General features: G+C 52.0%; 96 protein-coding genes, 2 tRNA genes and 1 other annotated feature (2 of these 99 cut by a window edge). Of the genes, 24 read left to right on the top strand and 74 right to left on the bottom strand.

Annotated features, from left to right (window positions below; genetic code table 11):
• Nucleotides 1–193 carry the 5' end (the start) of a ubiquinone anaerobic biosynthesis accessory factor UbiT gene (gene ubiT, locus ACYP03_RS08930; protein ID WP_459779273.1) on the bottom strand. The gene continues 254 nt to the left of window position 1, outside the view, so only the first 193 of its 447 coding nucleotides appear in the window; it begins with the start codon at nucleotides 191–193; the stop codon falls past the left edge of the window.
• A gap of 247 nt (nucleotides 194–440) precedes the next feature.
• Here ubiT and ubiU point away from each other — a divergent pair, with 247 nt between their 5' ends.
• Both ubiU and ACYP03_RS08920 read left to right on the top strand, forming a co-directional pair.
• On the top strand, nucleotides 441–1,448 hold the full coding sequence (gene ubiU, locus ACYP03_RS08925; RefSeq protein WP_459779272.1) for a ubiquinone anaerobic biosynthesis protein UbiU: 1,008 nt from the start codon (nucleotides 441–443) through the stop codon (nucleotides 1,446–1,448).
• A gap of 13 nt (nucleotides 1,449–1,461) precedes the next feature.
• Nucleotides 1,462–2,343 (top strand): U32 family peptidase, encoded by an 882-nt coding sequence (locus tag ACYP03_RS08920; protein ID WP_459779271.1) that lies wholly within the window; start codon nucleotides 1,462–1,464, stop codon nucleotides 2,341–2,343.
• Between the two features lie 146 nt (nucleotides 2,344–2,489).
• Here the strand turns inward: ACYP03_RS08920 and metE are convergent, their stop codons facing one another.
• Nucleotides 2,490–4,766: a 5-methyltetrahydropteroyltriglutamate--homocysteine S-methyltransferase gene (gene metE / locus ACYP03_RS08915; RefSeq protein WP_330960543.1), complete on the bottom strand. Its 2,277-nt coding sequence runs from the start codon at nucleotides 4,764–4,766 to the stop codon at nucleotides 2,490–2,492.
• 109 nt (nucleotides 4,767–4,875) lie between these two features.
• Here metE and ACYP03_RS08910 point away from each other — a divergent pair, with 109 nt between their 5' ends.
• Nucleotides 4,876–5,784 (top strand): LysR substrate-binding domain-containing protein, encoded by a 909-nt coding sequence (locus tag ACYP03_RS08910; RefSeq protein WP_459779270.1) that lies wholly within the window; start codon nucleotides 4,876–4,878, stop codon nucleotides 5,782–5,784.
• Here ACYP03_RS08910 and rimI read toward each other — a convergent pair whose 3' ends face one another.
• The 3 genes from rimI to ACYP03_RS08895 are packed head-to-tail and all read right to left on the bottom strand — an operon-like array spanning nucleotide 5,785 to nucleotide 7,151.
• A complete protein-coding gene (gene rimI / locus ACYP03_RS08905; RefSeq protein WP_248141309.1) occupies nucleotides 5,785–6,222 on the bottom strand; it encodes a ribosomal protein S18-alanine N-acetyltransferase in 438 nt (145 codons plus the stop codon).
• A 10-nt stretch (nucleotides 6,223–6,232) separates the two neighbouring features.
• A complete protein-coding gene (locus ACYP03_RS08900) occupies nucleotides 6,233–6,634 on the bottom strand; it encodes a DNA polymerase III subunit psi (RefSeq protein ID WP_248141310.1) in 402 nt (133 codons plus the stop codon).
• 10 nt (nucleotides 6,635–6,644) lie between these two features.
• Complete coding sequence (locus ACYP03_RS08895) at nucleotides 6,645–7,151, bottom strand: GNAT family N-acetyltransferase (RefSeq protein ID WP_248141311.1); 507 nt, start codon at nucleotides 7,149–7,151, stop codon at nucleotides 6,645–6,647.
• A gap of 522 nt (nucleotides 7,152–7,673) precedes the next feature.
• Here ACYP03_RS08895 and ACYP03_RS08890 point away from each other — a divergent pair.
• Nucleotides 7,674–9,713, top strand: a complete 2,040-nt coding sequence (locus ACYP03_RS08890; RefSeq protein ID WP_248141715.1) for a putative bifunctional diguanylate cyclase/phosphodiesterase — start codon at nucleotides 7,674–7,676, stop codon at nucleotides 9,711–9,713.
• A 16-nt stretch (nucleotides 9,714–9,729) separates the two neighbouring features.
• Here ACYP03_RS08890 and ACYP03_RS08885 read toward each other — a convergent pair whose 3' ends face one another.
• Together ACYP03_RS08885 and ACYP03_RS08880 are read right to left on the bottom strand one after the other, a co-directional pair.
• Nucleotides 9,730–10,692, bottom strand: coding sequence for a LysR family transcriptional regulator (locus ACYP03_RS08885; RefSeq protein WP_248141312.1), 963 nt, complete (start codon nucleotides 10,690–10,692; stop codon nucleotides 9,730–9,732).
• Nucleotides 10,693–10,816: 124 nt separating this feature from the next.
• The gene (locus ACYP03_RS08880) at nucleotides 10,817–12,424 is read right to left on the bottom strand and encodes an acyl CoA:acetate/3-ketoacid CoA transferase (RefSeq protein ID WP_459779269.1); all 1,608 of its coding nucleotides are present in this window, start codon (nucleotides 12,422–12,424) and stop codon (nucleotides 10,817–10,819) included.
• A 314-nt stretch (nucleotides 12,425–12,738) separates the two neighbouring features.
• Between ACYP03_RS08880 and ACYP03_RS08875 the strand changes: the two genes are divergently transcribed.
• Nucleotides 12,739–14,094, top strand: coding sequence for a GntP family permease (locus tag ACYP03_RS08875; RefSeq protein WP_459779268.1), 1,356 nt, complete (start codon nucleotides 12,739–12,741; stop codon nucleotides 14,092–14,094).
• 77 nt (nucleotides 14,095–14,171) lie between these two features.
• On the opposite strand, the gene ACYP03_RS08870 is transcribed toward ACYP03_RS08875, so the two are convergent.
• From ACYP03_RS08870 to rlmE, 16 genes are all read right to left on the bottom strand, one after another.
• Nucleotides 14,172–14,534, bottom strand: a complete 363-nt coding sequence (locus ACYP03_RS08870) for a hypothetical protein (RefSeq protein WP_459779267.1) — start codon at nucleotides 14,532–14,534, stop codon at nucleotides 14,172–14,174.
• Between the two features lie 74 nt (nucleotides 14,535–14,608).
• Entirely contained in the window at nucleotides 14,609–15,523 is a 915-nt protein-coding gene (nlpI, locus tag ACYP03_RS08865) for a lipoprotein NlpI (protein WP_371929346.1), read from the bottom strand.
• Nucleotides 15,524–15,689: 166 nt separating this feature from the next.
• Nucleotides 15,690–17,801, bottom strand: a complete 2,112-nt coding sequence (pnp, locus tag ACYP03_RS08860; protein ID WP_248141316.1) for a polyribonucleotide nucleotidyltransferase — start codon at nucleotides 17,799–17,801, stop codon at nucleotides 15,690–15,692.
• Between the two features lie 333 nt (nucleotides 17,802–18,134).
• Nucleotides 18,135–18,404 (bottom strand): 30S ribosomal protein S15, encoded by a 270-nt coding sequence (gene rpsO / locus ACYP03_RS08855; protein ID WP_036751368.1) that lies wholly within the window; start codon nucleotides 18,402–18,404, stop codon nucleotides 18,135–18,137.
• Nucleotides 18,405–18,548: 144 nt separating this feature from the next.
• Nucleotides 18,549–19,496 (bottom strand): tRNA pseudouridine(55) synthase TruB, encoded by a 948-nt coding sequence (truB, locus tag ACYP03_RS08850; protein WP_459779266.1) that lies wholly within the window; start codon nucleotides 19,494–19,496, stop codon nucleotides 18,549–18,551.
• A complete protein-coding gene (rbfA, locus tag ACYP03_RS08845; protein WP_036751364.1) occupies nucleotides 19,496–19,897 on the bottom strand; it encodes a 30S ribosome-binding factor RbfA in 402 nt (133 codons plus the stop codon). Before rbfA ends, truB begins: the two co-directional genes overlap by 1 nt.
• A 90-nt stretch (nucleotides 19,898–19,987) precedes the next feature.
• The gene (infB, locus tag ACYP03_RS08840; RefSeq protein WP_248141318.1) at nucleotides 19,988–22,744 is read right to left on the bottom strand and encodes a translation initiation factor IF-2; all 2,757 of its coding nucleotides are present in this window, start codon (nucleotides 22,742–22,744) and stop codon (nucleotides 19,988–19,990) included.
• A gap of 24 nt (nucleotides 22,745–22,768) precedes the next feature.
• Entirely contained in the window at nucleotides 22,769–24,256 is a 1,488-nt protein-coding gene (nusA, locus tag ACYP03_RS08835; RefSeq protein ID WP_248141319.1) for a transcription termination factor NusA, read from the bottom strand.
• Nucleotides 24,257–24,278: 22 nt separating this feature from the next.
• On the bottom strand, nucleotides 24,279–24,734 hold the full coding sequence (gene rimP, locus ACYP03_RS08830; RefSeq protein ID WP_248141320.1) for a ribosome maturation factor RimP: 456 nt from the start codon (nucleotides 24,732–24,734) through the stop codon (nucleotides 24,279–24,281).
• Between the two features lie 263 nt (nucleotides 24,735–24,997).
• Nucleotides 24,998–25,074: transfer RNA gene (locus ACYP03_RS08825), tRNA-Met, on the bottom strand.
• A gap of 60 nt (nucleotides 25,075–25,134) precedes the next feature.
• Nucleotides 25,135–25,219: transfer RNA gene (locus ACYP03_RS08820), tRNA-Leu, on the bottom strand.
• Nucleotides 25,220–25,230: 11 nt separating this feature from the next.
• Nucleotides 25,231–25,566 carry a preprotein translocase subunit SecG gene (secG, locus tag ACYP03_RS08815; protein WP_248141321.1) on the bottom strand — a complete coding sequence of 112 codons (336 nt, stop codon included), beginning with the start codon at nucleotides 25,564–25,566 and terminating at the stop codon, nucleotides 25,231–25,233.
• A gap of 224 nt (nucleotides 25,567–25,790) precedes the next feature.
• Nucleotides 25,791–27,128: a phosphoglucosamine mutase gene (gene glmM, locus ACYP03_RS08810; protein ID WP_330960536.1), complete on the bottom strand. Its 1,338-nt coding sequence runs from the start codon at nucleotides 27,126–27,128 to the stop codon at nucleotides 25,791–25,793.
• A gap of 20 nt (nucleotides 27,129–27,148) precedes the next feature.
• Nucleotides 27,149–27,982: a dihydropteroate synthase gene (gene folP, locus ACYP03_RS08805; protein ID WP_459779265.1), complete on the bottom strand. Its 834-nt coding sequence runs from the start codon at nucleotides 27,980–27,982 to the stop codon at nucleotides 27,149–27,151.
• Between the two features lie 125 nt (nucleotides 27,983–28,107).
• A complete protein-coding gene (gene ftsH / locus ACYP03_RS08800) occupies nucleotides 28,108–30,072 on the bottom strand; it encodes an ATP-dependent zinc metalloprotease FtsH (protein ID WP_459779264.1) in 1,965 nt (654 codons plus the stop codon).
• A gap of 50 nt (nucleotides 30,073–30,122) precedes the next feature.
• Complete coding sequence (gene rlmE / locus ACYP03_RS08795; protein WP_248141325.1) at nucleotides 30,123–30,752, bottom strand: 23S rRNA (uridine(2552)-2'-O)-methyltransferase RlmE; 630 nt, start codon at nucleotides 30,750–30,752, stop codon at nucleotides 30,123–30,125.
• 179 nt (nucleotides 30,753–30,931) lie between these two features.
• Between rlmE and yhbY the strand changes: the two genes are divergently transcribed.
• Nucleotides 30,932–31,228: a ribosome assembly RNA-binding protein YhbY gene (yhbY, locus tag ACYP03_RS08790; protein WP_248141326.1), complete on the top strand. Its 297-nt coding sequence runs from the start codon at nucleotides 30,932–30,934 to the stop codon at nucleotides 31,226–31,228.
• An 85-nt stretch (nucleotides 31,229–31,313) separates the two neighbouring features.
• Here the strand turns inward: yhbY and greA are convergent, their stop codons facing one another.
• Entirely contained in the window at nucleotides 31,314–31,787 is a 474-nt protein-coding gene (gene greA / locus ACYP03_RS08785) for a transcription elongation factor GreA (RefSeq protein ID WP_248141327.1), read from the bottom strand.
• Between the two features lie 353 nt (nucleotides 31,788–32,140).
• On the opposite strand from greA, the gene dacB reads away from it, so the two are divergent.
• Nucleotides 32,141–33,553: a serine-type D-Ala-D-Ala carboxypeptidase gene (dacB, locus tag ACYP03_RS08780; protein ID WP_459779263.1), complete on the top strand. Its 1,413-nt coding sequence runs from the start codon at nucleotides 32,141–32,143 to the stop codon at nucleotides 33,551–33,553.
• A gap of 106 nt (nucleotides 33,554–33,659) precedes the next feature.
• On the opposite strand, the gene ACYP03_RS08775 is transcribed toward dacB, so the two are convergent.
• The 14 genes from ACYP03_RS08775 to murJ all read right to left on the bottom strand — a co-directional run bounded on the left by ACYP03_RS08775 (nucleotide 33,660) and on the right by murJ (nucleotide 54,011).
• Nucleotides 33,660–34,205, bottom strand: a complete 546-nt coding sequence (locus ACYP03_RS08775) for a carboxymuconolactone decarboxylase family protein (protein WP_459779262.1) — start codon at nucleotides 34,203–34,205, stop codon at nucleotides 33,660–33,662.
• A 41-nt stretch (nucleotides 34,206–34,246) separates the two neighbouring features.
• The gene (locus tag ACYP03_RS08770) at nucleotides 34,247–36,037 is read right to left on the bottom strand and encodes a thiamine pyrophosphate-binding protein (protein WP_459779261.1); all 1,791 of its coding nucleotides are present in this window, start codon (nucleotides 36,035–36,037) and stop codon (nucleotides 34,247–34,249) included.
• Between the two features lie 10 nt (nucleotides 36,038–36,047).
• Entirely contained in the window at nucleotides 36,048–37,499 is a 1,452-nt protein-coding gene (locus tag ACYP03_RS08765; protein WP_459779260.1) for a Dyp-type peroxidase, read from the bottom strand.
• Between the two features lie 100 nt (nucleotides 37,500–37,599).
• On the bottom strand, nucleotides 37,600–38,184 hold the full coding sequence (locus ACYP03_RS08760) for a carboxymuconolactone decarboxylase family protein (protein ID WP_459779259.1): 585 nt from the start codon (nucleotides 38,182–38,184) through the stop codon (nucleotides 37,600–37,602).
• Nucleotides 38,185–38,193: 9 nt separating this feature from the next.
• Nucleotides 38,194–40,008, bottom strand: coding sequence for a flavin monoamine oxidase family protein (locus ACYP03_RS08755; protein WP_459779258.1), 1,815 nt, complete (start codon nucleotides 40,006–40,008; stop codon nucleotides 38,194–38,196).
• A gap of 363 nt (nucleotides 40,009–40,371) precedes the next feature.
• Nucleotides 40,372–43,602 carry a carbamoyl-phosphate synthase large subunit gene (gene carB, locus ACYP03_RS08750; protein ID WP_248141334.1) on the bottom strand — a complete coding sequence of 1,077 codons (3,231 nt, stop codon included), beginning with the start codon at nucleotides 43,600–43,602 and terminating at the stop codon, nucleotides 40,372–40,374.
• 17 nt (nucleotides 43,603–43,619) lie between these two features.
• Nucleotides 43,620–44,759: a glutamine-hydrolyzing carbamoyl-phosphate synthase small subunit gene (gene carA / locus ACYP03_RS08745; RefSeq protein ID WP_248141335.1), complete on the bottom strand. Its 1,140-nt coding sequence runs from the start codon at nucleotides 44,757–44,759 to the stop codon at nucleotides 43,620–43,622.
• Nucleotides 44,760–45,291: 532 nt separating this feature from the next.
• Nucleotides 45,292–46,101 (bottom strand): 4-hydroxy-tetrahydrodipicolinate reductase, encoded by an 810-nt coding sequence (gene dapB / locus ACYP03_RS08740; protein ID WP_459779257.1) that lies wholly within the window; start codon nucleotides 46,099–46,101, stop codon nucleotides 45,292–45,294.
• Between the two features lie 323 nt (nucleotides 46,102–46,424).
• Nucleotides 46,425–47,375 carry a 4-hydroxy-3-methylbut-2-enyl diphosphate reductase gene (gene ispH, locus ACYP03_RS08735; RefSeq protein ID WP_248141337.1) on the bottom strand — a complete coding sequence of 317 codons (951 nt, stop codon included), beginning with the start codon at nucleotides 47,373–47,375 and terminating at the stop codon, nucleotides 46,425–46,427.
• A gap of 59 nt (nucleotides 47,376–47,434) precedes the next feature.
• Nucleotides 47,435–47,869: an FKBP-type peptidyl-prolyl cis-trans isomerase gene (gene fkpB, locus ACYP03_RS08730; protein ID WP_330960526.1), complete on the bottom strand. Its 435-nt coding sequence runs from the start codon at nucleotides 47,867–47,869 to the stop codon at nucleotides 47,435–47,437.
• Nucleotides 47,870–48,002: 133 nt separating this feature from the next.
• The gene (lspA, locus tag ACYP03_RS08725; protein WP_371929347.1) at nucleotides 48,003–48,521 is read right to left on the bottom strand and encodes a signal peptidase II; all 519 of its coding nucleotides are present in this window, start codon (nucleotides 48,519–48,521) and stop codon (nucleotides 48,003–48,005) included.
• Nucleotides 48,521–51,352, bottom strand: a complete 2,832-nt coding sequence (gene ileS / locus ACYP03_RS08720) for an isoleucine--tRNA ligase (protein ID WP_330960525.1) — start codon at nucleotides 51,350–51,352, stop codon at nucleotides 48,521–48,523. The genes lspA and ileS overlap by 1 nt, the downstream gene beginning before the upstream one ends.
• A complete protein-coding gene (gene ribF / locus ACYP03_RS08715; RefSeq protein WP_248141340.1) occupies nucleotides 51,349–52,323 on the bottom strand; it encodes a bifunctional riboflavin kinase/FAD synthetase in 975 nt (324 codons plus the stop codon). The genes ileS and ribF overlap by 4 nt, the downstream gene beginning before the upstream one ends.
• Nucleotides 52,324–52,451: 128 nt before the next feature.
• A complete protein-coding gene (gene murJ, locus ACYP03_RS08710; RefSeq protein WP_459779256.1) occupies nucleotides 52,452–54,011 on the bottom strand; it encodes a murein biosynthesis integral membrane protein MurJ in 1,560 nt (519 codons plus the stop codon).
• Nucleotides 54,012–54,220: 209 nt separating this feature from the next.
• Between murJ and rpsT the strand changes: the two genes are divergently transcribed.
• Nucleotides 54,221–54,481, top strand: coding sequence for a 30S ribosomal protein S20 (rpsT, locus tag ACYP03_RS08705; protein ID WP_248141342.1), 261 nt, complete (start codon nucleotides 54,221–54,223; stop codon nucleotides 54,479–54,481).
• Nucleotides 54,482–54,588: 107 nt separating this feature from the next.
• On the opposite strand, the gene ACYP03_RS08700 is transcribed toward rpsT, so the two are convergent.
• The 4 genes from ACYP03_RS08700 to nhaA form a co-directional block, all read right to left on the bottom strand.
• Entirely contained in the window at nucleotides 54,589–54,882 is a 294-nt protein-coding gene (locus ACYP03_RS08700; RefSeq protein ID WP_036755263.1) for an ArsR/SmtB family transcription factor, read from the bottom strand.
• 53 nt (nucleotides 54,883–54,935) lie between these two features.
• A complete protein-coding gene (nhaR, locus tag ACYP03_RS08695) occupies nucleotides 54,936–55,823 on the bottom strand; it encodes a transcriptional activator NhaR (RefSeq protein ID WP_248141343.1) in 888 nt (295 codons plus the stop codon).
• A 113-nt stretch (nucleotides 55,824–55,936) separates the two neighbouring features.
• The gene (locus ACYP03_RS08690) at nucleotides 55,937–56,197 is read right to left on the bottom strand and encodes a hypothetical protein (protein WP_330960523.1); all 261 of its coding nucleotides are present in this window, start codon (nucleotides 56,195–56,197) and stop codon (nucleotides 55,937–55,939) included.
• 19 nt (nucleotides 56,198–56,216) lie between these two features.
• Nucleotides 56,217–57,398, bottom strand: coding sequence for a Na+/H+ antiporter NhaA (gene nhaA / locus ACYP03_RS08685; protein ID WP_248141345.1), 1,182 nt, complete (start codon nucleotides 57,396–57,398; stop codon nucleotides 56,217–56,219).
• 497 nt (nucleotides 57,399–57,895) lie between these two features.
• Between nhaA and ACYP03_RS08680 the strand changes: the two genes are divergently transcribed.
• Entirely contained in the window at nucleotides 57,896–59,038 is a 1,143-nt protein-coding gene (locus tag ACYP03_RS08680; RefSeq protein ID WP_248141346.1) for a Na/Pi symporter, read from the top strand.
• Nucleotides 59,039–59,117: 79 nt separating this feature from the next.
• Here ACYP03_RS08680 and ACYP03_RS08675 read toward each other — a convergent pair whose 3' ends face one another.
• The 5 genes from ACYP03_RS08675 to rppH form a co-directional block, all read right to left on the bottom strand.
• Nucleotides 59,118–59,969 (bottom strand): thymidylate synthase, encoded by an 852-nt coding sequence (locus ACYP03_RS08675; protein ID WP_459779255.1) that lies wholly within the window; start codon nucleotides 59,967–59,969, stop codon nucleotides 59,118–59,120.
• A 96-nt stretch (nucleotides 59,970–60,065) separates the two neighbouring features.
• Nucleotides 60,066–60,872, bottom strand: a complete 807-nt coding sequence (gene lgt / locus ACYP03_RS08670; RefSeq protein WP_248141348.1) for a prolipoprotein diacylglyceryl transferase — start codon at nucleotides 60,870–60,872, stop codon at nucleotides 60,066–60,068.
• A 92-nt stretch (nucleotides 60,873–60,964) separates the two neighbouring features.
• Nucleotides 60,965–61,762 carry a sulfite exporter TauE/SafE family protein gene (locus tag ACYP03_RS08665; RefSeq protein ID WP_459779254.1) on the bottom strand — a complete coding sequence of 266 codons (798 nt, stop codon included), beginning with the start codon at nucleotides 61,760–61,762 and terminating at the stop codon, nucleotides 60,965–60,967.
• A 3-nt stretch (nucleotides 61,763–61,765) separates the two neighbouring features.
• Nucleotides 61,766–64,021 carry a phosphoenolpyruvate--protein phosphotransferase gene (gene ptsP / locus ACYP03_RS08660; protein WP_459779432.1) on the bottom strand — a complete coding sequence of 752 codons (2,256 nt, stop codon included), beginning with the start codon at nucleotides 64,019–64,021 and terminating at the stop codon, nucleotides 61,766–61,768.
• A 20-nt stretch (nucleotides 64,022–64,041) separates the two neighbouring features.
• The gene (gene rppH, locus ACYP03_RS08655; RefSeq protein ID WP_036755242.1) at nucleotides 64,042–64,563 is read right to left on the bottom strand and encodes an RNA pyrophosphohydrolase; all 522 of its coding nucleotides are present in this window, start codon (nucleotides 64,561–64,563) and stop codon (nucleotides 64,042–64,044) included.
• A 637-nt stretch (nucleotides 64,564–65,200) separates the two neighbouring features.
• On the opposite strand from rppH, the gene mutH reads away from it, so the two are divergent.
• Nucleotides 65,201–65,875 (top strand): DNA mismatch repair endonuclease MutH, encoded by a 675-nt coding sequence (gene mutH, locus ACYP03_RS08650; RefSeq protein ID WP_459779253.1) that lies wholly within the window; start codon nucleotides 65,201–65,203, stop codon nucleotides 65,873–65,875.
• A 10-nt stretch (nucleotides 65,876–65,885) separates the two neighbouring features.
• Here mutH and ACYP03_RS08645 read toward each other — a convergent pair whose 3' ends face one another.
• Nucleotides 65,886–66,188: a DUF6482 family protein gene (locus ACYP03_RS08645; RefSeq protein WP_459779252.1), complete on the bottom strand. Its 303-nt coding sequence runs from the start codon at nucleotides 66,186–66,188 to the stop codon at nucleotides 65,886–65,888.
• Nucleotides 66,189–66,404: 216 nt separating this feature from the next.
• On the opposite strand from ACYP03_RS08645, the gene ACYP03_RS08640 reads away from it, so the two are divergent.
• Nucleotides 66,405–67,439 (top strand): NADP(H)-dependent aldo-keto reductase, encoded by a 1,035-nt coding sequence (locus ACYP03_RS08640; protein ID WP_459779251.1) that lies wholly within the window; start codon nucleotides 66,405–66,407, stop codon nucleotides 67,437–67,439.
• Between the two features lie 87 nt (nucleotides 67,440–67,526).
• Here ACYP03_RS08640 and ACYP03_RS08635 read toward each other — a convergent pair whose 3' ends face one another.
• Together ACYP03_RS08635 and ACYP03_RS08630 are read right to left on the bottom strand one after the other, a co-directional pair.
• Complete coding sequence (locus ACYP03_RS08635) at nucleotides 67,527–67,772, bottom strand: hypothetical protein (protein WP_248141353.1); 246 nt, start codon at nucleotides 67,770–67,772, stop codon at nucleotides 67,527–67,529.
• A gap of 449 nt (nucleotides 67,773–68,221) precedes the next feature.
• Nucleotides 68,222–69,103: a LysR family transcriptional regulator gene (locus ACYP03_RS08630; RefSeq protein WP_459779250.1), complete on the bottom strand. Its 882-nt coding sequence runs from the start codon at nucleotides 69,101–69,103 to the stop codon at nucleotides 68,222–68,224.
• A gap of 104 nt (nucleotides 69,104–69,207) precedes the next feature.
• On the opposite strand from ACYP03_RS08630, the gene ACYP03_RS08625 reads away from it, so the two are divergent.
• Nucleotides 69,208–69,639, top strand: coding sequence for a PACE efflux transporter (locus ACYP03_RS08625; RefSeq protein WP_459779249.1), 432 nt, complete (start codon nucleotides 69,208–69,210; stop codon nucleotides 69,637–69,639).
• On the opposite strand, the gene ACYP03_RS08620 is transcribed toward ACYP03_RS08625, so the two are convergent.
• The 7 genes from ACYP03_RS08620 to xerD form a co-directional block, all read right to left on the bottom strand.
• Complete coding sequence (locus tag ACYP03_RS08620) at nucleotides 69,640–70,968, bottom strand: sigma-54-dependent transcriptional regulator (RefSeq protein ID WP_459779248.1); 1,329 nt, start codon at nucleotides 70,966–70,968, stop codon at nucleotides 69,640–69,642.
• Between the two features lie 183 nt (nucleotides 70,969–71,151).
• A complete protein-coding gene (locus ACYP03_RS08615; RefSeq protein ID WP_248141357.1) occupies nucleotides 71,152–71,559 on the bottom strand; it encodes a hypothetical protein in 408 nt (135 codons plus the stop codon).
• A 192-nt stretch (nucleotides 71,560–71,751) separates the two neighbouring features.
• Nucleotides 71,752–73,260, bottom strand: coding sequence for a lysine--tRNA ligase (lysS, locus tag ACYP03_RS08610; RefSeq protein ID WP_248141358.1), 1,509 nt, complete (start codon nucleotides 73,258–73,260; stop codon nucleotides 71,752–71,754).
• A 31-nt stretch (nucleotides 73,261–73,291) separates the two neighbouring features.
• A protein-coding gene (gene prfB / locus ACYP03_RS08605) for a peptide chain release factor 2 (RefSeq protein WP_459779247.1) occupies nucleotides 73,292–74,390 on the bottom strand; the annotation gives its coding sequence in 2 pieces (ribosomal slippage) (nucleotides 73,292–74,314 and nucleotides 74,316–74,390; 1,098 coding nt in all).
• 176 nt (nucleotides 74,391–74,566) lie between these two features.
• Nucleotides 74,567–76,294: a single-stranded-DNA-specific exonuclease RecJ gene (recJ, locus tag ACYP03_RS08600; RefSeq protein WP_459779246.1), complete on the bottom strand. Its 1,728-nt coding sequence runs from the start codon at nucleotides 76,292–76,294 to the stop codon at nucleotides 74,567–74,569.
• A gap of 182 nt (nucleotides 76,295–76,476) precedes the next feature.
• Nucleotides 76,477–77,199 carry a bifunctional protein-disulfide isomerase/oxidoreductase DsbC gene (gene dsbC, locus ACYP03_RS08595; protein WP_459779245.1) on the bottom strand — a complete coding sequence of 241 codons (723 nt, stop codon included), beginning with the start codon at nucleotides 77,197–77,199 and terminating at the stop codon, nucleotides 76,477–76,479.
• 222 nt (nucleotides 77,200–77,421) lie between these two features.
• Nucleotides 77,422–78,276 (bottom strand): site-specific tyrosine recombinase XerD, encoded by an 855-nt coding sequence (gene xerD, locus ACYP03_RS08590; protein WP_459779430.1) that lies wholly within the window; start codon nucleotides 78,274–78,276, stop codon nucleotides 77,422–77,424.
• A 210-nt stretch (nucleotides 78,277–78,486) separates the two neighbouring features.
• Here xerD and fldB point away from each other — a divergent pair, with 210 nt between their 5' ends.
• Entirely contained in the window at nucleotides 78,487–79,005 is a 519-nt protein-coding gene (fldB, locus tag ACYP03_RS08585; RefSeq protein ID WP_248141363.1) for a flavodoxin FldB, read from the top strand.
• A 70-nt stretch (nucleotides 79,006–79,075) separates the two neighbouring features.
• Here fldB and brnQ read toward each other — a convergent pair whose 3' ends face one another.
• Nucleotides 79,076–80,386: a branched-chain amino acid transport system II carrier protein gene (gene brnQ, locus ACYP03_RS08580; protein WP_459779244.1), complete on the bottom strand. Its 1,311-nt coding sequence runs from the start codon at nucleotides 80,384–80,386 to the stop codon at nucleotides 79,076–79,078.
• Between the two features lie 355 nt (nucleotides 80,387–80,741).
• Here brnQ and ACYP03_RS08575 point away from each other — a divergent pair, with 355 nt between their 5' ends.
• Together ACYP03_RS08575 and srmB are read left to right on the top strand one after the other, a co-directional pair.
• Nucleotides 80,742–81,476 (top strand): tRNA1(Val) (adenine(37)-N6)-methyltransferase, encoded by a 735-nt coding sequence (locus ACYP03_RS08575; protein WP_459779243.1) that lies wholly within the window; start codon nucleotides 80,742–80,744, stop codon nucleotides 81,474–81,476.
• A gap of 161 nt (nucleotides 81,477–81,637) precedes the next feature.
• Nucleotides 81,638–82,873 (top strand): ATP-dependent RNA helicase SrmB, encoded by a 1,236-nt coding sequence (srmB, locus tag ACYP03_RS08570; RefSeq protein ID WP_330960515.1) that lies wholly within the window; start codon nucleotides 81,638–81,640, stop codon nucleotides 82,871–82,873.
• A 94-nt stretch (nucleotides 82,874–82,967) separates the two neighbouring features.
• On the opposite strand, the gene yaaA is transcribed toward srmB, so the two are convergent.
• Both yaaA and ACYP03_RS08560 read right to left on the bottom strand, forming a co-directional pair.
• Complete coding sequence (gene yaaA, locus ACYP03_RS08565) at nucleotides 82,968–83,741, bottom strand: peroxide stress protein YaaA (RefSeq protein ID WP_248141368.1); 774 nt, start codon at nucleotides 83,739–83,741, stop codon at nucleotides 82,968–82,970.
• A gap of 104 nt (nucleotides 83,742–83,845) precedes the next feature.
• Entirely contained in the window at nucleotides 83,846–85,276 is a 1,431-nt protein-coding gene (locus tag ACYP03_RS08560) for an alanine/glycine:cation symporter family protein (RefSeq protein WP_248141369.1), read from the bottom strand.
• 424 nt (nucleotides 85,277–85,700) lie between these two features.
• On the opposite strand from ACYP03_RS08560, the gene ACYP03_RS08555 reads away from it, so the two are divergent.
• Nucleotides 85,701–85,880, top strand: a complete 180-nt coding sequence (locus tag ACYP03_RS08555) for a DUF3545 family protein (protein ID WP_248141370.1) — start codon at nucleotides 85,701–85,703, stop codon at nucleotides 85,878–85,880.
• Nucleotides 85,881–85,953: 73 nt separating this feature from the next.
• On the opposite strand, the gene ACYP03_RS08550 is transcribed toward ACYP03_RS08555, so the two are convergent.
• The 3 genes from ACYP03_RS08550 to ACYP03_RS08540 all read right to left on the bottom strand — a co-directional run bounded on the left by ACYP03_RS08550 (nucleotide 85,954) and on the right by ACYP03_RS08540 (nucleotide 87,482).
• Nucleotides 85,954–86,493: a hemerythrin domain-containing protein gene (locus tag ACYP03_RS08550; RefSeq protein ID WP_248141375.1), complete on the bottom strand. Its 540-nt coding sequence runs from the start codon at nucleotides 86,491–86,493 to the stop codon at nucleotides 85,954–85,956.
• Nucleotides 86,494–86,573: 80 nt separating this feature from the next.
• A complete protein-coding gene (gene ung / locus ACYP03_RS08545; protein WP_459779242.1) occupies nucleotides 86,574–87,275 on the bottom strand; it encodes a uracil-DNA glycosylase in 702 nt (233 codons plus the stop codon).
• A gap of 63 nt (nucleotides 87,276–87,338) precedes the next feature.
• Nucleotides 87,339–87,482 carry a hypothetical protein gene (locus tag ACYP03_RS08540; RefSeq protein WP_248141378.1) on the bottom strand — a complete coding sequence of 48 codons (144 nt, stop codon included), beginning with the start codon at nucleotides 87,480–87,482 and terminating at the stop codon, nucleotides 87,339–87,341.
• Nucleotides 87,483–87,809: 327 nt separating this feature from the next.
• Between ACYP03_RS08540 and grcA the strand changes: the two genes are divergently transcribed.
• Nucleotides 87,810–88,187, top strand: coding sequence for an autonomous glycyl radical cofactor GrcA (gene grcA / locus ACYP03_RS08535; RefSeq protein WP_330960512.1), 378 nt, complete (start codon nucleotides 87,810–87,812; stop codon nucleotides 88,185–88,187).
• 86 nt (nucleotides 88,188–88,273) lie between these two features.
• On the opposite strand, the gene ACYP03_RS08530 is transcribed toward grcA, so the two are convergent.
• Nucleotides 88,274–88,615 (bottom strand): zinc ribbon domain-containing protein YjdM, encoded by a 342-nt coding sequence (locus ACYP03_RS08530; protein ID WP_248141382.1) that lies wholly within the window; start codon nucleotides 88,613–88,615, stop codon nucleotides 88,274–88,276.
• 140 nt (nucleotides 88,616–88,755) lie between these two features.
• Here ACYP03_RS08530 and ACYP03_RS08525 point away from each other — a divergent pair, with 140 nt between their 5' ends.
• Nucleotides 88,756–90,474, top strand: a complete 1,719-nt coding sequence (locus ACYP03_RS08525) for a SulP family inorganic anion transporter (RefSeq protein ID WP_459779241.1) — start codon at nucleotides 88,756–88,758, stop codon at nucleotides 90,472–90,474.
• A gap of 24 nt (nucleotides 90,475–90,498) precedes the next feature.
• Here the strand turns inward: ACYP03_RS08525 and ACYP03_RS08520 are convergent, their stop codons facing one another.
• The 6 genes from ACYP03_RS08520 to ACYP03_RS08495 all read right to left on the bottom strand — a co-directional run bounded on the left by ACYP03_RS08520 (nucleotide 90,499) and on the right by ACYP03_RS08495 (nucleotide 96,858).
• Nucleotides 90,499–90,687 (bottom strand): ribbon-helix-helix domain-containing protein, encoded by a 189-nt coding sequence (locus ACYP03_RS08520; RefSeq protein ID WP_248141384.1) that lies wholly within the window; start codon nucleotides 90,685–90,687, stop codon nucleotides 90,499–90,501.
• Nucleotides 90,688–90,886: 199 nt separating this feature from the next.
• Nucleotides 90,887–91,381 (bottom strand): helix-turn-helix domain-containing protein, encoded by a 495-nt coding sequence (locus ACYP03_RS08515; protein ID WP_248141386.1) that lies wholly within the window; start codon nucleotides 91,379–91,381, stop codon nucleotides 90,887–90,889.
• A gap of 241 nt (nucleotides 91,382–91,622) precedes the next feature.
• Nucleotides 91,623–92,912 (bottom strand): threonine synthase, encoded by a 1,290-nt coding sequence (thrC, locus tag ACYP03_RS08510; protein ID WP_459779240.1) that lies wholly within the window; start codon nucleotides 92,910–92,912, stop codon nucleotides 91,623–91,625.
• A gap of 2 nt (nucleotides 92,913–92,914) precedes the next feature.
• The gene (gene thrB / locus ACYP03_RS08505) at nucleotides 92,915–93,871 is read right to left on the bottom strand and encodes a homoserine kinase (RefSeq protein ID WP_459779239.1); all 957 of its coding nucleotides are present in this window, start codon (nucleotides 93,869–93,871) and stop codon (nucleotides 92,915–92,917) included.
• 2 nt (nucleotides 93,872–93,873) lie between these two features.
• On the bottom strand, nucleotides 93,874–96,333 hold the full coding sequence (thrA, locus tag ACYP03_RS08500) for a bifunctional aspartate kinase/homoserine dehydrogenase I (RefSeq protein ID WP_459779238.1): 2,460 nt from the start codon (nucleotides 96,331–96,333) through the stop codon (nucleotides 93,874–93,876).
• A gap of 91 nt (nucleotides 96,334–96,424) precedes the next feature.
• Nucleotides 96,425–96,540: a sequence feature (Thr leader region), on the bottom strand.
• 99 nt (nucleotides 96,541–96,639) lie between these two features.
• Nucleotides 96,640–96,858: a hypothetical protein gene (locus ACYP03_RS08495; RefSeq protein WP_459779237.1), complete on the bottom strand. Its 219-nt coding sequence runs from the start codon at nucleotides 96,856–96,858 to the stop codon at nucleotides 96,640–96,642.
• Between the two features lie 195 nt (nucleotides 96,859–97,053).
• On the opposite strand from ACYP03_RS08495, the gene aceK reads away from it, so the two are divergent.
• Both aceK and ACYP03_RS08485 read left to right on the top strand, forming a co-directional pair.
• A complete protein-coding gene (gene aceK / locus ACYP03_RS08490) occupies nucleotides 97,054–98,772 on the top strand; it encodes a bifunctional isocitrate dehydrogenase kinase/phosphatase (protein ID WP_459779236.1) in 1,719 nt (572 codons plus the stop codon).
• A gap of 140 nt (nucleotides 98,773–98,912) precedes the next feature.
• Nucleotides 98,913–99,365: a hypothetical protein gene (locus ACYP03_RS08485; protein ID WP_248141397.1), complete on the top strand. Its 453-nt coding sequence runs from the start codon at nucleotides 98,913–98,915 to the stop codon at nucleotides 99,363–99,365.
• 8 nt (nucleotides 99,366–99,373) lie between these two features.
• Here the strand turns inward: ACYP03_RS08485 and ACYP03_RS08480 are convergent, their stop codons facing one another.
• Entirely contained in the window at nucleotides 99,374–99,865 is a 492-nt protein-coding gene (locus tag ACYP03_RS08480; RefSeq protein ID WP_330960506.1) for a putative 4-hydroxy-4-methyl-2-oxoglutarate aldolase, read from the bottom strand.
• Nucleotides 99,866–99,877: 12 nt separating this feature from the next.
• On the bottom strand, nucleotides 99,878–100,354 hold the full coding sequence (locus tag ACYP03_RS08475) for a DUF3293 domain-containing protein (protein WP_459779235.1): 477 nt from the start codon (nucleotides 100,352–100,354) through the stop codon (nucleotides 99,878–99,880).
• A 410-nt stretch (nucleotides 100,355–100,764) separates the two neighbouring features.
• Here ACYP03_RS08475 and arcA point away from each other — a divergent pair, with 410 nt between their 5' ends.
• On the top strand, nucleotides 100,765–101,484 hold the full coding sequence (gene arcA, locus ACYP03_RS08470) for a two-component system response regulator ArcA (protein WP_036755170.1): 720 nt from the start codon (nucleotides 100,765–100,767) through the stop codon (nucleotides 101,482–101,484).
• Nucleotides 101,485–101,569: 85 nt separating this feature from the next.
• Here arcA and arcB read toward each other — a convergent pair whose 3' ends face one another.
• Together arcB and ACYP03_RS08460 are read right to left on the bottom strand one after the other, a co-directional pair.
• Nucleotides 101,570–103,927: an aerobic respiration two-component sensor histidine kinase ArcB gene (arcB, locus tag ACYP03_RS08465; RefSeq protein WP_459779234.1), complete on the bottom strand. Its 2,358-nt coding sequence runs from the start codon at nucleotides 103,925–103,927 to the stop codon at nucleotides 101,570–101,572.
• Nucleotides 103,928–103,967: 40 nt separating this feature from the next.
• Complete coding sequence (locus ACYP03_RS08460; protein ID WP_330960503.1) at nucleotides 103,968–105,779, bottom strand: diguanylate cyclase domain-containing protein; 1,812 nt, start codon at nucleotides 105,777–105,779, stop codon at nucleotides 103,968–103,970.
• Nucleotides 105,780–106,456: 677 nt separating this feature from the next.
• On the opposite strand from ACYP03_RS08460, the gene gltB (ACYP03_RS08455) reads away from it, so the two are divergent.
• The 3 genes from gltB (ACYP03_RS08455) to gltB (ACYP03_RS08445) all read left to right on the top strand — a co-directional run.
• Nucleotides 106,457–111,010, top strand: a complete 4,554-nt coding sequence (gene gltB, locus ACYP03_RS08455; RefSeq protein WP_459779233.1) for a glutamate synthase large subunit — start codon at nucleotides 106,457–106,459, stop codon at nucleotides 111,008–111,010.
• Nucleotides 111,003–112,475 carry a glutamate synthase subunit beta gene (locus ACYP03_RS08450; protein WP_459779232.1) on the top strand — a complete coding sequence of 491 codons (1,473 nt, stop codon included), beginning with the start codon at nucleotides 111,003–111,005 and terminating at the stop codon, nucleotides 112,473–112,475. Before gltB (ACYP03_RS08455) ends, ACYP03_RS08450 begins: the two co-directional genes overlap by 8 nt.
• A gap of 383 nt (nucleotides 112,476–112,858) precedes the next feature.
• Nucleotides 112,859–115,343 carry the 5' portion of a glutamate synthase large subunit gene (gene gltB, locus ACYP03_RS08445; RefSeq protein WP_248141411.1) on the top strand. Its footprint extends 1,979 nt past the window's final position, so only the first 2,485 of its 4,464 coding nucleotides appear in the window; its start codon is at nucleotides 112,859–112,861; its stop codon lies off the right edge, out of view.

Raw genomic sequence — 115,343 nt, 5'->3', positions numbered from 1 at the left:
GATTGACCAGAGACACAGTAAATTGCCAGTCGATATCGGCCACAACGATAGTCACCGTTCGTCCGACCAGAAAGTCCAGCTCGCCTTCTTCAATTGCCTCGTGGAACACTTTGGCGAGCCCCAGCTCAATCACCGTCTGATGCACAAAAAAAGGTATTAGCCGGCAATGCAGACCAAGCAGCCTCGGGGCCATCTCTTGAAGCCGTGAAAATTTTGGGGAATACACCGTGCTGTCCTCTTCTTTTGGTTGTATTGCCGTCATCCTAGGCCAACAGCAGTCACCGCTTCCTGCGATAAATCAATATTTTCACCCGCCCCGCCCGTCCTCGATCAAAAGCCAGTTCTGAAAAACACCACAAAACCTGAGTCATATCAACACGGCCGTCCGTCAGCTCAATAAGATGTCGGACAGCATTTTATGAACCATCAGGAGCATTCACATGGAGCTGCTCTGCCCGGCAGGAAATCTGCCCGCACTCAAAACCGCCATCGACAATGGTGCCGATGCGGTCTACATCGGTTTTAAAGACGACACCAATGCCCGGCATTTTGCCGGTCTGAACTTTGAGGGTAAGCGTCTGGAACAAGCGGCAGACTACGTCCGCAAACACGGGCGAAAGCTGCACATTGCCCTCAACACCTTCGCTCACCCTGACGGTTTTGGCCGCTGGCAGCAGGCGGTCGACAAAGCCGCCGCCCTGGGCGTTGATGCTCTGATCGTCGCCGACATTGCCGTGCTCGATTACGCGGCTCGTCGCTACCCGGATCTCGAACTGCACTTATCGGTTCAGGCATCGGCCACCAACACGGAAGCCATTCGCTTTTACCGCGATAATTTCAACGTGAAACGGGTCGTCCTGCCCCGGGTCCTGTCGATTCATCAGGTCAGGCAACTGGCGCGCAATACCGATGCCGAACTGGAAGTCTTCGCTTTCGGCAGTCTCTGCATCATGGCGGAGGGGCGCTGCTATCTGTCGTCCTATCTTACGGGCGAATCGCCCAATACCGTCGGTGCCTGCTCGCCAGCCAAGTTTGTCCGCTGGCAGGAAACGCCGCAGGGGCTGGAGTCACGGCTCAACGGCATATTGATCGACCGCTATCAGGACCACGAAAAAGCCGGTTATCCCACCTTGTGTAAGGGACGATTTGAAACCTGCGTCGATGGGCAGTCTCAGCGTTCCCATGTGTTGGAGTCCCCCACCAGCCTCAATACTCTGAGCCTGTTGCCGGAGCTGTTTGCCGCCGGGATTGCTTCGGTCAAAATTGAAGGCCGTCAGCGCAGTCAGGCCTATGTCGCTGAAGTCACCCGCACCTGGCGTCAGGCCATCGACAGTTACCGGGCCAGCCCGGAAGCCTATCAGGTCCGGCCTGCATGGGAAAAGGCCCTGAGCGACCTGTCCGAAGGGTCACAAACCACACTGGGCGCGTATCAGCGACAGTGGCAATAACAGGAGAACTGCAATGAAATATTCACTGGGGCCACTGTTATATTTCTGGCCGAAAATTGATGTTGCACAATTCTATGAAGCCGCCTGTACCAGCGCGGCTGACATTGTCTATCTGGGCGAAACCGTCTGTGCCAAACGGCGGGAAATGAAAGTCCGGGACTGGCTGGAACTGGCCAGAATGCTGGCGGCTGCGGGCAAGGAAGTCGTCCTGTCCACCCAGGCACTGCTTGAAGCGCCAAGTGAAGTCAGTGTGCTGAAAAAATACATCGATAATGGTGAATTCAGCATTGAAGCCAACGATGTCTCGGCCATTCATCTTGCCCGGCAACACAAAGTGCCTTTTGTCGTCGGACCGGCGGTCAATTGCTATAACGCCCAGACGATTGCGCTGTTTCTGAAGCAGGGCATGTTCCGATGGTGTATGCCAGTGGAATTGTCACGGGAATGGCTGACCCATGTGCAGCAAGACTGCGACGCACAAGGCATCCGGGGACAGTTTGAGACCGAAGTCTTCAGCTATGGCTACCTGCCGCTCGCCTACTCTGCCCGTTGCTTTACGGCCCGGGCCGAAGGCCGGGGTAAAGATGAATGCGAAACCTGCTGTATTCATTATCCGGAGGGACTGGCCGCGAACAGTCAGGAAGGACAGCGTCTGTTTACCCTCAACGGCATTCAGACCCAGTCCGGTTACTGCTACAACCTGATCAATGATTTGCCCGGGATGCAGGGCCTGGTTGATGTGGTCCGGATCAGTCCGCTCGCCACCGGCACCCTGGATACACTGGCTGAATTCAAAGCGTCTGAGCTGACCTCAGGGCGACACCCGATGGCCGACCGGATTCAGTGTAACGGTTACTGGCACCGGCTGTCGGGGCTGGATACCCGGACGGTCTGAAACCGGATTACTCAGCCCTGCTTCGCACAATCCCCTATGTTGGCAGCAGGGGATTGTGCAGCAGAAGCATCCGGAATCGCCCATAAAAAAAGCTGCCCCGGTTCAGGGGCAGCTTCAATCAGGATGGAATCGATCTTTGGCAGAACTTACGCGTTCGCACGCAGGGTTTTCGCCGCGGCAACCATGTTCTTCAGGGCCGGCAGAACTTCAGCCCACTGGCGGGTTTTCAGACCACAGTCCGGGTTCACCCACAAACGCTCGGCCGGAATACGCTCTGCAGCCAGCTGCATCAGTTTCACCATCTGCGCTTCCGTCGGAATGTTCGGCGAGTGAATATCATACACACCCGGACCGATTTCGTTCGGATACTTGAAGTTATCGAACGCATCCAGCAGTTCCATATCAGAACGCGAAGTCTCAATGGTGATCACATCTGCATCCATATCTGCAATGGAGGCAATGATGTCATTGAACTCGGAGTAACACATATGGGTATGGATCTGAGTTTCATCCGCCACACCGTTGGCCGTGATCCGGAAGGACTCAACCGCCCAGTTCAGGTATTCCTGCCACTCGGACTGACGCAGCGGCAGACCTTCACGCAGTGCTGCTTCATCGATCTGAATGACTTTCACGCCCGCTTTTTCCAGATCCAAGACTTCCTCGCGGATCGCCAGTGCCAGCTGGTAACAGGATACAGCGCGAGGCTGATCGTCGCGGACAAACGACCAGTTCAGAATCGTCACAGGGCCGGTCAGCATGCCTTTCATTGGTTTGTCGGTCAGTGACTGCGCATATTGGGTCCAGGCCACAGTCATTGCGTTCGGACGGCTGATGTCACCGAACAGGATTGGCGGCTTGACGCAACGGGAACCGTAAGACTGCACCCAGCCGAACTGGCTGAAGGCATAACCGTCCAGTTGTTCACCGAAGTATTCCACCATGTCGTTACGCTCGGCCTCACCGTGCACCAGGACATCAAGTTCCAGCGCTTCCTGCTCACGCACCGCGTGGGCAATTTCTGCCTGCATCTGGCTGATGTAAGTCTCCTGATCCAGCTCGCCCTTCTTGAACTTCAGACGCGCCTGGCGAATTTCCGCAGTTTGCGGGAATGAACCAATGGTCGTGGTCGGGAACGCAGGCAGATTCAGGTGTGCGGTCTGCTTGGCAATCCGTTCCGCATACGGATGCTGACGCTCACCCAGCGCCGGAGTAATGGCGGCCACAGCTGCCTGAACGTCCGGGTTGTTGACACGTGTTGACTGACGACGGCTGTCGATCGCCGCCTGATTGTCTGCCAGAGCCTGCGCCACTGAATCACGGCCTTCATTCAGTGCACGGGACAGCACAGAAAGCTCGTCCAGTTTCTGCAGGGCAAACGCCAGCCAGGATTTGATTTCCGCATCCAGCTTCTGCTCGCTGTTCAGATCCACCGGCACGTGCAGCAGTGAACACGAAGGGGCTACCCACAGGCGCTCACCCAGATCACGGGCAATCGGCTCCAGCCAGTTCAGCACGGTATTCAGGTCCGTTTTCCAGATATTCCGGCCGTTGATCACCCCAAGCGACAAGGCTTTGTCCGCAGGCAGCGCCGCAATCACCGCATCGACTTCATTGCGGCCACGCACGGCATCTACATGAAGACCCTGGACCTGCAGATTCACTGCCAGCGACAGGTTTTCTTTCAGTTCGCCGAAGTAAGTTGCCAGCAGCAGCTTCACCTGGCCCTGATTCAGGGTCTGATAAGCTTTATTCAGCGCCTGTTGCCATTCAGCAGACAGTTCGGTGACCAGAATCGGCTCATCGATTTGTACCCACTCGACACCTTTCTCAGCCAGCAGCGTCAGCAGTTGCGCATAAACCGGCAGCAGTTGATCCAACAGATCCAGCTTATTCGAGGCGTCTTTTTCCTTGCCCAGCCACAGGTAGGTCACCGGACCAACCAGGACAGGTTTGACTGCAACGCCCTGCGCTTGTGCTTCTTCCAGTTGTGCCAGCAGACGCTGAGGGTTGAGTTCAAAACGGGTGTCTGCGGTAAATTCAGGCACAATGTAGTGATAGTTGGTATCGAACCACTTGGTCATCTCACCGGCATGCACACAGCTGCAGCCACTGTCATTCGCGGAACGCCCACGGGCAACCCGGAAGTAATTGTCCAGCTCATCGCCCGCCAGACCTTCAACACGGGCCGGAATGTTCCCCAGTGTGAAGCTGGTATCCAGCACCTGATCATAAAAAGAGAAATCGCCAACCGGTGTCAGGTCCAGTGCCGACTGGTGCTGCCAGTGCTTCTGACGCAGTCCCGCCGCCAGTTCTGTCAGCTCACCTTGTGTGCTTTCGCCTTTCCAGTACTTTTCCAGTGCAAATTTCAGTTCACGGTTTGCGCCGATACGTGGGAAACCCAGGTTATGAATTTTAGCCATCTATACGTCCTCCAAAGTTGTTGAAGACATCTTATGGCTATCTAATGATGAATTAAAATGGCATTATTTCATCAACCTATGAAAGTTACTCATGAGTTAAGGACAAATCATGATTGAACGCAGCCATCTGGCAATTCTGCGGGAAGTCCGCCGACTGGGCTCACTGACCGCTGCCGCTGATGCCCTCTATCTCAGCCAGTCGGCGCTCAGCCACAGTATGAAGAAACTGGAGCAGCAGCTCGGGACTCCGGTCTGGACCAAATCGGGCCGCAACCTGCACTTTACTCAGGCCGGAAACTACCTCTTGCGGCTGGCCGAAAGAGTCTTACCGCAATTTGAACATGCCGAAGAACAGATGCAGCAGTTTTCCAGTGGCCAGCGGGGCACACTGCGGATCGGAATGGAGTGCCACCCCTGTTATCAGTGGCTGCTGAAAGTCGTCAACCCATACCTCAAAGCCTGGCCGGATGTCGATGTGGACGTGAAGCAAAAATTTCAGTTTGGCGGGCTGGGTGCTCTGTTCGGCTATGAGATTGATGTGCTGGTCACCCCGGACCCGCTGCTGCGTCCGGGCATCCGGTATATCCCGGTCTTTGATTATGAGCAGGTACTGGTCGTGAATGAGCTGAGTCCGCTGGCATCAGCTGAATACATCACACCGGAGATGTTACTGGATAAAACCCTGATCACTTATCCCGTCGAGCAAAGTCGACTGGATATCTACACCAGTTTTCTCACACCAACCAAGTGCAGTCCGAGAAAACACAAACTGATTGAAACCACAGATATTATGTTACAGATGGTGGCTGCGGACCGGGGAGTGGCTGCACTCCCGAAATGGCTGGCCAAGGAATATGCAGAAAAATTGCCCATCGTTGCTGTTCGACTGGGAGAAACCGGCATTCACAAAAATATTCATCTCGGTGTCAGAGAAACCGATCTGAATGTCGATTATCTCAACGCCTTTATTACGCTGGCAGACTCGTTGTCCGAACATCGTGAATCCGGCGCACAATAATCAGAGTTCAGCCTTCATGATCAGCGCATCTTCACGACCGCTGTCACTGATAGTGCTGTCAGCCCGGTAGTAATTCTCCCGTCGGCTGATCAGTTTAAAACCGCTGGCCAGGTATAACTGGCTGGCGCGGACATTGCCGGCACGAACTTCCAGCCAGATCTCTTCGGCACAATCTGCCCGTGCAGCAGTCACAAACGCCGCCAGTAACTGGCGGCCCAGCCCCTGCCCCTGCATCCGGGGATCAACCGCAATATTGAGCAGACTCGCCTCACCGGCCACCGACTGGCCGAAACAATAACCAGCCACCTGACCGTCGCTCAGCATGGTCAGATTCAGGGCCAGCCGTCCCGGCGTTTCCCGGATTTGACTCTCCGTCCAGGGGAAGCGATGCGCACGCTGCTCAATGGCCCACACATCGTCCAGATGAGCTGCAGACATAGGAACGAATTCAATCATTGAATGCACAAATCTGTTGCCACAGGGCTTTTTTGTCCGCCGGGTGATCATGCATCTGGCTCAAAGCTGCCGAATGCAGGATATGGCAGTCACTCGGCGCGACGCTCTCACATCCTGCAAACCAGCACCAGGTCAGGTGATGCTCACCTAAGTCCGGAAGCGCATGCGGAGGCAAGGCCAGTGCTTGATCCGGGGTCAGTTTCATACTGCGAAGAATATTACCGAACAGCCAGGCATCATGTTCATCCAGAGCCTCTGAAGTCACAAACAGCAACTGACAGCTTTCCGGTAAATCAATCACAGGCTGAGACAAATCAGGAAAACAGTCCGGTTTCCGGATCTGCCAGCTGGTCAGTCCCATTTCCTGCAGAATCTGAATATCTCTTTGCTGCATGGTACTTTTCTTATGAAAACGCTGAAAAAGGTTCGCTGTAAGCCACCAGTCCCTGATGCCCGCTCAGCGAATCGGACAACAGTTCACGGACCATGAAAGACTCTTCCGGCACCGGCCAGCTGCAATGCAGCCCGTGTGTTGCCGCAGTCACGAAGCCAGCCTTGCGGTAATACTGACTGTCTCCCAGCACAACCACCACCGGATAGCCCAGCTCAGCCAGGATCTCTGTTGCTTCCTGCATCAGGGTCTGACCAATCCCCTGACCACGATACTCTTTCCTGACACACAAGGGTGCCAGTCCCTGCCAGCCATTATCCAGGCCATCGACAGTCACCGGACTGAAGAATATATGCCCGATCACTTCACCTTCGTCCGAGCTGGCCACCAGCGACAATGTTCTTTGTCCCTGTTCGCGCAACGCCATCACCAGGTCTGCTTCAGCCGGTGTTTCAAATACCTCTTTCAGTAAGGCATCAATGGTCAGAATGTCCGATGGCACTTCAGTTCGTATCAGCATAATCATCCTCAGAAAAACAGTCACCAGACTGTTTGCAGTCCATATTGTGCGGGCTGGTCTGAACGATAACAACCCCTTTCTTTACTGCGGCCATGAATCCCTCCGCGGTTCATCACTGGCATGAATGACTTTCGGCCCGGCCCCGGAATCAGCAGGACTGATCGCTCAATATTTGAACAAGCAAAATTTTGTTTTCCCTTTCACGGTCCCCAAAATCAGGAGAATTCATATGAAAATGACAAGAAAAGTTGACTTGATATATTTCAGGCCTGAAAGGTACAGCCAGAACAGTTCAACATATTTCTTATTCAAAACACAGTGTTAGCGATGAACACCGAAAAGGGCTTTGTCATAATTTTGTAACCAATGTCAATAAATCCATATTTTTTGTCCCATAACTCAAAGTTTTCTCACGAATGCATGAAATTTTGACAATTCGCTATTTTCTGACGTTATATTACGGGTACGACTTAGCCAGATAAGGGCATCCAGGGGATGTCAGCCGAAACAGATCATATCGCCATGCCGACTGAATTCATCAACAATTGGTTTTTTCAACTGACAGGCAATAGCCCGTTCCTGTTCGCCATTCTGGATAAGCAACACTGCTACACCGCCGTGAACCATCATTACAGCCAGTTAAGTGGCCTCAACCATGAAGAACTGGTGGGCTGCACCGACGCTGACATTCTGGGTCATGCTTTTTATGAAACGCTGAAACCCTATTATGAACGTGCTTTCAAAGGTGAGAGTGTCGAGGGTGATGTGATTTTGGATGAGCACCGCCACCACACCAGCCTGCACTTCAGCCTGTCGCCGCTGAGAACTGACACCGCAGAGATCACCCATGTCGTCTTACATGCCATAGACACCTCTGAACGTCTCCAGTTAGCCAATGCCGTCGCTGAACGGGAAGAGCAGTTCAACCAACTGTGCCGGCTCATGGCCGACGGCTGCCTGCTCATTGAAAAAAATCAGATCCTGTCTGCCAATGCTATTGCGGCACAATTACTGGGTTTTTCGTCCGCAGAAGCCATGATTGGCGAAGATCTCGGACAATTGCTGATCGACAGCCGTAACAACCGTCCTTTTGGCGAACAGCTGGCTGAATTAAGTAATGGCAAAACGTACCACTGTCTGACCAGCCCGCAATGCCAGACAGAAAATGCACTGACCCTCACACTGGGTGATGTTCAGCTGGTGGGCTCCCCTGCCAGCCTGGTCGTTCTGAAGCAACCGCATAAACAGCAGGTCCATCCGGATCAGGTCGAACAACTGATTCATACCGATCCGCTGACCGGACTCTACAACCGGCATGGATTCAGCCGGCGTCTGGAGCAGATGATCAACCGCCAGATCCCTCTGGTGATGCTGTATCTGGATATTGATAACTTTAAGAACATCAACGATTCCCTGGGCCACCATATCGGCGACCGCGTGCTTCAGGAAATCTCTCACCGCCTGCGCCAGCTGTTGCCAGAGAACGCCGTCATCGGCCACCTGGGAGGCGATGAATTCGGCATTCTGCTTCCGGAGCCGGTTCAGGCAGATATGGGCGAACAAGTTTCGAAGAAAATTATTGCGCTGGTCAATCAGCCCTTTGACCTGATGCACTTCAGCAAACATCTGGCCTGCTCCATCGGTATGGTGAATTATCCGGGGAATGGCAGCGATGCCCGTTTGCTGCTTCAGCATGCCGATACGGCCATGTATGAAGCCAAAAACCGCGGGCGGAATCGTCTGGTCACCTTTGATGAAACCATGAACAAAGAAGCCAGAATGCGCTTATGGCTGGAAATCGAGCTCCAGAAAGCCCTGCAGAACAAAGGGCTGGAAGTCTGGTATCAGCCGAAGGTCAGTGCTCGGGATTTCTCCATTCATGGCGCAGAAGCACTGGTCCGCTGGAAACATCCGATCGAAGGCTATATCAGCCCGGCCCAGTTTATTCCGGTTGCTGAACGCTCGGGGCTGATCGAGCAACTGGGCAAAGTGGTCATGCGCGAAGTCTTCACTACGGTTAAGCGATGGAAGAAACAAGGCCTGTTGCCTGGCCGGGTGGCCATCAACCTTTCACCGCAGCAGTTCGGGAATCCGAACCTGATCCAGTATGTTTCCGATTTGCAGCGCGCCACTGAAGTGAATCCGGACGATATCACCTTTGAACTGACTGAAAGTGCCATGATGGGTGAAAATGAGCACACCATCCAGATGCTGAACGCAATCAAAAAACTTGGGTTTGCATTATCAATTGATGATTTCGGTACGGGCTATTCCTCGCTGTCTTATCTGGCCCGCTTTCCGCTGGACGAGCTGAAAATCGACCGTGCTTTTATCAAAGATCTGGAAACCGTCCCGAAACAGCTGACCCTGATCGAAAACATCATCAACCTGGGTAAGTCTCTCAACATGTGTGTCGTGGCAGAAGGCGTTGAAACACGTCAGCAGGCCGCACTGCTGTCTAACCTGAACTGCGATTACATTCAGGGCTTCCATTTTTTCCGCCCGCTGCCAAAAAATGATTTAGAAACCATTCTGGTTAAAAATTTTCGCAGCCGGTACTGACAAAGCCCCGGCTCCCTTAACGTCCGTGATGGATTTCCTGTTGTGAGAGGATCTCCTCAGTCCGACGCAGCATGTATTCTTTGAATGCCTGACACCGGGCAGGCATCGGATGCCGGGGCCGAAAATACAGATTGATATCAAACTGGCTGGCGACAAAATCGGTCAGCAGCACCTGCAGTTCACCCGCATCCAGCCCCGCTTTGATCACTGAATGGGGCAGATAGGCAATTCCGGCACCGCGAATGGCCATATCACGCAATATTTCACTGTTATCGCATTCCAGCGCATCACTGATTGTCACCGCCCGGTTGATCCCATTCAGACGGAAATACCACCGGTTTCCGCCCACCAGCGAACTGGCATACAGGCACCGGTGCTCCCGCAACGCCTCGGGCTCCTCCGGCACTCCGCAGCGAGCCAGATACTGAGGGGATGCACAGGCATACAATGGCTCACTCAGCAACAACCGGCGAATGAGCAGGGAGTCTTTCTCTTCGGTTTCCCGGTTCGTTGCCTTGGCCCGGATAATAAAATCAACGTGAAGCGGATCAGTCTCACCGGCTTCAATGAATAACCGGAAATTCACCTGCGGATGCATTTCCATATATTCGGCTATGATTTCACGCAGATAGTAAGCCGCATACAGCGGCGTTGATGAAATCGTGATCACCCCACGCTGCTCGTCCGCCATACTGCCCACTTCAGAGCAAATGGTATCGATTTCAGGCAAGAGCGAAGAAAAGCGCCGGTACAGCATTTCCCCGGCATCCGTGGGAACCAGTTGCCGTGTGCTCCGTTTGATCAGTTCCACAGCCATCAGGCCTTCCAGTTCTTTGATCCACCGGCTGGCAGCGGCCGCCGATATTCCCCAGGCTTCAGCAGCCTCCCGAAACGAGCCATGCTGAATCACAGAACAGAAAAACACGATCTTATCTAACTGTTGCTGGCGAGGATTGATCCCGACCAGTTGCTGAGTCATAGCACATTCCTTATGGGTTGATAGATTTGTCTGGATATCCAGCTCAGACATTTAGCTATACCTAATGAAGGCTATCAATAATGCCTTTTGTCTTCTATATGCATCAACCCGATTATTACAACTTTCAGCTCGCTTCACAGTCTTGATTCACGGGACCACGATTCTGCCCCCCTGGCAGCCTGAATGTCGGTGAAAAAATATCCGCTGGCATCAGACACAAATCTGGGTCAATGATTGGCATAAACGACATCTTCGACAGAATATCCCTTTCCAAATCCATCCCGGGAGCAATTTCTTCCAGTACCAGCCCCTGAGGTTCCAGCCGGAATACAGCACGCTCCGTAATATACCGGACCGGTTGCTGTGTCTGCACTGCCCTGCGTGCCGAGAAAGTGATCTGTTCAACTTGCTCGACAAATTTGATCTGGCTGCCTTCGCGGCAGATATGCAGCTGACCGTCACGGACTTCAACCTCCAGCCCGCCCGCCGTAAAAGTTCCGCAGAAATACACAGACTTCGCATGCTGGCTGATATTAATAAATCCGCCGCAACCCGGCAGCCGGTCACCGAAACGGGACACATTAATGTCGCCCATCGCTGAACATTGTGCCAATCCCAGAAACGCCTGATCGATACCGCCGCCATCATAAAAATCAAACATCTGGTCCTGAGTGATGATCGCCTGAGGATGAAGGCTGGCCCCGAAATCCAGACCACTGGCCGGCAGCCCCCCAATCGCGCCCGGTTCTACCGTCAGCGTCAGACGGTCCAGCAATCCCTGCTCCCCGGCGACCACCGCTATATACTCCGGCACGCCAATCCCGAGATTCAGCACAGAGTCCGGTGCCAGTAACATCGCCGCCCGACGGGCAATCAATGTTTTGGCATCCGGATCAGACGCTACAGCCATCGGTGCTGTCTCATGTTGTTCCCGAACCGTTGCCCGCCCCACGAATGCCGGGTTAAATTGGGTGGCAAATGTCTGCATATGCTCTGACTCTTCATTGCAAAGCACCACCGCATCAACAAAGATGCCCGGAATTTTGATGGCGTGCGGATCCAGAGTCCCGGCCGGCACAATGCGTTTAACCTGAACAATCACCTGTCCACCCTGATTTCTGGCCGCCTGAGCGGTCGCCAGGTTCTCCGCAATCAGACACTCGTCTTCCATGGTGATATTGCCGTCGGTATCTGCTGTCGTCCCGCGCAAAATAGCAACATCAACCGTTAAACGCTGATAGAACAGATATTCTTCCCCGCCCAGTTCTACCAGCGACACCAGATCTTCCCGGGTAATCGCATTGATTTTTCCGCCTTCCAGACGCGGATCGATGTAGGTCCCCAGACCGGTTGTGGTCAGCGTGCCGGGTTTACCCGCAGCTGTATCCCGCAGCAAATGAGAAATAACACCCTGAGGCAAATTGTAAGCTTCAATTTCATTTTGCAGGGCCAGTCTTTGCAACCCGGGCACTAATCCCCAGTGTCCTCCGATAACCCGTTTCACCAGTCCGGGAATCGCCAGGTGATCTGCGGCCCGGCCTGCACCATCTCCCTGCCCCGCAGCAAAGAGCAGCGTCAGGTCGCTGGGTGACTGTTCGCGTTCAAAGCGCCGTCCTAATGCTTTGATAATAGATTCCGGCACCACAGAGCCGATGAACCCTCCCAGCATCACTGACTGCCCGTCCTTGATCCAGGCTGCTGCCTGTTCCGCCGTTAGTTGGGTGACTGCCATCTGCAACTTCCTTTCTACATGCAAGTATTAAAAAGTGTATGAATCCCGCCTCAAAGCTTGAATAGCCAGAGATGAAATTGTGTTTTTCAAAAGTGCTCCGCACATGCAATAATAGCATGCTAACATATTGATATTATTAAAAATTAGTTTTATCAGTTAACGCTATGGGCGCTATTGTCACCCCCAATAGCATGATAGCGCTCTCACTTTCATTGAAGTCAGGCTGTCCGTCCAGAAACCCGGTATTTCTTTTCATGACCGGGCCATCTAGGATGTTAACGGTCTGTTACATATCAACAATACGGAGAGAAAATATGGATGTTGCCGTGATATTACTCACCCTGGTCGGGCTGATGTATTTTGCCTATCGAGGTGTCTCTGTCCTGGTGCTCGCCCCCGTCCTGGCGATGGCAGCCGCGCTGCTGACCAGTGACTTCCCTTTTTTGTATGCCCTGTCGAATGTGTTCATGCCGGCTGCGGCAAACTACATCAAGCTCTACTTCCCGATCTTCATTGCCGGTGCCATCTTCGGTAAGCTGATGGGCGCATCGGGCGCCGCACGCACGCTGTCCCGCTCCATCATTCAGTATCTGGGCACCAGACATGCGATCCTGTCCGTTGTCCTTGCGACCGCACTGCTGACCTACGGCGGCGTGTCACTCTTTGTCGTGGTGTTTGCCATGTATCCGATTGGTGCCGCCACCTTCCGGGCAGCCGGGATCCCCAAACGTCTTCTGCCTGCCGCCATTACCTTAGGTGCCTTCACTTTTACCATGACGGCCTTACCGGGTTCGCCCCAGTACCTCAACACCATGCCGACAATTCCTTTCGGCACGACAATTTATGCGGCACCGTTACTGGGATTACTGGCCGGTACCATGATGCTGGTTCTGGGTGTGCTCTGGATTAAATACCGGGCACAAAAAGCAATTCTTGCAGGGGAAGGTTATGGTGAACATGAAGACAACGGAAAAGATGCCGAAGACAATACCCCCACTCCCAGTTTTCTGATGGCACTGATCCCGATTTTGCTGGTGTTTGCGATCAACTTCGTGCTCACAAACATTTACTTCAAATCTCCGACGATCATTGCTGAGTATGAAGCACTGGATACCCGTGTGAACGGTACCTGGTCGGTCATTCTGGCGCTGGTGATTGCCATCGTTTTCATGCTGGTTGCTTACCGTCGCTATCTGTTCGAAGCCAATAAACATATCTTTGATGGTTCAGTCGGCTCACTGCTTCCTATCTTCAATACAGCATCCGAAGTTGGTTATGGTGCCGTGATCACCGCCCTGACGGCCTTCGTCGCCATTAAAGCGGGAATTGCCGCAATTGATATTCCGGATCTGTTCAAGGTCGCGATTACCTCTACCAGTCTGGCCGGAATCATCGGCTCATCATCTGGCGGAACCGGTATGGTTCTGGCAATGCTGGGGAACGATTTCCTGAATACCGGCATTAACCCTGAAGTGCTGCATCGGGTGGTTCTGTTAGCAGCAGGCGGTCTGGACACGCTGCCACACTGTGGCGCTGTCATCACGCTGCTGGCAGTATGCCGCCTGACACACAGACAAAGTTACGGTGATATTGCTGTGGTCACCATGGCGATTCCGCTCATGGCTGCATTCACTGTCATTGTTGTACATCTCAGCACCGGTCTGGTCTGATTCCGTCGCAGCAACGGACTGAAATCAACCCGACGAAAAAAAACGCCCCGGGAAATCCCGGGACGTTTTTTCATTTGTTATTCGCTGGTACAGGGTTGGATGTAGATAGCATCCGACGGAAACCTGCCATCCTGACTGGGATGTTGCCGGTGCAGGCGGCATAAGTCCTGATAAATACTGATGGCCGTCACCGTAAATTGTTCCGACTGCCAGGTATCACCTTCTTCTTTGATTTGTATTTCCAGTTTCTGTCCCTGAGCCACATGCTCGGGCAAACGGATATCATACGTATGACTGAATGCCAGTAACCAGTAATCATCTATGGTGACCAGCCGCCCTTCACCCGGTGTCGTGACAGCACGAACATAATCCAGTTGCTGCCCGGCTGCCGTTGGCCAGGCACATAGACTGGCCAAAACTAAAACGGTCATTCTCTTCACGACAGCCCCCGTATTGCACCCTGATCTTACTATAGCGGCTGCAAAGGGGATGCCATTCTTAACTCAGCGACAGATCAGAGTTCTTCTTCCTCTGAAGAAACACGCTCCGTCTGTCCCTGCAACGCTGCCAGCAAGCGGTTTAATTCCAGAGAAGAAAAACGGTGCTCAACAAACTCGTAGACATTTCCCGACAGAGCCAGTTTGTACAACTGAACGGCTTCCGCATATTGTTTATTGTGCTGATATCGCTTCGCCATATAAAAATAGCTTTCAGTTAAACGCTCAGCCATTTGCTCATTGGTTTCACTGTTTTTCACAATGTCGTCGAGTAGTTGCTGCTCTGTCTCGCCATCCATCAGTACACTGGCAATGTTCCAGCCCCAGTCTTCACGCTCTGCGCGATCAAACCGGCTCTTCAGGTTCTGTTTCGCTTTCTCGGGCTCAGTTTCCAGCTCAACCATATAAAGCCAGATAGAACGATAGGGATCGTTGGGATCCTGTTGGTAGTGTGCAATCAGATCCTGCCTTGCTAACTGAAACCGGCCACCATAATACAGTGCGATACCACGGTTTCGCTGCGCGAACGGATGACTGACGTCCAGCTCCAGCGCTGAATCAAAGGCTTCATAAGCCGCGTCAAAATGTGCACTCTGGGTAAAATACACACCGAGGATATTAAAAATATCTGGCTGTGCGGGATACAACGACAGAGACTGGTTGAAGTCGAGTCTGGCCAGATCGCGTAAGCCGATGCCGTCATGCAACAGGCCGCGCTCATAAAAAATCTGTGAACGGGTCTCGTCATCCAGATCACTGCGTCCCAACAGTTGATCGATTCGAGCCAGCTGAATCTGTTGCTGTATGGTTGGCTGCAGCGGTACCGCAATCAACGGCTGCTCCCAGCTGGAGTAAGTATTCGTGGAACACCCGCCCAGCATGATAGCCATCGCGATGGCTGCGTACTTAAACCTCTTTGCAAACAATGCCATTCTCCCTAACCTACCCGTGTAAACCTTGTGTCCTCTCATCGCAATCTGATGAGGCAAAGCTAACCGTTCAGGTAACTGTTCAGTGTCTGTACATTCATTGGTATAAAAAAGGGGCTGTCACAGCCCCTTTTTACTTCTCGGTCAAGATACGTGAAAACCTGAGGGTTTACGCGTCTTCACCCGCGGCTGGAGCCTGCTCGGCCTGAGCTTCTTTCATGCTCAGACGGATACGGCCCTGGCGATCGATTTCCAGTACTTTCACCTGGACTTCCTGACCCATTTGCAGATAGTCAGAAACCTTCTCAACACGCTCCTGAGCGATTTGAGAAATGTGAACCAGGCCTTCTTTGCTGCCGATGACAGAAACAAATGCACCAAAATCAACGATTCGCACTACTTTACCAGTATAGATGCGACCAACTTCAACGTCAGCGGTGATTTCTTCAATGCGGCGGATTGCTTCTTTCGCAGCAGTCCCCTCAGTTGCAGCAATCTTCACTGTACCGTCATCTTCGATCTCAATGGTTGTACCAGTTTCTTCAGTCAGCTGACGGATCACCGCACCACCTTTACCGATAACATCTTTGATCTTCTCTGGGTTGATCTTCATCGTATGAATACGCGGTGCAAACTGAGAAATATCATCACGTGCAGTGCTGATCGCCTGATCCATCACGCCCAGGATGTGCATACGCGCACCTTTGGCCTGATTCAGAGCAATCTGCATGATCTCTTTGGTGATACCTTCGATTTTGATATCCATCTGCAGTGCAGTAATACCGTCGTTAGTACCCGCAACTTTGAAGTCCATGTCACCCAGGTGGTCTTCATCACCCAGAATGTCAGACAGAACCACGAAGTCTTCGCCTTCTTTCACCAGACCCATTGCGATACCTGCAACAGACGCCTTGATTGGTACACCGGCATCCATCAGTGCCAGAGACGTACCACAGACAGAAGCCATGGAAGAAGAACCGTTCGATTCCGTGATTTCAGAAACCACACGAACCGTGTACGGGAACTCATCAACGGTTGGCATAACTGCCTGAATACCGCGCTTCGCCAGACGGCCGTGGCCGATTTCACGACGCTTCGGTGAACCGACAAAGCCAGTTTCACCCACACAGTATGGAGGGAAGTTGTAGTGCAGCAGGAAGTGCTCTTTACGCTCACCGGTCAGCTCATCCAGGATCTGCGCATCACGCTGAGTACCCAGCGTTGCTGTAACCAGCGCCTGAGTTTCACCACGGGTAAACAGAGATGAACCGTGAGTACGTGGCAGCACGCCAGTACGTACGTCCAGTGCACGAACCATGTCTTTCTCACGACCGTCGATACGTGGGTTACCCGCAATGATACGGCCACGAACCACGTTCTTCTCCAGAGAGCCCAGCATGTCGCGGATTTCACGCTCTTCCAGCGTTTCATCTTCAGCCAGCAGAGCCGCAACAACGTCAGACTTGATTGCACCGACTTTCTCGTAACGCGCCATCTTTTCAGTGATCTGGTACGCTTCTGTCAGCAGTGCTTCAGCTTTTTCTGCAACACGTGCTTTCAGTGCTGTATTTTCTTCAGGAGCAACCCAATTCCATGCTGGCGTTGCAACTTCAGCGGCAAATTCGTTGATCGCATTGATCACCGTTTGTTGCTGGTCATGACCGAAGACAACAGCTTGCAGCATCTGCTCTTCAGTCAGACGGTCAGCTTCAGATTCAACCATCAGAACTGCGCTTTCAGTACCGGCAACAACCAGATCCAGACGGCTTTCAGCCAGTTCTTTATTGCTTGGGTTCAGAACCAGCTGGTCATTGATGTAACCCACACGGGCTGCACCAATCGGGCCATTGAACGGAATACCAGAAATCGCCAGAGCAGCAGAAGTACCGATCATGGTCACGATGTCAGGGTTCACATCCGGGTTCACAGAAACCACAGTCGCAATCACCTGAACTTCATTTTTGAATGCATCAGGGAACAGCGGGCGAATTGGACGGTCAACCAGACGGGCAGTCAGCGTTTCATTTTCAGAAGGACGGCCTTCACGCTTGAAGAAACCACCCGGAATTTTACCGGCAGCGTAGGTACGCTCCTGATAGTTTACAGTCAGAGGGAAAAAGTCCTGACCTTCGACAGCTTCTTTCTTACCAACAACTGAAACGAAGACAGAAGTATCATCCATGCTGGCCATCACAGCAGCAGTCGCCTGACGCGCCATGACTCCGGTTTCCAGTGTGACGGTGTGGTTACCGTACTGGAAGGTTTTTACGATAGGATTCACGTGAATTTCCTTAAAATATTGATCTGCTTTTTCTATTTGCGCCAGTAAGTATATCTGACACAGCAAAAAGCGTCATGTGAAGAGGGGTACTTTCAGGCCAGAATATCTTCCGGTTCTCAGAAAGATAAACTTCCTGTGCTGACCATTCACGCATCGCGACTAATGACAAAAGCCGGCATCGCCAGCTTCTCTCAATAGCCGCGACCTCAAGGTCGACGAAAACGACTCGTGAATTACAAAAAGCACCATCAGTTTACAAAGAACACCCCGGCCAATCTGACCAGAGCATACTAAAAAGAAAGGAGCCAGTTGGCTCCTTTCTCTCAAGCAATCTTAGCGACGCAGACCCAGACGCTCGATCAGGGTGTGGTAACGACCCAGATCTTTGCCTTTCAGGTAGTCCAGCAGCTTACGACGGCGAGAAACCATACGCAGCAGACCACGACGGCTGTGGTGGTCACCTTTGTGCTCACTGAAGTGGCCTTGCAGGTGGTTGATTTGTGCAGTCAGCAGTGCAACCTGAACTTCAGGAGAACCAGTGTCGTTTGCGCCTTGCGCGTATTCAGCAACGATAGCTGCTTTAGTTTCTGCATTCAGAGACATAACTCATTCCTAATACAAAAAGGTTAAATTTGCGCCAGCCAATCTCTGATTCAGCCGACGCCCGAGCCGCGAATTATACGCACCCGCCAGACAGGCCGCAAGCGGAATCTTCCCGCGGGTCTGCCTGACCGTGCTGAACGCGTATTAGTCTTTCGGTTTGTTCGCCAGAACCCGCTTCGGTGCAACCATATTATCTGCATCGATTTCACCGATACCGATAAAATCACGTTGCTCACCTGCTGTCAGCCGAACCAGCGTACCGGTTTCCGGTACACGCCCCGCCTGCACCGGCTGACCATTCAGCACATAACTGGCGACGCCCGGCAGCAAGTTTACTTCAGGCAAATCCTGAACCGCACTATCCGTCGGCAGCAACAGTGGATCCAGCAACTCTTTCGGCTGAATCTCCTGCGACTGGGCTTCTTCAAGCAGCGCTTCAAGCTGCTCAAGTGTTACCATTTTCTCCAGCGGATATTTAGACACCCCGATACGACGCAGGTAAGTGACATGCGCGCCACAGCCAAGCATTTCACCCAGATCATCAACAATCGTCCGGATGTAAGTCCCTTTGGAGCAATGCACTTCCATCTCAACTTCGTTGTCACTGAAGCGCAGCAGGCTGATTTCATACACGGTAATGTCACGGGCTTCACGCGGTACTTCTTTCCCTTCACGGGCATATTCGTACAGCGGGCGTCCCTGATATTTCAGGGCTGAAAACATGGACGGGATCTGCTTGGTCGTGCCACGAAACTTCGCAATGCAACGCTCAAGCTGGCCGCGGTCCACTTTCACCTCACGGGTTTCGACAACCTCACCATCCGAATCGGAGGTGTTGGTCCGCTCACCGAGTTTGGCAATCACACGGTAACGCTTGTCAGAATCCAGCAGGAACTGGGAAAACTTGGTCGCTTCCCCCAGACAAATCGGCAACATGCCCGTCGCCAGTGGATCCAGCGCACCGGTATGGCCTGCTTTTTCCGCAAAGAAAATGCGTTTTACTTTTTGCAGCGCGTCATTGGAAGTAATACCGCCGGGTTTATCCAGCAGCAGTACCCCATCAACCGGACGCCCTTTACGACGACGAGCCATCAGTTGCCCTCACCTTCATCCTCAGGTTCATCACCACGGCGTGCTTCATCATCTCGTACAACCTGGCTGACCAGGTTAGAAATGCGCATGCCTTCCGTCAGAGACTGATCGAAAATAAAGTTCAGCTCTGGCGTAACACGCAAACGGATTTGCTTGCCCAGTAACGAACGGATGTAAGGTGCCATTTCGCGCAAGGCTTCCAGGCTACCTTCCGGAGTCTGCTCACCCACGGTCAGGAAAGTGACATAGACTTTGGCGTAACCCATATCCCGGGAAACTTCCACGCTGGAAATGGTCGCCATGCCCAGACGCGGGTCTTTAATTTCGCGTTGCAGAATCACAGCCAGCTCTTTTTGCAGCTGCTGAGCAACACGTTGTGTACGGCTGAATTCTTTCGCCATTTGATTCTCTCTCTAAACGTCGGCTGCTATCTCGACACAAAGGGGAGCCGAAGCTCCCCTGTATTCGTGTCAGGTTCACGAGCAACCTGATTAATCCAGTGTACGCTGGATTTCGATGATTTCGTAAACTTCGATCTGGTCACCAACGCGAACATCATTATAGTTCTTCACGCCGATACCACATTCGTAGCCATTCTTCACTTCTTGTACGTCATCTTTAAAGCGACGCAGCGATTCCAGTTCACCTTCGTAGATAACCACGTTGTCACGCAGGACGCGGATTGGGTTGCTACGCTTGATCACACCTTCTGTGACCATACAGCCGGCAATCGCACCCAGCTTCGGTGACTTGAACACGTCACGTACTTCAGCCAGACCAATGATTTCCTGCTTGAACTCAGGAGACAGCATACCGCCCATTGCGGCTTTCACTTCATCAATCAGCTGATAGATGATGGAGTAGTAACGCAGATCCAGGTTCTCGTTTTCAATCGTCTTACGTGCAGATGCATCCGCACGGACGTTGAAGCCCAGAATGATTGCGTTCGATGCTGCAGCCAGTACTGCATCTGTCTCGGTGATACCACCAACACCGGAACCTACGATGTTCACTTTCACTTCGTCAGTTGACAGCTTACGCAGAGAGTCGGCAATCGCTTCCACAGAACCCTGTACGTCTGCTTTCAGAACGACGTTCAGTTCAGCCACTTCACCGGCAGTCATGTTCGAGAACATGTTTTCCAGTTTCGCTTTCTGCTGGCGGGCCAGTTTCACTTCACGGAATTTACCCTGACGGTACAGTGCAACTTCACGGGCTTTACGCTCGTCACGAACGACAGTCGCTTCGTCACCAGAAGAAGGCACACCAGACAGACCCAGGATTTCTACCGGGATAGACGGGCCAGCTTCTTCGATTTCACGACCCAGTTCGTCACGCATTGCACGAACACGACCGTATTCCAGACCACACAGAACGATGTCGCCCTTACGCAGCGTACCTTCCTGAACCAGAACCGTTGCAACCGGGCCACGGCCTTTATCCAGACGTGATTCAACAACCACACCTTTCGCCATACCTTCAGAAACAGCTTCCAGTTCCAGAACTTCAGCTTGCAGCAGAATGGCTTCCAGCAGACCGTCGATGTTGGTTCCCTGCTTCGCAGAAATATGAACGAACATGTTCTCGCCACCCCATTCTTCAGGGATAACGTCATACTGAGCCAGCTCGTTCTTCACGTTGTCTGGGTTCGCGTCTTCTTTATCGATCTTGTTCACAGCAACGATCAGCGGTACACCTGCAGCTTTCGCGTGCTGGATCGCTTCGATCGTCTGTGGCATCACGCCATCATCCGCTGCAACAACCAGAATCACGATATCCGTTGCCTGAGCACCACGTGCACGCATCGCAGTAAACGCGGCGTGTCCCGGAGTATCCAGGAAGGTGATCATACCGTTGTCTGTTTCAACGTGGTAAGCACCAATGTGCTGGGTAATACCACCAGCTTCGCCCGCTGCAACGTGTGCTTTACGGATGTAGTCCAGCGTCGAGGTTTTACCGTGGTCAACGTGGCCCATGATGGTTACAACCGGCGCACGTGGTACGGCAGTCAGGTTTTCATCACGATCAGACAGTACCGCTTCTTCCAGCTCGTTTTCTTTGCGCAGAATAACTTTGTGGCCCATCTCTTCCGCAACCAGCTGAGCAGTTTCCTGATCAATCACCTGGTTAATGGTTGCCATTGCACCCAGTTTCATCATCACTTTGATGACTTCAGCGGCCTTCACTGACATTTTGTTTGCCAGTTCAGAAACGATGATGGTCTCGCCAATCACAACATCTTGCTTCGCTACAGTTGCGGTTTTATCGAAACCATGACGCATGGATGTTGGCTTGCTCAGCTGCTGCTTGCCGCGGCCACGCTGATTACGGCCGCCACGTGCCGCCATTGGACGTTCGCGCGTCTCGCGCTCTTCGCTCTTAGGACCAGCAGCCTTTTTCTTCTTGTTACGGCGGCGAGTTGCTTCCTCGCGACGGTCTTGTTCATCTTCCGCCGCACGGGCATAGGTGGAAGTGGTCGTGTGGTAGTCTTCTCGTTCCATATCACCTGCATCCTGGCCTTTTTCAGACCAGTTTTTCTCATTCATTTCTGCCATTTTGCGTGCCTCTTCTAGCTGACGCTCACTTGCTTCTTCGGCTTTACGCTTGGCTTCCTCTTCCCGGCGACGTTGCAGTGCCTCAGCTTCTTTCTTAGCTTCCAGCTCAGCGGCGGCGCGTTTTGCTTTGTCTTCAGCTTGACGCTTTTCATCAGCTTCGCGTTGGCTTGCATCCACTGCTGCACCCTGCTCAGACTGTTCTTCCAACTGCTTTGCTTTCTCTTCCGCTAAGCGCTTCTCTTCTGCCAAGCGCTTCTCTTCAGCTTCACGCTTGGCTTCAGCCTCGCGCTTCACCTGCTCTTCTGCATCACGTTTCGCTGCTTCTTCCGCAGCACGTTTTGCAGCCTCTTCAGCCTGACGTGCTTCTTCCGCACGTTGCTCTTCTTCAAGGGCAGAGCGTTTTACATAGGTGCGCTTTTTGCGCACCTCAACTTGGATGTTTTTACTCTTGCCGCCAGAACCCGACACACTCAGGGTGCTGCGGGTCTTACGTTGCAGAGTCAGGCGGGTCGGCGCCTCGTCAGTGTTACCACCGTGCTCTTTCTTCAGGTGGGTCAACAGAGACTCTTTTTCCTGTTGGTTGACACTGTCTTCAGCTTTCTTGCTGATACCAGCATCGGCAAACTGTTGAAGCAACCGATCAATCGGGGTACCGATTTCTTCGGCAAGTGCCTTAACTGTAACCTCTGACATGCTGCTCCTCCCTTGCTAATTGAATTATGCTTCGTCGCTGAACCAGCAGATATTACGGGCAGCCATGATCAGTTCACCCGCTCTGGTCTCGTCCAGGCCTTCGATATCCAGTAGATCATCCGTCCCCTGGTCGGCCAGATCTTCCAGCGTACTAATACCCTTCGCAGCCAGTTTGAACGCCAGCTCGCGCTCCATACCGTCCAGGTTCAGCAGATCTTCAGCAGGCTCAACACCGTCAAAAGACTCTTCCTGCGCAAGGGCAATCGTGGTCAGGGCTTCTTTGGCACGATTACGCAGCTCATTCACTGTGTCTTCATCCAGATCTTCGATAGACATCAGTTCCTGAACCGGCACATAGGCCACTTCTTCAAGGCTGGTAAAGCCTTCTTCTACCAGAACAACAGCGAAATCTTCATCGATGTCCAGGTATTTCACAAACAATTCGATAGATGCCTGCGCTTCAGCCTGATGCTTGTTCTGCAGGTCTTCAACCGTCATCACGTTCAGTTCCCAGCCAGTCAGTACAGACGCCAGACGCACGTTCTGACCGCTGCGGCCAATTGCCTGAGCCAGGTTGTCTTTCTCAACCGCGATGTCCATGGTGTGGTTGTCTTCATCCACAATGATGGAGCTGACTTCAGCAGGGGCCATCGCATTGATGACGTACTGTGCAGGGTTTTCGTCCCACAGCACGATATCGATACGCTCGCCGCCCAGTTCACCGGAAACCGCCTGAACACGTGCACCACGCATCCCAACACAAGCACCGACAGGGTCAATACGCTTGTCGTTCGTCTTCACGGCAATCTTGGCACGAGAACCCGGATCGCGGGCAGCACCCATCAGTTCGATCATCTCTTCACCGATTTCCGGTACTTCGATGCGGAACAGTTCTGACAGCATTTCAGGCTTAGAACGGGTCATGAACAGCTGGAAGCCACGCGCTTCAGGGCGCACAGCATACAACAGACCACGGACGCGGTCACCTGGACGGAAGTTTTCACGCGGCAGCTGGTCTTCACGCAGGATGACTGCTTCAGCATTGTTACCCAGATCAACGATCACGGCATCACGGTTCACTTTCTTCACGACACCCGTGATCAGCTCGCCTTCATTGTCGATAAACTGTTCAACAATTTGCGCACGCTCAGCTTCACGAACTTTCTGGACGATGACCTGCTTCGCCGTTTGAGTCGTGATACGGTCGAATGTCACAGACTCGATCTGCTCTTCAACAAAGTCACCCAGCTCGATGCTCTCGTCATCATACTGAGCAGCTTCCAGAGTGATTTCCAGCGTCGGTGCAGTCACTTCTTCAACGGCTTTCCAGCGACGGAAAGTTTCGAAGTCGCCCGTTTTGCGATCGATTGCAACGCGTACGTCAATTTCCGCTTCGTATTTTTTCTTTGTCGCTGTTGCCAGTGCGATCTCCAGTGCTTCGAAGATACGCTCGCGCGGAACAGCTTTCTCGTTGGATACCGCTTCAACGACAGCCAAGATTTCTTTGTTCATTTCTAATGCCCCAATTTAGCGGTCAGAATTTTGGAACCAGGTTGGCTTTCGCAATATTGCTCAGCGCAAAGGTTTCTTCATCGCCATTCACGTTCAACGTGACCAGCTCACCGTCAACGGCAACAATGTCACCTTTCCACTTACGGCGATTATTCATCGCCATTTTCAGGACCAGGCTGACCTCGTGGCCAATAAACTGTTGATAATGTTCCGCTTTAAACAGCGGACGCTCCAAACCAGGGGACGAAACCTCTAGGTTATAGGCAACAGTGATCGGATCTTCAACGTCCATCACTGCACTGATCTGACGGCTCACATCGGCACAATCATCGACTGTGATGCCGTTTTCGTGGTCAATGAACACACGTAGTGTCGAATGTTCACCCGCACGGATAAACTCCAGACCCACCAATTCATAGCCCAAAGCTGTCACTGGCGACTCAAGCAGTTCGGTTAATTGCATTTCTAAAGCGGTCAAGACAACCCCCTGGAAACAAAAAAAGGGCATTGAAGCCCAGTAGATACCTGAATGGTCATGTTTCAGATAATAAAAAACCCCGAATTACGGGGTTTATTATCTCTGGACCCTGATAGCTTAAACCTCTGAAGATTCAAGCAGAAAAACGAAAGCGATTCAGTTCCAGGAATCGTCGCTTTTCAAAACTCGGAGGCGGAACCGAGTTCAATCAACCCGGTAAATCCACTGATAACTAAGAGTATACACTCAATTATCGTCCAAGTTGGTTGCGGGGGCCGGATTTGAACCGACGACCTTCGGGTTATGAGCCCGACGAGCTACCAAGCTGCTCCACCCCGCGTCCGTAATTCTGAGGGCGATTATATCCCTCACTTGTTACTCTTTCAAGTAACTGAATCAATGGTGCCGAGAAGGGGACTTGAACCCCTACACCTTGCGGCACTAGCACCTCATGCTAGCGTGTCTACCAATTTCACCATCTCGGCAAATCTGTCTATTACTGAGGAATATCGCTGTTTACAGGCGCTTTCTCAGTTTTTTCAACAGGTTGTTCTTGCTGTGCTGGGGCACTTAAGTTTTCCCAGCCACTTGTTGTATCCGCTTTTTTCGAGCTCATGTTGCCCAGAATCAAGCTGATAACAAAAAATACGGTTGCAAAAATTGCAGTCATTCGGGTCAGAAAGTTTCCAGAGCCGCTGGCACCAAACAGTGTTCCTGATGCACCAGCCCCAAATGAGGCTCCCATATCTGCGCCTTTACCTTGTTGAACCAGAACCAGGCCAATTACACCAAGCGCAGCCAACAGATAAATCACAAGTAGAATTTCGTACATGGGTTCCACCTATGTTCCATATTGTTGTGCCGGCTATGCGATAGCAGTGCCAGCGCACCCCTTCGTCAGGAGCGAGGGAATACTAGCGAATGCCGACATGTGTGACAAGTGATTTTTCCAAGAATGTAGCAATTGATGAATTGCTTGGGCAAGAAATAATCAGTTTTACAGTCCAGGACTCCGGCTCAGCCTCTGCAGGCCGGAATCCCTTTCAGAGCAGCATCTTAGCAGTTGTCTTTCACTGCCTGTGCAATCGCCAGTGCAGATTCGCGCACCAGCGCATCGTCTTCACCTTCAACCATCACTCGGATCAACGGCTCAGTACCTGATTTACGCAGCAGAACCCGGCCACGTTCACCCAGCTTGGCTTCAGCAGCTTTTTGAGCGGCAAGTACCACATCAGATTCCAGCGGGTTGGTCTCTCCTGAGAACCGGACATTCTCCAGTACCTGCGGGAACATTGTCAGACCTTCACACAGTTGTTTCAGCGACTGCTGGCTGCTGACCATCGCTTCCATGACCTGCAATCCGGCCACAATACCATCACCCGTCGTTACCTTATCCAGTACAATGACATGGCCAGAGTTCTCTGCACCGATATTCCAGTTGTTCTTGATCAGCTCTTCCATCACATAACGGTCGCCGACTTTCGCACGAACAAACGGAATTTCCAGCGATTTTAACGCCAGCTCCATGCCCAGGTTGGTCATCAGGGTACCAACCACGCCGCCTTTCAATTCACCACGACGCTGCGCGTGACGGGCAATAATGTAGGCAATCTGATCACCGTCAACTTTGTTGCCTTCACCATCGACCATGATGACACGGTCACCGTCGCCATCCAGCGCAATCCCGAAATGAGCTTTTTCCTCAACCACTTTCGCCTGCAACGCACGGACATCCGTCGCACCAACTTCAGCGTTAATGTTGATCCCGTCAGGTGCACAACCAATCGTTACAACTTCTGCGCCCAGTTCACGGAAGACATTCGGGGCAATGTGATACGTTGCTCCATGCGCACAGTCCACAATAATTTTGTAGCCCGCAAGGCTCAGGTGTGAAGGGAACGTTCCTTTACAGAACTCGATGTAACGACCGGCAGCGTCGTTGATTCGCGTTGCTTTCCCCAAATTGGCTGATTCAACGCACACCAGTTCTTTATCCAGTTCCGCTTCAATTGCAGCTTCAACTTCATCTGGCAGTTTCGTGCCTTCAGAAGAGAAAAACTTAATCCCATTATCATAATAAGGGTTGTGTGATGCAGAAATGACAATACCGGCTTCTGCACGAAAAGTGCGCGTCAGATAAGCTACCGCCGGGGTTGGCATCGGACCGGTAAATGCAGCCTGTAATCCGGCAGCCGCCAAACCCGCTTCCAACGCTGATTCCAGCATATAACCTGAAATCCGGGTGTCTTTACCAATAATCACTTTTTTTGTGCCTTGCTGAGACAGCACCCGTCCGGCAGCCCAGCCCAGTTTCAGTACAAACTCAGGGGTGATCGGTGACTGGCCAACACGGCCACGGACACCGTCGGTGCCGAAATATTTACGTTCAGCCATGAAAAATAGCTCCTAGCTCTTTATTTTGCCTGTTCCAGCGTCATGCGACAGATCGCCAGTACATCCTGCGTTTCACGCGTATCATGAACCCGAATAATCTGAGCTCCCTTCATTGCGGCAATGGATGCACAAGCCAAGCTCCCGGACAACGCTTCTGCAGGCGATTTATTTAATTGTTTACAGATCATGGACTTTCTGGACATCCCAACCAGCAGTGGTAATCCAAACCGGTGAAATTTTTCCAAATGTGCCAGTAACTGATAGTTATGTTCCAGGCTTTTACCAAAGCCAAATCCCGGATCCAAGATCAGCTGTTCGCGATGGATACCAGCCGCTTCGCAGGCCTGAATTCGCTCTGCAAGAAAATCTTCCACATCTGCGAACAGATCATCATAGTGTGGTTGCTGCTGCATTGTACGCGGTTGCCCCTGCATATGCATTAAGCAAATTGGTACCCCTGCTTTCGCTGCAGCTGCCATGGCACCAGGCTCACGCAGTGCACGGATATCATTGAGCAGATCAGCGCCCGCTTTTACCGACTCCGTCATCACTTCAGCTTTACTGGTATCGACTGAGATCCAGCAATCAAAACGCTGACGGATGGCTTCTACTACAGGCACCACACGTTCGAGCTCTTCCTGCACAGAAACTTCAGCAGCTCCCGGACGCGTCGATTCACCCCCAATATCAATAAAACTGGTTCCGACTGCCAGCATCTCTTCCACATGACGCAGTGCACTGTCTAATTGATTAAACTGGCCACCATCAGAAAAAGAATCCGGCGTGAAGTTCAGTATACCCATGGTATGCGGGTAAGAAAGATCCAGTATTTTCTCTTTGCTTTTCAGTAACAAGGTTCATCACTCCTGATAGAATAAGCCCGGCGGCAACAGCACGGGCTCACAGATTTCCATAGACATTGTGGCGCAGAAACAAAAAACCCCGAGTTACCCCGGGGTTTTGGACTCACCGTCAGACATTATGCCTGCGGTTTATCATTTTCTTCACTGTGATGCGGCTGTACCTGCTCAGGTTTCTCAGCTGGTTTGTCAGCATCTTTAGAGTCAACACTTGCTGGTTTCTCGCTTTCCAGCGTATCAGCTTTCAGTGTGTCGTCTTTATCACCCCAGCCTTTTGGCGCACGAATCTCAGACTTACGTCCCATCAGATCATCCAGCTGGCCTGCATCAATGGTTTCATATTTCATCAATGCATCTTTCATTGAATGAAGAATATCCATGTTGCCGACCAGAATCTCTCTGGCACGCTCATAGTTGCGATCGATAATGGCACGCACTTCTTCATCAATGGCACGTGCCGTATCATCAGACATGTGCTTGGTCTTGGTCACAGAACGACCCAGGAAAACTTCGCCTTCATCTTCTGCATACAGCAGCGGACCCAGTTTTTCTGAGAAGCCCCACTGCGTCACCATCTTACGTGCAATGTCTGTTGCCCGCTCGATATCGTTTGACGCACCCGTTGACACTTTCTCTACCCCGTAGATCAGTTCTTCGGCAAGACGGCCACCGTACAGGCTGGAAATCATAGACTCCAGATATTCTTTCGAGTGGCTGACACGATCCTGCTCAGGCAGGTACATGGTCACACCCAACGCACGGCCGCGCGGAATGATCGATACCTTATAAACCGGGTCATGATCCGGAACCAGACGACCAATAATGGCATGACCTGCTTCATGGTAAGCCGTTGATTCTTTCTGTTCTTCAGACATCACCATCGATTTACGCTCTGCGCCCATCATGATTTTGTCTTTCGCCAGTTCGAATTCCACCATTGATACTGTACGTTTGTTACCACGTGCAGCAAACAATGCAGCTTCGTTCACCAGGTTTGCCAGATCAGCACCAGAGAAGCCAGGTGTACCACGGGCAATCAGAGACGGCTCAACATCACCATCCAGTGGCACTTTACGCATATGCACTTTCAGGATTTGCTCACGGCCACGGACATCCGGGAGACCCACAACGACCTGGCGGTCAAAACGGCCAGGACGCAACAGTGCCGGGTCCAGAACATCAGGACGGTTCGTTGCAGCGATCACGATGATACCTTCGTGGCCTTCGAAACCATCCATTTCAACCAGCATCTGGTTCAGGGTCTGTTCACGTTCATCGTGACCACCACCCACACCGGCACCACGCTGACGGCCTACGGCATCAATCTCATCGATGAAGATAATACAAGGCGCCGCTTTCTTCGCCTGATCAAACATGTCACGGACACGGGATGCACCCACACCGACAAACATTTCAACGAAGTCAGAACCGGAGATGGTAAAGAAAGGCACTTTCGCTTCACCAGCGATGGCTTTCGCCAACAGGGTTTTACCTGTACCCGGAGGACCAACCATCAGAACACCAGTCGGAATTTTACCGCCCAGTTTCTGGAAACGACTTGGATCACGCAGGTAATCGACCAGCTCTTTCACGTCTTCTTTGGCTTCATCACAGCCAGCAACGTCGTTGAAGGTCGTTTTAATTTGATCTTCACTCATCATGCGCGCTTTGGATTTACCGAACGACATGGCGCCTTTGCCACCGCCGCCCTGCATCTGGCGCATAAAGAATATCCATACCCCGATCAGCAACAGCATCGGGAACCATGAAATAAAGATAGAAGCCAGCAGACTTGGTTCTTCCGGTGGTGTCCCAACCACTTTCACATTTGCATTGATCAAGTCGTCCAGCAATTTCTGGTCGTTCAGGACAGGCAAGTAAGTCACATAACGGGTGTTATCACGCTTGAACACCGTGATCTCACGATCATTGAATCGTACTTCCCTAATCTGATCCTGACCGATTTCCCGGACAAAAGTCGTATAGTCGACTTGACGGCCAGCACTATCTCCCGGACCGAAGCTCTGAAAAACAGACATCAGCACCACGGCGATGACTAACCACAAAATCAAGTTTTTTGCCATGTCACTCAAGGTGTTAACCTCGCGATAACTTTAAAGATGAATGTAGAGTACTACAGTTTATAACCTGTAGCCACAATATAGACTTCCCGGGAACGATCCCTGGATGAGTCTGGTTTACGGATTTTGACCACCTTGAACATACTGCGCACTTCGGCCAGATACTGATCAAAGCCCTCTCCCTGAAAGACTTTTACTGCAAAGCTTCCATTCGGTGCAAGTACCTGCCTGCACATATCTAATGCTAGTTCAACAAGATACATTGCTCTAGGTTGATCCGAGGCTAGGTTTCCGCTCATGTTGGGGGCCATATCAGACAGGACAACATCAACCATATCCGGCTGAATCCGCTCAAGTAACGCATCCAGCACTGCTTCTTCACGGAAGTCACCCTGCAGGAAACTGACCCCGGGTAAGGAGTCCATCGGCAGGATATCACAGGCAATCACCTGCCCGGTATCTCCGACGACGTCAGCTGCGTACTGTGACCAACCACCAGGGGCAGCACCCAGGTCAACCACAGTCATTCCCGGTTTTAACAACTTATCTTTGTTCTGGATTTCCTCCAGTTTAAAAATAGCTCGGGAGCGAAAGCCCTTCTTTTGAGCTTCCAGGACATACTTATCATCAAAATGTTCTTTCAGCCAGCGTCCGGAGCTGGCTGAATGTTTCTTTTTACTCATGCATTACCCAATGCGATTACACTCAGCGACCGATAGTTCCCGTTCTGGTTCCGCTGTACTACTTTTACTGTGGCCCAGAGTTGGCAGGAACACCAGCGTAACGAAACAACGTTAGTCATATTGACTAGATGGCGTTAGAATACCCTGTTTTCAACCCTTGTTATAGATATTGAGTCACCATGAATCTAAGCACCAAACAGAAGCAATACCTCAAAGGCCTTGCTCACAGCCTGAAGCCAGTTGTCCTGATGGGGGCAAACGGCCTGACTGAAGCCGTGCTGTCAGAAATCGAACTGGCCCTGGGCCATCACGAGCTGATCAAAGTCAAAGTTGCTGCTGAAGAACGTGAAACCAAGCAACTGATCATCGAAGCGATTGTTCGTGAAACTCAGGCGGAAAAAGTACAGGTCATCGGTAATATTCTGGTGCTGTACCGTCAGTCTGAAGATCGTAAAATCGAACTTCCGCGCAAATAAAAAAGGCCGCCAATGCGGCCTTTTTTATCACTCAAGGCCCGGTAACTGTTACATTTCTTAACAATAAACCTGCCGGCCCTGCTCCTTAAATGTACTCGACCTTCTCGATCTCGAACTCTTTATTGCCGCCTGGGGTCACAATACTGACTTCGTCGCCTTCCTGTTTGCCGATTAAGCCACGGGCAATTGGTGAATTCACAGAAATCAGACCACGTTTAATATTGGCTTCGTCATCACCAACGATACAGTAAGTCACTTCCTCATCTGTATTGACGTCAAACAGAGTTACGGTCGCGCCAAAAATGACTTTACCGTGGTTTGTCATCTTGGTGACATCAATCACCTGAGCCACAGACAGTTTATATTCGATATCACGAATCTGGGCTTCGCAGATCCCCTGCTCTTCTCGAGCAGCATGGTATTCAGCATTTTCTTTCAGATCGCCCAGCTCACGAGCTTCAGCGATGGCCTCAGAAATCAGTGGACGACGTTTCATCAAGGCGTCCAGCTCTTGACGCAGCTGCTGTTCGCCGCGGACTGTCATTGGGATCTTTTCCATAAAATTATCTACCTCGAAACGCCAGAAAAGCGGGATTGCTTTTCGGACAAAAAAAAGCCAGCCCAGCACAAGTCTGGGCTAACACATGAATAGAAGAAACTGCTTTTCTGCCTCACAAGATACCTAATACTCTGCCCCGGATGCAACCTCTGTATCGCGGTTCTGGCGAAGACTTCGTAAAAGTCACTTTTTCTGTGTCGCGCTCGGCACAACAAGCCTGAATCTGCCAATCTTTCTTTGATTGCTTTCTCGACAACTGGTCAGTTCTTGCAAGATATTAACGAACTTTTATTGCGGCCTGCCCCTCTTACTTCCTATGATTCCCAGTTCAATTTCTCAATAGCTCAACCAAGATGAAAAAAATAACAGGCTTTTTATTAGCTTCACTCGCATTCAGTCATCCGGTCTGGGCCGATTTTACTCCCCGCACCGCCATTGAAGCTTTACCCCAGGGTCACGATCTGGCTTTAATCATTACAGATCCGGCAAGCGGGAAAACTGTCTTCAGCCAGCGTGCCGAACAGCTGCAGGCCCCAGCCAGCACCCAAAAATTGCTGACGGCTCTCGCTGCCAAATTATATCTGGGCAACGATTTTCGGTTTACTACCCGGGTTGAACAACAGGGTCAGGATTTGATCTTCAGATTCAGCGGTGATCCGACCCTGTCCCGCAACGATCTGGCTGCGATACTGAAACAGCTGAAAACTAAAGGGATTCGTCGTATCACCGGAAATATTTATCTCAACGGCAGCCAGTTCACCGGCTATGAGCAGGCGCCAGGATGGCCCTGGGACAGCCTGGGAGTCTGCTACAGCGCGCCTTCCAGCAGCATCACGCTGGAACACAACTGCGTTCAGGCAGCCCTTTACAGCGATCAATCACTGGGCCAAATCACCCGGCTGCACATACCATCCCACCAGCCGATTACCGCGACCAGTCTGGCGAAAGTCGTCAGCAAATCCCAGCAACAAGTGGAATTCTGTACTCTGGAACTTCAGACCCGCCCTGGCAACCACTACCAGCTCAGCGGCTGTCTGCCACAGCGGGATAAACCATTGCCGCTGAATTTCGCGGTGGTCGATACAGAAGCCTATGTTCGAAGCGTCCTGCAACTGGAACTGGAACGAGCCGGAATCAGCCTCAAAGGCGACATCATCCGCAACGACACTTCGCACGGCGAAGTCCTTGTCACCCACCACTCAGAAAAACTGCCAGCCCTGCTCCAGGTGATGCTGGAAGATTCAGATAACCTGATCGCCGACAACCTGGCCAAAACCCTGGGACAGCGCTACTACGAACAACCCGGCAGTTTCCGCAATGGTACTGAGGCCATTAAGGCGATTATCGGGGAACATACCGGGATTGATCTGAGTCTGGCGGTTCTGGCTGATGGTTCAGGTTTATCACGGGACAACCGGATTATGGCCAGCGACATGATGAAAGTGATCACTTACATCTATCAGCATGATGACAACCTCGGACTGATGAAAGATCTACCGGTTGCCGGATTAACCGGCACGCTGCTTTATCGCCAGAGTGTCCGGCAGGAACCGATAAAACAGCACCTGGCCGCAAAATCCGGTTCGTTGTATGGCACCTTTAACCTGGTTGGTGTCATGACGAGCAAATCCGGCAAACCCTTCCTGGTGGTCCAGTTTGTTACCAACTATCTGCCGCCTGAAAAACCGGACAATGCCCCGGCCGTTGATTCGGAGATTACCCAATTCGAGCGCAAGCTCTATACCGAACTGTACAATGCCTTTTAGAACATAAAAAAGTCTGTAAGTAAGCAGCCACTCAGGAAAACCGAGTGGCTGCCTGGCATTTGGGCGCTGGACAACCCTTTTCATCAGGTTGCTTCATCGCCTGTCCTCAGAAAGGCGGTTCACCGGATTCCGGTAACGGCACATCAAATGAGAACACCACGGCAGAAATCATACGGTACATGCCACAGGCAATCACTAAATCCAGCAACCCTTTCACACCGATTTCTTCAATCAGTGCCTGCTGTGTTTTCTCTGCAATACTTCGTTGATACACCACATCCTGAGCAACCTGCCAGGCATAAAGATAAACAGGTTTCATCTCAGCTGTCGCCACATCGCCTTCCAGGATCTGCTGAATCACATGGCCGGGTAATCCGGCACGCTCTGCGGGCGCAATATGCTTTTCCCACACAAACGGTGCTCCCAGACAACGCGCCGTGGCAAGTATGCCCAACTCCCGGATATCACCGGACAGTTCACTTTGATAGCGAACATAGGTTCCAAGCACTCCCAGATGCTGCGCCAGAGCCGGATGATTCATTAAAGTTCGATACATTCCGGATAATCCGTCCCGGGGGCCAATCAAAGTATCGTAGATAGCCTTTCCCTGTGCATCCAGATCAGCTTTTTCTATCAGCGGTAGCTTCGCCATGTTGTTCTCCGTTTCCTGCGAAACAAATGTAGGGGCAAATATCAGGCTTCCGCCCAGTCCGGATGGTCCAGTTCCTGCCGCCACGGGTTGACGGGCGTCGGAATGTTCGGGTCGCACCGCGCATCAATCACGAAAGGCCCTTGGGCTGCAAAAGCCTGCTCAAAGGCATTTGCCAGTTCCCCCGGGTGTTCAACCACAATGCCTTCGCCCCCTAATGAGCGGGAAAATGCCGCCCAGTCGTGCGTACTCAGGGATGTCAGTTCCTTTGCATTAGCCGTTTCAGCCCGGAGAAAAACGTTCCCCAAAGCACTGTTATTGATCACCAGAACTATCAATGGCAGCTGATGACGGGCTGCCGTCTGAATTTCTATCCCATTCATCAGCATGCAGCCATCCCCCGTGATCACAACACAAGGATGGTCCGGATTGGCAACCTTGGCTCCAACACCTGCCGGAATCGCCCACCCCATGGGGGCAAGCGCCGTTGCGGTCAGGTACTGTCTTGGACCATGTGACTGCCAGTAATGTCCGGCAAATGCCCGGTGAGCACCGGAGTCACCAATGATCACCGTATCTTCCGGCGCGACTTTCTGGAGCTCAGCGATCACCCGGGCCGGGTTCATGGGGCTCGCCTCACTGGTTAAATATTCCGGTTCATAAAAGCGGGGCTGAGAGACAATGGATGTCAGCCACTGCTGGCGTTGATGATTCATTTCCCGGAGTGGTAGCAGCCGCGTTTCCTGTTCTTTCGCCAACAGCCAGCTTAAAACGGCGCTCACATCCCCCTGAACCAGCACATCGACCGGAAAGTTCTTTCCAAACATGCTGATATCGAGATCAACCTGATAGATCCCGGCCTCTGGCTGCAACCCTTGATCCCAGCGCATGGTATCCCGCTGATTCATGCTCGAACCCAACACAAGCAGCAATTGGTTCCCCTCCGCCGGTTGGGCGGAGGCTTCCGAGGCATGCTGATGCAGCAATGCCAGTGTCGAATGCCGCGTTCCTGAATAACCAAACACCCCCAGGGATAACGGATGATTTTCCGGAAACACCCCTTTGGCTTTCAGCGTGGTGGCAACCGGGATCTGATACCTTTCTGCAAACCGGATGAGCGCCTGAGTCGCTTCCGACCGGACGGCGCCGCTGCCCACTAAAATCGTGATATTCGCCATACCTGCCTGACCGGCCTGAATCAGTCCCTGACAGAGTATTTCGGCCCCGGCCAAGTCCAGAGCCCGGGGTGTACGGGTCGCTTCTTGCAAAGCTGCGACCGGATGGGCCTGAGTGTCGATATCCTGGGTCTGAATTTGTTTCGGAAAACTCAGACTCACGGGTTTGAACTCCTGCCCCAGCATGGTTCTGAGCGCTCGGTCCAGCAAATGCGGTACCATCGGTGCTTCCGGGACTTTCATCGCCATTTCCGTGACCGAACTCAGCATCCGGACATCATTTAATCCGGCTTCGCTGGCATCCTGAAAACCGCCCCGGCCACTCCATTCGGTCGGCACTTCACCCGCCAGCACCAGCACGGGTGACTCATCGGTGCAGGCCGCTGCCAGAGGGCCAATCATATTGGCTGTCCCCGGACCGCCAATCCCCATACACACGCCAAACTGGCCACTGGCTCTGGCATAACCATCAGCCATATAAGCAGCACCGGCTTCACTCGCTGCCACGATGGCCTTCACATCCTCTTTGCCCGTCCCAAACTGATTCAGGAACGGGTCAATCACTCCACCAGGTATCATAAAGACATGGTCGACCCCATTCGCCCGGATCGTATTGAGGACATACTTTGCGACGGGGATTTTCTGCTGTTCGTTTTGCATCTGGCCTCCGTCACACCGGTAAGTTTTTCAGAAAATGAAGACTGGGCATAAAGAAGTATTCGCCCCCCTTCATCCGGACAAACCCGGAAAAACTGAAGGAAACCTGTTCTGCTGTCGGGCTTCCCCAACCTTTTGACCAGGATTGCGGTTTCGGGGACTCATTCTCTTTCAGTTGTCCGACTAAAGGGTCCAATCCCACGTCGCCATGCAGAAAATCTTCGTTATTGCACCAGGTGTGCTGCATGAAAATAAACTGATCGACAATACTGGCCTGAAAACTCAGGAACAGCAGACCGGCCTCGGTCCACTCCTGCGACGGTTGCAACTCAGCCTCACCGAAACTGATGCCCCTGCGAACAATGCGGCGGCTCCGCTCAATGGTGGGTGGCGAATTGAACTGGCGCACCGTATCGCCTCTGGGGTTGGTTTTTCTGACATGAGCATGCAGCGGACACTTCAGCCCACCAGCATCATCATTAAAGTTGAAATTATTAAACAGATTGGTCCAGCCGTCTCCGGACTGCTCGCTGATCGGCGTCCCATCCTGAAATCGCCCGACACACAGGGCACCGGCATATTTCGCCGAAATGGTCCGGCCGGTATTCTCAGACAACGTATTGGCAAGCATATCCGCCCGCTGCCAGAACCCTTTGATATTTTGCTGCAACTTCCGGTACACAACGTAGGTACCAAAACTGGCGTGATCCCCGCCCGGGTCCGGCACCATCACCAGGTTCAGCGGCGCACTGGGATCATTGTTGCGGTACCCGCCATTGCGGAATTCTTCCGTGAGCTCGGAAAAAAGAAACTTAGGATTACTCACGCCATCGGTAAAACCAAAATGCTCAATCACTTGCTGCTTGTCATTTCGCATGACATGCCCGTGCTGCACCACAACGATATGCCCGATGCCATTGAGGGAGTCTTTCACTTCCCGCACTAAATCGTTCAGAGTCTTTTCAACATCATCCGACTGTCCGCTGAGCGCAAAAATCAGCATCCCGTCCATGTCCTGAGAAAATGCCGGTTCCCACTGAGACAGATCATCATTGAGCGGATTGGCCGTCGGCTTGTGATTACCGCGCGGCGAGGTGTCATAAGACTGGTCTAAGTCTTTCATTCCGGCGAGAAACGCTGAATCATCCGGCCATTGCTCGCGGGGAATGCCAAGCTTGCGATACCCGGTCGCGCTCAGCATCAGGTTCACGAACAGATGATCCTGCTTGCCAAATTGTTTGAATGCCTGATGCTGCCGCCCCTGTTCAAGCATTGACGTCACTTTTTCCGACATCTGCCGTACCCAGCGCCGGTTTGCAGCTTCATCCTGCCCCAGGCAGAAAAAAACATGACGCGCATAATCCCGGCCATGCCCTTTCAGAATATTGCCCTGTAAATTAGCGAAGACGGTCTGAAAATTCGGATCGTCTAAGTCAATATTGGTCTGATTTAAATTCACTGACATTGCTCATCTCCCCGTATGTCTGATACCACTCAGCTTTCGCCAAATCAGAGACAGCAAAAAAGAAGCCGATGCGGTCCACATCGGCTGGGTATCAACACAATCACTCCGGATGCGCGCTGAACGTATCCGGTTCAGGTAAGGTCGGATTGCCTGGCGCGGCCTGAATGTTTCCGACATTCAGCAAACTGGCAACCATGGCGTAATAACCGGCAGTTAAGGTGATTTCAGTGATTTCCTGAGCGCTGAATCTGGCCTGAATGCCCCCGAACAGCGCATCACTGACCCGTTTACGCACCAGCAAATGCCGAACATAGGTCACCAAATCCCGCTCGTTTTGACTGACTTCAGGTTCATTGTCCGGTAAGCGCCGGTTGCGAATCATCTCAATCACCTGCGGCGATACACCTGCTTTCCGGGCAAATTTTTCATGAAATCCCCATTCAAACTGACAGGCGTTTTCACTCAGTGCCGTCAGAATGACCAACTCTTTCACCCCGGGGTTCAGACAGGAATAAAAGCGCAAAAATGCCCCGAGATCGGCCACCAGCTCTGCCGCCTTCGGTGAATTTAAAAGCAATGCAAACACGCCGGAGACATGCCCTCTGCTGGCCGCAATATGCTCATAGGCTGCCAGCGTTTCGGCGGATAAGCCTGCCGAATCATCAAGATAAGGAAGTCGTGTCATACCACCACCTTAAACATGCTTCAGCGTCGGCAGCTCATTTTCATTGACCAGCAATGCTGCATTGACAGCTGATTCTATGGCCCCCTCAATCCAGGCATGCTTGAGTGAGGCATGCTCTCCGGCAAAATGAAGCCGCGCTTTGCCGGTTTCCGTGCTCGGCCATTCCGACCGGATAATGGCTTTATGAAGCAAATTCAGCTGACCCGGATAGAAAATTGCCGCTTCACCAAAAGCATAGGGATCATTCATCCAGCTCACGGTCGCAGCGCCGACGATATTGTCCTGGTCATCTCTGTATTTCTTCGGATCAAACACGCAGAGATCCCGGATTTTCTGCTGGGCCGTTTCCCTGATGGCGTAATCTGCGCCCGGTTCATGATCCGCATGAACGATCGCGACATTATTGAGGGCGTAGCAGTAGCGTTCGTAATCAGACATGGAATCCCACTTCCGCGCATCGTCCGCCCAGGAATAACTCGCCAGCATCACACCGCCTTTGCTGGAGCCCATTCGCTCACTCGGGTAATACATGAAACGGTTGGGCAAATCGGTCACGGAGCCGCCGCCATAAATATCATTTCTGGTTTCCCAGAAACGCTCCCTGAACTCAAGCAGCACTTTCGTGGCGGCATCGTAATGAAGTTCACGCACCGCTTTCCGTTTCTCCTGACTGATTTCCGGCCAGACCTGAACCATGCGGAAACTGGAAAACGGAATGGTGACGATGGCTTCATCCCAACTGCGATCAGACAGCAGCCTGGCAATGGCGATATCCTGCTCGAGACGGGATTCAATATCGTGCGACACTTCGGTTCTAATTCTGACTTTTCCGGTTGTCTCACACAGATACAGTTCATTGACGGTCTGATTGAGGTAAGTGACATCGTCCAGGCTTTCTTTCTCATAAAATGCCTGGGTAAATTTATCGGTACCACCTTTAATCAACCAGAAAGCCGTGTCGGGACGGATAATGGCCAGTTCAATAAAACTCTGGATGAAGGAATAGGACATTCGGGATTCAAGATTCTCTATGACGCCAATCATCTCCAGCGCATTTTCCGACAAGTGTTCCTCCCCGCTGAGTTCGACAATTGCCTCTTTCAGGAACCGCCGCATGGAATACTCGCCGTATTGCTCAATAATTTTGGGCCATGCTGTTTTCGGGTCGGCCTGAACTTGATTCACCAGATCGCCAATGGCTTTTTCCAGTAATTCAGATGCTGTTGAGTATTTTTCCCTTTCCTTCAGATCGTAATTCAGCAATTCATTGATATCGGAACCTTCATGTTCATAATTTTTCCGCAAAACATGACGACGATTCACATGAACGAGGTTATTTCCGGTTGCTGCAAGATCAGACAAATCAACATTGCCCTGTGCATCCCGGTCCGGATGCTGAATTTTTTCGGACAACGCATCTTTTCTCGAAACGCTTTTATTCAGGAAAAGTTGTTTCTCAACGCCCGTGTAATCAATCAGATACTGCACCAGCTTGTGCTTGTCCGGAATACGCATGGCTCCGGCCTCAGCAGACAGATGATCATCTTCAAAATAACGTTTCTGAGGTGAGTTCCGAAAGGTTCGGATCCGGCCGCCAACCCGGGTATTGGCCTCGACAATCGTGACTTTGTGGCCTGCTTTGCGTAACAGCGCAGCGGAGACCATTCCCGCAATCCCACAACCGATAATCAGGATATCTTTCGGCTCGGTCTGACTTTCCGGTAATCCATTTTTCAGACAGGCCATATAAGATTGAGCAACTTCATCCTGCTCATAAGGTAACAGACCGTGAAATTCATCCTCTAAGAAGCTGACCTCTGACATAACCATCCCTTATTTTTGTATGTGTTGCCTGCCTCTCCCCTCAATGATGAAACAAGGCGGCACAGTGCAAGACGGACTGACTTCTGAAAAGCCAGCCGGAGAAAACTGCTTACTGTGTTCAAAACTAGGTCAGATTGATTCAGATACAAAAAAAGGCGGCATGGAGCAAAGAAAGTCTAACCTCCCTCTCATTTACATTGTGGAACGATGCAAATATTCGGTTTTGACTATTAATACGATCATGACTGAACAAGATTGATCAGTGCCTGATTCAGGGGGTGATCCTGGCGTCAAAAAAAATAGCCCCGACTTATGCCGGGGCCATTCTCAGTCTGTCATCCAATGCAACACTGCATCTTCTGATTAGTCTTGATTTAAACGCGCATGCAGTTCCTGAACTGAAGTCACCGTGTGACGGTCATCAGCAGTCAGTGCCATACAGGTTGCAAAAGCAGCATTCAGCGTTGTGGTGTAGTTTACCTTCTCAGCAAGCGCACCACGGCGCAGGACTTTTGAGTCTTCAATCGCCTGACGGCCTTCCGCGGTGTTGATGATGTAGCTGTACTCATTGTTCTTGATTCGGTCAAGAATGTGAGGACGGCCTTCATGCACCTTGTTCACCAGACGCGGGTTAATGCCCGCTTCGCCCAGAATCACCGCAGTACCATGCGTCGCATCCAGCTCGTAACCCAGTTTCACCAGCTTGGCAGCCAGGTCAACCACACGACGCTTGTCGTTGTTACGGACAGACAGCAGCGCACGGCCCGCATTCTCACGGCTGTGTTCCTTCCCACAACCCAGCTCAGCTTTTGCAAAGGCTTCGGCGAAGGTATCGCCTACACCCATGACTTCACCGGTAGAGCGCATTTCAGGACCAAGCAGCGGGTCAACACCCGGGAACTTGTTGAATGGCAGCACCACTTCTTTCACTGAGTAATACGGCGGAATGATTTCCTTGGTAAAGCCCTGTTGTTCCAGTGACTGTCCGGCCATCACACGTGCCGCAATTTTCGCCAGCGGTGCACCGGTCGCTTTAGAAACGAAAGGTACAGTACGCGCAGCACGCGGGTTCACCTCAATCAGGTAAACTTCGTTGTCTTTCACGGCAAACTGCGTATTCATCAGACCGCGGACACCCAGTTCGAATGCCAGCTTCTCTACCTGACGGCGCATTTCGTCCTGAATTTCCTGGCTCAGGGTATAAGCCGGCAGCGAACACGCCGAGTCACCAGAGTGAACACCCGCTTGTTCGATATGCTCCATGATACCGCCAATGACGACACGCTCACCGTCGCAGATCGCATCGACATCAACTTCGGTTGCGTCATCCAGGAAACGGTCCAGCAGTACCGGTGATTCGTTCGATACGCTCACGGCTTCATTGAAGTAACGACGCAGGTCCGCTTCGTCGTAGACGATTTCCATCGCACGACCACCCAGTACATACGAAGGACGAACCACCAGCGGGAAACCAATTTCTTTTGATTTCTCAACCGCCTGCTCCATGGTTGTCACGGTCGCATTTTCAGGCTGTTTCAGGCCAAGACGCTCAACGGCAGCCTGGAAACGCTCACGGTCTTCTGCACGGTCAATTGCATCCGGGCTGGTACCGATAATCGGCACACCGGCTGCTTCCAGTGCACGGGCCAGTTTCAGCGGCGTCTGGCCACCGTACTGAACAATCACACCTTTTGGTTTCTCAACACGAACAATCGACAGTACGTCTTCCAGGGTGACCGGTTCAAAGTACAGACGGTCTGACGTGTCATAATCGGTTGATACAGTCTCCGGGTTACAGTTAACCATAATAGTTTCGTAACCGTCTTCGCGCAGTGCCAGAGAGGCGTGCACACAACAGTAATCGAATTCAATTCCCTGACCGATACGGTTCGGACCACCGCCCAGGACCATGATCTTGTCACGGTCAGTCGGGTTCGCTTCACACTCTTCATCGTAAGATGAGTACATGTAAGCAGTATCAGAAGAGAACTCAGCCGCACAGGTATCCACACGCTTATAAACCGGGTGGATGTTGTGGCGGTCACGCTCTTTACGAATTTCCAGTTCCGCCACACCCAGCAGTTTAGCCAGACGGGCATCGGAGAAACCTTTACGCTTCAGCTGACGCAGGAAGTCACCCGTCAAACCGGCAAAACCACCTTCTTTCACCTTGGCTTCCAGCTTCACCAGCTCTTCAATCTGAACCAGGAACCAGCGGTCGATGTTCGTCAGGTTGAAAACACCATCAACAGACAGACCAGCACGGAAAGCATCCGCGATGTACCAGATACGCTCAGCACCAGCTTCTTTCAGCTCGTGGCGGATCTTGGTCAGCGCTTCGGGATCGTCCAGATCGACCATCTCATCGAAACCATTGGCACCGACTTCCAGGCCGCGCAGTGCTTTTTGCAGCGATTCCTGCTGGTTACGACCAATAGCCATCACTTCACCCACAGACTTCATCTGTGTAGTCAGGCGATCGTTGGCGCCGGCAAATTTTTCAAAGTTGAAGCGAGGAATCTTCGTTACAACGTAGTCGATAGTCGGCTCGAATGAAGCCGGTGTCGCACCACCGGTGATGTCGTTCATCAGCTCATCCAGCGTGAAGCCGATGGCCAGTTTGGCTGCCACTTTTGCAATCGGGAAACCGGTTGCTTTGGATGCCAATGCAGACGAGCGGGAAACACGCGGGTTCATCTCGATGATCACCATCCGGCCATCTTTCGGGTTTATTCCGAACTGAACGTTGGAACCACCGGTTTCTACACCGATTTCGCGCAGAACAGCCAGAGATGCATTTCGCATCAGCTGGTATTCTTTGTCCGTCAGAGTCTGCGCCGGCGCAACCGTGATGGAGTCACCGGTGTGAATGCCCATCGGGTCAAAGTTTTCGATGGCACACACGATGATGCAGTTGTCGTTCTTATCACGAACCACTTCCATCTCGTATTCTTTCCAGCCAATCAGCGACTCATCAATCAGCAGCTCATTGGTTGGTGACAGATCCAGACCGCGACGGCAGATCTCTTCAAATTCTTCTTTGTTATAAGCGATACCACCGCCGGTACCACCCATGGTGAAGGATGGACGGATAATACAAGGGAAGCCGACCATATCGAGGACTTTGTAGGCTTCTTCCATGTTTTTCGCTGTATCTGCGCGCGGACACGCCAGACCAATCGATTTCATCGCTTTATCAAAGCGTGAACGGTCTTCTGCTTTGTCGATGGCATCAGCCGTCGCACCAATCATCTCGACGCCGAACTCTTCCAGCACGCCATGCTTTTCCAGCGCCAGTGCGCAGTTCAGTGCAGTCTGGCCGCCCATGGTTGGCAGTATCGCGTCCGGACGTTCTTTTTCGATGATTTTACGAACAACTTCCCAATGAATCGGCTCAATATAAGTTGCATCCGCCATTTCCGGATCGGTCATGATGGTGGCCGGATTCGAGTTCACCAGAATGACGCGGTAGCCTTCTTCACGCAGCGCTTTACAGGCCTGAGCACCTGAGTAGTCAAACTCACAGGCCTGACCAATCACGATTGGACCGGCACCCAGAATCAGAACACTTTGTATGTCAGTACGTTTTGGCATCGTTTTACTACTCCGGCTTAGGCGCTGTGCTGTTTAATCAGTTCGATAAAGTGGTCAAAAAGTGGTGCCGCATCATGCGGACCCGGGCTGGCTTCAGGGTGTCCCTGGAAGCTGAAAGCCGGTTTGTCGGTACGGTGAATCCCTTGCAGAGAGCCATCGAACAGCGATTTGTGCGTGGCACGCAGATTTTCAGGCAGGGTGTCTTCATCTGCCGCAAAACCGTGGTTCTGACTGGTGATCATCACCACATCACGCTCGAGATCTTTAACCGGGTGGTTGGCACCATGGTGACCGAATTTCATTTTCACGGTCTTCGCACCGCTGGCCAGTGCTAGAATCTGGTGACCAAGACAGATACCGAAAATTGGCAGACCTTTGTCCAGGAAGGTTTGGGTCGCTTCAATGGCGTAAGTACATGGCTCAGGGTCACCCGGGCCGTTTGACAGAAAAACACCGTCCGGATTCATCGCCAGGACTTCTTCGGCTGAAGTTTCAGCCGGTACCACCGTCAGACGGCAGCCACGGTCGACCAGCATGCGCAGGATATTACGCTTGGCACCAAAATCGTATGCCACAACGTGGTATGGCAGTTCGCTCGCATCTTTCGCTTCCGGCAGACCATTCTCCAGCGTCCAAGAGCCTTGCGTCCAGCTGTAGCTTTCTTTAGTCGTCACCACTTTCGCCAGATCCATGCCTTTCAGACCCGGGAACGCTTTTGCTTTTTCCAGCGCCAGAGCCGGGTCCAGATTATCACCAGCCATAATGCAGCCGTTCTGTGCACCTTTTTCGCGCAGCAGTCGGGTCAGTTTACGGGTATCAATATCAGCAATGCCGACAATGTTCTGGGATTTCAGATAATCAGACAGGGTCTGCTGGGAACGGAAATTTGAAGCAATCAGAGGGAGGTCGCGAATCACCAGGCCTTGCGCATGGATTGAAGTTGATTCTTCGTCTTCGGAATTAGTACCGGTGTTGCCAATGTGGGGATAGGTAAGAGTAACGATCTGTTGCGAATAAGAGGGGTCAGTGAGAATTTCCTGATACCCCGTCATCGAGGTATTGAAAACAACTTCACCAACGGCCGAACCATCTGCACCGATGGATACGCCGTGGAATACAGTCCCGTCTTCAAGGACTAACAGCGCCGATTTGCTCAAGACAACCTCCAATCTTCATAAAAACGCAAATAAAACAGATAAAATTGCATTTACCTATTCCATAGAAAGTCATAAACCGAGTCAAGCCGATTTTTGACAAATTGCGCGCATTCTAGAGATCCACGTCCAAGGTGTCAACAAATGGATAAAATTAAATTTAAAATATCGACTGAACAGACCGCTTATTCAGCCAAACCCACGAAAGCATACCTTTTCCTGCCAATTTTCACCGGAAATTTGAGATGCATGTTCAGGCAACCGTTTGCAGCGAATCGGACAAACAGACAGAACAAAAAAGTCATGTCAAACCCCTCAAAATGAAGAGGATAACTCAAACTTTTCGCACCAATAAGCCAAAATACCCCAACAAACCATTAAAACAACACCCAAACTCAGTAACACTCAAAGAATGCCCGCACAAGAATCCATGCCCACTCAAATTGAAAATTTATGCAGAATGAACAAATTCAACGGCAACTCATCCTGACATCCGGCGAAAAAAAAGCGGCCATCCTAATGGCCGCTTTTTCTGTTACAGGTCATTCAACCCGAGCACATCCTGCATGGTGTAAAACCCTGCAGGCTGACTGTTCAGCCAGGCCGCAGCCCGGACAGCCCCGTTGGCAAACGTCATCCGATCCGTGGCTTTGTGCGTGATCTCTACCCGCTCGCCAATATCAGCAAACATCGCCGTGTGCTCACCCACAATATCTCCGGCACGAATCGTCGCGAAGCCAATCTCATGACGACTGCGTTCACCAGTGATTCCCTCTCGCGCATATACCGCGACATCACTCAGTTTATTTCCCATCGCACCAGCAATGGCTTCACCCATGCCCAGGGCCGTGCCGGAAGGCGCGTCCACTTTGTGTCTGTGGTGTGATTCAATAATTTCAATATCGCAGTAGTCGCCCATAATCTTGGCGGCTTTTTCCAGTAGTTTGAATGTCAGGTTTACACCCACACTGTAGTTAGGTGCCATGACAACAGAGATCTGACTGGCGGCAGCATCAATCTGCGCTTTTTCTGCTTCACTGAATCCCGTCGTACCAATCACAATTTTCTTGTGATGCCGCTGGCATAACGCCAGATTCGCCAGCGTCGCCACTGGTGCCGTAAAATCGATCAGCACATCAAAGTCGTTGATTGCTTTTTCCAGATCATCAACGACAACCACGTCCAGCTTGCCAATACCTGCCAACTCTCCGGCATCAACACCGATCAGGCTGCTTTGCGGACGTTCTGTTGCAGCTCCCACACGGGCATACTCAGACTGAGCCGTCGCCTTCAGTAACTGGCGTCCCATTCGCCCTGCCGCACCGGCAACTGCGATTCTGACCATAGCTGTTTCTCCTTAAAAATGTCAGCTTATGAGAGTCTGTTTGTTTTTCAGCACACGACCATTCTAAAGTCATATATGTCCTGAAAAATAAACAACTCACAAAATACTTATCTACCTTTCGCTGCGCGTAACTCTTCGCCTCCATCAGAAGAATGGCATCAAACAACCCGTTCGATGGTGAAGAAACACAACTGATTCTGCGGCACTGAGTAAAGAAAGACGAAAAATTGCTTATGCGCAGCCCACTAATCTAGCCTGTCTACCGGCGAAAAAAAACCCCGGCATAACCGGGGTTCCAGAAATAATGATTCTTCACAGCTGACTTAGCCGACGTTCTTCACCTGAAGCTCACGTGGCACTTCAAAGAACATATTCTCTTCACGGCCGCTCAGTTCTTCAACCTCACCGCCGGCCAGCGTCTGAATACGCGCGATAATCTGATTCACCAGCGCTTCAGGTGCAGAAGCCCCTGCAGTCACACCCACACTTTGGGTGCCCGTGAACCAGTTTGCATCAACATCTTCTTCACAGTCAGTCAGATAACTTGGTGTCCCAAGTTTTTCAGCCAGCTCACGGAGACGGTTGGAATTTGAGGAGTTCTTCGACCCCACCACAATCATCACGTCAACACTGGCGGCCATCTCACGCACCGCATCCTGACGATTCTGGGTGGCATAGCAAATATCGTCTTTGCGCGGTCCCTGAATATCCGGGAAAACTTCCCGCAAACGGTCAATGACATCCGCCGTTTCATCTACCGACAGGGTCGTCTGGCTGACATAGTGCAAATTGCCCGGCTCTTTCACTACGCCGGTCAGCTTGTCGACATCAGCCGGCGTCTCAACCAGATACATCCCGCCCGTTTCACTGGCGTACTGACCCATGGTGCCTTCCACTTCCGGATGACCGGCATGGCCAATCAGCACGACTTCCATATCCCGGCGGCTGGCACGCGCGACTTCCATATGGACTTTGGTGACCAGCGGACAAGTGGCATCAAATACGGTAAGTTTACGGGCTTTCGCTTCATTGCGAACAGCCTGAGAAACACCATGCGCCGAGAAAATAACGATGTTGTCATCCGGTACTTCGCTCAGCTCTTCCACGAAGATCGCACCGCGTTGTTTCAGTCCTTCCACGACAAATCGGTTGTGAACCACCTCGTGCCGAACGTAAATTGGCGGCTGATACAGTTCCAGCGCCCGCTCAACAATACTGATGGCGCGGTCAACACCAGCACAAAAGCCACGAGGGTTAGCAAGTAAGATTTTCATATCTGGGACTCTTTTTCTGCAATCCTTCCAACCCGGTTCCGGACCGGGTCGGTCATGGTTTAGCCTTCGATGCCGACAACTTCAACATCAAAGGTGACCCGCTGACCAGCCAGCGGATGATTAAAATCAACGGTCACGGAATCACCGACAACGGCCGTAATCACACCAGGAATATCCTGCCCGTCCGGGCCGCTAAAGGCAATAATTGTTCCGACCTCAGCCGGTGCTTCAGCACCAAAACGTGCCAAATCAACATGATGAATGTTATCCGGATTCGGCAGACCGAATGCGTCTTCAGGCTCAAGAACAAACTGACTTTTCTCGCCTTCAGCAAGACCCAGCAGGCAGCGCTCAAAGTTGTCGGTCAGACTGCCATCACCCATGCGAAATTTGGCGGGTTTTCCCATCGCTTGCGTCGATTCAGCAACCGAACCGTCTTCCAGCTTGATGGAAAAATGCATTAAAACTTCACTGTTTTCTGTAATTACCGACATGTGTACATCCTGATTTCGAGTTGCGGCAAAGTGCAGAACATCGCCTCTGCACTTCTTCCTGATGCAACGCTTTTTACAATAAAGCGCCGCCCGTCGCAACGGGCAGCGCCTGCTTCGTGAGCTCGCACCGAAATTACCGGCTGCTTTCTTTGGTCTTACTTTTCCCGGCCAGAAAACCTTCCAGGATGATCAAAGCGGCACCAATGCAGATCGCTGAATCAGCGATATTAAACGCAGGCCAGTGTTTCTGCCCGATATAGAAATCCAGAAAATCCACCACAAAGCCGTGGTACAGACGATCAAACAGATTTCCAAGTGCGCCGCCAATGATCAGTGCGTAAGCACTATTGGCCACCCCATGGCTGGCTGGCGTGCGACGCATCCAGAGCAGCAGCAACCCTGTTACACCCAGAGCAATCGCTGTAAACAGCCAGCGCTGCCAACCACTTGCATCACTCAGGAAACTGAAAGCTGCGCCATAGTTGTGAACATACAGCAGGTTAAAAAATGGCAAGACCTCAATGCGATTCGGCCAGCCATATCCCATGGTATCCATCACCAGCAGCTTGCTGCCAATATCGATCGCAAAGACCAGAACCGCCAGCCACAGCCAGCGGATTCCGGATTGCTTCAGAGTCGGTAAACTACTCATCAGGCAAACTTACGCTCTTCGCCCTGACCATCAATGTTGGTCACACAACGGCCACAGATTTTCTCGTGTCCGGCGATAGTGCCAACATCGGCCACATGGTGCCAGCAGCGATCACATTTCTCTGCTTCTGCCGGAGTCACCAGGACAGACAGACCCGCAACATCCGTTGCTTTCGCTTCTGCAGGCTTATTGTCAGTCAGTGCGACTTTCGCTTTAGACGTCAGCAGCACGAAACGCAGTTCATCTTCCAGACGGTTCAGTTTGTCCGCCAGTTCAGAATCAGCATACAGAGTCACTTCTGCCTGCAGGGCGCCGCCGATGCGTTTCTCATTCCGAGCTTCTTCCAGCAGTTTATTCACGGCACCGCGCACGGCCTGAACTTCAGTCCAGAACTCATTGCTGAAAGCTTCATCGTCAGCCAGACCAAACAGACCTTCGAACCACTCACCAGTGAAGACAAAGGTGTCGCGCTCACCCGGCATTTCATTCCAGATTTCATCTGCCGTGAAAGACATGATTGGTGCCATCCAGCGAACCAGTGCTTCCACAATGTAGTACAGAGCCGTCTGACAACTCCGCTGAGCGTGGCCACCACGTTTCGCTGTGTACTGACGGTCTTTGATGACATCCAGATAGAAAGAGCCCATCTCAATGGAGCAGAAGTGCATCAGACGCTGTGTCACCGCATGCAGGTTGTATTCATCATAAGCAGTAATGATTTCTTCCTGAGCAGCTTTCGCCTGAGCCACAGCCCAGCGATCCAGTGCCACCATCTCTTCTGCCGGTACGCAATCCGTCGCCGGGTTGAAACCACTCAGGTTCGCCAGCAGGAATCGCGCGGTGTTCCGGATACGACGGTAAGCATCGGCGCTGCGCTTCAGAATCTCGTCAGATACAGCCACTTCGCCAGTGTAATCTGTCGATGCCACCCACAGACGCAGAATATCGGCACCCAGCTTGTTGGTCACATCTTTCGGTGCAACCACGTTGCCGATCGATTTAGACATCTTACGGCCCTGGCCATCCACCACGAAGCCGTGCGTCAGTACCTGACGGTAAGGCGCTTTGTTTTTCATCGCGACAGACGAGATCAGAGAAGACTGGAACCAGCCACGGTGCTGGTCTGAACCTTCCAGATACAGGTCAGCTGCATTACCGTGAAACTCTTCACGGGTATCAACCACTGCATAGTGGGTCACACCAGAGTCAAACCAGACATCCAGTGTATCCAGTACTTTCTCGTACTGTTCAGCGTCGGCTTCACCCATGAGCTCAGCAGGGTTCACATCCCACCACGCCTGAATTCCTTTTTCTTCCACCAGCTGAGCGACTTTTTCGATCAGTTCAGCGGTATTCGGATGCAGATCCTGCGTTTCTTTATGAACAAAGAGCGCAATCGGCACACCCCAGGTCCGCTGACGGGAGATACACCACTCCGGACGGCCCTCAACCATGCTTTCAATCCGGCTTTGGCCCCACTCCGGCATCCACTGGACGCCTTTGATTTCTTCCAGCGCTTTCGCACGCAGACCATTTTGATCCATCGAAACGAACCACTGCGGGGTTGCACGGAAGATAATTGGCGTTTTATGACGCCAGCAGTGCGGGTAGCTGTGCTCGTAAGCATGATGATGCAGCAGCGCACCATGTTCTTTCAGCGTTTCAACCACTGCATCATTTGCCTTAAATACGTGCTGTCCGGCAAACAGTTCTGTGTCTGGTAGATAAACACCGTTGCTGCCAACCGGGTTGGCGACTTCCAGACCATATTTCTGACCGACCGCGAAGTCTTCCTGACCGTGGCCAGGAGCCGTGTGTACACAGCCCGTACCGGATTCAGTGGTCACGTGATCGCCCAGAATCACTGGCACATCAAAGCTGTAGAACGGATGGTTGAAACGCAGCAGATCCAGTGATGCACCTTTGGCAAAACCAAGGTTGTGATAATGCTCGATACCGGCACGATCCATCACATCTTTGGCCAGCTCAGCGGCCATGATCAGACGCTCAGGCTTATCACCTTCGACCTGAATCAGTACATATTCCAGATCATCACGCACAGCCACAGCACGGTTGGCAGGCAGTGTCCAAGGCGTCGTGGTCCAGATCACGATAGAAACGTCGCCCCGGCCCTGATGTTCCTCAGTCATCTGAAACTTGCTCAGAACCTCAGCTTCATCAGCGGCTTTAAATTTCACATCGATCGAAGGTGAAACTTTGTTTTTGTACTCAACTTCGGCTTCCGCAAGTGCAGAACCGCAGTCGGTACACCAGTGAACAGGCTTGAAGCCTTTCAGCAGGTGACCGTTATCAGCAATTTTGCCCAATGCACGGATAATGTTAGCTTCAGTGCCGAAATCCATAGTGCGGTATGGTTTGTCCCACTCGCCCAGAACACCCAGGCGAATGAAGCTTTCTTTCTGGCCTTCAACCTGACCGGCCGCATAGCTGCGACACTTCTCGCGAAACTCGGCAGCAGTCACTTTCTGTCCCGGCTTACCGACTTTCTTCTCAACCATCAGTTCGATTGGCAGACCGTGGCAGTCCCAACCCGGTACATATGGCGCGTCAAAGCCAGACAATGTCTTCGACTTAATAATAATGTCTTTGAGAATCTTGTTCAGTGCGTGACCAATATGAATATCACCATTGGCATAAGGAGGGCCGTCGTGCAGCACGAAAGACTTTTTACCTTTCTTGGCTTTACGGATTTCACCGTAAAGATCCTCATCATACCAACGCTTCAGCATGGCAGGCTCGCGTTGGGCCAGGTTGCCTCGCATCGGAAACCCTGTTTCAGGCAGGTTCAGGGTATCTTTATAGTCGCTCATTGATTCTCAATTCCGTTACTTGGGCGAAGTTGGACATGTTGACGATGCTCAGACAGCCACACCCGCGCTGTCTGGGCATCACGCTCGATTTGCGCTTTCAGCGCATCAAAGGAGGCGAATTTAATTTCATCTCTTAATTTGTGGTGCAGAACCACTTCAATCTGACAACCATAGATATCAGACTGATAATCAAATACATGGACTTCCAGTTGCTGGCGCTCACCGTTCACTGTCGGCCGTCTGCCGACATTGGCAACTCCGGGCAGCGGCTGTTCAGCCACACCCAGTACCTCGACAGCATACACACCGGAAACCGGTGACACACGGCGCTTGAGCGGCACATTTGCCGTCGGAAAACCAATCGTACGGCCCAGTTTCCGGCCATGAGAGACACGGCCACTGATACTGTACGGCCGACCCAGCATGATTTCCGCTGCGGCCAGATCGTCCCGGGCAAGTGCTTCACGAATCGCCGTACTGCTGACCCGCTGCGTTTCAACACAAAAACTCTGCGTGCTGACCACCTCAAAGCCGAACTCACGTCCGGCAGCTTCCAGCATGGCAAAATCACCGCTGCGGCCTTTACCGAAGCAGAAATCATCGCCAACCACCAGAAACTTAACACCCAATTGTTCCACCAACAAGCGGCGAACGAAATCATGCGGCGACATGTTCGCAAATCGGGTATTGAAGTTGACGCACAGCAGGCGATCGATACCCGCTTTTCTCAGTTGCTGATACTTATCGCGAAAGCGGGTTAACCGGGCCGGTGCTTTGTCTTTGGCAAACAGCTCCATCGGCTGCGGCTCAAAGGTCATGACCGTCGCAGGAACCCCTAACCGCCGGGCCTGCTCACGCACCTGAGACAATACCGCCAGATGGCCCAGATGGACCCCATCAAAATTACCTATCGTCAGAACACAGCCATGATGGCCGGGCCGGATATTGTGGATTCCTCGGATCAATTCCATCTGCAGCTTATCATTACCAAAGTCAAAAACTGACGGATTATATACCAGAGCGCAAGGGTGTTAAAACCATCCGCCCCGGAAGATATCTTTTTTTGCCCCATTCAGGGCAAGTTGCGCTCACCCGGATGTCAGCCTTCTGTGCGAAGATGGTGCAGACGCATCCCGCTCACACCCAGCGTCAACAGATAGCTGACTGCCCCAACGCCAATCAGACCGGTCAGCCAGTAAACACGCTGCAAGAAATTCATCGACAGCCATTCAGCCATATCTGGTGAAAGCCACAGCAAAGCTGCAACCATCGCACCACCAGCAATCACTAAGCGGATCACAAAGCCTATGGTAGTACGTGACACCTGATAAACCCCGGCACGGTGCAGTCCACGATACAAGAGTGCAGCATTTACCAGTGCAGACAATGCGGTCGCCAGTGCCAGGCCCACATAACCGAACAGATAGGCAAATATGGCGTTAAACACCATATTGCTCACCATAGCGACAATACCGTAACGCACCGGTGTTTTGGTATCCTGCCGGGCATAGTAACCGGGGGCCAGCACTTTAATCAGCATAAAGTTCAGCAAACCGGATGCATAAGCCAGTAATGAGAGTCCGGCCTGCTCAACATCGTTCGGGGTAAATTCCCCCCGCATGAAGAGCACCATCAGCATAGGTTTTGCCAGCACCATCAAGCCCAGCATAGCAGGCAAACCCAGCAGCAGTACCATACGCACGCCCCAGTCCATGGTCTGCGCAAAATGCTCCCGGTTCTGATCCACATGTTTGCGCGACAGCGCCGGCAAAATCACCGTAGCGATTGCAATCCCAAACAGCCCTAACGGAAATTCCAGCAACCGGTCCGAGTAATACAGCCAGCTGATCGATCCCGTCATCAGGAAGCTGGCAATAAAGGTATCAAACAACAGGTTAATCTGACTCACCGAAACGCCAAACAACGCCGGAATCATCAGTGTCCGGATTTTCACCACTCCGGGATCCCGCCATCCCCAACGGGGCCGCACCAGTACACCGGCCCGGTACAGGAACGGCAGCTGAAACAGAAACTGCACCAGCCCCCCCAGAAACACCCCCAGCGCCAGTCCGATTTCAGGCTGTGTCAGGTTCGGGGATACCCACCAGGCACACAGAATGATCGAAATATTGAGGAACACCGGCGTAAACGAAGACACCGCGAATTTCCCCAGGGTATTGAGGATCGCCCCGGACAACGCCACAAAGGTAATGAACCATAAATAAGGGAACGTAATTTTAAGCAGCAGGCTGGCCAGCTCAAACTTGGGGGCTGCCGGACCGTCATTCAGCCAGTCCACAAACCAGCCGGCACCAAACAGAGCGGTAATGACACCTGACCCCAGCACCCCTAATAAGGTCACCACCGTCACGATGCCCCCCAGCGTACCAGCGGCCCTGGCAATCAGTTCTCGGGTTTTGTCCATATCGCCCCCCGCATGGCTTTCCGTCAGGACCGGTACAAAGGCCTGAGAAAATGCCCCTTCAGCAAAAAGCCGGCGGAGAAAGTTAGGAATCTTATTGGCAAAGAAAAAAACATCGGCGGCCGCTCCGGCCCCCATCAGGTTAGCAACGACCACATCCCGGACTAAGCCCATGACGCGGGATACGAAAGTCATACTGCTGACAATCAGCCCTGAGCGCAAAAGACGCTTACTCACAAAAAAACCTCACAAAAGATGGTCCAGAAAGGTGACTTGCAGGACCAAAAGCTGATAGAATCTGCCGCCATATTAACCGTGTTAATGCACAAGTGCCAAATTGATTGGCACGGCTGTTATTTGCACAAATCATTTGACAATCTTTGGTTTTAGAGGCATATTCCTCGGCCTTAAATTGTCACCGTACCAAGAATTTGGGAGTTACACCCTTGGCAAATATCAAATCTGCTAAGAAACGTGCAATCACTTCTGAAAAACGTCGTCAGCACAACGCTAGCCGTCGTTCTATGATGCGCACTTTCTTCAAAAAAGTTGTTGCTGCTGTTGAAGCAGGCGACAAAGAAGCTGCTGTTAAAGCCTTCACTGACATGCAACCTGTTATGGACCGTATGGCTACTAAAGGCCTGATCCACAAAAACAAGGCTGCTCGTCATAAAGCTCGTCTGGCTGCAAAAATCAAAGCTCTGTAATTCAGCGCATTGATTGGACAGCAATAAAAAAACCGGCTCAGGCCGGTTTTTTTATTGCTGCAATTCAGGTCATCCCGTCAGTTCCGATGCTGTGCAACAGGCACGGATTACGGACAGTACATCTCTTGCAGTAATTCGATCATCGATTTCACTTCCTGACTCTTCAGGCGATAGTAAACCGTCTGTGATTCTTTACGTGTAGCAACCAGGCCATCACGTCTGAGCCAGGCTAAATGCTGCGACAAGGCCGACTGGCTCAGGTCCAAACGGTCACTCATCGTTCCAACCGACAATTCCCCCTCCAGCAAATAGCATAAAATCAATAACCTCCGCTCATTGGCCATGGCCTTAAGCAAAGACACAGCCTGAGGAGCACTGTGATGTAACGTTATGGCTTCCATCTTTCCACCGACTTCAGTGATTTGTTCGATACCTCTATCACTGAAAAAGGCGGTCATTTGAACAGTTTTCTGAAATCAGCCTCGCAAATTTTCTTCACTGCCGGGTGCATGATCATGCGTTCCGCGAAAATCACATAATACTCTTCCCGGATGGCCCGTACCCTTTTCACCTCACGGACAGCGTGCGACTGTTCAATTTCAGACGCATAAATAGAAGGGGCAACGAACATAGATTTTCGATACGCACCAAAGGCTTTCATCAGAGCAGCATCATCAAACTCCCCCAGGATATTCGGGGTGATACCCTGCTGATCAAACCAATGATGCAGCTTACGGCCCATGGCAGTACGACGGCCGGGAACAAGCAATTTGTAATCTTCCAGACAAGCAGGAAAACTCAGGGGTTTGTCGGTATTCGAGCAAAAAAAGCTCATCCCGGACTCCCCCAGCTTTTTACTGAACAGGCCCGGACTTTGCGTGGAGTCAACCGGACAATCGGACAGGATCATATCCAGCTTGTGCTGAGATAGCTGTTCGAGCAGCATTTCATGTGTCGATTCGTAGCAGCGCAGATGAATCCGCTCATCTTCAGGAATTCCCGCCATCAGGATTTTACTGACCAGACGTTTAGACAGCGCATCAGCGACCCCAACCTCAAGCAGCTGATTCTCTCGTTGCGTGTAATTGATGATATCCAGCATTTCGTAGCTGAGATCGAACATCTTGTCGGCATATTTAAAAACCAGTTGCCCCAGCTCCGTCGGCTCGATATGCCGGCCAACCCGTTTGGTCAGCTTCCCCTTCAACCGCTCTTCCAGCGCCCGGATCTGCCCCGTCACTGTTTGCGGTGCCAGAAATAAAGCATCAGCCGCTTTGGTTACTGATCCTTGTTTGCAAACCATCCAAAAATAATACAAGTGATTGTAATTCAGGTGCGACACTGCTACCGGCCTCAACGCTCGCGAATAAAAAACCCCAGGCTTTCGCCTGGGGTTTATCCTAAGTGTTTTTTTATCCAAACACACGAATATCCGGAATTTGAAGTGGAAAGTGCTTATTCAGTCTTCACTTCCGGCTCTTTTTCTGCCGTCAATGGATGGCGGTAACGCTCACCGGCTCGTTGCTCCAGAGCCCTGGAGACAAAATTACCGGAAGCTTCCTCCTGCTGAGTCCGGGCACTTGCCTGTCCATGCTTGTACCCCGCCTGATAAGCTTTGCAGATCTCACTGTCACTCTGCTGCTGGCAATGGCTGTAGTCCTCCGCCATTGCGCCGCTCGCCATCAGGCCAATTGTCAGAACGATCAATGGTCTCATACACACCTCCCTGTCCCGTTTATGATGATGTTTGGCTGTCCTTCACGACTTTTGCTGCTGGTAACGAGCGGGAAAGTAAGACATAACCCACAACCGCCGCAGTCGTAGAACCAATCAGAATGCCCAGCTTCGAATAAGTGATCATCTCTGCATCAAGGCCAGCGAATGCGAGCATTGAGATGAAGATTGACATCGTGAATCCGATACCGCACAGCACAGAGACTGCAAAGATCTGACCAAATCCAGTGCCTTCCGGCAAACGGGCGATCCCGGTTTTTACCGCCAGCCAGCTCGCGATAAAGATTCCCAGCGGTTTACCGACAAACAGACCCAGTGCAATTCCCAGTGGCAGCATTGCCGTCAGGCCATCAACAGAAACACCGGCCAGCGAAATACCTGCGTTAGCGAAAGCAAAAATTGGCAAAATCAAATACGCGACGTAAGGGTGCAATGCATGCTCCATGGTCTTCAGCGGCGAAATGTCCTGCCCCTGCTTGTTCTGACCCTGAAGCGGGATTGCAAAGCCCAGCACAACACCCGCCAATGTCGCATGCACACCTGACTTCAGTACGCTTACCCAAAGCACAGCACCAACCAGAATGTACCAGAATAAGTTGGCCACATTACGGGCGTGCATGATAAAGAGCACAGCAGTTGCGGCAAAGGCAATTCCCAGGGCCATCGCAGACAAGTCACTGCTATAGAAAAGGGCAATAATGACAATCACCCCCAGGTCATCAATAATCGCCAGAGCAAGCAAGAAGACTTTCAGGCTGACCGGCACCCGGTTACCCAGCAATGCCATGATACCCAATGCGAATGCAATATCTGTCGCAGCAGGGATCGCCCAGCCGCCAATCGCAACAGGATCAGCAAAATTGAATAGCACATAAATTAATGCCGGTGCGACCATGCCACCTAACGCAGCTACTGCTGGGAAAATCGCTTTCTCTTTGGTATTCAGCGCACCTTCGATCAGCTCACGCTTGACCTCAAGGCCGATCACCAGAAAGAAAATCGCCATCAGACCGTCATTAATCCAGTGCTCAACTGACAGGCCGGCAATATAGCTATGAAGTGCCCCTTCATAAACGGACTGTAACGGAGAGTTTGCAATCGTCATGGCAAGGGCAGCAGCAATTATCAACAAAATGCCGCCAGCAGACTCTAATTTAAAGAATTTCAGAATTACATCGGTCATTGACCGCAGCTCCTTACTACTCACTGTAAAATCACACTTTTATGTCAATGCGTGGTAAAAACAGTGTAGACGTCGACAGACACCTCTGTGAAATCGTTTGTTTAGAGCGAACAACTCGGAAAAACCGATCTATCAGAGACAAAACACCGTAATACCCGCAGTATTTACTTACCTGCTCCCGCTCATCAGCGAACTATTTCAGGAAAACTACGGCTACAGAAATAGCGTTGTCGCATCTGTTCACAATATTTCTCTCTGATGCTGAAGCAAGGAATGCTTCTTATATCTGACGGGCGATCCCCATCTTTATCAATGCTTTATCGCATTTTTACAAGAATATGATCCTCCTCCCAGCTTGCCCTCAGCAACTCAAAGAACGGATAATCTTGTGAATGACTTTTTTGTGTCATATTTCTGAAATATTCGTTCTCTACCATCGCGGCAACTTTCAAGAAACTGAAACCAAAATGACATCACAATGTCACGGAGAACAGATTATGACTACCCAAGCCACCACAGCTGAGCCAATGCAAAGCTCCATGCGATGGGTTCGCTGGGCCAACCTGGTTTTCATGCTGTACCTGCTGCTTGTTGCCGTATCCATGGTCAGTAGCGGCTTCAAATGGTCCGTCGGTGAACAAGCCAAGACCCTGTTTGAATTTGCCTCACACCCGATTGCTGGCCTGATGATCGGTCTGGTAGCCACCTCTCTAATCCAGTCTTCCAGTACCGTCACTTCCATCATCGTGGGCCTGGTTGCCGGTGGTTTACCGGTTGAAACCGCAATCCCGATGATCATGGGTGCCAATATCGGTACCACCATGACCAACACACTGGTCAGCCTGGGTCATGCCCGCTGTAAAGAAGAGTTTCAGCGTGCTTTTTCTGCCGCGACTGTCCACGATTTCTTTAACCTGCTCGCCGTCTTGATCTTCCTGCCTCTGGAAATGATGTTCGGTCTACTGGAAAAAGTCTCAGCCTGGCTGGTATCGCCGCTGATGTCGACTGGCGACATGAGCATGAAAGGCCTGAACTTTATCAAGCCACTGACCAAACCCGTCGTCCATGCAGTGCAAGCACCGCTGGAATCTTTGGGAACCATGGGCGGTATCGTGATGATTGCTCTGGGCATTGCCCTGATCTTTCTGGCAATTACCGTTATGGGTAAACTGATGCGCAGCCTGATGGTCGGCCGTGCCCGTGAAATCCTGAAAAGTGCGATCGGCCGTGGCCCGGTTCACGGTATCGTGTCAGGCACAGTCGTCACCGTCCTGGTACAGTCGTCTTCAACCACCACCAGCCTGATGGTGCCGCTGGTTGGCACCGGGGTGCTGAAGGTCCGTGATGTATATCCTTTTACACTGGGCGCAAACATCGGCACCTGCATCACGGCCCTGCTGGCTGCTACGGCGATTTCCGGTGACCACGCTGTATTTGCCCTGCAAATTGCACTGGTGCACCTGAGCTTCAATGTGATGGCAACCCTGCTGATTTTCGGCCTGCCGTTCCTGCGCGAACTGCCACTCAAATGTGCTTTCTTCCTTGGCGAGATGGCCGTGAAGAGCAAAGCAGCAGTTGCAGCCTATCTGGGACTGGTCTTTATCCTGATTCCAGGCGGTATTCTGGCTTTCACCGCCTGATCCATTGCACAAATACCATCGCAACAAAAAAGCCCCGTCTCGAAAGAGCGGGGCTTTTTTTATCACTTGATTTGTTCAATCACACCGAGAAAGGATACTGGATCGGATCGTGGTGCTGATAGCCTTCCAATTGAAAATCATCCAGCGTAACCCAGGTTTCCAGATCTTCCAGCGTCTGAATCTCCGGGTTGATGATCAGGCGTGGTGACGGGAAAGGCTCACGCTTCAGCTGTACATCACGCATCAGTGCCAGCTGATCTTCATAAATATGTGCATTCACAATCTTGTGATACGCCTTACCCGCCTTATGGCCAGTGATCTGCGCCATCAGTGCCAGCAATGTAAAGACCTGAATCTGATTAAAGTTCAGTCCTAAAGGCACGTCACAGGATCGCTGGTAGCTGGTCAGATAAAGCGTATCGCCCAGCAGCGAAAACGTGTGTGTGTGCATACACGGACGCAGACAGCCCATCTCAAACTCACCCGGGTTGTAAAAGGTCAGGATTTCACCGCGATCATCGATACCACGACTCAGGTTCTCTGCAATTTTTCGCAATTGGTCTAATGTACTGCCATCAGGTTTACGCCAGCTGCGCCCCTGCACACCATAGACACGTCCCATATCATCCGTACCTTTTCGGTGCGGATTATTCAGCCAGGCCTGATTATCATTGGCATTGGCATCCCAGGTTTTGGTACCCAGTGCGCGGAAATCCGCCGCATTGTCATAGCCGCGAATATAACCGAGCAATTCAGCAATTGCCGCTTTCCAGAAGCTTTTCCGGGTCGTGATCAGGGGAAACTGATTATTGGCTACATCATAGGTCAGATCGGCATTGATCAGTGTCAGACAACGTTTACCGGTACGTTCATTTTCAACCCACTCGCCCTCGTCAATAATCCGCTGGCATAAATCTAAATACTGTTTCATTGACTCTCTTGACCTGAATTGGCAGGAAATACTCTGGCGGCAAGCATAACACAAAAAAGGCAGCCTTTTGGCTGCCTGTTCATGTCTTCAATGCGGTTAAGCGGTACGATGATGGCCTGCCCTTTTGTAGGCCCAGACCATCAACAGAATACCGCCAAACACCATCGGCAGAGACAGTATTTGTCCCATGCTGATCCAGCCTCCAAACAGGCCGAGTTGTGCATCCGGCTCGCGGCAGTATTCCACCAGGAAACGGAAACTCCCGTATCCCAGCAGGAACAGACCAGATACCGCTCCGGCCGGACGCGGTTTCCGAATGAAGATATTAAGGATAATCAGCAGGACCACCCCTTCCAGGAAAAACTCGTATAACTGAGACGGATGGCGCGGCAGCGGTCCGCCAGTCGGGAACACCATGGCCCAGGGGACATCCGTAACCCGGCCCCAGAGTTCTCCGTTGATAAAATTCCCCAGCCGGCCTGCGCCCAATCCGAACGGTACCAACGGTGCAACAAAATCAGCCACATCAAAGAAACGGCGGCCATTTCTGTGGGCATACCAGAGCATGGCTGTCATCACACCCAGCAATCCGCCGTGGAAGGACATCCCGCCGGTCCATACTTTGAAAAGATACAGCGGGTCAGCCAGAAACATCTCGAAGTTATAAAACAGTACGTAGCCAACCCTGCCACCAATCACAACCCCTAAGAAACCGAAAAACAGCAGGTCACTCACCTGGTCACGTGTCCAGCCGCTGCCGGATTTATCTGCCCGGCGGTTCGCCAGCCAGAGCGCAAACATGAAACCCAGCAGGTACATCAGACCGTACCAGCGTACAGCCAGCGGGCCGATTTCAATCAGAACCGGATCAAAATTAGGAAACGTCAGATAGCCTTGACTCATTCAAAACATACTCTTGGTTAATCAATGAAAGCAGCACTCGTGAACGGTCATGCTCGCGGGTGCTCTCATGCCAATCCACAGACAGGCTTACTCTAAAACAACATCTTGCCGCCAATAAATAACAAGAAGATGGCAAATATTTTCTTCAGGGTCTGCGTCGGTAGACTGCTGACCATTCGGGCGCCGAACCGGGTTGTCAGCACCGAGGTACACACAACCCCCAGCAGCGCAGGCAAATACACATACCCCACACTATAAGGCGGCAAAGAAGCAGCTCCGCTGCCGGCGACAATAAAGCCCGCCATACCGGCAACCGCTATAATGGAGCCGCAAAACGCCGCCGTCCCGATCGCACGCCGCATTTCCACACCATACCAGCTCAGATATGGCACGGTCAGCGAGCCACCGCCAATCCCGGCCAGACTGGCAACCAATCCAATGATGCTGCCACTGCCGACAATTTTTGTCCCACCAGGTAAAGGATGACGTCCTGAAACTTTCAGCGATAACAGCATTTGCAACGCTAACAGCAGCACAATACCAGCAAATATCTTTGGCAGCCAAACTGTTGGTACCCATTCCGCGACTGCGCTGCCAGCCAGTCCGCCCAAAATCATCCCCGGTGCCAGTAATTTGACCAGTGAAATATCCACATTTCCCAACCGGAGGTGGCTTCGGGCTGAAGAACCTGAAGTCAGTACGATACAGGCCAGTGAGGTCGCCAGTGCAATATGCATGACTAACTCTGTGTCAATCCCGATATGCGGCAGTAACCAGACCAATGCAGGTACAATCAGCAAACCTCCGCCTATCCCCAGCAACCCGGCCAGAAGACCAACCACAGCTCCCAATCCCAAACACATCAGGATCAGCCACAACATCTCTGGCATCAATTATTTCCCTGCACGGATAAAACCACCCATACCACGCTGTTCAACGAAGGATGTCGCCATCTTACGCACATCCTGACCAAAGGTCGCCGTCAGTGCCTGAGCTGCCAGTTGCTCCATATCACTGAGTGCCGTATGACGCAGAACATATTTAATTTTGGCAACGTTCCGGGTATTCATACTCAGAGAGCGGTACCCCATACCAACCAGCAGCAACGCACCAAGCGGATCACCCGCCAGCTCACCACAGACACTCACAGGCATGGCCAGCGACTCGCTGACGCTCTGAATATGTTTCAGTGCCTGCATGACAGCAGGGTGGAAAGCATCATAGACATTCGCGACCCGTGAATTGTTCCGGTCAACGGCCAATAAATACTGAGTTAAGTCATTACTGCCCACCGAAATAAAATCCACCCGGTCTTTCAAAGCCGGCAGCTGATAGAGAATGGAAGGGACTTCAATCATGATCCCCAGCTTCGGTCTGCGCAAACTTTTTCCCTGACTTTCAGCAAACGCGGACACTTCTTCAAACGCTCTCTCAATCAAGGCTTTGGATTCATCCAGCTCCGGGATCCCGGAGATCATGGGCAACAGGATATCCATGTTGTCGAGACCAATGCTCGCCTTGAGCATCGCTCTGACCTGCATCAGAAAAATTTCCGGGTGATCCAGCGTGAAGCGGATGCCACGCCATCCCAGGAACGGATTGTCTTCTTCAATGGTGAGATAAGGGAGCGGCTTGTCACCGCCAATATCCAGTGTACGCATCACCACTGATTTATTCGGGTAAGACGTCAGGATGGCACGGTACTGAGCCGCCTGTTCTTCTTCGGAAGGAAAACTGCGCTGCAGCAGAAACGGCACTTCAGTCCGGTAGAGACCGACCCCGTCCACGCCCTTATTCACCGCAATATTGGTATCAGCACTCAGCCCGGCGTTGAGATACAGAAAAATTCTTTCCTGATCTGCCGTGACTGCCGCTTTATCGAGATCCTGCTCGACCAGTGCGGTCAGCTCGTTTTCTTCTCGCAGCAGTCGTTTGTACTCGGCCAGAACCTGCTTGTTCGGCTCTATCAGCAGGTCGCCCCGGTAACCATCCACAACCACCAGCGTGTTATGAACTTTTTCAGGAATAAAATCGACCCCCATGATCGCCGGAATCCCCAGGGCACGGGATAATATTGCAGCATGGGAGTTTGCAGCACCTTCCTGCGCCACCACGGCAGCCAGCTTATCTCTTGGAATGCTGGCCAGCATGGCGGCTGTCAGCTCTCGGGTAAGCAGAACAATCGGCGCATCCCACTGATGCTCGATCCCTTCCTCATTATGCAGAAAGAACAGTAAACGCTGCCCAAGCTCCCGGATATCATGCGCACGTTCCCGCAGATAATCATCTTTCATATTGGCAAAACGTGCGGAATACGTTTCCACGGTCTGCCGGACAGCCCACTCTGCCTGATCACCGCCTGCAACTTTGGAGAAAAGATCTTTCCGCAGCATCGGATCGTTCAGCAAGTGGCTGAACAGATCAAAAATCGCCAGAGTTTCTTTGTGAAGTTCACTATCGAAGCGTTTGCGCAGGCGACGAAATTCATTGCTGGCCATCTCAATGGCAATGCTCAATCGTTCCTGCTCGGCTTCCCGGTCCAGACAGGATGCCGGGCTCACCACTTCCAATCTTGGCTGGTTGTCGTCCCACCAGGCTTTTGCAACCGCAACGCCTGTGGATGCAGCGGATCCGGTCAGATGCAGGCCATCCCGTTGATCCGGCCACATCCCCTGTGCTTTTGCATGCGCCAGAATGACTGCCAGCTGTGCCGCCAGCGTCACCATGAAGGACTCTTCGCTTTCCGTGAATTCACGCTTTTCGCGCTGCTGAATCACCAGTACGCCAAGGACTTTACGCTGATGAATAATCGGTGTGCCGAAAAAGGAGCGGAAGGATTCTTCGTTGGTACCGGGGATATGCTTAAAATTGGGATGACTGCTGGCATCAGCCACGTTGACGGGTTCCGCCTGGCGGCCGACCAGACCGACCAGACCTTCATTAAAACTGAGCCCAACCTGATATGAGGGTTTGATTAACCCTTGGGTCGCCATCAGCATATATTGCTGCCGATGCTCATCCACAATGTAGACAGAGCAACACTCCGTCTTCATTGCATCACAAATACTGACCACCAAGACATCCAACGCTTCGAGCAAGGTCGGCGCGCTGGCAACTTTCTCTACGATTTCTCTGAGCTGGGTCAGCATAAGCATTATGATCCCTTGGGTTAACCTCGCCTGTTTTTACGTTTCGATTTCCGTTCCTTACGTTCCTTAAACGGCATCGCCATCGCCGCGAATTCTTTCAGCGCCCGGCGATATACATCCCGTTTGAAGGACACAACCTGACGTACCGGATACCAGTAGCTGACCCAACGCCAGCCATCAAATTCCGGGGTGGTGCCACGCTGCATGTTCACCTTAGACTCATCGCACTCCAGACTCAGCAAAAACCACTTTTGCTTTTGCCCGATACAAACCGGTTTGGAGTCCCACCGGACCAGACGCTTCGGTAACTTGTATCTCAGCCAATGGCGGCTGGATGCCAAAATCCTGACGTCCTTTTTGGTCAGACCCACTTCCTCATACAGTTCACGGTACATGGCCTGTTCAGGAGTTTCCCCCTCATCGATACCGCCTTGCGGAAACTGCCAAGAGTGTTGTCCATATCGTCGAGCCCAAAATACCTGGCCATGGCTGTTACAGATAACTATCCCCACATTAGGGCGGTATCCATCGCCATCAATCACTGGACGACCTCAAGTAAAAATATCAATTAACAGTGATTTTTTCACAGAAATAGGCTCAGGGTAAACATTCATTGTCATCAATCACTGTTTTTTCCTACCTGGCACTCACTTTATGGATAACTTCTCACTGAACAGGAGGTTATAAACAGAGAAATGAGACCTCTCCCACATTTATTCACGCTTTCTGTGGATAGTTTTGTGTAGAAACTCTGTTATTGCTGATTTAATCAACAAAACCAAAACAAGCGGTTTCTTATTTCGGATATGAACAGAATAAATAATCACTTAAAAACCATTAACTTAAAATCAATTATTACGTATATCTGTGAGAACAGATTCAATCTTATTCAGCGGATCTTCAGCGGTGGTCAAAGATCAACCAACTTTACATTTATCCACAACTCAGGGAGGTACCTGGTGAAATAAACACCAGACCGTCGTTCAAATTCCACGCAATACCCTGTAAATCCATCCAGCTCAGAGAATATGCACTTTGTTCGAAAAATTACCTGTGGATATCTTTGGGAGAAGATCTCCACCGTCGGGCTGATCTTTATCGCAAGCTCTCCCGGATCCTGATGATTGTGTTACCATACGCTGTTCTCTGATTGCCTGTACGACATACCTGCTAATGACGATGCCCCAAAATTCTCCCCCAACCTCTGAATCCGAGCTGCTGGCGCGGGCACAGGCACTTGCTGGTTACACGCTGGGAGAACTGGCCGAGCAGGCAGGACAAGTCCCCCCACCGGATCTGCGTCGTGATAAAGGCTGGGTCGGCCAGCTTCTGGAATGGCATTTGGGTGCCACAGCCGGCAGTCAGCCTGTCCCCGACTTTACCGAGCTTGGTATTGAACTGAAAACGATCCCAATCAGCCACCAGGGGAAACCACTGGAAACGACCTTTGTCTGCGTCGCCCCTCTGACGGGCCTGCATGGCGTCAGTTGGGAAAACAGCCATATCAGACACAAACTGGCGCGGGTACTGTGGATTCCAGTCGAAGGTGAACGCGAAATTCCGCTGGCAGAACGCCATGTCGGCTCTCCTTTGCTCTGGAGCCCTTCAGCAGATGAAGAAGCTCGCCTGCGGCGCGACTGGGAAGAACTGATGGATCTGATCGTTCTGGGCAAAGTGGAACAAATCACCGCCCGGCATGGTGAAGTCCTGCAACTCCGGCCGAAAGCGGCCAACAGCAAAGCCCTGACAGAGGCCTATGGGGCCAACGGCCAGCCTATCAAAACCCTGCCACGCGGCTTTTATCTCAAAACACAATTTACTGCCGAACTGCTGGCCCGCCATTTCATGCTCTGACAGCCCGGAATTACAGGGGAATTGTCATCTCGTCCTGACAGCATTGTGGTTTGCCGTCCGGGGAAAATTCGTCATGCGGATCGATCATTCGCAGCGTGATCGATTTCACGCCCAGCGGCCTCAAGAACTCCCTCACCTGCTCCATATTCTGAAAGTGCAGTGTATTATCGTCGTCATCTTTCAACGGCTCAAGGTGGTGCCTGTACTCGACTTCCATCAAATAATCCGCCTGACCTGCATAACTGGTCAGCACACATCTCGGCACATCCTCACCGGGCGACTTCACCCAGTGCTTGAATTGGGACAATTTCATGGCCACTCCTCAGTCAGGGAACTGATTTAACTATGTGCGAACATTGTCCGTTCAGCAAGGCGGCCACTTTGTTCCCGGCGCTCTAAGGTCAGGCTTGCATTATTGTCGCAACAAAACGACCGGCACATTTTGTGCTAACCCCCTATTTTCCTGCCGCTTTTCAGCCGCTACATCCTAGGTTATAGTCAAAGTGAATTTGCGGTCCAAGGAGGGCAAATGAAATACCATAAGATCCCCCATTCATCTCTCGAAGTCAGTCAGATTGGTCTGGGTACCATGACATTTGGTGAACAGAATACCGAAGCCGAAGCCCACAGCCAGCTCGACTTCGCTCTGGAGCGCGGTGTCAACCTGATCGATACTGCTGAAATGTATCCGGTACCGCCCAAAGCAGAAACACAGGGACTGACAGAATCCTATATTGGCAGCTGGCTGAAAAAATCCGGCAAGCGAGACAAAGTCATTCTTGCAACCAAGGTTGCGGGGCCGCGTAATGTGCCGCATATCCGAAATCAGATGGCGCTGGACTGGCGGAACATTCATGAAGCCGTTGAAAACAGCCTGGAACGACTGCAAACTGATTATATCGATCTCTATCAGTTACACTGGCCGCAGCGCGAAACAAACTGTTTTGGCAAGCTGAATTATCCTTACCCGGATGAAAATACTGGCGTCACTTTAACGGATTCACTGGAAGCACTGGCCGAACTGGTGCGTGCCGGTAAAATCCGTTACATCGGACTGTCAAATGAAACCCCGTGGGGCGTGATGTCCTTTTTACGTCTGGCAGAAAAACATGACCTGCCGCGGGTAGTCACCATCCAAAACCCATATAACTTGCTCAATCGCAGCTTTGAGGTCGGTCTTTCGGAAATCAGCCATTATGAGGGCGTGAAATTACTGGCTTATTCTCCGATGGCATTCGGAATTCTCAGTGGTAAATACCTCAATGGTCAAAAACCTGCAGGCGCCCGCTGTACGCTGTTCGAGCGCTTCGTCCGCTACTTTACCCCCCAAGGTATTGCAGCAACGGAAGCTTATGTGAAAGTAGCGAAAAAGCATGGACTGGATCCGGCACAAATGGCGTTGGCTTTTGTGAATCAGCAACCGTTCAATGCGTCAACCCTGATTGGCGCGACGAATCTGACTCAGCTGGAGGCGAATATCGACAGTCTGTCGGTAGAACTCAATGCTGAAATTCTGGCAGATCTTGAGCAAGTTGGGCTCACTTATTCAAATCCTTGTCCGTAATTCCACTGAAGCCGAAAACAAAAGCCCCCGCTAAAACGGGGGCCGTTGGGTTCTTTCTGGCCTTACTCCGCAGAGTAAGGCCAGCGATTACGTCAGACTTCGCGACCGAAATGCTCGCCTGAGGTGACGGCTCTTACGCATGGCTCGTTGACCGGCCAGCGCTGAATCGACGCGCATATCTTTGTCAATTCCCATATCTTTCAGAATATGTGAAGACAGTTGAGGTAAATGAAACTGCATCCGTCGGTATTCGCGACGCCATGCTTCTTCTTCACGATGAAGATCAAGACGAATAAGTAAAACAGCAAAACGTAAATAGACTGATTGGCGCATGAGAGTGCTCTCCGTTGAATAAAACATGGAGGGACGCAAATACGACCGTTTTCAGGCTGACAACTGACTAGCCGCGACAGACGTATCCGCGGCCCATTTACACAGTGAATTACTGTAGAAAGTATTTAAGATCAGTGACCAGAGGTCAGTTGAGCTTAATGCTGATGGGAATTTCGATCCGAATCACCAGCAGGACGCAGACATTTTGTGTTGAATGTGCTCATTGTATGTTCCTCCTGGTTATAAGGTAGAATGATGTGATATGAAGCATATTCTTGCCCGATAATGCATCAAAAACAAGAAGTTATTTTGTTCTCTCTGATAAAAAGCCAAATAGTCGGATAATTATGCAATCTATCGCTGAGAATCAGAGGGAAACAACAGCGATAGATAAATTTTCAGGGTTTTCCTCTTACCGCAAATGATCTGCAACAACACCGAACCTGCTGTCAGGAAAGCACCATCGATTTCAGCATCGTACACAGCAATTTCCCGGCCGGACCAAGTGCATACTGACTGCTCCAGGCGAGATCCACGGGCTGCTTCCATGCCTGCGCTTCAAATGCCGGTTCCAGCCGGACCAGCTGTCCGGTCAGCACTTTATCCCTGACCGTTTCTGCCGGCAGTACCGTCCAGCCAATCCCGCGCTGAATCAGCTCAATCGCCGACAGAATATGCTCGGTTCGCCAAATCGTATCAGAGACTCGCCACCCTTCGCTGTCCTGCCCGTAACGGCCCGTCAGCAACACCTGACGGTGCTGCCGGAGATCAGCCCAGTCGACGGTCTTGAGCGCAGCAAGCGGATGGTCGCTGGCTGCCACACACCAGACCTCCACCTGCCCGAGGCCATGCACCGTGATCTCCGGATTCAGAAAAGCCAGCTGTACCATGAGCGCCAGCTGAACCCTGCCGTCATGCAGTAACTTCATGACATCGCCTGTCCCAACCGTCAGGATTTCAACTTCCACCAGCGGATACCTAGTCTCAAACGCCTTCAGCACATCCGCCAGAGCCGGCAGCAATGCCATCGACTCCACACCCAGCGTTAATTTCGGTTCCACTCCCTGCTGGAAGCTATCGGCGGCCACTTGCAGCTCACCGCACTGCGCCAGTACCCGACGGGCTTTCATCAACAACGCTTGCCCCTCAGAGGTCAGAACCGGCTTTTTGCCACTTCGGTCAAACAGTGCCAAGTGAAAGTCTGTCTCCAGATTTGAAATGGCCGTACTGATAACGGACTGCGCCTTGCCCATCTGCCGTGCTGCTGCCGAAAATGATCCGGTTTCTGCTGCGGCGACAAAAGCTCTGAGCTGTTCGAGTGAAAAATGCATCTCCGCCCCATCTATCTTTAAAAACGATAGTTACTAACTTTTATCTATCAATATTCTGATTAGTATACGCATCAGAACGGTGATTCAAAATTGAGGTAACACACATGCGTACACATTGGGACAGAGTCCGCCACGCGATCGGATTTGAAGGCATCGCCCTGGTGCTGATCACTTTGGTACTCAGCTACGGATTCGGCTTTGAGATGGCCCATATCGGGATTCTGGGCGTTGTTTTTTCGGTCATTGCAACGGTCTGGAACTATGCCTATAACCTGTTGTTTGATCATGCCATGCTCAGATACAGCGGCCAGTTGCAGAAAAATACGAAACACCGCTTCGTGCATGCATTAGGATTTGAGCTCAGCCTGCTGTGGATCACCCTGCCCATCATGGCCTGGTGGCTGGACATCAGCCTCTGGGCGGCCCTGGTCATGGATCTGGGTTTGGTCGTGTTCTATCTGATTTATGCCTACCTCTACAACCTGGCATACGACAGAGTGTTCCCGTTACCAGAAACAGTCGGCACCTCTGCCTAGTCAGGAATTCTGACCCAGATCCCGCGGCGGCGGGATCAGGTCATGTTTATTCAGCAACCGGTACATCGTCGCCCGGGAAACCCCGAGTTCGCGGGCTGCCGCCGTGATCTGACCCCGGTTGTTTTCCAGAACGCTCAGCAGTGCGCTGCGCTCCGACTCTTCACGGATTTTCTTGAGGCTTTGTTTATCATCTGACTGCCGGGGCAGTTCAAGGTGATCCGCTTCAATATTCTTTTGCTCGGTCAGCAATACGGCCCTTTTGATACGGCCGATCAGTTCCTGAACATTGCCCGGCCAGTTGTAGGTCATAATCGCCTGTCGGGCATCATCAGAAAAAGCTTTCACCCCGCAGTTATACTGCCGGGCATATTTCAGCAACAGCGCATTGGCTAAGGACAATAAGTCATCACCGCGTTCCCGCAGTGGCGGGACAGCCAGGCTGAGTACATTCAAACGATAAAACAGCTCCTTATTGAGCTGTCCTTCACTGACCAGTGTATCGAGCGGGTAATGCGTGGCGACAATGAGTCTGGGTTCAGCGGACACCACAGTGCCATTTTCTTTCGTGAAACGCCCTTCCTGAAGCCATTGCAATAATTCCTGCTGCCGGGCAGGTGCCAGCGAGGTCACCTCATTCAGAAACAGAACACCATCCTGTGCGGTAACGAAACAACATTCGGCAGGCAAACCATTGAGTGTCCAGTTCGCATTCACCCCCGAACAATTCACGGTCACAAACTGGCCCTTGGCCCGGGTTGAAGCCTGAAAGATGGCCTCCGCCACCATTTCCTTACCCGTTCCAATTTCGCCCTGAATCAGCACCGGCATATCGGCAGCAGCCAGACGTTTGACGTGCTGCAGTAACTTTTTCATCACCGGCGTATCACCCTGCACGCCCTGCTGACTGAACTGGCCGAGTTTGGGCCAGACTTTTCGCTCAAGCGTTAACATGCCGCGCTGATGGCCAAGAGTTTTTAACAGTTGCGCTTCAGGAATGGGGGAAGTGAAGTAATCGAGACAGAAACTGACGATAAACTGGCAGACCGATTCAATATTCAGTTGTTCATCACGAACCAGCGCCAGCCAGCGTACCTGTTTATGGCGGTTCACCAGACCGGCGATGGCATTCAGGCTGAAATCATCGTGACTGAGGTCGACGACCCCGAGACACGGGCCGGTTTCGAGCAACAGCGTTTCGGCTGCCCTTAAGTCATGGCAATGGTGGCAAATCCACCCGACCTGCTCCAGAGCATGTAGCCAGGGAATTGTCTGCCCGCCAAGCAGGACTAACTCCCCGTGCCAGATTTCTTTGCTTGCACCCTGTCCCATTCGATCACCTATTCTGCCGAACACCGTACGAACACTGCGATGCTTTTTTCATCAAAAATGCAATTCGGTATTTCACAAGTATATGTGACGAAAACCTCACATAACAAAAATATCACCTTTTGCCTGAGCATCCGGTGATATTTTTTGGCTTTTCTTCAATCAGGTATGGGCAAGTGCCGTAAATCAGGATTTATTTGCGGCGCAGGTTTCCCGGGACACAGGGTCACTGACAAAACCACCAGCTCCCGTATACCAGAAGCGAACGCCCAGTCCCTGTTCAATGGCTTCTGCAAATTGCTCACACGCAGTATCCATCAATTCCGGCTTCACCTTGGACTGATCCATTCGCCATTGCCAGCGGGTACTGCGCAGCTGATGAATAACTGTTAACAACGAACGCTCGCTGTCAAAATGGAAAGTGCGGACTTCACCTCGGCTCCCTTCCGGCGGCCAATCATTGAGTGTTGCAAATCTTTCTTTCAGTTCTTCAGGCAAATTGCCTGAAAAATCTGTCGGAGGCGGCGTCAGTTCCGTCGAAACACAGCCACTGAGCATCAATCCAGCCAACACAGCGCATGCTACTTTTTTCATTCTTTTTCCTAAGGATTGTCCATCACCACAAAGGCTGGATTATGACATTAACTCCATAATTGATTCTATGCCTTCAGATAAAAAATGTTATATAAAACAGAAGTATGCTTGCCGGACTCAGATCATGTTCTGGCTGAGACAAAAAAAGCCACTTCCGGGGAAGTGGCTTTTCAGATTCAGAGCGATTCGCTATTACTGATTGTTCTGCGGGCGCATGGCCGGGAACAGAATCACATCACGAATCGTGTGGCTGTTGGTAAACAGCATCACCAGACGGTCAATCCCGATGCCCTGGCCAGCTGTTGGTGGCAGGCCATGCTCCAGCGCCGTAATGTAGTCGGCGTCATAGAACATCGCTTCATCATCACCGGCGTCTTTCGCATCCACCTGCGCTTTGAAGCGCTGGTCCTGATCTTCTGCATCGTTCAGCTCCGAGAAGCCGTTTGCCACTTCGCGGCCACCGATGAAGAACTCAAAACGGTCAGTGATGAACGGGTTTTCATCATTACGACGCGCCAGCGGAGAAATGTCTGCAGGATATTCTGTGATGAACGTTGGCTGCAGCAGTTTCGGCTCAGCAGTTTCACCGAAGATTTCTTCCAGCAGCTGACCACAAGTCCAGAACGACTCCACCTCAATGTGCAGCGATTTCGCAATGCTCACCATCAGGTCACGATCCTGAACCTGCTCATAAGTCAGACCCTGAATGGTTTCGTTGTTCGGGTTGTAGTGCTTGATCGCTTCCAGCATGCTCATGCGAGGATATGGACCTTTGAACTCAATGGTCTCATCACCGTATGGCAGACCTGTCGTACCGCACAGATCCAGCGCAATGGAGCTCAGCATCTCTTCGGTCAGGTCCATCAGATCACGATAGTCCGCATACGCCATATAGAATTCCATCATGGTGAATTCCGGGTTGTGGCGTGGAGACAGACCTTCGTTACGGAAGTTACGGTTGATTTCGAACACACGCTCAAAGCCACCCACAACCAGACGCTTGAGGTACAGCTCAGGCGCAACACGCAGGTACATGTCGATGTCCAACGCATTGTGATGCGTGATGAAAGGACGTGCAGTCGCACCGCCCGGGATCACGTGCATCATCGGCGTTTCCACTTCCATGAAGCCTTTGGTGGTCATGAACTGACGAATCGCGTTCACCACTTTCGAGCGCATCAGCATGGTGTTACGGGATTCTTCATTCACGATCAGATCCACATAACGCTGACGGTAGCGCATTTCCTGGTCGGTCAGACCGTGGAATTTTTCCGGCAGCGGACGCAGTGCTTTCGTCAGCAGCTGGTACTCATCCATATTGACGTACAGATCGCCTTTACCGGATTTATGCAGCACACCTTTGATACCGATGATGTCACCGATATCCAGACCTGAATATTTTTCCTTCAGCTCTTTTTGTACATCTTTCGAAGCGTAAGCCTGAATACGGCCGGATACATCCTGAATGGCCAGGAATGGACCACGTTTGGCCATGATACGGCCAGCAATCGCAACCACTTGACCTGCTTCTTCCAGCTCTTCCTTGGTCTTTTCACCAAAAGCAGTCTGAAGATCGGCAGCCAGGCTGTCGCGGCGAAAATCGTTTGGGTGGCCGTTTGCTTTGCAATCCTGACGAATCTGTTCCAGTTTCGCGCGGCGCTCAGCAATCAGTTTGTTCTCGTCTTGTACTAGTTCAGTCATGGTTAACCTTAACAACAGTTCAGGGCCGGTATTACAGACCGGATTTCAGGCTTGCTTCAATGAAGCGGTCCAGGTCGCCGTCCAGCACCGCCTGGGTGTTGCGGTTTTCGACACCGGTACGCAGATCTTTGATTCGGGAATCATCCAGCACATAAGAGCGGATCTGGCTTCCCCAGCCGATATCAGACTTCGCATCTTCATTCGCCTGTTTCTCGGCGTTCTGCTTTTGCATTTCCAGTTCAAACAGCTTCGCTTTCAGCTGTTTCATGGCCTGATCTTTGTTCTTGTGCTGAGAACGGTCATTCTGACACTGAACCACAGTATTGGTTGGTACGTGCGTAATCCGTACCGCAGATTCCGTGGTGTTAACGTGCTGACCACCCGCACCGGACGCACGGTAAACGTCGATACGCAGATCGGATGGATTGATATCGATATCAATATTGTCATCTACTTCCGGGTATACGAAAGCAGACGCAAAAGACGTATGACGACGGCCGCCTGAGTCAAACGGTGACTTACGAACCAGACGATGAACACCGGTTTCGGTGCGCAGCCAGCCGTATGCATATTCGCCGGTGATTTTCACCGTTGCCGATTTCAGACCCGCAACATCACCTTCAGAGACTTCAATCACTTCTGTCTTGAAGCCCTTGGCTTCTGCCCAGCGCAGGTACATGCGCAGCATCATTGACGTCCAGTCCTGCGCTTCGGTACCGCCAGAACCTGCCTGCAGGTCCACGTAACAGTCGGACGAATCGTGATCACCAGCGAACATGCGGCGGAATTCCAGCAGCTCCAGCTTGGTGACCAGCTCATCCAGCTCAGGACCAATTTCGTCAAAGGTTTCCTGATCGTTCTCTTCAATCGCCAGCTCCAGCAGACCTTCAACGTCTTCCACGCCCTGGTCCAGCTGGTCGATGGTTTCTACCACCGCTTCCAGCGCTGCACGCTCTTTACCCAATGCCTGAGCACGCTCTGGCTCATTCCATACATCAGGTTGTTCTAATTCTGCATTGACTTCTTCCAGACGCTCTTTCTTAGCATCGTAGTCAAAGGTACCCCCTAAGGATGTCAGTCCGTGCAGACACATCCTCAAGACGGTTTTTAATTGGATTAACTTCGAACATTGCCACTCTTCTTAGCCTTTTCGCCGAAACGGACACAACCGGGGGATTTTAGCGAATTGCGGCAAGAATAAACAGAGGATCACAAAACTTATCCTTTATTTCCACCTCAGGATTGACAGCCGGAAATTCAGGACGGCAAAAAGAAAACGGAGCCCAAGGCTCCGTTTCGAAAAAATTCATACGGCTTCAAGGTGTTCCACCATCAGCTGAACACTGCGGTTACCCCTGAATTCGTTCACATCCAGACGATAAACCAAATCCACCTGCTGTACCGACGCATCCGGCCAGCGCCTCACATCAATGTTAAAGGCAATCGCATCAATCATGCTGCCGCCGTCAATTGGTTCCAGAATCATTTTCAGGTGTTTACTGCCGACCAGCCGCTGCTGCAGCAGGCGAAATCGGCCATCAAAACTGGGCTCCGGAAATTGCTGTCCCCAGGGGCCGGCACCACGCAGCAGTTCCGCGGTTTCCAGATTCATATCCCGGCCCGCGAGTTCACCGTCGGTCAGTAACACCCCTTTGAGCGCCGATTCATCCAGCTCTTCACGTACTGCCTGGTCAAAAGCAGCACTGAAGGCCTCATACTGAGATGTTTTCAGCGTCAGGCCCGCCGCCATCGCATGACCGCCAAATTTCAGGATCATCCCCGGCTGGCGCGTATCAATCCGATCCAGTACATCCCGCATGTGCAACCCCGGAACGGAACGGCAGGACCCCTTCATTTCGCCTTCACCCGCCGACGCAAAAGCAATCACCGGGCGGTGATACAGTTCTTTAATCCGGGAAGCCAGAATTCCGATGACGCCCTGATGCCAGTCCGCCTGATACAAAGCCAGACCGTAAGGCATGTCTTTCTGATTGAACTTCAAGCGCTCACAAATCGCCAGCGCTTCTTCTTTCATGCCCTGCTCGATTTCTTTGCGGGTCTGATTCAGGCCATCCAGCTCAACGGCCATCCGCCGCGCTGTTTGCATATCCTCACAAAGCAGCAGCTCAACCCCGAAAGACATGTCATCCAACCGGCCGGCTGCGTTAATACGTGGGCCGAGTGCGAATCCCAGATCGCTGGCAACCAGCCGTGAAGCATCACGGTTCGCCACTTCGATCAGAGCCCGAATCCCCGGACGGCATTGTCCGGCCCGGATACGTTGCAGTCCCTGGTGCACCAAAATCCGGTTGTTCCCGTCCAGTGCCACCACATCCGCCACGGTTCCCAGCGCAACCAGATCCAATAATCCGGCCAGATTGGGCTCGGGAATGCCCTGCTCTGTAAACCAGTTCAGCCTGCGCAGCTCTGCACGTAGCGCGAGCATCAGATAAAATGCCACACCGACGCCGCACAACGCCTTCGACGGAAAATCACACTGGTGCAGGTTCGGATTCACAATCGCATCTGCTGCGGGCAAAATCTCCCCCGGCAAATGGTGATCGGTCACCAGCACCTGAATGCCTTTCTCTTTCGCAGCGGCAACACCGGATACGGAAGACACACCATTATCCACCGTCATAATCATTTCAGCGCCCCGGGCTTGCGCCTGCTCCACAACTTCCGGGCTCAGGCCATAGCCGTCATCAAAGCGGTTGGGGACCAGATAATCCACGTTGCGGCATCCCAGCTGGCGCAGCGCCAGCACCGACAAGGCCGAACTCGTTGCCCCGTCGGCATCGAAATCTCCCACAATGATGATCCGCTGGTGCGTCTGCAAGGCATGAACAAGCAGGCTGACTGCCGCATCAATCCCGTTCAGCTGGTCGTAACTGTGCAGCCCTCTGGCGCCGCGTTCTAAATCTGTGTCTGTGCGCAGGCCGCGACTGGCATAAATACGCTTTAACAGCGGGTGAACCGAAGACGAAAAACCTGAGGTGTCTGCTTCCGGGCGACGTTTGATTTCGATTTTCATGCAATTTCTTGTTGGTGTTGTGCAGGCTGAAATGATGGAGAGCTGTTATACCAAAAAACCGCCATGGCGGGTACCCGGGCACGATCCGCCGGGCAGCTGATTCACAGTTTTATATCCGTCAGGCAGGTAGAATAAACAACAGCCCGCATATGATTGCGGGCTGTGGGCTGGACATGACGCCGTTAACTGCGGCTGTTGAGAAATTGCAGCAGGCGGCTCGGCGGCTGATAACCCGGCAGCATGGTGCCATCTTGCAGCACCAGTGCAGGCGTGCCTGATACACCCATTGCAACACCCAGCTGATAATGCTTCATCACCAGATCATCGTTGTGCGGGCTGTGTTCGATATCCAGTTTGCCTTTTTTGGCTTCGTCCATCGCTTTGACACGATCTTTGGCAGCCCAGATAGCGCTCATCTCGCCAAAGTTCTGCGAACGCTCACCGCCACGCGGGAATGCCAGATAACGGATGGTAATCCCGGCATCATTATAGGCCTGCATTTCACTGTGTAACTTACGGCAGTAACCGCAGCTGGTGTCGGTAAACACGGTGACGACGTATTTTTCATCTTTGGCCGGATAGACAATCATCTCGCCTTCCATGCCTTTCAGTTTGTCTTTATTGATAGATGCCAGTTTCTGTTCCGTCAGGTTGACCAGCTCACCATTGACCGACTGATAAAGGTGGCCTGCCAGAAAGTACTGGCCATCATCAGACATATAGATAATGCCGCGCTCAGTAACCACCTCACTCATTCCCTGAATGGGTGACGGCTTAACCGATGCAGCGGTCAGACCCAGTGGGGACAGCGTAGCTTCAATGGCACGGGCGTTCGGTTCTGCACTGGCAGAAAAAGCCGTGAACGCAGCCAGCGCAACAAGCAGGGGACGGCAGGAAAATGGCATGAAAACATCCTTAACAAAACGTGTGTGATAAAGGTACGGACCGTTAGAGTCCGCCCATCTTTCAAAGTTCAGCGCCAAAAGGCAAGTCATTTCATATCCAGCTGAGTTTCACTGGACATGATTGGGATCTCAGCCCCACTTCACAGTATGGTCTGCTTCTCTGTAACAAGGTGCATCATTTTCTGGATCATCGTTACCCGAATACGCCGGAGTTATCAGAAATTACGCCCGGGGATGATGCTCCTGATGCAGTTGTTTCAGGCGTTCCGTTGCTACGTGAGTATAGATCTGAGTCGTGGATAAATCACTGTGCCCCAGCAGCATCTGGACCACACGCAAGTCCGCTCCATAATTCAGCAAATGGGTTGCAAAGGCATGGCGCATCACATGCGGCGACAAAGTCTCGGCATCAATGCCGGCGATCACCGCATAATGTTTAATCCGGTGCCAGAACGTCTGGCGGGTCATCTGCCGGGCACGTTTGCTCGGAAACAGGACATCGGAGCTGACCTCGCCCAACAGTTGCGGACGCCCGTGGCTCAGGAAGGTCTCAATCCATTCCAGCGCCTCTTCTCCCATCGGAACCAGCCGCTCTTTGTCCCCTTTACCGGTCACCCGCACGACGCCCTGACGCAGGCTGACATTATCCATTCTCAGACTGACCAGTTCGGTCACACGCAAACCCGTCGCGTACAGCAATTCCAGCATGGCTTTATCGCGCAGTTCCAGCGGATCGTTGACATCCGGCGCGTTCAGCAAATCACTGACCTGCGCTTCAGTGATATCTTTCGGCAGACGCTTCGGGAGACGCGGGCTGTGCAGCAGCGCACTCGGATCATCATCGCGCAGCTTCTCGCGGTGCAAATACTGGAAAAATCTGCGGAGTGCAGAGGTCATCCTGGCCCGTGAGCTTTGCTTGAAATCTTCATCAAACAACCACTGCTGATAATTCTGTAAATCGCTCGACTGAAGCGTGAGCAGATCGCGACTACGATCAGCCAGCCACTGCTGTAACTTCATCAAATCGTTCCGGTAGGAAGACAAGGTATTTTCCGACAGCCCCCGCTCCATCCACATCGCATCTAAAAAGCGTTCGATCAGGGTGATGTCATTGTTATTGTCCACGTCACACCGCTCCTAAAACATCTGGATATAAATACAGTATTTTGAAGCATAGTACTGAATTTCACAGGCAATGTAACTAGCTGGTGGGTAAGGAAGGGTGCACCGAAGCGCCTGAGAGGGTAAAATCAGCGCAAATTTGTTGCCACCCCAGGAATTATCAGTATGAAAATCGGCCTGTTTTACGGCTCGACCACCTGCTATACCGAAATGACCGCGGAAAAAATCCGCGATTGCATCGGCGAAGATCTGGTGGATCTGCACAATATCAAAGATGCCAACCTCAGCGACATGAACCAGTATGACCTGCTGATCCTGGGGATCTCAACCTGGGATTTCGGCGAACTGCAGGAAGACTGGGAAGCGGTCTGGGAACAGCTCGACGGCCTGACGCTGACCGGGAAAACCATTGCGCTGTTCGGACTGGGCGATCAGGAAGGCTATACCGAATGGTATCTGGACGCCATGGGCATGCTGCACGATAAACTGCTGCCAACCGGCGCTCAGTTTGTCGGCTACTGGCCAAATCAGGGCTACAACTTTGAAGCGTCAAAAGCACTGACTGAAGACAAGTCTCTGTTTGTCGGCCTGGCGCTAGATGAAGACAGCCAGTATGAATTCAGTGATGAGCGTATCGAGCAATGGTGCGAGCAGGTACTGACAGAATACGGTGATTCCCTTTGAGGCCTCATAAATCAGGCATCACAAATAAAAACGCCCCGCATCTGCGGGGCGTTTTTTCAGGAAACCGAAGTTAAGCCTGTTGTACTTCCGGCTCACGGATGTCCGCACGGATAAAGCGGGTCACTACCAGAGCCAGCAGCGTCGGCATCGTCCACGCCATGCCGTACTCAAACAACGGCAGGAAGTTCAGGAAAGATACGTTCAGACCAACAACTTTCGCCGCATCGATCAGGCTGAAGACCAGAGAGACCAGCAGCACCACACGGTACGCCAGACGCGGATTCGGCAGGAAACGACGTACAAAAGTCAGCAGTACCAGTGCCACAGCGACCGGATACAGTGCAAACAGGACAGGAACAGACAGACTGATCAGCTGATTCAGACCCACATTTGCCACCACACCGCAGATCACAGCAAGAATCACAGCCCAAGCCTCATAAGACAGGCGGGTCAGTGAACTGAAATAATCCGAACAGGCGCTGATCAGGCCAATCGCTGTGGTCAGGCAGGCCAGCATCACAATGGCAGACAGAATGTACTGTCCAACCGGACCGAACAGTGCCAGAACATAGCCAGCCAGGATCGCACCGCCATTGTTGGCACCTACAGCAACTGTTGCGCTGGTCGCACCCAGGTAGAACAGAGAAACATAAACGAATGCCAGACCTGCTGCTGCAATCACACCCGCCATCATCAGGTATTTGCAGGTCGCTTTCTCATCTTTGATCCCTTTGCTGCGGATCACGTCCACAATCAGCATACCGAACATCAGCGCCGCGAAGGTATCCATGGTGTTATAACCTTCCAGGAAACCTTTCGTGAACGCCATGTTGGCGTAATCACCCTGCGCCGACAGAATCTCACTTTGCGGGTTCATGAAAACAGCCACAGCCAGAATTGCCAGCACCGCAAACAGTGCAGGTGTCAGCAGTTTACCAATCGAATCAATCAGTTTGCCGCGAGACCAGGCAAAGAACAGAGCCAGCGCAAAAAAGACAACAGAAAAAATGGTCAGGCTGGTTTGTCCGGCATCTTCAAGAAACGGTTTGACTGCCATTTCATACGCCACCAGACCGGTACGCGGTGCAGCAAATGCAGGGCCGATAATGATAAAAATCAGGACTGCCATCAGAGTCGCCATAAATGGCGGCAAATCGCGGGTCAGGCCTTTCCAGCCACCACCGGCAACCGCAACGGCGATAATGCCGATCAGCGGCAGACCCACAGCGGTCGACAGAAAGCCGAACATGGCCGGCAGCAGGTTATCCCCCGCACTCAGACCGGCTTGTGGCGGGAAAATAATATTCCCGGCTCCCAGGAAAAACGCGAAGGTCATGAAACCAATCGCTAATATATCTGAAACTTTGAGTGTGTCTTTCAAACTGCACCTTCCACTCGTCTGTTGTTTAGTTGTATTTGCATATAAAAGTTATAGCGCTGGCATATATCACTATACGCAGCAAAAGAGGCAGCATAATGAAGCAAAAGAACGCCAGTGGCAACCTCGCAGCCAAAAACACCACTTTCTTTGGCCTATCGATGAAATTAACGGAATATTACACCAAATAACGGCAAGAATTCAGAAATCATCACCATAGCGATACGTGGTCACAAAACATCCAAAACAGAGGATTTAACCAGGATAAGGCCTGAGTTTACAGTGTCAGCATAGATTTACCGGGCCTTCGGGTATAATAGCGATCCGATTTTCTTAACCGACGTCCGCGAATCATTCGATGAAAAAAGGTTTTACGTTTAAACAATTCCACGTGGATGACCACGGTTGCGGGATGCCCGTCAGCACTGACGGCGTATTACTGGGTGCCTGGGCGCAGCTCCCGCAATCCGCGACAACGCCCGGCCGCAACGCCCTGCTCGACATCGGTTGCGGCAGCGGTCTGCTGGCGCTGATGGCGGCACAACGCACTCAGGCCAGTGCCCCGAAGATCCTTGCCGTTGATATTGATCCGGCAGCTGTGGCGGCAGCCCGTCAGAACTTTGCCGCTTCACCGTGGCACAACCGCCTTCAGGCCGAACAACAGGACATCCGGGAGTGGGCAGCCGCACAAGCCGCAGGTTCTTTCAGCGCGATCTGGTGTAATCCGCCTTATTTCAACAGTGGTGAACAGGCCAGCTGCCAGCGCCGGGCAACCGCACGTCATACTGATACCCTGTCTCATCAGGCGCTGCTGACCGGTCTCAGACATCTGCTGGCCGCAGACGGATGCGCCAGTCTGATCCTGCCACTGACCGAAGGGGAAGCTTTATTGACGATGCTGGCTGATCATCAGCTGCACTGTCGCCGGTTGTGTCAGGTCCGGAGCACAAACGCCAAACCAGTTTCCCGTCTTTTAATCGAACTCATGCACCAGCCCGGTGACCACGAGCAGACAACGCTGACCATCCATCAGAACGGCCAGTACTCACCGGAATTCACCGAGCTGACCCGGGCCTTCTACCTCAAACTCTGAGTAAAATGGTATCCGGCAACGGCTGGCTAAGTTTTTGTGCTTTAATCGGTGATACTTGCATCAATTCACACTATAATGCCGCCCCTTAACTGAATCACAGCAGTGCTCTGCCCGCCTCCAAGACATGAACGCGGGCCGCAAGCGACCGAGGAGTAAGACAGGTGAGAGATTTTTCCGAATTAGAGTTAGATGGCCAGCTGCTACAGGCGATTGAAGACATGGGCTTTTCCCGTCCGACCGTTGTACAGGCTGAAGCTATCCCTCATGCCCTGGATGGCCGTGACGTACTGGCTTCCGCCCCGACGGGTACCGGAAAAACTGCAGCCTTTGTGCTGCCAATGATTCAGCACCTGCTGGACTTCCCGCGCCGCAAGCCGGGTCCGGCCCGGGTTCTGATCCTGACGCCAACCCGTGAACTGGCGATTCAGGTCGCCGAGCAGGCGAAAGCACTGGCCGCACATACCGATTTAAAGATCTTCACCATTACCGGCGGGATCTCTTACGACGAACACGCAGAGTATCTGGGCAAAACGCAGGACATCGTGGTCGCCACACCGGGCCGTCTGATGGAATACATCGAAGGGGAAAAATTCGATTGCCGTGCCATTGAATGTCTGATCCTGGATGAAGCTGACCGCATGCTGGACATGGGCTTCGGATCTGTGGTGAAACGCGTGCATGATGAATGCCGCTGGCGCCGTCAGAGCCTGTTGTTCTCGGCAACGCTGGAAGGCAAAGGGGTCCGTGAGTTTTCCCACACCATTTTGAATGAGCCGGTTGAAGTCAACGCCGAGCCGCCTCGTCGCGAGCGCAAGAAGATTCAGCAAGTCTATCACCGCTGTGACGACATGACGCACAAGCTGGCACTGCTGGAAAATATCCTAAAAGAGCAGGCCGAGCGCAGCATTATTTTTGTCAAAACCCGTGAGCGTCTGGCGGAACTGCGCGATCAGCTGGCGGCGATGCAAGTGCCTTGTTGCTGGATTCAGGGTGAAATGGCACAGGCGAGCCGTAACAACACCATCCGTCGTTTCAGCGAAGGGGAAGTGAATGTCCTGATCGCTACAGATGTTGCCGCGCGCGGGATCGACCTGCCGGATGTCAGCCACGTTATCAACTTCGATATGCCACGCACCGCGGATGTGTACCTGCACCGTATTGGCCGGACAGCACGTGCCGGTAAGAAAGGGACTGCCATCTCCCTGGTTGAAGCGCATGATCAGGCGATGATCGAACGGGTTGGCCGTTACATGAAAGAAGAAGTGCCGGAGCGGTTCATTGAAGGCATGCGCCCGAAAAACAAAAAACCGACCACGGTGAAGAAAAAGAAAAAAACCAAAGACAACAAAAAAACAGGCACCAAGAAAAAAGCGACGAAAAAGAAATCTGCGAAGTAAGCTGTCCTGTCTGCAAAACCTGAACAACAAAAAGGGCCGGATGAATCATCCGGCCCTTTTTTCAATCATGTAAGCTGACTTCAGCTTTCTGCGATTACTGTTCTTCGCGCTTGAACACCAGCTCTTTATCCGTCGATTCTTCCGGCGAGAAATAATAGCCTGCCACATCAAATTGTTTCAGCTGTTCAACCGATGTCAGACGGTTATCGATGATATAACGCGCCATCATACCTCGCGCTTTTTTTGCAAAGAAACTGATGACTTTGTACTGGCCGTTCTTACAGTCTTTAAAGACCGGCGTCACCACCTTCCCTTTGAGCGATTTCGGCTTCACCGCTTTAAAATATTCGTTTGAAGCCAGATTGATCAGGATATCGTCACCCTGCTCCGCCAGTGCGGTATTCAGTTTATCCGTGATGATGTTATCCCAGAACTGATACAGATTGGCACCGCGGCCGTTTGCCAGCCGGGTTCCCATCTCCAGCCGGTAAGGCTGCATCAGATCCAGCGGACGCAACAGGCCATATAAACCAGACAGCATCCGTAAATGTTGCTGTGCAAAAGTAAAATCTTCCTCGCGCATACTTTCGGCTTCCAGCCCGGTGTACACGTCACCTTTAAATGCCAGAATCGCCTGTCGGGCGTTAGCCGGCGCAAAATCAGGCTGCCACTCAGCAAAACGTGCGGCATTCAGACCCGCGATTTTGTCACTCACCTTCATCAGGCTGGCAATATCCATCGGAGTCAGCGTCCGGCAGACCTCGATCAGCTCCGCGGAGTGATCCAAGAGTTCAGGCTGAGTATAAGTTTCTGTCGCCAAAGGCGATTCATAATCCAGCGTTTTGGCAGGCGAGACCACAATCAGCATTTTTCGATTTCCTGTGCGTTAAACTGCCTCAAAGAGTACCATTTCGGCATAAAAAAACCACGTACAACCCACGTGGTTTTTGCTTTCTCTGTCATCGGTCGGACCTATCGTTCCGGAGAACGGGTCCAGATTTCTTCGTCCAACTGAGCATGCAGCTCAGGATACTGGCGGCTGTCAAAGGTCGGTACCTTACCCAGCGAGAGCTGAGCGTTATAGTCTCTGGCCAGCTTCACCACAGTGCCGGACATCAGCACAATCGCAATCAGGTTAATAATGGCCATCATGCCCATTGAAATATCGGCCATGGTCCAGACCGTCGGCAATTCAGCCAGCGCCCCGAACATCACCATCCCCAGCACAACCAGACGGAAGATAGCCAGACCCGCCTTGTGGTTATGCTCCAGGAAGATCAGATTGGTTTCCGCATAGGAGTAATTGGCCACCAGCGATGTAAAGGCAAACAAAAAGATCGCAATGGCGATGAAGATTTCACCCCAGCCGCCAACCTGAGAAGACAGCGCCCGCTGCGTCAGTTCAATGCCAGTCACTTCACTGTGGGGAACGTATTCGCCCGAAATCAGAATAATCGCGACCGTGGCACTGCAGATGACGATGGTATCGGTGAACACCCCCAGCATCTGGACATACCCCTGAGACGCCGGATGCGGCGGATAAGGCGTGGCAGATGCCGCCGCGTTGGGGGCAGATCCCATCCCGGCTTCATTCGAAAACAGACCGCGCTTGAGGCCGTTGATCATCCCCTGCGCGATGGTATACCCCAGCGCGCCTGAAGCGGCTTCTTCCAGACCGAATGCACTGCGGAAAATCAACGCCAGCACGGATGGCACCTGTTCGATATTCATCGCCACGACGACCAGCGCCAGTGCCAGATAACAAATTGCCATGACCGGAACCAGAATTTCTGCCGTCCGGGCGATGGTCCGCATTCCGCCGAAAATAATAAAGCCGGTCAGCGCGACCAGAACCATCCCCACCACAAGCGGTTGCCAGCCAAAGGCCACGTTCATCGCTTTGGCAATTGAGTTGGCCTGCACAGCATTGAAAACCAGACCAAACGCAATAATCAGGAAGATAGAGAAGACCACGCCCATCCAGCGCATGCCCAGCCCTTTTTCCATGTAATAGGCTGGCCCGCCGCGGTAGTTACCGTCATCATCGCGGGTTTTATACAGCTGAGCCAGTGCACTTTCTGCAAAAGCGGTTGCCATCCCCAGCATCGCAATCAGCCACATCCAGAAAATCGCACCCGGCCCGCCGAGCGTCAGTGCCACGGCCACACCGGCCATGTTGCCGGTTCCGACCCGGGCTGCCAGACTGGTACACAACGCCTGAAATGAAGAAATACCCGCCGCATCAGATTTACGGCTGTTCTTCATGACCTGAAACATGTGCAGAAAATGGCGGAACTGAATAAAGCCCAACCGGTAGGTAAAAAAGATCCCAACCCCGATCAATAAATAAATCAGGACCGATCCCCACAGAAGATCATTCAGGAAATTTAGCTGACTTGTCACTTCAACCCCTTAGCGTACTCATCGCCCTGCTTAACCACCCACCCGACAATGCGAGTCGGTATGAATTCATTCAGCTTTCATCACAGTATAGGCCGCTCTCAGGTCACGAAATCGCGTGTTCCTGAAAAGCGCCAGCTCAGGGCTTTCCGGTCTTCCCTGCCCGGCACTGATGAAAACCTGAGCGATGATGATGAGTTAGTTCTCAAAAATCAATGGCGTCCGTGAAAAAGTGAGTGTTTGAGGGGTCTGGAGCCCACTGGACCAACCATTGCCCGATTTCAGGGCAATGAACGAGTTTCACAAATAGGTAACAAATGCGAAATGGTTCAATTTTATTCTAAGTCATATTGTGATATTTAACTGATGACCAAGGGGCAATATGCTCCCTGATCTGAGCGATACTCAGGATTGAGCGAGGTGCACTATGGATAGCTTCGGATTCGACAATATACTTGAAAGCGATTTACCCCGCCGTAATTCACGCAGTAAGCCGGTAAAACGGAAATGGCGGGAAATTGAAGCACTGAAAGATAAACAGCGCCTGAAAAAGGAACTTCAGGAAATCGACATCTTACATGAGTTCACCGACGAGGTGGACATCTGATCCGGGTTGTACAATACGCCAGATAACGAACAGCACCGGCACCCCGCCGGTGCTTCTACAATGAAAGATCAATTTATTCTTCCGGCTCCAGGCGTCGTGCCAGTTCCCTATATTGGGCCGACACCTCTTGGCCAAAGAGCGGATCACTCAGGCAATCCTGATATTCACTCTCAACAGCGGCCCAGTCGGCTGATGTAAAGCGTTTACGTATGGCCGGAAACACCTGTTTCTCCTCCATCTCCAGATGCTGTTTCTGCCGTTCAACAAACACATTCAGCTTGTCAGCAAACACGTCCAGCGGGATCACGGCATCCATCAGAATCATGTCGACCGTCTCCGCAAACTCTGCGGTCAGAGCCGCCAGCTCGAGGTGTTCCGCTTCCAGATCCAGAATGCGCTGCTCATTACCGTAATGATTGATGTAGTAGTGATAAATTACATCCTCTTTGGGATGATGGTAGTGCTCAGCCTGATTCTGCAGATAAGTCACAATATCGCGAATAAGTTGATAATTCACTTCATGACCTTCCCTGATCGCAGTCAGTTTAGTGCGTAACAACCTGAGCAGACGGCTAATATAACCATGTTCGGTGTGAATACTGTCCAATAGCATTTCGACCTCCCGGGCACTAACTTTCCAGCTTTAAGTGTAAACCGGGCTGCCGAAATGGGTTTGATCCAGATTAGGTTGGCTTAAATTTGTGCAGGTATTTGCCAGTCAATCTCACTTTTATGAATTTTTCTCAGCCATTGATTTGCCTGAGAAAAGTGTCGGCAACCGAAAAAGCCGCGATAAGCAGACAAAGGTGACGGATGTGCAGCTTCAAGCACACAGTGTTTTTCACGGTCGATATGTTTGCCTTTCTTTTGAGCATGAGCGCCCCAAAGCAGAAAAACCAGACCTTCCCGATGCTCATTCAGACTGGCGATGACCTGATCGGTAAAGGTTTCCCAGCCAAATTTACTGTGAGAGTGGGCTTTTCCCTGTTCAACAGTCAGCACCGTATTGAGCAACAGAACGCCCTGTTCCGCCCAGTATTGCAAACAGCCATGCTCTGGGATGGTAAAATTTTCGATATCCGTCGCCAGTTCTTTGTACATATTGGCCAGCGAAGGCGGTACCTTCACGCCCGGCTGCACTGAAAAACTCAGGCCGTGTGCCTGACCGGGACCATGGTATGGATCCTGTCCCAGGATCACCACCTTCACCTGCTCAAATGGCGTGGCCTCAAAAGCACTGAAAACAGAGGCTTCGGGCGGATAAATTGCTTTTCCTGCTGCCCTTTCCTCAGCGACCCGGGCTTCTGCCTGCTGAAGATAGGCTTGCTGGCGTTCCTGTTGTAAGAATTGTGCCCAGTCAAAAGGGGCAGAAATAGATGTTTCCGGGGCAGACATGTCGGCTCCTGCTGCACGTACTCAGTTCATGAGCCGACATTTTACCTGAATCTTGCGGTGTGGCTATTCTGTTGCGGATTTCGGGCGGCTCATCGGTCCGACGGGCGTGCGCCAGTGGCCCCGGCCCTGAATCGGGCGGTTTGCCTGTGGCAGACGGGCACAATGATGAATACAGGTTGTGGTGGCTGGCAAAGCAGATGCTCTCATGATGATTTCCTCACAAATCAGGTCTGAACATTACAATGAAAGAACAATGCCAACTTTTCCTGCCTGACAAACAGCCTGTCTTTACAGCGATTTCGCGGCATCTTACTGCTTATTAAGCGACCACTCAGTTGTATGATTTATATTCTCCGCCCCAATCATGCGCATTTTTGCGCGTCATTTGTGCAGTGGATACCGTCTTGGGGGCGCAACCCGGTTGATACAGATCAAATGCCCGGTGGCACAACGCGGTAGGATGCCATTGAGGCAGACCGCAGTGTCTGACCTGAAATCCTTTCATTGTCGATATAACACTCTCAAGGAGCTGCCATGATCAAAGGCATTCAAATCACCCAAGCGGCCAACCCACAATTGCTGAATTCGATCTGGCTGCTGGATACGGACAATGGCACAGCCCGTTGTCTGTGTGCCGCAGAAGGCTTCAGTACCGAGCAGGAAGTTCCGGCTGACGAACTGGGCGAATTTGAATACCGTGAATTGCCTGTTGAACAGGCGCCACGGATTGAAGGCGGTCAGCACCTGAACGTCAATGTACTCAAGCGTGAAACGCTGGAAGATGCCGTCGCGCACCCTGAAAAATATCCGCAGCTGACCATTCGTGTCTCGGGCTATGCGGTACGTTTCAACTCGCTGACGCCAGAGCAGCAACGTGATGTGATTGCCCGTACCTTTACAGACACGCTGTAAGGCTTCGCCGAGCCGCTGTAACAACAAAAACGCCGCAGCTTTCTGAGCGGCGGCGTTTTCTTTTCGGTGTGAATCTCAGCGCTGAATCAGGCTTTTTTCACAAACTCTGATTTCAGCATCATGGCACCGATACCATCGATCTTACAGTCGATGTTGTGGTCACCGTCAACCAGACGGTTGATCTTCACTTTGGTTCCCACCTTCGCAACTGAAGAAGAACCTTTGACTTTCAGGTCTTTAATCAGGGTGACAAAGTCACCTTCCTGCAGGACATTGCCGTTCGAGTCTTTCACAACCAGCGCATCCGGATCTACAGCAACTTCACCCTGGATCCACTCATGGCCACATTCCGGACAGATCAACATGTCCTGATCTTCATAGACATAAGACGAATTGCACTCTGGGCAAGGAGGTAAGGTATCACTCATGCTCAACGGTCTCTCTTTTATAAAAGTATCAACTTAAGGATATTCGCCCAGCGAGGTCTTGCCAATGCTGGATGATATTGCCACCACATTATAATGTAATTATCATTAAATTATCACTTCATTTGCTATCCGGGTCGGACATGATTGCGGTAAAAGAGGCTTTTCAGGCTGGTTTATTCCAGCGCCAACACTGGGTCAGAAACATCATTTCAGGCGTGATTGTCGGGATTGTTGCCCTGCCGCTGGCCATGGCTTTTGCCATTGCATCAGGCGCGAAACCTGAGCAAGGGCTTTATACCGCGATCGTCGCTGGCTTTCTCGTCTCTGCCCTGGGGGGCAGCCGGGTACAGATTGCCGGACCAACCGGCGCATTCATTGTCGTGCTGTCCGGGATCACCGCGCAATACGGTATCTCGGGGTTACAGGTCGCAACCCTGATGGCTGGCGTCATGCTGCTCTTTCTTGGCCTGACCAAACTGGGCAGCATCATCCGCTTTATTCCTGCGCCTGTAATCACCGGATTTACAGCCGGCATTGGAGTGGTGATCTGGGTCGGTCAGTGGCAGTATTTTTTCGGGCTGCCCGCAATCAGCGGCCAGCATTTCCACAACAAGCTGTATCAGTTACTGCAGGTTCTGCCTAATTTTCATGTCGTCACTACCTTACTGGCAGTCACGGCACTGTTGCTGACGCTGTTTTCTCCGAAATTGCCGGGCATGAGACGGATTCCGGGGCCACTGGTCGCCTTGCTGGTAGTCACGCTGCTTCAGTCTGTATTTCAGTTCAGCGGCGTGGCCACCATCGGCAGTCAGTTTGGCGGTATCCCTCAGGGACTGCCTGAATTCTCTTTGCCGTCCACCAGCTGGGATCAGGTCATCGAGCTGATCGGCCCGGCCTTTACCATTGCCATGCTCGGCGCGATTGAGTCTCTGCTTTCCGCAGTCGTCGCCGATGGGATGACCAATACGCGCCATAACTCCAATCAGGAGCTGGTTGGCCAGGGCATTGCGAATATCGCCGCTCCCTTACTGGGCGGTTTTGCCGCAACAGGCGCGATTGCCCGGACTGCCACCAATATCCGCAATGGCGGTACCAGCCCGCTGGCTGGCATCATTCATTCACTGACGCTGGTGCTGATCCTGCTGGCGCTGGCACCGCTGGCCAGTTACATACCGCTGGCAGCACTGGCGGCCATTCTATTTGTCGTCGCGTGGAATATGAGTGAAGCCCATCATTTTATTCAGATGATTCGCCGGGCGCCGACGGCTGATGTGGTCATTCTGCTGATCACCTTCCTGCTCACCGTTTTTGCTGATCTGGTAGTCGCCGTCAACATCGGCGTGTTACTGGCGACCTTCCACTTTCTGCGACGCATGGCCAGCAGTGTCGAAGTCAAAGAAGCAACGTATCAGGAAGTACATCATGAAATCAGGCAGCAAGGGATGCTGGAACTCCCGCCCGGAGTGCTGGTATTTACCGTCGATGGACCGTTTTTCTTTGGTGCCGTGGATCAGTTCGACCGGATCCTGGCGAACACGCATACCGATCCCGGCACGGTCATTATCCGCCTGAAATGGGTCCCTTTTATCGATATGACAGGTCTGAAAACCCTGGCTTCCGTGATTGGCAACCTGCAAAAACGCGGCATTACCGTGCTGATTTCCAACGCAAATTCGCGGGTCTCAGCCAAACTGCGTAAAGCTGGGGTGATTGAACTGATTGGTGAGCAATTTCACTGTGCGACACTCCAAGATGCCTTGAGTGCAGCCATCGCTCATGACAGCAGCACTCAACCGGATTTACCTGCGCAGCAGATGGCCACAAAACACCGTCCTGAAGACAAAGCGACAGACGTCTGAAGGATACGTCTATCCGGCAACGGATTACTTCACCTGAGGGTTTTTGGTGGTATCGTCAGTCAGATAAGTGACATCATGTTTTTCCAGATACTCACGGATCAACTGACGAACCACCTGGGAAGGGGTGAGATCCTGAGAGGCGCATAACTTCTCAAATGCCTGCTTTTTTCTGGGATCCATCAATACCGTAAAACGGGCCGTTTTGCTTTCCACTCTCTGATACTCTTCGTCTGACTATGATAATCAAATTATAATCAAATCTCCTGACCGAAGAAATGCCGGAATCTGAAAGCCGGTTCACCCGGTCTCAAAAAACAAAGCCGCAGCTTTTTAAGCTGCGGCGTTTGCTTACCGATATTGCTTTTCTGTATCAACGTCAACACGGGATCAAGACATACCTGAATTAGCTCGCTCAGGGATAATCATCCAACTCATGAAAAGGGAGAGCACATGGGTAAAACAAATTGAACACCGGTTGTTCAATTTGCTCTGCAAACCCCAGAAAAATAGGACCGTATTTTTCCAGCCCGGACTTGCTGGCCTCAATCTGCTCATATTCCGCCAGGGTCAGCAATGCCTGTCCGTCCCAGCCCGCCATGTAGTTATTCACATCATTAATCACATTTTGTTTACTGAGTTCATGCTTTTCCCGATATGCACGAATCAGTGGACCGGACTGACCCTCTCGCTTATCCGCATATCTTCCGGACTCAGTCACCAACTTGGCCGACGGCGTTTCCAGGACGATCGCAATACGAGCCAGTACACCTCCCCAACGCTCCGCGGGGCTGTTTCCGGCCTCTATCTCTTGATATTCATTCTCTGGCAAACCTAAGGACTGACTCATCTCTGTGAGAGATATCCCTTTCCTCACCCGTTCCTTCTTTAAGACTTCACCTAGTTTCATTCCATTTCCTCAATCAGCCAACTTAAAAAAGCGAACCAGATTCTTTGCTCTGGCTGTGCTCGCCATATAAAACTTAGTTCACACTGAAAAATGAAACAAAAAATCAGACACAGTTACATGAATATCAAGACAAAAACAGAACATCTGAATCACATTGCTGCATTTGAAAAAGGAACTCTTTCGACAGATACAAAAAAGCCCCGAAACGGGGCTTTTCAAGCAGAACAGTGAACACACCTGGTTATGCAGGCTGCACTGCGCGCAGTACCACTTTCAATTGCTCAAAGTCGTTATCACGCTCTTCAGACAGCAGTTCCATTGCACCGTGCTTCGCCAGCGGTGCCGGCAGATCGATTTCTTTCTCAAGAATCTCTTCTACCACTTCCTTGAACTTGGCCGGATGTGCAGTACACAGGAACAGACCGGTTTCACCAGCTTGCAGCTGCTCATTCAACACGCGGTAAGCAATCACACCATGCGGCTCACACAGGTAACCTTCGGCATCCATCTGACGCAAGGTTTCTGCACTCTGCTCATCAGTCACAGCGCCATAACCCAGCTCGCTCAGACCCCAGCCCTGCTTCTGACACAGCTCTTCAATGCGTGGCCAGTTGTTTGGCTGGCTTACATCCATGGCATTCGAAATGGTCGGAATGGTCGCTTTCGGCTCCCACTGACCACTTTGCAGATAACGGGGCACCGTATCGTTGACATTGGTTGCTGCGATGAAACGTTTCACCGGCAGACCCAGTGCTTTCGCCAGCAGACCCGCCGTCAGATTACCGAAGTTACCACTTGGCACCGAGACCACCAGATTGCCACGAGCTTCTTTCGGAAGCTGTGCCACCGCTTCGAAGTAATAACAGATTTGCGCCATCAGACGGCTGATGTTGATCGAGTTGGCTGAGTTCAGGCCCACTTCCTGACGCAGCTCAGCATCATCAAACGCCTGCTTCACCAGCGACTGACAGTCATCGAAAGTGCCATTCACCGCGACCGTGTGAATATTTCCGCCCAGGGTACAGAAGAGTTTTTCCTGCAGCGGGCTGATCTTACCTTTCGGATAAAGAATCACGACTTTGATGTTGTCCATGCCATAGAACGCATGGGCCACTGCGGCACCGGTATCACCTGAAGTCGCAGTCAGAATCGTGATATTTCCCTGCGCATCAGACACGGCAGCCAGCGACTGCGCCATGAAACGGCCACCAAAATCTTTAAAAGCCAGCGTCGGGCCATGGAAGAGTTCGAGCGCATAAACGCCATCCTTCACCTGAGCCACAGGTGCCGGGAACTGAAAGGCGTTGCTCACCATCTGTTGTACGGTTTCTGCCGACAGTTCTTCACCGATGAATGCGGACAGAATCCGGCTGCTGCGGGTCACAAAATCCTGAGCCAGCAAGGCGTTAATATCGCCTAAATCCGGCAGTTCAGAAGGAAAAAACAGGCCCTGATTCCGGCCCAGCCCCTGACGAACGGCCTGGGCAAATGACACTTCTTCCTGATGATCTTTTAAGTTATACAGCTTCATGGTTAATACTCACTTCCTATTTCTGTTGAACCCTGGCTGTCGAGACGACAGACATGGACGAATCCTTCATCATTCTGGACATAATGCTGCTGCAGCCAGCGGGCGATCCGCTCAGCAATTTCCATATCATCACAGATACTGAACATTGTCGGGCCAGAACCAGAGATGCCGCTCGCCAGAGCACCCGCTTCCAACGCATATTGACGAGCTTCTTTAAAACCGGGCAGCAGGCTTTCACGATAAGGTTCCGCGACGACATCTTTGATCATTTTCGCGGCAAGGGCCGGCTGCTGGCTGTGACAGGCATGCAGGAACCCGCCCAGATAACGGCCGTGGGCAATCACATCCTGACGGCGATACTGCGCAGGCAGAATCGCCCGGGCTTCCGCGGTAGACACTTTAATGCCCGGATACGCCATGACCCAGTACCAGTTCTCAAAACATGGGACGGACTGGCTGATAATGCCAAGCTCCTCGACCATCAATTGCAGCCCCCCGAGATAGCAGGGCGCGACATTGTCGTAGTGCACACCACCAGAAATCTGCCCTTCCATCTCGCCCATCAACGCCAGCAGTTCGGTCTCATTCAGCGGGTTGTCATGAAAACGGTTCAGCGCATCCAGCGCAGCAACGATCGAGCAGGCACTGGAACCCAGACCGGAGCCAATCGGCATATTTTTCTCCAGCGTCATCGACACAGGCTGAAGAGCAATACCTTTTTTATCCAGCTCCCGGGCAAACACCTGCCAGCAGTGAAAGACAATATTCTGCTCAGGCTCGGCTGGCAGTTTTGCAACAAAATCACCCTCGCAGCGCAGCGTAAACGGCTCGCGGCCAGCCGAGACCGTGACTTTGTCTCCCAGCAGGGTACCGTCAATGGGCGACACAGCCGCCCCCAATACATCAAAACCCACACTGACATTGCCAATTGATGCCGGTGCATAAACAGTAACACTCATCCTTACACTCCCAGTTTCCAGCCGACGGTACGCATCAAATCAGCGAATACACCGGCAGCTGTGACTTCAGTACCGGCACCGTATCCGCGCAGTACCAGAGGAATGGGTTGATAGTAACGGCTATAGAAAGCCAATGCATTCTCGCCGTCCTTAATTTTGAACATTGGGTTGTCCTGATCAACGGCAGCCACTTTCACCGTGCACTTTCCGTTGTCGATTTCACCAATGTAACGCAGGACCTTGCCTTCATCCGCCGCTTTCTCCGCCAGATCCCTGAAATACGCATCCGCTTCCGGCAGACGCTGCATAAAGGTTTCGACGTCACCACTCTGATCAAAGCCCGGCGGCAATGCAGGCTCTACCACAACATCGTCCAGTTCCAGAGCATAACCGGCTTCACGGGCCAGGATCAGCAACTTACGGGCAACATCCATGCCGGACAGGTCATCACGCGGATCCGGCTCCGTAAAGCCATTGTTGCGGGCAACCGTGGTTGCTTCACTCAGGCTCATACCTTCATCCAGCTTCCCAAAAATAAATGACAGGGAACCCGACAGAATGCCGGCAAACCGTTCCAGCTCATCACCCGCGGCCATCAGGTTCTGCAGGTTCTCGATGACCGGCAGACCTGCACCCACTGTCGTGTCGTACATAAATTTACGGCGGGTTACCCGTGCTGCCTGACGCAGCTGATGGTAATACGCCATGCTGGCGGTGTTCGCTTTCTTGTTCGGTGTAATCACATGGAAACCAGCTGCAAGGAAATCCACATACTGATCTGCAATCGACTGTTCCGACGTACAGTCAATGACCACCGGGTTGATGATGTGGTGACGCTGCACCAGTTGGATCAGACTGGCCAGGTTAAAGGCTTCTGTCGCCTGTCCCATGGTGTCACGCCAGTTTTCCAGCGGCAGGCCATTATTATCCAGCAGCAGGCCATGGCTGTTTGCCAGACCACAGACCCGGATCACAATGCCGTTTTCAGCCAGTTTTTCCTGCTGACGCTGGATCTGATCGACCAGTTCGCCGCCCACGCCGCCAACGCCGACCACAAACACATCCAGAAAATGTTTACTGTTGAACAGGTTCTCGTGACAGGCTTTCACCGCTTCAGAAACTTTATTGGCCGGGATCACGGCTGAAATAGCACGCTCAGAAGAACCCTGGGCAATAGCGACGATGTTAACGTTCACCTCCGCCAGAGAAGTGAAGAACCTCGATGCCACGCCCCGCGAGGTACGCATACCGTCACCAACCAGCGTCACAATTGCAGAATCATCAATAAACTCAACCGGTTCCAGCAGGCCTTCTTTCAGCTCAAGCTCGAAATTATTCCGCAGTGCTTGCTCGGCAACGTGCTTGTCCTCACTTTCAATACAGAAACTGATACTGTATTCAGAAGAGGACTGGGTGATCAGCACAATCGACACACCGGCCGCGGACATCGCCCCGAAGACCCGGGCAGCCATACCGACCATGCCTTTCATCCCCGGACCGGACACGTTGACCATGGTCAGATTTTTCAGGGTGGTGATGCCTTTGATCGCCAGATTATCTTCACCAGTGTCCTGACCAATCAGGGTTCCTGCGCCCTGTGGATTGAAACTGTTTTTAATCAGGCACGGAATGTGGAACTGAGCAATCGGAGCAATAGTTTTCGGGTGGAGTACGGAAGCACCAAAGTAAGAGAGCTCCATCGCTTCCTGATAGCTGAGAGATTTCAGCAAACGGGCATCCGGCACCAGGCGCGGGTCGCAGTTGTAAACGCCATCCACATCGGTCCAGATTTCACAGCATTCGGCACGTAAACAGGCTGCCAGAACCGCCGCGGAGTAATCCGAACCGTTTCGGCCCAGAATCACCAGTTCCCCTTTCGCATTCCCTGCAGTGAAACCCGGCATGATGTGCACCACACCCTCTGCCAGCGGCTGACGACGGAAGTTCTCAGTGGAAGCTTCAATGTCCACATGACCTTCCAGATAATCGCCATGCGCCAGCAAGGAAGCCACAGGATCAATCAGATCGGCAGTATAACCTTTTGCTTCCAGAGCAGATTTCATTGCCACAATCGACAGGCGCTCACCTTTACTGATGACACGGGCATACACATTGTCCGGACACTGGCCCAGTAACTTCATCCCGTGAACCAGTTGTTTCAGCTGCCCCATGGTACTGGCCAGCTTGGCATCCACAGCCGTACGGTCAAATGCTGGCAGCTGTGCCTGAATACCGTCAAACAAACCGGTAAAAGTTTGCTCCAGATCGGTGAGCTGTAATTCGGCATCGCCGGTCGTTACCGTTGTTTCAATGACAGAAACCAGTTTATTCGTGACTTTTCCCGGTGCTGACAGTACGACTGAAACCTCACCCTGATGCGTATTACTGGCGATGATATCCGCCGCTCTGAGAAACCGGTCGGCATCCGCTAACGATGAGCCGCCAAATTTAAGCACTCGCATTCCCTACTCCACTTCCGTTAATTTGAACTGTCTGGCAAGTTTATCCGGTCTTGTTATTTTTTACTGGAAAAACATACCGTTAAATTCATGGTAAAAAAAAGCCCGCACTCTGGAGTGCGGGCTTTTTTTGAAAATCTTACGCGTATCAGCCCGCCCCAACACTGGTTGTGCCGGTAATAATAATGGTGGTGGTGCCAATAAGATTCATTGCCATGATTTTTAGTAAAATTGCTAATGTTGTGTGCGTGTTGATTACGTTTACCCGATCGGTAGCATTGAGTCAACACTCATCAGTGAAATATTTTTTCATTCGTTGAAATATAGCTTTTCCTTCTGAAAATCGGTGACATCCCAAATCAGACAATTTTCCCGGGGAAAAGCGGGCTTGTTTTGATCTGCTTCCACCGTCCTGAAACAAAAACCATGCACCGGGTGTCGAAAGCGCTCATCTGATACTGCTGAGGCATGATGAATATAAATTTTTCCTAAATCGCATATCTGCAATTGCAGTTCACCCAAGGCCATAGCATAGTAAACCTGATGTGCTGTTTTATTTCCCTGTTTGCACGAAAGTCAGACAGCCATTTCCAGCCCAATAAAGTTCTGGCCAGATTTCTTGCTGTAAATTTTTTCAGCCTGAGCCAGAGAAGCCCCGGGGTATGCAGGACCAATCCCCGGGAAACGACAACAATGACAAACAGTATTTCGGAGGGATCCGGCATGACAGCAGCAATGGAACAGCTGGTTGCGCATACCATACTCCAGGGTTTTGATGCGATGTACGGTCGTTTTCTGGATGTAACGGCCGGCGCTCAGGAAAGATTTGAGGATCAGGCCTGGATGTCCATTCATCAGGCCCTGAAGCAGCGGATCAATTTTTATGACCATCATGTGGAACTGGTCAGCCGTCAAATTCAGATCATGCTCGGCAAGCAATACGCCAACCGTGAGTTTTTAACTGCGGTTAAATCTTCCTATGAAGATCTGCTGCTGGACTATCCCAGATATGACATTGCAGAAAGCTTCTTCAATTCGGTCTATTGCCGAATCTTCGATCACCGGGATATCAACCGTGACAAGCTTTTTGTCCACAGCTCGCAGACGGGCCGCATCCCCCCTTATCCGACCACACTCACCCGGATTTATCAGTCCCCGAACGGGCCGCATTCCCTTTTTGAGCGGATGATGGACGAAACCCCGTTCACGCTGGAATGGGAAGAAAAAGCCCGTGATATTGAACTCATCGTCCAGCGACTGGAACTGGAATTTGGACAACAAACGATACAACAGGCCCGGCTTGAACTGATCCGGGAACCTTTCTACAGGAATAAAGCCGCCTATCTGATTGGCCGTTTGCTTCTGGCGGATGATACTCAGATCCCGCTGGTACTTCCCGTGCTCACGACAACACAGCGCCAGATTTATATCGATGCCTGCCTGTGCCACGTCGACGATGTCAGCATCGTGTTCGGTTTCGCACGTTCCTATTTTATGGTCTATGCCCCGGCACCGGCTGCGCTGGTCCGTTTTCTCAGTGAACTGCTGCCCAAGAAAACCCATGCTGAGCTTTACACCGCCATTGGATGCCAGAAACATGGCAAAACAGAGCTTTACCGGGAGTTTCTCCATCATCTGGAACACTCCGACGACAAGTTTGTCCTGGCGCCCGGAATCAAGGGAATGGTGATGAGCGTATTTACCCTCCCGTCTTACGGCTTTGTATTTAAAGTCATCAAAGACAAATTCGCACCGCAGAAAGAGATGAGCCGGGACACGGTAAAGGAAAAATACAAACTGGTAAAAGAACACGACCGGGTTGGCCGGATGGCCGACACGCAGGAATACCGCAATTTCAGCTTTGATCGTCACCGCTTCAGCGACGAATTGCTGGAAGAACTTCAAGGCGTAGCTCCTTCAAGTCTGATTGTCACCGATACCGAAGTGATGATTAAACACCTCTATATTGAGCGACGCATGATCCCATTTAACCTCTATATTGAGCAGGCCAATGATGAAGATCTCCGTCATGCGGTTGACGAGTACGGCAAAGCGATCAAACAGCTGGCCGCCGCGAATATCTTCCCGGGTGATATGCTGTTCAAAAACTTCGGCGTTACCCGCCATAAGCGGGTTGTCTTCTACGACTATGACGAAATCAGTTACATGACCGAGGTGAACTTCCGCCGGATTCCGCCGCCGCGTTTTCCTGAAGATGAGTTATCGGCAGAGCCTTGGTACAGCGTCGGAACCAACGATGTGTTTCCGGAAGAGTTTCGTACCTTCTTGCTGATCAACCCGAAAGTTCGCGCCCTGTTTGATGAACTGCACAGTGATCTCTTTGATCCAGCCTACTGGCAACAGCTGCAGCAGAACATTTCACAGGGTCAGTTCGAAGACGTATTCCCGTATCAGGAACAGCACAGACTGATCAGAATTTGATCTTTCCCGCAATCTTCGCTGTAACTCGAAAGGCAGAGCTCGATCGCATGAATCCTTTCATACTTCTGGCCTAGTATTAAGGGATTAAACGGGGCTGACACCAGGCCCCGAAGCGATACGAATTACAGGGATGATGGGGTATGAAATTCGGGAGTATCATCTGTCTGCTCTTTCTGCTGGCTCAGCCGGCAATAGCTGCGGAGGCAGAACAAACAATGATGCCATCGCCGCCCTCGGGCTGGTTTCTGGATTCACAGTCTCGCAGCGCCGAACAGTTTGACCTCTGGCAAATCGACAGTGGCTACACTTATGCCCTTTCCCCTTCCACCCAGCTCTATGTCAGTACCCGGCTGAAAAGCGGTAATCAGTATCAGTCTGCTTCACGCGGTCTGCTTTCCGGTGTGCAGTACAACTTCAGTCCGAAAATCAGCCTGCGCAGTGCCTTCACCTCAGAACGGATCGAAGAAGATACCCGGCTGGGTGTTGAACTCAGCAGTCAGTACGAACTCAACAACAGACTCAACCTGCACGCCACCATGGACTATGAATCCCTCGAACAGGTCTATCAGCTAGGTATCGGCTTCAGGTTCTGAAATCCCGCTCAGAATACCGACAAATCAAGCAACTCTTTACTCAGCAAAATGCCGTTCGGATCGGCATACAGAATATCGCCGGGATAGACCAGTGTGTGTGCCACAGTCAGCGTGACATTTCGGTCACCAGTCTGACGCTTTTCCGTCTTGAACGGACAGGCTGCAATGGCTTTGACGCCGAGTTCCATTCCACTGAGCGCCACCACATCACGGACAGCCCCGTTGACCACAATGCCTTCCCAGTTGTTTTGAACGGCAAGTGCCGCCAGCTGATCTCCGAGCAAAGCCCGGGTCAGTGAGCCATGTCCGTCAACCACCAGAACCTTCCCTGTACCGTCTTCATTGAGAATTTCCCTAACCAGGCTGTTATCCTCAAAACACCGAAGCGTCACCACTTCTCCGTAAAACACGGGCTTACCGCCAAAGTCGCGATGCTGCAACGGTAACCAGCGTACGTCCTGCTCATAGTGGTCACACAAATCCGGCAATAAATCTTTCATCTTGCAACTCCTTTATTCTGATCCTTGAATGTGAAGAAATGTTTGCCAAGCCCCCAGTACAGACCGGGAAAATCCTTGCTTCCCAAGCCTCACCGGAACCAGCGTCAATTGCTGCTGAGCAACCCAGTACAGAGCATTTTGTTGCCAGCGTGCAGCAACGGCGCATGCACGCTCAATGTCCATGGCAACGGCCAGACTGGGTTCATGCCAGCTTCCGTCCGGTGCACTGCAATCCAGCCGCTGGAATGCATAGCCCAGTGCAGATAACTCCGCTTCAAGGCTGGCCTGTCGCTGATGATTTTCCTTACAACTGAGCACAATACTTTCCGGGTTAAATGCTGTTAAAATAGCGAAGGTTGTGAACGGTGGCGACTGAACCGCACGGAAAATTATCTGCTGATAGTTTTGCCATAAGTGGTGTCGAGCCTGCGAATCCGACGCTCCTGATGACATTGCATGACTGAGATTTTGTCTGCTGCTTTCCGTCATGAGTCCGAATCCTGTTCTGTTGAAGAAACTTTTAACAGCCGCATTTCATTGCTGAAACAACAAATTGTTTGAGCTATAACAATAAGATAGTGTTTCTGACAGGCTAGTATGCCATGACAAATTCGAAAAAACCGGGCACATTACAATAAAATCATATTGTTAGTGCGCTGTTAAATGCATACAATCGTCAGCATCCAAGGGAAATTGTAGCCAGTTCCGTAAAAGTCGGGTTTTTCAGTGGTGATTTTTGAGCGTCTGCTGAAAAATGAGGATGGCGTACCAGCAGGTAGTTGAAAAGACGAGTGCAAACTGCAACAGTTCTGTTACTTTGCCTGTGATCGAATTATTTTTATAGAATTAACATATTCTGTGTTAGACCAGATTCCGTTTTGAGTAATTAGGTACTGCCAATGCAAACCCCTCACATTCTAATTGTAGAAGACGAGCAAGTAACACGTAACACCCTGAAAAGCATCTTCGAAGCCGAAGGGTATACAGTATTTGAAGCCAGCGACGGTGCAGAAATGCACAAGATGCTGTCTGAGCATCCTGTTCACCTGGTCATCATGGACATTAACCTGCCGGGTAAAAACGGCCTGCTCCTTGCTCGTGAGCTGCGTGAGCAAGGCGATATGGCGTTGATGTTCCTGACAGGACGCGACAACGAAGTCGATAAAATCCTCGGTCTGGAAATCGGTGCGGATGACTATATCACCAAGCCTTTCAACCCTAGGGAACTGACCATTCGTGCCCGCAACCTGCTGACCCGTGCCATGAGCCAGGGTCTGGCAGCCGAAGATCGCCGTCTGGTTGAGCGCTATGAGTTCAACGGCTGGTCTCTGGAACTGAACAGTCGCTCTCTGGTCAGCCCAAGCGGTGAGCAGTTCAAACTGCCTCGTTCTGAGTTCCGTGCACTGCTGCATTTCTGCGAGAATCCGGGCAAGATCCAGACCCGTGCAGAACTGCTGAAGAAAATGACCGGCCGCGATCTGAAACCACACGACCGTACTGTTGATGTGACCATCCGCCGTATTCGCAAGCACTTCGAATCTGTTGCAGATACCCCGGAAATTATTGCGACCATCCACGGTGAAGGTTACCGCTTCTGCGGTGATATCGAAGAAGGCTGAGCAGCCTTCTGATTCGACTTCACGAAAGATGAAGCAAAAAAGCGTCGCAATGCGACGCTTTTTTTATGACACTCAAACAAGCAGCTTACTTTTCAAGACCCTCCAGCCAGCCTTTCAGCAGTGTCAGATCGTTCTGGTAGCTGTTTTTAATTTCATCCACCCAGTCTTCGATATTTTCCCACCAGGCCGGCAATTCCGGCGACTGTGCCTTCTGCGCCACCTGCTGGATACGCTTGAGCCCAATCGATCCCGCCGCTCCTTTGATCTTATGAGCTTCAAACTTAATACCGTCTTGATCTTTGGCCGTCATGTTTGAGTCCAGAATCGCCAGATATTCCGGCATCATTTTCTCAAACATTTCAATCGAGTCGAACACCGGCTTCGTCCCGACGATATCGACATAAGAACTGAGCATTTCAAAATCAAGCAGCTTGTTCAGGGTATCTTCGCTCATTACTGTTTCCTGTGCAGGTACTGGGGCAGCTTCATTCGCCGGGGCATATTCCGATTCCATCAGATGCTCAATGACCATATTGATGGCTTTGACACTGAGAGGTTTGCTGATGGCATCATCCATCCCCTGCTCCAGATATTCATCTTTATCTTTAATCACATTGGCCGTCAGCGCGACCAGTGGCGGCAGCTGACGATAACGAGCGCGCAGTATTTTGGCGATCTCAAAGCCTGTCATATCCGGCAACTGGATATCCAGTAACACCAGATCGTACTGTCCTGGATCAAACGCCTCCAGCGCTTCATCTCCCCGCATCGCAACGGTGACCTGATGCCCCAGACCTTCCAGAAGCGCCCTGGCAACCGTGATATTCAGCTCGATATCTTCCACCATAAAGATGCGCAGTGAACGCTGCGCCAACACAGGCGTTTCATCATCTTCCGTAATCTGTTCAAGCAGCGGCACGCAAATGGTCACGGTAAAGGTACTGCCTTCACCCACCTCAGAGTTGACCTGAATATCACCGCCCATCATATTCACCAGTTGCCGCGAAACCGCCAGACCAATCCCAGTTCCGACCGCGTGCAGATTGTCCTGTCCCTGTTTCACCTGGTAATACATCGCAAATACTTTATCCAGCTCGGACTCCGGAATCCCAATCCCGCTGTCTTCAATTTCGAAGGTGATTTCGGCCTGCTGATCATCCAGCAACTCACTGCTGATCGACAGAATTACGCCACCTTCTTTGGTGAATTTGGTGGCGTTGCTGATCAGGTTCCACAGAACCTGGCGCAGCCGGGTCCCGTCCACCTGTACATAAGACGGCAGTTCAGTCAGCTGTTCCAGATCGAAACGCAATCCCTTCTGTTCGGCCATCAGTCCGGAAATATTCCCCATTTCTTCAATAAAGGCATGGAAATCCAGCGGTGCCGGCAACAACTCCAGCCGACGGCGATCCGATTTATCCATATCAATGATGTCATTGAAAATATTACCGAGCGTGATGGCGCTGACATAAATCGTCCGCATATAGCCGCGCTGCTGATCACTCAGCGGACTTTCCAGCAGCATCCGGCTCAGGCCGACAATCCCGTTCAGCGGGGTACGCAATTCATGGCTGATGGTTGAGATAAAGGCTGTTTTCTCGCGGCTGGCTTTCTCCTGCGCTTCCTGATACTGCTTGCGTTCGGTGATATCCCGGCCAAACCCCATCAGGCCCAGACGCCGACCGTCACGACTGTAGAAAGGCACTTTGCGCAGTTCAAAAATAGCTTTGCGGCCATCCGGATATTCCAGCCATTGCTCATAAGTCAGAGAGACATTCTGAGTGAACACCTGCTGATCGGTTTCAACAATCTTACTGGCCACTTCTTCGCTGTAGACATCCCAGGGAGTCAGACCAACCAGCTCCTGCTCGGTTTTTCCGGTCAGTTCCGCCATAGCCCGATTACATCCAGAGAACTCATTTCTTTCATTGCGGTAATAAATCAAATCCGGCGATGCATCCAGAAAAGACTTCAGCAAGGCACTCTGCTCTGCCAGCTCCAGCTGGGCACTCTCACGCTGCGCGACTTCGCTTTCCAGATCTGCCATGGCAATCCGGCGCTCATCTTCTGCTTTGATCCGGACTTCAATTTCCTGATTCAGTTGTGTGATGTTATCTTTCAGCTGTTTATTCAGCGTCAGGTCACGCGAGCGCATCTCTTCCAGTTTGCTCACCAGCTTGGACAGCCGCTGACGGGAGTCCTCAAGCTGATCCACAACAACCGACAGGAAATACACCGCCCAGGGAGTGATCAACAAACCAAAAAACACAGAACGGACAATATCAATGTTCAGCACTTCTCCCTGCAATGCCAGCGTCACTCCGACTTGCACCACCACAGCCAGAGCTACCAGCGCTAATGCCAGCAGCAGGCTGAAGCGCACAATGCCCAGTTTCACCAGCAGATCGACATAGAACTGCGCCAACATCTTGATTTGTTTCATGGATTATCCTGTCACAATAAAATGCTGCCCTCAGGCAGCATCAGAATTCATCGAGTTCAGCCATCAGGCGGGTGGTGTTCCGTCCGTCGGCTTTTGCTTTATATAGCGCTTTGTCAGCCATCGCAATCAATTCACCGTAATCCTGATTCGGCATTGGCGTCATGGTCGCAACTCCCAGACTTACCGTCAGAATATCGCTGATATCGGAAAAACCATGGGGAATGGCTTTCTCCGCCACTTTGTCATGAATTTTTTCCGCAACGACCTCACCGCCGCACAGCGGCGTATTCGGCAACAGGAAAGCAAACTCTTCTCCGCCATAGCGGGCCACTTCGTCAGTCTCACGCCGGATCACACTGTCAAACACCTGTGCGACTTCCAGCAGCGCCCAGTCGCCCTGCTGGTGTCCGTAGTTGTCGTTATATGCTTTGAAACTGTCGATATCACACAGAATCAGGGTAAGCGGCTGCTGTTCCCGCATATGACTGTGCCAGAGTTTACGTAATTGCTCATCAAAGCTGCGACGGTTTGCCACTTTGGTCAGGCTGTCCACAAAACTCAGCTCCTGCAACTCCATAATGGCATCTGCGAGCTGTTGTTCCGCCTGCTTCCGCTCGGTCACATCCCGGGCAATCAGCAAAATCCCGGCAGAGCCATCCGTCGGATCGCGGTAAGGAGATTTGACGATCTCGTACCAGACCGGCTGCCCGGTCTCAAGAATCACATAGGCATCCGTTTTGACGGTAACCCCTTCTTTCAGCACTTTGATATCGGTCTGATAAAACTCCTGCAGCATTTCAGGATCAATCACATTGCGGGCCGTTTTGCCAATCAGTTCCCGGGCACTGAACCCCAGTACCCGGGCAAACGGTTCGTTACATCCCACATAAACCCCGTGCTCATTGTATAGGCCGATGGGATCCTGACTGGCATTGAGAATAGAATTGAGTAGTGTATTTCGCTGGGCCAGGATCTGTTCTGTTACCTCTCGCTTTTCAATCTCTTGCTTGAGGCTTTCCTGCATTTCGTGCCAGTCCGTCACATCATGACTGATACTGAGCATCCCGATGACCTGGCCTTCCTCATCGGTCATCGTTGTCTTGTTGGTTTCCAGCAAGCGGCTGGAACCATCCGGAGCCGTAGTCCAGGTATGAATGACAGGCACCTCGCCGATCCCGGTCGGATCACCCTGAATCAGTCCTTCTTCACGACGTCCCCGCCAGAAACGATCAAAGGCCGTATTGGTTCCGAGGATATTCCCGGCTTTATCCTGAAAATAAACCAGTTCTGACAGGGAGTTCAGCACGCGTTGGAAAACACGCTGCTCGAGCTGAACATAAGGATTACTCTGCGCGGCAGGCTCAACAAGAAACAGTAGCCAGGCTGACTGCCAGCGAAAACTCATCAGCTGGCCTGAAATCAGCACCCGGACTGTTTTATTTCCTCCCAGTCGCAGCGTTTCCTCAACACTGTCAAAATCAGTTCCGGACTGCAGCGGACGCAGCACATCCGCCATCATTTGGGACCCAATCCCTTCCGGATAATAATACCGCCGCCCGACTTTACTGACCCCAAGTAATTCCTGGCAGGCAGCGTTGGCATAGAAAAGTTCTCCGTCCTTACTGCGGACAATCGCTGCTGCTATCGGCAAACGGGAAATCGTCGCATGAAGCCGACGAAAAGCCAGACGACCTAAGTGGTGAATCAGCCAGGCGCCGAGTGAGGTCAGGATCGCCATCATCAGAACAGCCATGCCAATTGCCGACAGACTCATACTTTCTTCGGTAGCGCCCCATGCCGGGACGGCGGTACAGGCAGCACCCGCAAGCGTCATACCGTGTCTATTCTGCATGTCTGTTCCTCTCTGCATCCTTTCCAGACCAGTCCCGCTGGCATATCACTGCACCTCTGAATACGTGACGACAATTTAACACAGTTGCAAGAAGCTGCTGTATATGGTGGTTTTTTTATATGCCAAATAGTGATGTTTGACACTTCGCAGCGTCAAGGTTCTGTCACTGATTACATTGACTCTGTCAGAGCATTCTTCTGGTGATACCCCGAGCAACTGATTCAAGATGCCAAAAAATCAATCTGAAATAAAATAACTACAATTACCACCTGAATCTCTTCGTCATATACTCCTCTAACAAAACACAAACACAATAACAATTCACACAAACAACAATTTAACGAATTTTTAATCATTAATGTGACTACAGGGCCTGCTTTGCCCGAAGTTACGTACAACTAAAGTCGGATTTAGTGATAGTAATTCACCAAACAGTTCTGTAATATATTTTCATTGTGTGCATTATATAACCAGATTGCCATCCGCCAGGATGGCTTTCATGTCTTGGCTCTGCGGCAATGAACTGACGTACCCAAGACCGCCTGTCATCGCAAGATAGACAGCTTCCTACGGCCAGCCAGCGCATGATGCCCGGCTGACCAGTCTACGCAGGCATAACAATAAAGAAGGAATCGCAGGCGGAGGAACCGTCTGCCCTACACTGGAAGGATGTAGTTATGACAGATCATGCGTTGAATGGTCAGGGGCTTTACGTCCCTGAAATGGAGCACGATGCCTGTGGTATCGGCTTTGTCGCCCATCTCAAGAACCGCAAGTCCCACCAGGTGATCACCCAGGCTCTGGATATGCTGGCACGGATGGAACACCGTGGCGGTCAGGGCTGTGACCCGTGCAGTGGTGACGGTGCCGGGATCCTGCTGCAAAAGCCTCATGAATTCCTGATGCAGGAATGCCAGAAAATCGGCCTGACGCTGCCAGCGTTTGAACACTACGGCGTAGGGGTCATTCTGTTCCCGAAAGATGAAGACAAACGGGAACAATGCCGTGAAATTCTGGCCCGTAATGCCCAGCGCCTGGGTCTGACGGTGCTGGGTTACCGCGTTCTGCCAACCGACAACAGCATGATTGGCGCCGACCCCCTGAGCACTGAACCTCAGTTCGAACATGCATTCGTGACTGGCGGCAGCGAGATGCCTCAGGACACACTCGAGCGCAAACTCTACGTCCTGCGTAACTACACAATTCGCGTCTGTCTGGAAAGCGTCGCCAACATCGGGGACGACTTCTACATCAACGCCTTCTCCAGTAAGACTCTGATCTATAAAGGCCAGCTCACTACCGAGCAGGTGCCGCAATATTTCCTGGATCTACAAAACCCGGCTATGGTCAGTGCGCTGGCACTGGTTCATTCGCGTTTTTCCACCAACACCTTCCCGAGATGGCGCCTGGCCCAGCCTTTCCGCTTTATCGCCCACAACGGTGAAATCAACACTGTGCGCGGGAACCTGAACTGGATGAAAGCACGGGAAGCCCTGCTGCAGTCAGATCTGTTCAGCGAAGAAGAGCTGAAAATGCTGCTGCCGATTTGTCAGGAAGGGGCATCCGACTCGGCAAACTTCGATATGGCACTGGAACTGCTGGTTCTGTCTGGCCGCAGCCTGCCGCATGCCCTGATGATGCTGATCCCGGAAGCCTGGCAGGAAAACCCGGGCATGGATCCGAAACGCCGTGCTTTCTACCAGTATCACGCCAATCTGATGGAACCCTGGGACGGACCGGCTTCCGTCTGTTTCACCGATGGTGTTACCGTAGGCGCAACGCTGGACCGAAACGGTCTGCGTCCGTCGCGCTATACCGTGACTAAAGACGATTTTCTGGTGATGGCATCGGAGTCAGGCGTTGTTGAAATCGCGCCGGAGAACATTCACTTCCGTGGTCGTCTGCAGCCAGGCCGTATATTTGTAGCCGACCTGGAACAAGGCCGCATTGTCTCTGACGATGAAGTCAAAGACAGCATCGCTGCAGCACAACCCTATGAAGAGTGGGTCAAAGACAACCTGCTGCACCTGAATGACTTACCTGCTTCAGATTACAGCCATACTCAGCCGGAAGCTGAGAAGCTGCTGCATCAGCAGCAGGCCTTCGGCATCAGCAATGAAGAAGTCAACGACATCATTCTGCCGATGGCCAGCGACAGCAAAGAGCCATTGGGCTCCATGGGCGCTGACTGGCCGCTGGCGATCCTGTCGCATCAGTCTCAGCATCTGTCGCACTATTTCAAGCAGCTGTTTGCACAGGTAACCAACCCGCCGATCGATCCGATCCGTGAACGCATGGTGATGTCGCTCAAAACCTATCTGGGCGAAGATCAGAACCTGCTGAAAGAAGGCCCGTCGCACTGCCAGAAACTGGAGCTGGATTCACCAGTTCTCAGTGATGCCGAGCTGGAAAAACTGCGTGTCATCGACAAACCGCACCTGCAGGCCAAAACACTGGATATTGTGTTCCAGGCCAGTGACGAAGCCGGCAAGCTGGAACAGGCACTGAATCATCTGTGCCAGCACGCGGAAGATGCGGTGAAAGATGGTTACTCAATCCTGATCCTGAGCGACCGTCCGGTCAATTCGCAGCACGCGCATATTCCGGCCATGCTGGCTGTTGGCGCAGTACACCATCACCTGATCCGCAAAGGGCTGCGCGCCAAATGTGATCTGGTTGTTGAGACCGGGGATGCCCGTGAAACCCATCACTTTGCCACCCTGATTGGCTATGGTGCCAATGCGATCAACCCGTATATTGTCACCCAGACCATCGTGTCTCTGCAGCAACGCAATAAACTGGATAAAGCCACCGACGCAGATACCTATTTCAATCACTTCCGCAAAGCCGTCAACGGCGGCCTGCTGAAGATCTTCTCAAAAATGGGGATCTCAACCCTGCAGTCTTACCATGGCGCTCAGATCTTCGAAGCGCTGGGGATCAGCAAAGCCGTGGTCGACAAATACTTCACCGGCACCGTATCCCGGATTCAGGGACTGACGCTGGACGACATTGCGAAGGAAGTGCTGATCCGCCACCGTATCGGTTATCCGCTGCGTGATATTCCGCTGCAAATGCTGGATGTCGGCGGGGTTTATCAGTGGAAACAGCGGGGTGAAAAGCACCTGTTTAATCCAACCACGATTTCACTGTTGCAACAGTCAACCCGTGGCAAAGACTACAGTCAGTTCAAAGAATACTGTCACGCCGTTGACAGCCAGGGCGACCATGCCGCCACCCTGCGCAGCCAGCTGCAATTTAACGCTGACCCCAGCCGTAGCATCCCGCTGGATGAAGTCGAGCCGATTGAAAAGATCCTCAAGCGATTCGCCACCGGTGCAATGAGTTTTGGCTCGATTTCCTACGAAGCCCACTCGACGCTGGCCGTCGCCATGAACCGGATTGGCGCAAAATCGAACTCAGGTGAAGGCGGTGAAGATCCGGCACGTTTTGAGAAAAAAGAAAACGGCGACTGGGAACGCTCTGCAATCAAGCAAGTGGCGTCTGGCCGTTTCGGGGTGACGTCTTACTACCTGACCAATGCCGACGAGCTGCAAATCAAGATGGCTCAGGGTGCCAAGCCAGGTGAAGGTGGTCAGTTGCCGGGTGATAAAGTCGATGACTGGATCGGCGCAACCCGTCACTCAACACCGGGCGTCGGCCTGATTTCACCGCCGCCGCACCACGATATTTACTCCATAGAGGATCTGGCGCAGCTGATTTTCGACCTGAAAAACGCCAACCGTAAGAGCCGCGTCAACGTCAAACTGGTCTCTGAAGCCGGGGTCGGCACCATTGCATCCGGTGTGGCAAAGGCCAAAGCAGACGTGGTGCTGATCGCCGGATTTGACGGTGGTACCGGTGCATCTCCGATTTCGTCCATCCGTCACACGGGTCTGCCGTGGGAACTGGGTCTGGCGGAAACCCACCAGACATTGCTGAAAAACGGCCTGCGCAACCGCATTGTGGTCCAGAGTGACGGCCAGATGAAAACGCCGCGTGACCTTGCTGTCGCTACCCTACTGGGTGCCGAAGAATGGGGGGTCGCAACCGCCGCACTGGTGGTGGAAGGTTGTATCATGATGCGTAAGTGTCATAAGAACACCTGCCCGGTCGGGATTGCGACCCAGAACAAAACCCTGCGTGAACGCTTTGACGGCCGTGTGGAAGATGTCGTTACTTTCTTCCGTTACATGGCCGAAGGTCTGCGTGAAATTATGGCTGAGCTGGGTTTCCGCACCATCGATGAGATGGTCGGCCAGTCACAGCATCTGAAAATCCGGGACAACATCGGTCACTGGAAATACAAGAATCTGGACCTCAGTCCGGTACTGCACCGCGAACCCGCACGATCTGAAGACGGAATCTTTAACCAGTGCAGCCAAAACCACCATCTGGAAGCGGTACTGGACCGTCAGCTGATTGCTGCTGCTCAGCCTGCACTGACGCGTGGTGAAGCGGCAAATGCAGCATTCCCGATTACCAATATCGATCGCAGCGTGGGCACCATGCTGTCGAATGAAATATCCAAAGTTTACAAAGATGCCGGTCTGCCACAGTCCATGCATGTGAAGTTCAAAGGCTCCGCAGGCCAGAGTCTGGGCGCATTCCTGGCGAAAGGCGTGACCTTCGAAGTGGAAGGCGATGCCAACGACTACTGGGGCAAAGGCTTGTCCGGCGGTCAGCTGGTCCTCTACCCGGATGCTCAGTCGGATCTGATTGCAGAAGACAACATTATTGTCGGCAACGTTTGCTTCTATGGCGCAACTTCGGGTGAATCTTTCATCCGCGGCAAAGCCGGTGAGCGGTTCTGTGTCCGTAACTCCGGTGCCCGTGTGGTGGTTGAAGGCGTGGGCGACCATGGCTGTGAATACATGACCGGCGGCGTGGCCATCATTCTGGGTCAGACCGGCCGTAACTTTGCAGCCGGGATGAGCGGCGGTGTCGCGTACGTCTGGGATCAGTTCAACGACTTTGAAAGTAAGCTCAATCCGGAACTGGTGGATCTGGATCCGCTGGACAGCGAAGACATTGCACTGCTCAGGGATATGCTCACCCGTCATCAGCAACTGACGGGCAGTACCGTCGCGGAAACTTTCCTCGGCAACTTTGAGGATAACCTCGGGCACATCGTGAAAGTCATGCCACGCGATTACAAAGCCGTGCTGCAAAAACGCAAAGCCGCGGCTGAAGCACAGGACAAGGAAGCACTGGAGGTGAGCCATGGGTAAGGCAACCGGATTTCTCGAGCACGGCCGTGAACTGCCGTCAAAGATCGCCCCTGAAGTCCGCATTCAGGACAACAAAGAATTCGTTCTGAACGACGATTTTGCCAGCAAAATTGGCACACAGGCGTCTCGCTGCATGGATTGCGGCGTGCCTTTCTGTCACAACGGTTGTCCAATCGGCAATATCATTCCTGAGTTTAACGATGCGGTCTACCGGGACAGCTGGGAAGAAGCCTGGCATATCCTGAGTTCGACCAACAACTTCCCGGAATTTACCGGGCGGGTTTGTCCGGCGCCTTGTGAAAGCGCCTGTGTTCTGGGGATCAATCAGGATCCGATTACCATCTGTAACATCGAGAAGACCATCGTTGAAACCGCTTACCGTGAAGGCTACGCAAAGCCAAAAACCCCGCGCAGCCGGACCGGCAAAAGCGTGGCGATTATCGGCTCCGGCCCGTCCGGGCTGGCAGCAGCTGAACAGCTCAACAGCGCCGGCCACACCGTTACGGTTTACGAGCGGGACGAAAAAATAGGCGGGCTGCTGCGCTTTGGCATCCCGGATTTCAAGCTCAGCATGGGCGTGATTGATCGGAAGCTGGATCTGATGGCACAAGCAGGCATCAAATTCGTCGTTAATGCGCACATCGGCGTGGATATTGACGCCCGTGAACTGCGCAAACAACACGATGTCGTGCTGCTGACCGGTGGCTCCACTGTGCCGCGCAACCTGCCGATCCCGGGCCGTGAGTTACAAGGCGTGCACTTTGCGATGGAATTTCTGGGTCAGAACAACCGCCGCGCCAACAACATGGATCTGAAAACAGCAGAGATTCATGCTGCCGGTAAACATGTTGTGGTCATCGGTGGCGGTGATACCGGTTCTGACTGTGTCGGCACCTCAAACCGTCATGGCGCAGCCAGTATTACGCAGGTTGAAATCATGCCGATGCCGCCGGAGAAGCGCCCGGTGAATCAGCCCTGGCCTGCCTATCCGATGATTCTGCGCACGTCAACTTCCCATGAAGAAGGCTGCGATCGTTTCTGGAATATCCTGACGAAAGAATTCATCGGCAATGATGATGGCCAGGTTACCGCACTGCGCATCGCCGACATCACCTGGAATGATGCCAAACCGGGTGAGCGTCCGGGCTTCACGGAAGTACCGGGGTCGGAGCGCGTCATTCCTTGTGATCTGGCATTTCTGGCGATGGGCTTTCTGCATCCAGAACCTCAGGGCGTACTCGCTCAGCTGAATATCGCGCTGGATGAATGCGGCAATGTCGCGACTGAAGGTTTTGCGACCAATCAACCAGGCATATTTGCTGCTGGTGATATGCGGACCGGGCAGTCACTTGTCGTGCGTTGTATCAACGAAGGCCGGGAATGTGCCCGAGAAATTGATGCTTATCTGATGGGTGATTCTAAGCTGGAAGCGAAAGACCATTCACTTATGCTGTCTGAATCCTGATTCATCTGGATTTTATACTAAAATTTAAAGCCAGCTCCCATGAGCTGGCTTTTTTATTTGAATTTAATCAGAGCTTTATTCTTTTTAACAATATTTTTACCTGAGAACAAAATCCTCTTGGTTTTGACGCAAAAAAGTCATCAATTACGCCCTGAAAAATGTAAACAAAATATTTCAAAAAAATATTATTTATTTAAAAATCATATAGATAAATACGTGACTTTGAATATTTCAGAATTTATGACCAGAATTAAAGAAAATTTGACCTTTTTGTAAATTGCCGTTAGTTTGAAAGTCCGCTGGAAGCAAGAGTGACAATCAGGGAGATTGTCATAATTATGCAGTAACCCTGCTCAATGGAGCAGGCGCAAGGGAGAGTTGCAATGACACTGTATGACCCAAAGCTGGAAAAAGATAATTGTGGCTTCGGCCTGATCGCCCATACAGAAGGCGAAGCCAGCCACAAGTTGGTCCGTACCGCAATATCGGCCTTGGATCGTATGACACACCGGGGCGGCATCGCTGCGGATGGCAAGACCGGTGATGGCTGCGGCCTGTTAATGAAAAAGCCGGACAGTTTTTATCAGCTGGTTGCCAAAGAACAAGGCTGGCCGCTGGCCCGTGAGTATGCCGTCGGTATGCTGTTTCTCAGCCAGGATCCGGTTCTGGCCGAACTAGCCCGCACCATTATTCAAGAAGAACTCAGTAAAGAAACCCTGTCGATTGCAGGCTGGCGTGATGTGCCGGTCAATCCGCAGGTTCTGGGTCCAATCGCCAAAGACTCCCTGCCGGCTATCGCTCAGGTCTTTATCAACGCACCTGCAGGCTGGAAACCCCGGGATGTGGATCGTCGTCTATATATTGCCCGTCGCCGCATTGAGCAACGCATTCAGAACGATCCTGACTTTTATATCTGTAGCCTGTCGACCCAGGTAATCGTCTACAAAGGGCTGTGTATGCCCGCCGATCTGCCGAAATTTTACAAAGATTTAGGCGATTTACGTCTGGAATCCTCGATCTGTCTGTTCCACCAGCGATTCTCGACCAACACTCAGCCACGCTGGCCGCTGGCTCAGCCATTCCGCTATCTGGCCCACAACGGTGAAATCAACACCATTGCCGGAAACCGCCAGTGGGCACGCGCCCGTGCTTACAAATTCGCTTCGCCGCTGCTGCCGGATCTGGCGACTGCGGCACCTTTTGTGAACGAAACCGGTTCGGATTCCTCCAGCCTGGATAATATGCTGGAACTCTTCCTGTCCGGCGGGATGGATCTCTTCCGCGCGATGCGAATGCTGGTGCCGCCTGCGTGGCAGAATCATCCGGATATGGATCCGAAACTGCGCGCCTTTTACGACTTCAATTCCATGCACATGGAACCCTGGGATGGCCCGGCCGGTATCGTCATGTCAGACGGCCGCTATGCCGCCTGTAACCTGGACCGCAACGGCCTGCGTCCGGCACGATATGTGATCACCAAAGACAAGCTGATCACCCTGGCCTCTGAAGTGGGTATCTGGGATTACGCGCCGGATGAAGTGGCCGAGAAAGGTCGGGTCGGTCCGGGAGAGCTGCTGGTCATCGATACAAAATTCGGAAAAATCTGGCATTCTGCCGACATTGATAACGAGCTGATGGAACGCCATCCGTACAAGGAGTGGCTGGATACGCATGTCCGCCGTTTGGTGCCGTTTGAAGACATGGGCGACGATCAGGTCGGCAGCCGGGAAATGTCTGCCGATGAACTGAACAGCTACCAAAAACTGTTTGCCGTCAGCCGCGAAGAGCTGGATCAGGTGCTCCGCGTGATGGGTGAAATGGGCCAGGAAGCTACGGGTTCGATGGGCGATGATGCCCCGATGGCTGTTCTGTCATCCAAAGAACGCCTGATCTCCGATTATTTCCGTCAGATGTTTGCCCAGGTTACCAACCCGCCAATTGACCCGTTGCGTGAAAAGCACGTGATGTCACTGGCTACCTGTATCGGCCGTGAAATGAATGTGTTCTGTGAAACTGACGGCCACGCACACCGCGTCGCCTTCAAATCGCCGATCCTGCTCTATTCCGATATGGTCCAGCTGTTGGGACTGGACGATCAGCACTACCGCAATAGCATCATCGACATCAACTTCGATCCGAAAGAAAAAGATCTGAAGCAGGCCATTGTCGATCTGTGTGATCAGGCCGAGCGTCTGGTTCGCGGCGGCACCGTGTTGGTGGTGCTGTCTGACCGCGGCATCAGCGAAGAGAAGCTGCCAATTCCGGCTGCCATGGCAGTGGGTGCCGTCCAGACACGTCTGGTCAATGCCAGTCTGCGCTGCGATGCCAACATCATTATTGAGACCGCGGCCGCCCGTGACCCGCACCAGTTCGCTGTGTTGATGGGCTTTGGTGCAACCGCCGTGTATCCGTATCTGGCGTATGAGTCGCTGGCGCAACAAATTGACAGCGGCGCCATCAACAAGCCTTACCGCGAGGTCATGCTGAATTTCCGCAACAGTATCGATAAGGGTCTGTACAAGATCATGTCGAAGATGGGGATCTCAACCGTCGCTTCCTATCGCTGCTCGCAGCTGTTTGAAGCCGTCGGCCTGCATGCGGATGTGGTCGAACTCTGCTTTATGGGCGTTTCGAGCCGGATTCAGGGTGCAAACTTTGAGGACTTCCAGCAGGATCTCTACAACCTGTCTCGCAAGGCATTTGTAAAACGCAAGCAAATCGACCATGGCGGTCTGCTGAAATTCGTCCATGGCGGTGAGTTCCACGCTTATAACCCGGATGTGGTCACCACACTGCAAAAAGCCGTGAAGAGCGGCGAGTACGAAGATTACCTGGCATTTGCCAGGGTGGTGAACGAACGTCCGGCAG

The sequence above is a fragment of the Photobacterium sp. R1 genome, from assembly GCF_054600795.1.
This window is presented reverse-complemented; position numbering and strand designations above follow the sequence as displayed.

Coding starts and splice junctions, on each gene's coding strand:
- lysS (WP_248141358.1), bottom strand. CDS start 73,260: ATGACTGAACTAGTACAAGACGAGAACAAACTGATTGCTGAGCGCCGC.
- ACYP03_RS08880 (WP_459779269.1), bottom strand. CDS start 12,424: ATGGCAGTCACCCAACTAACGGCGGAACAGGCAGCAGCCTGGATCAAG.
- ubiU (WP_459779272.1), top strand. CDS start 441: ATGGAGCTGCTCTGCCCGGCAGGAAATCTGCCCGCACTCAAAACCGCC.
- ACYP03_RS08690 (WP_330960523.1), bottom strand. CDS start 56,197: ATGAGACCATTGATCGTTCTGACAATTGGCCTGATGGCGAGCGGCGCA.
- ACYP03_RS08645 (WP_459779252.1), bottom strand. CDS start 66,188: ATGAAATTGTCCCAATTCAAGCACTGGGTGAAGTCGCCCGGTGAGGAT.
- thrC (WP_459779240.1), bottom strand. CDS start 92,912: ATGAAGCTGTATAACTTAAAAGATCATCAGGAAGAAGTGTCATTTGCC.
- ACYP03_RS08530 (WP_248141382.1), bottom strand. CDS start 88,615: ATGAGTGATACCTTACCTCCTTGCCCAGAGTGCAATTCGTCTTATGTC.
- nusA (WP_248141319.1), bottom strand. CDS start 24,256: ATGAACAAAGAAATCTTGGCTGTCGTTGAAGCGGTATCCAACGAGAAA.
- ACYP03_RS08495 (WP_459779237.1), bottom strand. CDS start 96,858: ATGGCCTTGGGTGAACTGCAATTGCAGATATGCGATTTAGGAAAAATT.
- dsbC (WP_459779245.1), bottom strand. CDS start 77,199: ATGCCATTTTCCTGCCGTCCCCTGCTTGTTGCGCTGGCTGCGTTCACG.
- yhbY (WP_248141326.1), top strand. CDS start 30,932: ATGAATCTAAGCACCAAACAGAAGCAATACCTCAAAGGCCTTGCTCAC.
- ACYP03_RS08775 (WP_459779262.1), bottom strand. CDS start 34,205: ATGGCGAAGCTACCGCTGATAGAAAAAGCTGATCTGGATGCACAGGGA.
- ACYP03_RS08620 (WP_459779248.1), bottom strand. CDS start 70,968: ATGGGACAGGGTGCAAGCAAAGAAATCTGGCACGGGGAGTTAGTCCTG.
- ACYP03_RS08475 (WP_459779235.1), bottom strand. CDS start 100,354: ATGACGGAAAGCAGCAGACAAAATCTCAGTCATGCAATGTCATCAGGA.
- ung (WP_459779242.1), bottom strand. CDS start 87,275: ATGTCTGCCCCGGAAACATCTATTTCTGCCCCTTTTGACTGGGCACAA.
- ACYP03_RS08890 (WP_248141715.1), top strand. CDS start 7,674: ATGCCGACTGAATTCATCAACAATTGGTTTTTTCAACTGACAGGCAAT.
- yaaA (WP_248141368.1), bottom strand. CDS start 83,741: ATGCTGATTGTGGTCTCGCCTGCCAAAACGCTGGATTATGAATCGCCT.
- ACYP03_RS08540 (WP_248141378.1), bottom strand. CDS start 87,482: ATGAGAGCATCTGCTTTGCCAGCCACCACAACCTGTATTCATCATTGT.
- rbfA (WP_036751364.1), bottom strand. CDS start 19,897: ATGGCGAAAGAATTCAGCCGTACACAACGTGTTGCTCAGCAGCTGCAA.
- thrB (WP_459779239.1), bottom strand. CDS start 93,871: ATGAGTGTTACTGTTTATGCACCGGCATCAATTGGCAATGTCAGTGTG.
- thrA (WP_459779238.1), bottom strand. CDS start 96,333: ATGCGAGTGCTTAAATTTGGCGGCTCATCGTTAGCGGATGCCGACCGG.
- truB (WP_459779266.1), bottom strand. CDS start 19,496: ATGGCTCGTCGTCGTAAAGGGCGTCCGGTTGATGGGGTACTGCTGCTG.
- ACYP03_RS08765 (WP_459779260.1), bottom strand. CDS start 37,499: ATGTCAGTGAATTTAAATCAGACCAATATTGACTTAGACGATCCGAAT.
- rlmE (WP_248141325.1), bottom strand. CDS start 30,752: ATGAGTAAAAAGAAACATTCAGCCAGCTCCGGACGCTGGCTGAAAGAA.
- ACYP03_RS08555 (WP_248141370.1), top strand. CDS start 85,701: ATGGATAGCTTCGGATTCGACAATATACTTGAAAGCGATTTACCCCGC.
- gltB (WP_459779233.1), top strand. CDS start 106,457: ATGACAGATCATGCGTTGAATGGTCAGGGGCTTTACGTCCCTGAAATG.
- secG (WP_248141321.1), bottom strand. CDS start 25,566: ATGTACGAAATTCTACTTGTGATTTATCTGTTGGCTGCGCTTGGTGTA.
- ACYP03_RS08910 (WP_459779270.1), top strand. CDS start 4,876: ATGATTGAACGCAGCCATCTGGCAATTCTGCGGGAAGTCCGCCGACTG.
- ACYP03_RS08700 (WP_036755263.1), bottom strand. CDS start 54,882: ATGGAAGCCATAACGTTACATCACAGTGCTCCTCAGGCTGTGTCTTTG.
- metE (WP_330960543.1), bottom strand. CDS start 4,766: ATGGCTAAAATTCATAACCTGGGTTTCCCACGTATCGGCGCAAACCGT.
- grcA (WP_330960512.1), top strand. CDS start 87,810: ATGATCAAAGGCATTCAAATCACCCAAGCGGCCAACCCACAATTGCTG.
- ftsH (WP_459779264.1), bottom strand. CDS start 30,072: ATGGCAAAAAACTTGATTTTGTGGTTAGTCATCGCCGTGGTGCTGATG.
- ACYP03_RS08515 (WP_248141386.1), bottom strand. CDS start 91,381: ATGAAACTAGGTGAAGTCTTAAAGAAGGAACGGGTGAGGAAAGGGATA.
- ACYP03_RS08635 (WP_248141353.1), bottom strand. CDS start 67,772: ATGCGCCAATCAGTCTATTTACGTTTTGCTGTTTTACTTATTCGTCTT.
- ACYP03_RS08900 (WP_248141310.1), bottom strand. CDS start 6,634: ATGCAGCAAAGAGATATTCAGATTCTGCAGGAAATGGGACTGACCAGC.
- rimI (WP_248141309.1), bottom strand. CDS start 6,222: ATGTCTGCAGCTCATCTGGACGATGTGTGGGCCATTGAGCAGCGTGCG.
- ACYP03_RS08885 (WP_248141312.1), bottom strand. CDS start 10,692: ATGACTCAGCAACTGGTCGGGATCAATCCTCGCCAGCAACAGTTAGAT.
- aceK (WP_459779236.1), top strand. CDS start 97,054: ATGACAGCAGCAATGGAACAGCTGGTTGCGCATACCATACTCCAGGGT.
- ACYP03_RS08640 (WP_459779251.1), top strand. CDS start 66,405: ATGAAATACCATAAGATCCCCCATTCATCTCTCGAAGTCAGTCAGATT.
- ACYP03_RS08875 (WP_459779268.1), top strand. CDS start 12,739: ATGGATGTTGCCGTGATATTACTCACCCTGGTCGGGCTGATGTATTTT.
- fldB (WP_248141363.1), top strand. CDS start 78,487: ATGAAAATCGGCCTGTTTTACGGCTCGACCACCTGCTATACCGAAATG.
- ACYP03_RS08895 (WP_248141311.1), bottom strand. CDS start 7,151: ATGCTGATACGAACTGAAGTGCCATCGGACATTCTGACCATTGATGCC.
- ACYP03_RS08680 (WP_248141346.1), top strand. CDS start 57,896: ATGACTACCCAAGCCACCACAGCTGAGCCAATGCAAAGCTCCATGCGA.
- ACYP03_RS08485 (WP_248141397.1), top strand. CDS start 98,913: ATGAAATTCGGGAGTATCATCTGTCTGCTCTTTCTGCTGGCTCAGCCG.
- ACYP03_RS08480 (WP_330960506.1), bottom strand. CDS start 99,865: ATGAAAGATTTATTGCCGGATTTGTGTGACCACTATGAGCAGGACGTA.
- ACYP03_RS08460 (WP_330960503.1), bottom strand. CDS start 105,779: ATGCAGAATAGACACGGTATGACGCTTGCGGGTGCTGCCTGTACCGCC.
- xerD (WP_459779430.1), bottom strand. CDS start 78,276: ATGTGGATGGAGCGGGGGCTGTCGGAAAATACCTTGTCTTCCTACCGG.
- ACYP03_RS08625 (WP_459779249.1), top strand. CDS start 69,208: ATGCGTACACATTGGGACAGAGTCCGCCACGCGATCGGATTTGAAGGC.
- rpsO (WP_036751368.1), bottom strand. CDS start 18,404: ATGTCTCTGAATGCAGAAACTAAAGCAGCTATCGTTGCTGAATACGCG.
- lspA (WP_371929347.1), bottom strand. CDS start 48,521: ATGAGTAGTTTACCGACTCTGAAGCAATCCGGAATCCGCTGGCTGTGG.
- ACYP03_RS08615 (WP_248141357.1), bottom strand. CDS start 71,559: ATGAAAAAAGTAGCATGCGCTGTGTTGGCTGGATTGATGCTCAGTGGC.
- ribF (WP_248141340.1), bottom strand. CDS start 52,323: ATGGAATTGATCCGAGGAATCCACAATATCCGGCCCGGCCATCATGGC.
- ACYP03_RS08525 (WP_459779241.1), top strand. CDS start 88,756: ATGATTGCGGTAAAAGAGGCTTTTCAGGCTGGTTTATTCCAGCGCCAA.
- nhaA (WP_248141345.1), bottom strand. CDS start 57,398: ATGACCGATGTAATTCTGAAATTCTTTAAATTAGAGTCTGCTGGCGGC.
- ACYP03_RS08675 (WP_459779255.1), bottom strand. CDS start 59,969: ATGAAACAGTATTTAGATTTATGCCAGCGGATTATTGACGAGGGCGAG.
- ACYP03_RS08450 (WP_459779232.1), top strand. CDS start 111,003: ATGGGTAAGGCAACCGGATTTCTCGAGCACGGCCGTGAACTGCCGTCA.
- ACYP03_RS08770 (WP_459779261.1), bottom strand. CDS start 36,037: ATGCAAAACGAACAGCAGAAAATCCCCGTCGCAAAGTATGTCCTCAAT.
- ispH (WP_248141337.1), bottom strand. CDS start 47,375: ATGAAAATCTTACTTGCTAACCCTCGTGGCTTTTGTGCTGGTGTTGAC.
- arcA (WP_036755170.1), top strand. CDS start 100,765: ATGCAAACCCCTCACATTCTAATTGTAGAAGACGAGCAAGTAACACGT.
- ptsP (WP_459779432.1), bottom strand. CDS start 64,021: ATGCTGACCCAGCTCAGAGAAATCGTAGAGAAAGTTGCCAGCGCGCCG.
- mutH (WP_459779253.1), top strand. CDS start 65,201: ATGCCCCAAAATTCTCCCCCAACCTCTGAATCCGAGCTGCTGGCGCGG.
- carB (WP_248141334.1), bottom strand. CDS start 43,602: ATGCCAAAACGTACTGACATACAAAGTGTTCTGATTCTGGGTGCCGGT.
- ACYP03_RS08575 (WP_459779243.1), top strand. CDS start 80,742: ATGAAAAAAGGTTTTACGTTTAAACAATTCCACGTGGATGACCACGGT.
- lgt (WP_248141348.1), bottom strand. CDS start 60,872: ATGAGTCAAGGCTATCTGACGTTTCCTAATTTTGATCCGGTTCTGATT.
- recJ (WP_459779246.1), bottom strand. CDS start 76,294: ATGAAAATCGAAATCAAACGTCGCCCGGAAGCAGACACCTCAGGTTTT.
- ACYP03_RS08755 (WP_459779258.1), bottom strand. CDS start 40,008: ATGTCAGAGGTCAGCTTCTTAGAGGATGAATTTCACGGTCTGTTACCT.
- dacB (WP_459779263.1), top strand. CDS start 32,141: ATGAAAAAAATAACAGGCTTTTTATTAGCTTCACTCGCATTCAGTCAT.
- nlpI (WP_371929346.1), bottom strand. CDS start 15,523: ATGGCATTGTTTGCAAAGAGGTTTAAGTACGCAGCCATCGCGATGGCT.
- fkpB (WP_330960526.1), bottom strand. CDS start 47,869: ATGTCGGTAATTACAGAAAACAGTGAAGTTTTAATGCATTTTTCCATC.
- ACYP03_RS08665 (WP_459779254.1), bottom strand. CDS start 61,762: ATGCCAGAGATGTTGTGGCTGATCCTGATGTGTTTGGGATTGGGAGCT.
- greA (WP_248141327.1), bottom strand. CDS start 31,787: ATGGAAAAGATCCCAATGACAGTCCGCGGCGAACAGCAGCTGCGTCAA.
- ileS (WP_330960525.1), bottom strand. CDS start 51,352: ATGAGCGACTATAAAGATACCCTGAACCTGCCTGAAACAGGGTTTCCG.
- ACYP03_RS08630 (WP_459779250.1), bottom strand. CDS start 69,103: ATGCATTTTTCACTCGAACAGCTCAGAGCTTTTGTCGCCGCAGCAGAA.
- ACYP03_RS08920 (WP_459779271.1), top strand. CDS start 1,462: ATGAAATATTCACTGGGGCCACTGTTATATTTCTGGCCGAAAATTGAT.
- glmM (WP_330960536.1), bottom strand. CDS start 27,128: ATGGCTGAACGTAAATATTTCGGCACCGACGGTGTCCGTGGCCGTGTT.
- ACYP03_RS08550 (WP_248141375.1), bottom strand. CDS start 86,493: ATGCTATTGGACAGTATTCACACCGAACATGGTTATATTAGCCGTCTG.
- infB (WP_248141318.1), bottom strand. CDS start 22,744: ATGTCAGAGGTTACAGTTAAGGCACTTGCCGAAGAAATCGGTACCCCG.
- dapB (WP_459779257.1), bottom strand. CDS start 46,101: ATGGTCAGAATCGCAGTTGCCGGTGCGGCAGGGCGAATGGGACGCCAG.
- arcB (WP_459779234.1), bottom strand. CDS start 103,927: ATGAAACAAATCAAGATGTTGGCGCAGTTCTATGTCGATCTGCTGGTG.
- ACYP03_RS08760 (WP_459779259.1), bottom strand. CDS start 38,184: ATGACACGACTTCCTTATCTTGATGATTCGGCAGGCTTATCCGCCGAA.